Genomic DNA, 112,387 nt, shown 5'->3' with positions numbered 1-112,387 from the left:
GCGCTGTACCGACGTATCGCCAAGCTGCCGGAGCGGGCGCTGACGATCTACACCGCATTGAGCCTGGGTCGCCCGGCGTTGGGCGATGGCTTGCAGAAGCGCTTCCTGGAGCCGTTTACCGAGCGGGTGTTTGGCGACTATCCCGAGCTGGACTTTCTCGCCGACCTGCATAAAGACAGTCTTCCGAAAAATATCCACATACAGCAATTTTTCCTGCAGCCCGGCAGCCTGCTTCACAGCCAATCAGCGCAGCAGGACTACATCAGCAGTAACTACAGCCATGCCGCGCGCGATATCTACGCCGCTGGCCTGAACCTGGTGGCGCAACTGGTGGCCAGCAGCGCCGAACACCCCGACCGGCTGAGCCTGAGCTGCAACCCCGATATCACCCTCGACCTGCTGCCGATGATCGCCAAGCGCCGCGCCGCCGGGGAAACCGTGCTGATTGTCGGCCAGGTCCACACCGATCTGCCCTACATGCCCGGTGATGCGGAGCTGGGCATGGATGCATTCGACTACCTGCTCGATGAGAAGGACAGCACCACGCTGTTCTCCACGCCGAATATGCCGGTGGGCTTCCAGGACCACTTTATCGGCCTGCATGCCAGCACGCTGGTGCGTGATGGCGGCACCTTGCAGATCGGGATCGGTTCGATGGGCGATGCGCTGACCGCCGCCTTGCTCGCGCGCCAGGCGGATAACGAAGCCTATCGGCTGCTGCTGACCGACCTCGATGTGTACCAGTGGGCGCCGCTGATCAGCCGTGAAGGCGGCGTCGAGCCCTTTGCGCAAGGCCTCTATGGTTGCAGCGAAATGTTCGTCAACGGCCTGCTGGTATTGGCGGATGCCGGGATTGTGCGGCGCAAGGTCTATCCGGATGTGGCGACCCAGGAACAGGCGAATGCCGGTCTGCTCGATGACGCGGCACAGCCCGACGGCATTTCGATCCATGGCGGTTTTTTCGTTGGCCCGCGCAGTTTCTACCAGCGTTTGCAGGACATGCCGCTCGCCAAGCGCCAGGCATTCAACATGACGCGCATCAGTTACATCAACGAGCTGTACGGGCAGGAAGAGCTCAAGCGTTTGCAGCGTCTGGATGCGCGGTTTATCAACAGCGCGATTGTGGTGACCTTGCTCGGCGCCGGGGTTGCCGACCAACTGGAAGGTGGGCACGTGCTCAGTGGCGTGGGCGGGCAGTATAACTTTGTTGCCCAGGGCCACGCGCTGGAGGGCGCGCGCTCGATCCTGATGCTGCGCAGTTGGCGCGAAGCGGGGGGAGAGGTCAGTTCCAATATCGTTTGGGAGTACGGCCATTGCACCATCCCGCGGCACCTGCGGGACATTGTGATCACCGAATACGGAATTGCCGACTTGCGCGGTCAGACCGACGCCAAGGTGATCGAAGCGTTGCTCAACATCACCGACTCCAGGTTCCAGGGCGACTTGATCGAGCAGGCGCAAAAGGCCGGCAAGTTGCCCCAGGATTTCCAGCTGGCCCCGCGCTTTACCGACAATACCCCGGAGCGGCTGCAGAGCCTTCAGGCACGGCATCGCCGATTGTTTCCGGAGTATCCGATGGGCACTGACTTCACGGATGAGGAACGGGATCTGCTGCGGGCGTTGAACTGGCTCAAGAGCAAATTCAAGCTGAGCGAGATTTTCGACTTGGGCAAGGCGGCGCTGGATGCACCGGAGCCGGAGGCGTTTCCCGAGCATCTGAAGCGGATGGGGTTGGATAAGCCTGAAGGTTTGAAGGAGGACGTGTATCAGCGGCTGTTGCTCGCCGGCCTCCAGGCCACCGCGCACTAAAAACCAATACAAAACCAAATGTGGGAGGGGGGCTTGCCCCCGATAGCAGTGGATCAGCCAACACATTTGGTAACTGATACACCGCTATCGGGGGCAAGCCCCCTCCCACATTTTTTACCGCGTTCCGTCAGCGATTACTCGATGAAGGTAACGACACCCCCGCTCAGCGACTTCACCCGCGCCAGCGATTCAACCCGATAACCCTGCGCATCCAGTTCGGCACGCCCACCCTGGAACGACTTCTCGATCACAATCCCCACGCCGGCAACGGTGGCGCCGGCCTGTTTGATGATCGAGATCAGCGCCTGGGATGCTTTGCCGTTGGCCAGGAAGTCATCGATGATCAGCACGCGGTCGCTGCTGGTCAGGTGGCGCGGCGAGATCGCCACGGTGCTTTCGACTTTCTTGGTGAAGGAATACACCGTCGCCGACAGCAGGTTTTCGGTCAGGGTCAGGGACTGTTGCTTACGGGCGAAGATTACCGGCACGCCGAGGTTCAGGCCGGTCATGATCGCCGGGGCAATCCCCGAGGCTTCGATGGTGACGATCTTGGTGATGCCCGCATCCTTGAACAGCGCGGCGAATTCGTCGCCGATCAGTTTCATCAGCGCCGGGTCGATCTGATGGTTCAGAAACGCGTCGACCTTGAGTACCTGATCGGAAAGCACGACGCCTTCTTCGCGAATTTTCTTGTGCAGTGCTTCCACGGAACGCTTCCTCTAATGGCGCGCAGTGCGCCGAAAGTAGATTAAAAAATAGTCAATTCTAGCGCTTTAACATCGCGCGTATATCCGCCAGGGCGGTGTTGCCGCGAACGGCCTTGACCTCGGTCGGGGTGTCGTCATTGCCTTCCCAGGCCAGGTCGTCCGGCGGCAGTTCGTCGAGGAACCGGCTGGGGGCACAATCGATGATTTCGCCGTATTGCTTGCGCTTGGCGGCAAAGGTGAAGGCCAGTGTCTGACGCGCACGGGTAATGCCCACGTAGGCCAGGCGCCGTTCTTCCTCAATGGTGTCGGCTTCGATGCTGGAGCGGTGCGGGAGGATTTCCTCTTCCATGCCCATGATGAACACGTAGGGAAATTCCAGGCCCTTGGACGCATGCAAGGTCATCATCTGTACGCCTTCGGCGCCGTCTTCCTCTTCCTGCTGGCGCTCGAGCATGTCGCGTAGCACCAGCTTGCCGATGGCGTCTTCGACGGTCATTTCGCCGTCTTCGTCTTTTTCCAGGGTGTTCTTCAGCGCTTCGATCAGGAACCAGACGTTGCCCATGCGGTAATCCGCGGCCTTGTCGCTGGAACTGTTGGTGCGTAGCCAGTTTTCATAGTCGATGTCCATGACCATGCTGCGCAGGGCGCTGATCGGGTCTTCGCCGGCACACTGCTCGCGCACTTTGTCCATGAAGCGCTTGAAGCGCGACAGGCGATCGGTGAAGCGCGTGTCCAGGTGTTCGCCCAGGCCGATTTCGTCGGTGGCGGCGTACATCGAGATCTTGCGTTCGGTGGCGTAGTTGCCGAGTTTCTCAAGCGTCGTCGAACCGATTTCCCTGCGTGGGACGTTGATCACCCGCAGGAAGGCGTTGTCATCATCCGGGTTCACGATCAGCCGGAAGTAGGCCATCAGGTCTTTCACTTCCTGGCGTCCGAAAAAGCTGTTGCCGCCCGACAGACGATACGGAATCTGGTGGTGCTGCAGCTTCAGCTCGATCAACTTGGCCTGGTAGTTACCGCGATACAGGATCGCAAAGTCGCTGTAGGGTCGGTCGGTGCGCAGGTGCAGGGTCAGCAGTTCGACGGCCACGCGCTCGGCTTCGGCGTCTTCGTTGCGGCAGCGGATCACGCGGATCTCATCGCCGTGGCCCATCTCGCTCCACAGTTGTTTTTCAAACTCGTGGGGGTTGTTCGAGATCAGTACGTTGGCGCAGCGCAGGATACGGCTGGTAGAGCGGTAGTTCTGCTCCAGCATCACCACTTTCAGGGACGGGTAGTCGACCTTGAGCAGCATCAGGTTTTCCGGGCGGGCGCCGCGCCAGGCGTAGATCGACTGGTCGTCGTCGCCCACCACGGTGAACTGGTTGCGCTTGCCGATCAGCAACTTCACCAGCAGGTACTGGCTGGCGTTGGTGTCCTGGTATTCGTCCACCAGCAGGTAGCGCACCTTGTTCTGCCACTTTTCGAGGATGTCGGCGTGTTCCTGGAACAGCTTGACCGGCTGCAGGATCAGGTCGTCGAAGTCGACCGCGTTGAACGCCTTGAGCGTGCGCTGGTAGTGGGTGTAGACGATGGCGGCGGTCTGTTCCTTGGGGTTGCGCGCGTTTTCCAGGGCTTCGGGCGGCAGGACCAGGTCGTTTTTCCAGGCGCCGATCATGTTCTTGATCTCGTCGACGCCATCGTCGCCCGCGTATTCCTTCTGCATGATGTCGGTCATCAGGGCTTTGACGTCGGTCTCGTCGAAGATCGAGAAACCCGGCTTGTAGCCCAGCCGCGCATGCTCCTTGCGGATGATGTTCAGCCCCAGGTTGTGGAAGGTACACACGGTGAGGCCACGGCCTTCGCCACCCTTGAGCAGGGTGCCGACACGCTCTTTCATTTCCCGCGCCGCCTTGTTGGTAAAGGTCATGGCGACGATGTACTGGGCGCGGATGCCGCAGTTCTGGATCAGGTGCGCGATCTTGCGGGTGATCACGCTGGTCTTGCCGGAGCCAGCACCGGCGAGCACCAATAGAGGGCCGCCGACGTAGTTCACGGCTTCTTGCTGCCGGGGATTGAGTCGGGACATACAGAGTTCAGGGAGTCATTGTTCAAAAGGGCGGGCATTTTAACAGGCTGGCAAGATTCTGCTGCCTTGGATCGACGGTGTGACGTACCACTCGATCTAAATTTGCCGCTTTTGCTACTTTGCCGCAGGATGTGCGGGTATTTGCGACTATTGTGCGCATTGTTTGTATTTGATAAACATTATCATTGGTGGTTACTAGGCCGCACGTCATAATGCCCGCCGCCAACGAAATCTTGCAGAGTCTAGGGAGCTAGCTTGTCTACGCCTGTCGAACCCTTGCGTTTGCTGCTGCTGGCCGATGCGCCTGAGTGGGCAGCATTGTTGCGCGAGTGCCTGGCGCCGATGGGCGATGGGGCGGTGCTGATCAGTGCGCCCAACTGGGACTCGGTGAGTCGTCTGTTCGAGGACGACCACAGCGCCGTGCTGTTGACCACGCCCAACCTGCAACCCGGCCCGGGGCGGTGCAGCTTGCCGTGCGTGTTGTTGCTGGAACTGGAGCCACTGGTGGCGCCCCTGGGGGTCAGTGACTGGCTGGTCCGTCATGCCATGGACACCGCCACCCTGCGCCGCTGCCTGCGCCATGTGCGCGAGCGCGGCGTGTTGGAAAATACCCTGCAGCGCCTGGCCGAACAAGACCCGCTGACCGGCATCGCCAACCGCCAGGGCTTCCAGACCCTGCTGGCTGCGCGCCTGGCCGACAACGAAGGTCGCGGCCTGGCCCTGGGTCACCTGGACCTCGACAACTTCCGCCACGCCAACGATGCCCTCGGCCACCAGGCCGGCGACCGGTTGATCCTGCAAGTGGTCTCGCGGCTCAAGAGCCAGCTCGAAGCCGGCGACCAGTTGGCACGCCTGGGCAGCGATGAGTTTGCCTTGCTGATCGACACCCGCCGCGCACCCCAGCGTGCCGAATGGATGGCCGAGCGCATCACCGAAGCCATGGCTGAACCGTATTGGGTGGATGGCGAAAGCCTGCTGATCGGTTGCAGCCTGGGCGTCGCGCATGCCCGCGCGCGTGCCGGCGCCGACCCGCTGATGTGGCATGCCCATATCGCCATGCAGCAAGCCAAGAGCACCCAGGGCTGCACCTTTCATATCTTCAACGAACGCATCAACCGCAACGCCCGCAGCCTGGCCGACCTGGAAAGTGAATTGCGCCGAGCGCTGCGGCGCGACGAACTGGAACTGCATTACCAACCCCGCCTCGACCTGGACGACGGCCATATCGTCGGCCTCGAAGCGCTGGTGCGCTGGCGTCATGGCGAGCGCGGCCTGTTGCCGCCCAGCGAATTCGTGCCCCTGGCCGAACAGAGTGGGTTGATTGTTCCGCTGGGTTACTGGGTGATTTCCCGGGCCCTGCGCGACATGCAGGACCTGCGCGAACGCGGCCTGCCGCCGCTGCATATGGCGGTCAACCTGTCGTTTCGCCAGTTCCAGGACAGCCAATTGCTTTCGACCCTCAGCCGGCTGATTACCGAGCGCGGGGTGGATGCGCAATGGCTGGAATTCGAGCTGACCGAAACCGCCGTGATGCGCCGCAGTGATCTGGTCAAGCAGACCATGGACGCCCTCGGTCGCCTCGGTGTGCGCTTTTCCCTCGACGACTTCGGCACTGGTTTCTCATCGTTCGTACACCTCAACAGCCTGCCGATTGCCTTGTTGAAAATCGACAAGAGTTTTGTCGGCGGCATGGAAGAGCGCGAAGAAAACCGCAAGCTGGTTCACGCCATGATCAACCTGGCCCACAACCTGAATCTGGAAGTGGTGGCCGAAGGCGTAGAAACCGCAGAACAGTTGGCGCTGTTGCGTTTGTTTGGTTGCGACCAGGCCCAGGGGTACCTGATCAGCAAACCGCTGCCGTTGCCGGAGCTGGTGGATTACCTGACGTTTGGCAAGGACCAGCAGGCTTTATTGGGCTAGCTCATCCTCTATTTGCCAACCCGCTCCCACATTTCAACCGCGCAAGACTTCTAGTCGGTCTGCGCGGCATGGAATGAGCGTTGAGCGTCTGGCTCGTGCCGAATCATGCGCTTGATCTTCGCCTCGAACGCCCAGGTCAAGCTCACCGCCGCACAGGCCAGGCCCAGCGCCAGGCCCAGCGCCAGGCCCCACCACACGCCGGTCGGTCCCCAGCCCAGGGTGAAGGCCATTATCCAGGCCGCCGGCGCGCCGATCAGCCAATAGCAACCCAGGCCCACCAGAAAGGTGGTCTTGGCGTCCTTGAGCCCACGGATGCAGCCCATCGCGATGGTTTGCACGCCGTCGAACAGTTCGAACCAGGCCGCCACGGCCAGCAGGCTGACGGCGAGCACGATTACCTCGTGGAATGCCGGGTCGTTATGGTCGAGGAATAGCCCGATCAGCGGATCGGAATACAGCCACAGCACCGCGGCAAATCCCAGCATCACCGCCGCGCCAAAGCCGATGCCGACACGCCCGGCCATGCGCGCCTGCAGCAGTTGCCCGGCGCCATAGTGCTGGCCGATGCGCATGGTCACCGCGTAGGACATCCCCGCCGGCACCATGAACGCCACCGAGACGATTTGCAGCGCGATCTGGTGCGCCGCCAATTGCGTACTGCCCATGGTGCCCATGCACAGCGCTGCAAAGGCAAACAACCCGACTTCTACCGCGTAGGTGCCGCCAATCGGCAGGCCCAGGCGCCATAACTCGCGCAAGTACTGGGTGTTCAGACGCAACAGGCCTGCGCTCAGCGGGTAGGCCGAGTACGCGCGGTTGCTGCGGATGTACCCCATCAGCGCCAGCGCCATGCCATTGGCGACGATGGCCGTGACCAGGCCGATGCCCATCAAGCCGAGTTTCGGCAGACCGAACATGCCCTCGATCAACGCGTGGTTGAGCAGGTAGTTGACCAGCGTGCCGCCGAGGCTGATCACCATCACCGGTGTGGCCTTGCCGATGGCGCTGGTGAAGCCGCGCAAGGCCATGAAACTCAGGTAACCGGGCAGGGCGAACGGCAGGATGGTCAGGAATTGCCCCGCCGCGTCCACGTTGGTCTCGGTCTGGCCGAACATCAGCAGCACCGGCTTGAGGTTCCACAGCAGCACCGCCGCCGCCAGGGCCATCAGCCAGGCGAGCCACAGCCCGGCCTGGGTCAGGCGGGTGGCGCCGTCGATATCGCCCGCGCCGTGGCGGATGGCGACCAGGGTGCCCACGGCGGCAATCACGCCGATGCAGAAAATCGCCACGAACGAGTAGCTCGCCGCGCCCAGGCCACCGCCGGCCAGGGCCTCGGGGCTCAGGCGGGCCATCATCAGGGTGTCGGTCAGCACCATCAGCATGTGCGCCAACTGTGAGGCAATCAGCGGCCCCGCCAGCCGCAGAATGGCCCAGAGTTCGGTACGTGCTGGATGTTGGATGATCATCACGCTCAAATGCTCGGAAGATTCGGAAAGGGCTGATTCTCGGCGCTCTCAGCCCATTGCACAAAGGGATAAAAGCGATTGCTCGCATGATTAAAACTCATGCTTGATTGATTCTGGTAGGGTTTCGACATTGTGCTGTCGGAGCTTTCCTTATGTCTCGTCGCCTTCCTCCGCTTTATGCCCTGCGGGCCTTTGAAGCCGCTTCCCGGCACAACTCTTTCACCCGCGCGGCGCAGGAGCTGTCCATCACCCAAAGTGCGGTGAGCCGGCATATCCGCACCCTCGAAGAGCATTTCGCCTGCCGCCTGTTCCAGCGCAGCGGCCGCAACCTGCAGCTCACCGAGGCCGCGCGCCTGCTGTTGCCTGGGGTGCGTGAGGGCTTTGCCGCGCTGGAGCGGGCCTGCCATACCCTCAACGCCGAAGATGACATTTTGCGCATGAAGGCCCCCTCGACTCTGACCATGCGCTGGCTGTTGGCGCGGCTCAGTCGTTTCCGGCATTTGCAGCCGGGCAACGAAGTGCAGCTCACCAGCGCGTGGATGAGCGTGGATGAAGTCGACTTCAACCAAGAGCCTTTCGACTGCGCAGTGCTGTTGAGCAACGGGCACTTTCCGGCGGATTGGGACGCCAGTTACCTGTTCCCGGAACTGTTGATTCCAGTCGGTGCGCCCAACTTGTTGAGCGATGGCCCGTGGGACGTCAATCGCCTGGCCAGCGCCGAGTTGCTGCACCCCACGCCCGATCGGCGCGACTGGCGTAACTGGTTGGAGCGCATGGGGCTGTCTGCCCAGGTGTCGCTCAAGGGCGGGCAGGTGTTCGATACCCTGGAATTGGGCATGATCGCGGCCGCGCGGGGTTATGGCGTGTCCATGGGCGATCTGCTGATGGTCGCCGAAGACGTGGCTCAAGGGCGCCTGAGCCTGCCGTGGCCAACCGCCGTGGCCAGCGGGGAAAATTATTACCTGGTGTGGCCGAAAACCCGCCCGGGCGGCGAGCGCCTGCGCCGGCTGGCGGAGTTTCTGCAAGGCGAAGTGCAGGCCATGGTCTTGCCCGTCGTCGAACGTCTCGATTGAAGCGCTTCAGCGCGAGTTTGCAATCGTTTGCGTGATACCCCTGCGATTCGCTCAAGTATTGCTATCGTCCGCCGAAGTAGGGATGTTGGAACTATCGTGCACCAACGAATCTCACTAGAAAATTTGCCGAGCAACGCTATGAGATCAGGATGATCCAGGCCTCGGCCAGGAGCTGTCATGTCTCAACCTCGTGCTCGGATCGCCTCCCAGTTAGGCCTCGCGTTAGCCGTGATTCTGGCTGTCGTTATCAGCGGCAGTACGGTTTTTGCCTTGCGTTCCCTCGACTCCGCCAACCTCGATACCCGGGAAGAACACCTGGCCAGCGAGGCGCGCCTGCTGGCCGACCAACTCAGTACGTTCCACGGCACCTTGCGCGAGAGCACCCAGCGTTTGAGCGGGCTGTTTGAAAAGCGCTTCAGCGCCGGTTTGAGTGTGCAGGCGGATCAGCCGGTCGCCGTGGCCGGTGTGCAAACCCCGAGCCTGTACCTGGGCAAGGTGCTGCTGAACAACAACTTCGATGGCGTCGACGAATTCAAGCAGATGTCCGGCGGCGTGGCCACGGTGTTCGTGCGCAGCGGCGATGACTTTATCCGTATCAGCACCTCCTTGACCAAGCAGGACGGCAGCCGTGCCATCGGCACGGTGCTGGATCGCCAGGGGCCGGCCTACTCGCGGGTGGTCGGCGGGCAGACGTACATCGGCCGCGCCGTGCTGTTCGATCGCTCCTACATGACCCAGTACAGCCCGGTGCGCGACGCCAGCGGCAAGGTCATCGCGGTGCTGTTCATCGGTTTTGACTACACCGATGCGCAGAACGCCCAGTTCGCCAACCTCAAGCGCTTCCGCATCGGCCAGACCGGTTCGCTGGCGCTGCTCGATGAGCAGAAACACTGGCTGGTGCCGCCGGCCGGGGTGCAGGCGCCGGACCAGGCTGTTGCGGTGATGCTGGACCTGGCCAAGGCCCCCGGCAAGGGCCGCTTCTGGAGCGACAAGCACGAAGATTTCTACAGCGTCTCGGTGCCGTTTGACGGCGGCCCCTGGGCGGTAGTGGCGAGCATGCCGAAAGCCGAGATCCGCGCGGTCACGTGGTCGGTGGGCACTCGCCTGGTGATCGGCAGCCTGCTGGCGATGCTGCTGGCGGTGGGCGCGACGGTGTGGTTGTTGCGCAGCAAACTGGCGCCGTTGAGCGACCTGGTACGCCAGGCCGAAGCCTTGGGCGCCGGTGATTTGAGCGCGCGCTTGAACGTGTCCAGCCATGACGAGATCGGCCAACTGGCGCGCAGCTTCAACCAGATGGGAGAAGCGTTGTCGACCATGGTGTCGCATATCCGCAAGGCCTCCGAGGAAGTCAACGGCCGCGCCCAGGCGTTGTCCGGCTTGTCCGGCGGTGCCTATGAGGGCATGGAGCAGCAGTCTGGCGAGATCACCAGCATGGCTGGCGCGGTGGAAGAATTCAGCGCCACCTCGCTGAACATCGCCGACAACATGGGCAACACCGAACGCCTGGCCCAGGAAAACGCCCAGCAGACGCGCATCGGCCGCAACTCGATGGATCAGGCCTCGTCGTCCCTGGAACACATCGCCACCGCCCTGAACAGCACGGCCACGGTGATCAACACCTTGGGCCAGCGCTCCCAGGAAATCGGCGGGATCGTCGGCGTGATCACCGCGATCGCCGAACAGACCAACCTGCTGGCGCTCAACGCCGCCATCGAAGCCGCCCGCGCTGGCGAGCAAGGCCGTGGGTTTGCCGTGGTCGCCGACGAAGTGCGCAACCTGGCCTCGCGCACCCGCCAGGCCACCGATGAAATTTCCGGGATGATCCAAAGCATCCAGCAGGAAACCGGTAACGCCATCAGCACCATGGAACAGGGCAATGCGCTGATGCAGGAAGGCCTGTCACGCAACGCCGACGTGGCGTCGGCCCTGGCACGCATCGACGAGCAAAGCCGCTCGGCCGGGCAGCAATTCGCCGCGATCACCACCGCCACCCAGGAGCAGAGCAGCACGGCGACGTTGCTGAGCAGCAACCTGCAGAGCATTGCGCTGGCCAACAGCGAGCAACGCGAAGTGGTGTCGAACCTGGCGATTACCGCCAAGGAGCTGGAGACGCTGGCGGCGAGCTTGCGCCAAGAGGTCGATCGGTTTCGTTGAAGGCGCGCCTGGAGCGGCTAGCGCGCCTTGAGCGCGTTAGCCAGGCGCAGCATGGCGGTTTCGATTTCATGGGCGGTCAAGGACGAATAGCCCAATAGCCATCCCTGTTGCGTGGCGGCACCGGCATACAGCCGGCTGAGGCCGGCCAGTTGCACGCCCGCGTTGGCGGCCTGGCGGATGGTTTTTTCTTCCGACCAACCCTCATGCAGCACGCAAGGGATTTGCAGCCCGCCCTGGGGCCGGCATGCCGTGACGACATCGCCCAGGTGCTTGCCGATGGCGTCGAGCATGATGGCTTGGCGCCCGGCGTAGAGTTTGCGCATCGCACGGACATGGGCGTTGTAATGACCGTCCTCCATAAAGCGCGCCAGCGTCAGTTGCAGGATTTGCGGGGTGTGGCCGTCCATCATGCTGCGCGCATAGGTGAAGGCCTTGACCAGTTCAGGGGGCAGCACCATGTAGCCCATGCGCAGGCCGGGGAACAGGGTCTTGCTGAAGGTGCCGAGGTATAGCGTGCGCTGATACTTGTCCAGGCCCTGCACACAGGCCGTGGGTTTGCCGGCGTAGTGAAACTCGCTGTCGTAGTCATCTTCGATGACCCATTTGCCTTTTTCCGCAGCCCAGTTGATCAACTCAAGACGCCGTTCCAGGGTCAGCGTGGCGCCGGTCGGGTATTGATGCGAGGGCGTGACATACACGCACGTGGCGCCGCTGCGGTCGGCGTGCAGCAGGTCGGTGCGGATGCCCGACTCATCGACATCGATCGGCACGACCTTGGCCTCGGCGGTTTCGAAGGCCTTCCGGGCGCCGTAGTAGCCCGGGTTCTCCAGCAGGATCGGTTTGCCGACGTCCACCAGCAACTGCGCGCACAGAAACAGCGCCTGGCGCGTACTGCTCAGCACCAGGACCTGGTCGGGCGAGCACTTGGCTCCACGCTCAAGGTTCAAATAGGTGGCGATGGCTTTGCGTAACGACTCGGCCCCTTGCGGGTCGCCGTGCAACAGCACGCTGCTGCGATAGTCCTTCATCACCTGGCGCTGCAGGCGCTCCCAGACCTCGGTCGGGAACGAGCGGGTTTCGGGCAGGCCCGTGGCAAATGCCTTGATCACCTGTTGGTCGGCCACGCCGCCGCTGTCGAGGATCATCCGCCCGCGCTGGCTCAAGCCGGCACCGGGAGCCGCCTGGCTGGTTTTGACGGCCTGCGCCTTGATGCGGCGGCGCGAGGTACCGCGCAATTCGGTGCCGATGGCCTCGCACACGTAACTGCCGGAACCTTCGCGGCGCACGATAAAACCATCGCGCTGCAACTGCACGTAGGCGTTCTCCACCGTATCGCGCGCGATCCCCAACGACTTGGCCAACACCCGCGTCGCCGGCAGCTTCAGACCGGGTGCCAGCGCGCCGTCGAGGATCAAGGCGCGCAGGGCTCGTTGAATGCGCTGGTGCAGGCCCAACCGCTGGAATTGCGCATCGTTGAGGCGCATTTGCAGGGTTTCCAGCTCGAAGGTTTTCGCCATGCGGTCTGCCTTGTCTTGAAGAATTGGCTGGTATTGGCAGGCCAGTCTATCCGTAGACTTCGACCTGCGCCACGGCCTTCACGCCGGCCAATGGCCCATCACGCGATGGCTCAACCCCTCGCCTGGCAAGGAGCTAAGTATCTATGTCTTCGTCAATATCGCCGTCGTCGCTGCGCCTGCGCGACCTGTTCCACCCCATCGTGGCCGGGCTGATTTCGGTCATCGTCAATTATGGCGGCACGTTCATTCTGGTGTTCCAGGCGGCCAAGGTGGCTGGGCTGAGTCCCGAGCTGACCGCTTCGTGGGTCTGGTCGGTGTCGATCGGTGTGGGGGTGACCGGGCTGTTTCTGAGTTGGGTGAGCCGTGAGCCGATCATCACCGCCTGGTCGACGCCCGCTGCGGCGTTTCTGGTGGTCGCGCTGTCTGCCACGCCTTACGCCGAGGCGGTCGGCGCGTACATCGTTTCAGCCGTGGCGTTTGTGCTGCTGGGGCTGTCCGGCTGTTTCGAAAAAGTCATCCGGCTGATTCCGCCGGGCATCGCGGCGGCCATGCTGGCGGGAATTCTGCTGCAGTTCGGTATCGGCGCGTTTGGTGGCATGAGCCTCGACCCTGTGTTGGTTGGGTTGCTGATCGCCGCTTACGTCGGGCTCAAGCGCTTTACTGCGCGCTACGCCGTGGTCGGGATTCTGCTGCTGGGCTTGGGATTCCTGCTGGTGCAGGGGCGGGTGGACCTGTCGGGCCTGTCCCTGCAACTGGCGACGCCGGTATTCACCCGGCCCGAGTTTTCGCTCAATGCGTTGCTCAGTGTGGCGCTGCCGCTGTTTCTGATCACGCTAACGGGCCAGTACATGCCGGGCATGCTGGTGTTGCGCAATGATGGTTTCAAGACCAGCGCCAACCCGATCCTGACAGTGACCGGGCTGGGTTCGCTGTTGATGGCGCCGTTCGGCTCGCACGCGTTCAACGTCGCGGCGATCACGGCGGCCATCTGCACGGGCAAGGAAGCCTCGGAGGACCCGTCCAAGCGCTGGGTCGCCGGGGTTGCCGCTGGGGTGTTCTACATCCTCGTCGGGGTGTTCGGGGTGACGCTGGCCGCCGTATTCATGGCGTTCCCGCCGGCGTTCATCACCACGCTGGCCGGCTTGGCCTTGCTGGGCACCATCGGCGCCAGTCTGGCCAACGCGATGGCGGACGTCAGGTCGCGTGAAGCCGCGCTGATCACCTTTCTGGCGTGCGCCGCCAACATCACCCTGTTGGGCATCGGTGGCGCGTTTTGGGGGTTGTTGATCGGATTGGCCGCGTATGCGCTGCTCAACGGCCGCTTGCCACGTCGTCGTGCAGCGGTTTCCGAGGCGGTGGCGGTGGCCAAGGAAGCGGCCCAATGATGCGCGCCGAAGCGCAAGCCCTCGCCACCCTGCATGCGCGTCACGGGCGTTACCCGCAGGCCACCAGCGTGGAGGATTTTCGGCGCAATCTGGCGGCCGTACAGCAACGTATCGCCAGTGCCTGTGCGCGGGTCGGGCGCGACCCGGCGAGCGTGCGCTTGTTGCCGGTGAGCAAAACCTTTGACGAGGCGCACCTGCGCCTGGCGTATGCGGCGGGCTGTCGGCTGCTGGGTGAGAACAAGGTGCAGGAAGCCCAGCGCAAATGGCAGGCCATGGGCGACCTGGCCGATCTGCAGTGGTCGGTGATCGGCCACCTGCAAACCAACAAAGCCAAGCAGGTCGCGCGTTTTGCCAGTGAGTTCCAGGCGCTGGACAGCCTGCGAGTGGCCGAGGCGCTGGATCGTCGCCTGCAGATCGAAGGGCGCCAACTGGATGTGTTCGTGCAGGTGAATACCTCCGGGGAAGCCAGCAAATACGGCCTGGAGCCGCACGCCGTCGCGGACTTTCTGCAGGCCCTGCCGGCATTCCCGGCCTTGCGCGTTCGCGGGCTGATGACGCTGGCGTTGTTCTCGGCCGACGTGGCCCGCGTGCGCCCGTGCTTTGTGCGGCTGCGCGAACTGCGCGAGCGCCTGCGCGATCACGCCCCGGCGGGCGTCAGCCTGGAGGAGTTGTCGATGGGCATGTCCGGGGATTTCGAGATCGCCATCGAGGAAGGCGCGACCGTTGTCCGCGTCGGCCAGGCCATCTTCGGCGCCCGCGCCATGCCGGATGACTACTACTGGCCGAGCGCCGATCAACCGTCAACGACCTGACTTTTTCAGCAAGGACCTGTTCATCATGTACGACTCAACATTGACACTTGAAAGCTTCGACCCGCAGTTGTGTGAGGCGATTCATAACGAGGAGCGCCGTCAGGAAGACCATGTCGAACTGATCGCTTCCGAAAACTACGCCAGCCCGCTGGTCATGAGCCTCCAGAGCACGGTATTGACCAACAAATACGCCGAGGGTTATCCCGGCAAGCGCTACTACAGCGGCTGCGAATACGTCGATGTGGCCGAACGCCTGGCCATCGAACGGGTCAAGGCCCTGTTCGACTGCGATTACGCCAACGTGCAGCCCCATGCGGGCGCCCAGGCAAACGCCGCGGTGTTCCTGGCCTTGATCAACCCCGGCGATACGGTGATGGGCATGAACCTGGCCCAGGGCGGTCACCTGACCCACGGCAATCCCTCTAACTTTTCGGGCCGGCATTACCACATCGTGCCTTATGGGCTTGATCCGCAGACGGGCTTGCTCGACTACGACGAGATGGAGCGCATCGCTGTGGAAACGCGGCCGAAGATGCTGATCGGCGGGTTCTCTGCCTACTCGCGGTACAAAGACTGGGCGCGCATGCGGGTGATTGCCGACAAGGTCGGTGCGATTTTCTGGGTCGACATGGCTCACATCGCCGGGCTGGTCGCGGCTGGCGAATACCCGGACCCGTTGCCGCACGCCCATGTGGTCACCAGCACCACGCACAAAACCTTGCGTGGCCCGCGAGGCGGGTTGATTTTGTCCAAGGGCCAGGACGCAGCGTTTTACAAAAAGCTCGATTCGGCGGTATTTCCGGGTGTTCAGGGCGGGCCGTTGATGCATCAGATTGCCGCCAAGGCGGTGGCCTTCAAGGAAGCCTTGAGGCCCGAGTTCAAAACCTACCAGGCCCAGGTCGTGGTCAATGCCCGGGCCATGGCGGCCGTGTTGCAGCGGCGCGGTTACAGGATTGTCTCGGGTGGCACCGATAACCACATGATGCTGATCGACCTGTCCGACCGGCCCTACACCGGCAAAGACGCCGATGCGGCCCTGAGCAACGCCGGCATCACCGCCAACAAGAATTCGGTGCCCAACGATCCGCGCTCCCCCTTTGTCACCTCGGGGCTGCGCATCGGCACGCCCGCCGTCACGACCCGCGGTTTCGGCGTGTTCGAGTGCGAGCAACTGGCCGCTTGGCTGTGCGATGTACTCGACGCTCTGGAGCGCGGGGAGAGCGAGAGCGTTGCACATCAGGTGCGTGAACAGGTGATTGCGCTGTGCCGCCGGTACCCGGTTTATCGCTGATTTTTTATGTCTAAGCGTTTGCGCAGTCGACTTGGCTGGAGGCCGAGGGCCGGTATTGCAGGGCTTCGGCAATGTGGGGGCGGCAGATAGTGTCGGCGCGTTCCAGATCCGCCAGAGTGCGGGCGACCTTGAGCAGGCGGTGGGCTGCTCGAAGGGACAGGGTCAGGCGCTCGCAGGCGCTTTCCAGCCAGGCTTCGTCCGGCTTGGACAGCGCACAATGCTGGCGCAACCCCGGTAGATCCAGGAACGCATTGGCGCAGCCCTGGCGCTGATGCTGGCGTTCCCGTGCCTGGGCAACCAGCGCCGAGGCGGTGGACGTGTTGTCGCCGGGCTGCGGGGCCGGGTTCAGTGCGGTGATTTCGCGGGCGACGGTCAGGTGCAGGTCGATCCGGTCCAGCAGCGGCCCGGAGAGTTTGTTGCGGTAGCGCTGGATCTGCTCCGGCGTACAGCGACAGCGCGCGCTGGGGTCGCCCATGTAACCGCAAGGGCAGGGGTTCATCGCGGCGACCAGTTGAAAGCGCGCCGGGAAACTCACGCGGTCGCGGGCGCGGGAGATCACGATATGCCCCGACTCCAGTGGCTCGCGCAGTACCTCCAGCACCTTGCGATCAAATTCCGGCAACTCATCCAGGAACAGCACCCCGTGGTGGGCCAGGGTGATTTCCCCCGGTTGCGGCTTCGACCCGCCTGTAATTTCTGCCGGTAAATGCAAAAATCGCTAGAGTTTCTGGCGGAAGATGCGAATGAACAAGCTCAAATCTGAAATACCAGTGCGTGACATAGGTATTAGTAGGCGCAGCGTCACTGGGTCAGTTCCCTCTCTTGGCAAATATGAGTCGACGTTGGAGAGGGATCTGATGGAGATCCTGCGATTCGACCCTCGTGTTGATGGCTTTACTGCTCAGCCTCTTACGATTACGTTTTTGGATGAGAAAGGTGGCAAGCGTAGCTATACACCCGACGGATTGATTCACTTCAAGGAATCGTCTTATCGTCCGGTGCCAGTGTTGTATGAAGTGAAATTTCGTGAGGATTTCCGAAAAAACTGGAAGCTATTGATCCCAAAGTTCCGAGCGGCCAAAAGTTATTGCTTGGATAAAGGATGGCGTTTCGAAGTTTTCACGGAGCGTGAAATCCGTACACCGTATTTGGATAACGTGAAGTTTCTATGGCCTTACCGAGAGCGAGTACCCACTTGTGAGGTGAGTAGCGCGATTCTTCAAATGTTATGGGATCTGGATGAGGCCGACCCCGATTTGCTTTTGTGTGCTCTCTGTCATGACTCCAACAATCGTGCTCGCATGATCCCTTCCCTCTGGCACATGGTTGCTGTCGGAATTATTGGATGCGATTTAAATGCGCCTCTGACTATGCGCACACGCATTTGGGCAGAACAGGATAGTTAACATGAAAACTATACGTCCGGGCCAGTTGGTCTACTGGCGCAATCAGCCTGCTATCGTCCTTGAGCTAAAAGGTTTCTCGGATGCAATCCTACGCACTGTCGATGATGCCAAAACTGAGATTGCTCACACCTCAGATCTGACGACCGCCCCGACTTCAGCTGAATCTCCCCAGAGCCTTCATTTGATGGCGAAGGACAAGGAGTGGGATAAAGCAGTCGAGCGCTATGAGCTTATCCGTCCTTTACTCATGCTGTCTGGACGGGAAACGGAGGATGTGAAGCGTGTAGCGGAAGCTGCAGGCAAAAGCTTGACGACTATTTATCGCTGGTTGAGTCGGTTTGAAGAAACTGGCCTGGTGTCTTCATTGCTTCGTACCTCTCGTTCTGACAAAGGTGGGCAGCGACTCAGCGAAGAAATTGAGCAGATCATTGCTCTACAGATTCAGAGTTACTATTTGAAGCAGGAGAGACCATCGGTTCTCAAGCTTTATCGACGTATTAAGCAGGAGTGCCAGGATGTAGATCTTGAGCCACCGCACAAAAACACCGTTTATTCCCGCGCGCGTGAGATCGAACAGCGAGAGCTGCTGCGTAAGCGATTCAGCCCAAAGTTAGCGAGGGAAAAATTTGAGCCTTTGCGGGGCAGGTTTCCCGGCGCCGACTATCCCAATGCAGTGGTACAGATAGACCATACAAAAGTCGATGTGATAGTTGTTGATGAAAAGCATAGACTTCCAATTGGTCGCCCGTATCTGACGCTTGCAATTGATGTAACTACCAAAATGGTTACGGGTTTTAGAATGACACTAGATCCGCCAGGTGCTATGTCAGCGGGTCTATGTATCGCTCATGCGGTAGTGCGCAAAGAGCACTGGCTTGCTAAGCGCGATATTCCTGCTGAATGGCCAATATATGGCAAAATGAATAAAATACACCTCGATAATGCCAAGGAGTTTCGAGGTAGTATGTTAACGCGCGCATGCCAGCAGCATGGCATCATTCTTGAGTATCGGCCAAAGGGGCAGCCTAACTACGGGCCTCATATTGAGAGAGCATTTCGTACTTTTATGGGCGAGTGCCAAAGTTTGCCAGGTACAACGTTTTCGAATGTTCAGGCTAAAGTTGATTATGATTCCGAAGGTCGCGCATGCATGACATTGAGCGAGCTTGAACAGTGGTTTACAGTATTTATTGTGTACTGCTATCACCATCGAGCTCACAAAGGAATTAACGATTTACCTCCAATAAAACTTTATCACCAGTACGTACATGGTACGGCTACTCAACCAGGTATTGGCTTGATGGCGCCAATCGAAGATGAAGAGAGTTTTCGGTTGGATTTTACTCCATATGTGGAGCGTACAGTGCAGCGGCAAGGAGTAGTTATTGACAATATTCATTATTACGCGCCTATTTTACGTCGCTGGGTTGCAGCTATAGAGCCAGTTGGAAACAGTGCCCGAAAGTTTATTTTCGCCCGTGATCCTCGTGATATTAGTGTTGTGTATTTTTTAGATCCAGAAAGTCAAACGTATAGTCCGGTACCTTATTTCAATAGCTCCCGCCCAGCTATAAGTCTATGGGAGCTGAGAGCGGCATTAAAGAGTTTGCGAGATGATCCCGTCAATCACGTCGATGAAGAAATGATTTTCCAAGGCGTTCGAAAAATGCGGGAGATCGAAGAAGCTGCGATAGAAAAGACCCGACTTGCTAAACAGCAGCGAGCTACTGAAAAAAGGAAACGCCGAATGGCCGAGCGGCGCATTGGTTGGGGAAGTGTGCATGCCATAGCTCCACGAGCCCCAGCGGAGGCTCCGATCGACTTTGATCTGGACGACGATATTCAACCGTTCAACGATATTCAGCTGAGCTAGGAGCACAACCGTGCGAGACTTTAGTCATCTTCACCCAGGAACCATTGAGAATATTGATTTAGAGCCTGGCGCACGTATCCAATGGTTAAAAAAGCCACGCTGGATCGGTTACCCGCGGGCGCAGGAACTAATGGGAAAATTAGAAGACCTAGTGTGCCATCCTCGAGAGGCACGGATGCCGAATATGCTATTAATCGGCAATACAAATAATGGGAAAACAAGACTGATTCGTAGCTTCGCCGAGCGACATCTTGCAGAAGAAAATCCGTATGGGGAACACATTATTGCACCAGTGCTGTATATCCAAGCTCCTCCAGCGCCAAGTGAGGCGGGATTCTATTCAGAAATACTTAGTACGTTATATGAAAAGGTGCCCGCATCATCTACAGACGCTAAGCGGGCCAGAGCTATTCAAGTTTTGAAAGGTATCCAGCTCAAGGTTTTAATTATAGATGAGTTGCATAATATCCTAGCTGGTGCATCTGTAAGGCAACAGCAATTTTTGAATATGATAAAATATCTTGGTAATGAGTTGCAAATATCAATTGTGGGGTGTGGAACTGGTGATCTTTTACGTGCAGTTAGCATTGATCCGCAGATACAAAATCGCTTTACTCCAGAGATTTTGCCAAAATGGCAGATGAATAAAGAGTTTCGACAGCTTTTAATGTCATTCGAACGCGTTCTGCCGCTGAAAAAGCGATCAATTTTACATGAGCCTTTACTGGCGGGAAAGATTTTAGCAATGTGCGAAGGAACAATAGGTGAGCTTTCTACACTTTTGAACTTGGCAGCTACACATTCTATTCGGCAGGGTTGTGAGCAGATTACCGATGATATATTAAATTCTTGTGGATATACATCTCCCAGTGATCGAACCCGTTTAGCCGGGCGTGCTTGATACTTCTACCCGCACATCCGCAGCCAAAGGACAATGAAATTCTGTCGTCCTGGATGGTCCGGTTGGCTTTCGCCAATGGTCTGCCCTTGCACACGTTCTATTCAGCTTATCTTGGCTATAAAGAACCTATATGGAGTCGAGATATTGATCGTCATCCTAGTGATGGATTACTGAATGTAATTAGTAGACGTTCTGGTCAGGCTCTAGAAAAACTGAAGTCTCTGACCCTTAGCTCATATGAGGGTTTTCTTTTTGAGCGGTTGCCCCTAACGGGTAATTCTCCGTGGATTATCCCGGCGGGCTTATTCCACCGAACACGCCAGCGGGCTGGAATGCAGTTTTGCCCGTTATGTTTGCGCGATGATGTTGTACCTTACTATCGACGATGTTGGCGGCTAGCTCTGTATGCCATGTGCGAGCATCACCTTTGTATAATGAGGGAGTATTGTCCTTCGTGCAGTACCCCAGTGGCGTTCCATCGGCATGGAATCGGTCGAGGAAAGGATATTCCTGCGGGGGCACTAAGATTTTGCCATCGTTGTGACGTAGATTTAAGTCAGACGCCTCCAGACCATCTTTTTTGGTCAGAAGCACGCTCCTTCTCAAGATTGGTCGCCACGATAAAATCTCTGGAGCAACCCGGAAGCAATCTTTGGCATGTATTCTCGCCCTGTGGAGTGCCATTCTTCCAAGGAATACGAGTACTGATCGGTGTCATCAATGGTCGAAATGGTCATGGATTGCGTCAGCAACTCGGGGAAATTTTTGGTATTAAAATAGGAAATGATGATCCAAAGAAGCATTTTGATTTTGAAGGTCTAGGTGCAAAGGAACGATTGACACTGTTATTAGCAGTAATTTGGTTAACTGATGATTGGCCGAAACGCTTTTTGAACTTATGTTCGTTGGCGAAATTCACTCGCTCCCGATTAGCGGAGGATTTCCGTGCCCTTCCGTTTTGGCTCGCTTGTATGGCGGATGAGTATTTAGATAGTCGATCTTACGTACTCAGCTCTGAGGAAATTATCGCCGCAGGCTATTATTTGAAAAATAAGCAGCAAACAGTAACTTGGCAGTTACTAGGAGTTACGTTGGGTTTGCCCCGTGATAGTGCTAAAGCTGCCTGGCAGATATGGACGTCACGTAATTCGTGATAACAGCGATGAGAAGTACGCGGCACGTGTGCCACACGTGCTTAACATTTTTTATCAGCACGACCTACTCATCCAGAAGAAAAGCCAGACCTCCAAAAAGTATGCGCTAAATCCGGCATTCAAGGACGTAATATTTGAAGCCCTTCGAGATCGATGGTTTCCTGAGGATGCTTTAAAGCCATTGATTCAGTGTGGGGCGGAAGAAACTATCAGGTCACTTGATGTGCTTGAAGAGTACTCTGCATCGAGATGCTTGAACCGGCTCATCCTCTATTTTTAGTTGAGCTCAAGATAAGGGGCGGCAATAGTGCTGCCTCTGTTTCGATTAGATATTCACGGAGAGGGGGATTTACAGCGATTGTTGTTTCTTCCATAGCCCGGTAATCGATGTCTACTGCATCGGTAATAATGTGAGTACTCGGGTTTATAACTGCGACTGTCTTGTAGCATCGAAACTCGGTTTGCTTGCGAAGGATGCCTTCAGCAAATTAGCACGCTATGCGAGTAAATTCGCAGTGTCGACGCGTTCAGCGAGCGAAAAACGCAGGGGGGCTTATACGCTGACGGCGTTGATTTCCTTTCGATTCCCGCATCACTTCTTTAATGCGTTGAGCTGCTGCCTCAATATCATCGGGTGATGCTTGACTAACGGCACGCAGCAGCGCGTCACGTCTTTTCTGCTTACCGGCCATTATTTCAGCGAAACCATTATCTGGTTGGATGCATTGGCTCATTTCTCTGTCTCCAGCCGTCGTACGCTTTGATGCTAGCATGGCTTGTTCGGCAGTGGCAGTCCGTTGATCCATTCATGTAAATCCCAAAAACCGGATTGGGACGTGCGATTTTTGAGCCGATCGCCAAGCGCATTCAAAAAATCGACCCTTGCTTTGAGAGTCAACAGCGGTGTTCGTTGGCATGCGGTGCTCTAATCCTCAACGAAATTGAGGAAAAATTTTGAGTGCGCGACTAGCAATTATCTCACCAGTTTTTTGCGGTGGGCGACCGAACCTATTTGGATTTTTCATAGGGAGTTTTATCGAGCAAAAGCACTCCTGGTGCTACGCCCCGAAGCTATGCGACAATCTATATTGTTAGTATGCTGAGCGGCCTAAGGCCATCTATTCCTCCAGCCTGAAGCGATGACTACTCTGAAAAAGCTAAAATTTTGCGACGTGTTTGCCGGATGCGGCGGCCTATCTCTAGGCCTTCTCGAGGCTGGCCACGAAGGCATATTTGCCATAGAGAAAAGCCCTCTAGCTTTTGAAACGCTGCGATTCAATTTAATCGAAGGCGCTACGCATCAATTCGCATGGCCCGATTGGCTTCCAAAACAAGCAATGACTTGCGAGGATTTACTTTCTAACTATCCTGAAAAAATATCAGAGCTTAAGGGGCAAATCGACTTAATCGTTGGCGGTCCACCATGCCAAGGATTTTCAACTGCTGGGAGACGTGATCCAGCGGACCCCCGTAATAAAATGACAGAGCAGTACCTCAGTCTCGTCGGGCTCTTACAGCCCCGATTCTTGGCTATCGAAAATGTTGCTGGATTCAACATGCGGTTCGAAGGTACAGGGGGAGTGGCGGAAGAGCTTGCCAGTGCGGGAAAAACCTCGTATGCCAAATTTGTAGCCGGAAAGCTTGAAGCGCTGGATTATCACGTTTATCCAGGGCTAGTAAATTGCGCCGATTTTGGGGTGCCTCAAACTCGCCATCGTTACTTGATGATCTGTGAGAAAAAAGGAAGCTTTCCTAAACATAGTAGCCTTTTGCAAATGCTCCATGAAAATCGACACGCATTTTTATCTTCAAAGGGGTTGCAGGCAGGGCACCACGTCACGACCCGTGAAGCGATCTCTGATCTTGAAGTTGAAGGAAAAAGACTAATACCCAATCAGGACTCGGGAATAAGCGGGTTTCTTGAGGTCGAATATATTCCACCAACCGCACCAACTCCTTTTCAAAAACTTATGAGGAAGGGAAGCAAGAATAGCGCTCCTAACAGTAGACGGCTAGCAAGACACAAAGTCGAAACAAAAGAATATTTTAAGCATATTCAGTCTATTTGTCGTCCAGGTTATAGTCTTTCAGAGTCCGAGCGACAGTTAGTTGGGACTAAAAAGCATGCCACAACAGTTCTTGATCGAACTAGGCCTGCTCCAACTATTACTACGTTGCCCGATGATATTCTCCATTATAGTGAGCCGAGAATTCTTACCGTGCGCGAGAATGCACGACTCCAATCCTTTCCTGATTGGTTTGCGTTTCAGGGAAAATATACAACAGGTGGTAAACAAAGAAAGCTTGAGTGTCCAAGGTACACCCAAGTGGGTAATGCTGTTCCCCCATTAGTCGGTGAGGCCATTGGTGAGTTGTTAGCAGAGCGTATGTCGGAAATACAATCTTACTCTGTGCTACAGGAAGTTGCAGATCAAAATAATTATTATCTAGAGGAAGCCACATCCATGTGAGCTTCCTGATTTAGATTTGAAAGTACAATTAATTTTGGTTTACGCGTTTCTTACTGCGTCCATCAGACTTCCTAAAAATACTCGATGTTCTCTGATTTTTTTTCTTAGTTCTCGTGTCATTGCAGCATCGAAATTTTGCGGAACTCCATCATCGGGTTCGAAAATATAGACGCCATTTTCAATTTTTGGTCGTTGATGGGCTAATGCATTTCGCCATTTTAAGACTGTTTTTATTTCCTCAATTTTTACCCTGTGTGGTTCCAAGTGTAGATACACTTTGCATAGTCCCGTAGCTATTTCGACTCTTTTATAACTATCGAAGCCTCGGTATTTCACCAAATCATCAAATGATTTAGGTTCGAGGTCCTTCAAAACATTGATTGCTTTCTGCAACTCTTGCAAGGATACATGATCCTCATCTGCCATTAAGCGCCTTAGTGACTTGGCTGCTGGCAACATCCGCTCAAGAAGTTTTTTTCGATGTGAAACCCGCCCTTCTACGTCGAGCTTAGTATGAATTTCGCGTATTAAATCTCCGAGGAGATGGTCAAGGTCTGCTACTCCAGCCATGACAATTCCTCTCATGTTGTTGACGTCGACTACTTTTCTGACAGTCAAGTCAAATACATCTTGAATTTTCCGTAAGAGTGAGTCTTGGTCTCGGTTCGCATAAAACACACCATCAATTTCTTTTTCGGCGGCTTTTTGACGCAAAATTGTTGATGAGTTTTGAGAGTAGAAAATAACTTCCGTTAGACAGTCATTATCTCGTACTGACTTTATTATATCATCTCCGCACTTACTTCCATTTTCGGTGATGTTGTAATCAATGACCATTAAGTCAAAAGATTTTCCGTCGACATCTAGTGCTATATCGTCTGGGGATGATCTTATCTCGAACTCTGGATCAAAACCCTCTGCTTTAATATAGTCATCCAGTACGTCTCGATCAATGCTTTCGATCCAGTCTTCAGCGTCATCAATCCACAGGATTTTATATGTTAGGTTCATTTCATAAGCCGTATCAAAAGTCCAAAGCCGCTAGGAACGGAGCTATCAAGTGAAATATCTCCATTTAAATTTTTCACTGTTTGACTTACGTGGTACAAGCCAAGTCCCGAGCCCCTAGTTGTAGTAATCCCTCTATCAAACACCTTTTCAGGTGGTTTGACCTCAGAGGTTAAACCCGGGCCATCGTCCCAAATCTGAATTGTCAGTTCGTTCTCGGTCAAAGACTTCATGTCGACATAAAATCGTTTGGCTCTCGCCCTTGTGCTGTTACTCGCAAGGTTGTCAAAGACAATGGCTACATCGATTGGCTTGAAACGCATTACGAAAGGCTTTTCAAAGCTTCTGGTTACAGACACTATAAGATTTTGAGCTGTTTTATCTCTTGCAACATTTTCAAGGTACTCTTGAATGAATGTTGCTATGTCTGCGGTTATAGTCTCAGTGTTCAGCTTGAAATTTGCTTTAGTCGCAAAGCTAGTCACTGCTATAATTTTTCTGGTACTAATTAATGCCTTCTCTAAAGCCTGAAAAAGCTTTTCTGGATCCCCTCCGCTCTGGAGTTGACCTAGCGCCTTGTCCAAAAAGTTTTTTACGGTGTTTGCATAAATGCCGGACTGGTGGTGAAGCAACATCAGATGGTCTTGGTCAGTCCCAGACGCAAGACGAGAGAAAAGAAGTTCAGTTTGTTGAGTTTTAAACTCAATTTGAAGTTCCTTTTTTTCTTGAGAGATTTCTCGCGCAACTTTCTTTATTCGATCTACCTGTCGATCTTTTCGGCTAGCGTCTTTTCTCGCTATTTCTAGTTCGGATTTTTGGCGATAAAATTCCGCGTGTACCTTTTTCAGCGCTAACTTAACATCCTGACCAACAGCGCTCCCATATGCTTCGAATTTATCCAGGATCGTATTAACTTGTTCTTCTCTCTCTCTGGAGAGGGCATCAAGAACATCGGGCGAAATCTCTAGTTCTAATGTATGAGCCGGTGATGCTCCTACTATCCGCAGAACATCTATCGCAATTCTTCTACGCTTACTATCAACAGACTCATCATATACTTCTAGCTCAGGCATCTCCTTGTCACCAGGAACTACTCCAGTCTTCAGTTTTGATCGGATATGCTCTGGCACAGAGTCCCATTTAAGTCCATCTACGACAAATCTTTCAAAGCGACCTAACGTTTGAATAAACAATCCATCTGGTCGATTTGTGAGCTGAGAAAAATGCTCATTCCTTGCAACACCTTCCCGGTTGGAGACGATCCTAAACGAACTGTCTGTATCTCTAATCTCTATGCGCCCCAATACTTCCCGTGTCCCGAGGTAACGGGAAGTCCCCTGGCCTTTTCGCACGTCGAGCTGTAGCCAGTCATTATTCTTATCCCCGTATGGCGGGACACGATAACCATTAATAAATAAAAATATCGATCCAAAATCGATGAGATGAAGGCCCGTTTGTCTTTTGAAATATGCTTTTTTATATGTGTTCATGTAGTGAACTACTACATGTACATTCTTAAGAAGGGGAAATGCTATGTTTTCCTCCACGAGTTTGTAAATACGATTTCCATCATGGTGTAACTCTGTGGTGATTGTCTTCCCGCTTTCGTCGATAATCGACTCTATATAGGTTGTATTAAATTTTAGCTTTGAAAATACTTGGTTCTCCACTCGGCCGTTTATTTTGTTGTACGAGTGTTCAGTAGCATCGGTTTCAATTTCGGTATTTGAAATTAACTCAATTTCGACACTGCGCTTATCAAAGACTGCTATTGGGTTAACAAATCGCTCAAGGCTTCTCTTAAGATGTAAAAGCTTATCGCGATCCCAGCTTTGTCTAAGTTCTGTAATGACAAGCAAAGTGCCATGTTTAGGCGGGACTTTATGAAATTCTTTTTCTACGATAGCGTTGGTGGTCTCGCTAAGATCTACATCTACATTCTGAATTATTGACTCTAAATCTACTTGTCCTTCGAAAGCAGTCCAGTCCACTACGAGGTGAAGAAGTTTTCCGTTGTCGGTTCGTGTGAACATATTAAGCTTGCGGCCAAGCCGGTCGCATGCGAATCGCCCAACTCCTTTATTCCCGGCCAATACTCTGCCAGTATGAACACTATGTTTTTTTTCAGAATAAGCTATGTTGAGCCATTTATTATCTATATCAAATTCCGACATGCCGGAACCGTTATCTTCGATAAAAATAGCTGACTTATCTTTAGAGAATTCAATCGTAACCTTACCAGCTCCGGCATCTATACCGTTCTTGACCAGCTCTACGATTGCAATATCGTCGTCGTTGATAAGATCCTGGCCAATAATGTTTTTGAGATCTGCATGGGTTTTAAAGTGACGCTCAGGAAGCTTACTCATAAAAAATCACATTCTGGCCAGATTAATTGAAATCGTTGTCAGCATTTTATCAAAGTCGCTCATGCCAACTTCCTTGTGTAAACTTAGGTGCTTCGTGCTCAGTTTATAACCTTGACAATATGGTTCAAAACTCTTTCATGAAAATCATCTGGCACCCGCGATGCTGGGAGCTATTCGCCAGTATAAGCGATATGCTTTTATACGTGCCATCACCTTTTTGGTCGCTTTATGTAGTGCCATCGACAATTTAAGATTTGACCCTCTATAGGGGATGGTAATCGAATTTGCATGACTGATAGTTATTATGTATGCCTGGTTGATGCAATGTCATTATGTTTTTCGAAGCGAGGAGAAGTATCGGTCAACCTCAGTCTTTAAAAATTCACTCCATAGCTTGGCACTTCCATTATAGGAATTGATCAGTTCTGAATTTTGTTGTGAGTCGAATTTTTGTTTGTTGATTTTTGGATGGTCGATTGCATGTAGTTTCATGCTCGATAAAAGTTTGTCTGCCACAAGTTTTATTTTTTCTGTCTTCCAGTTGTTTTTTCCATGTAGCCATCGGTTCCGGATAGCTGTCAACTTCAAGAATAAGTTAAAGTTGCTGTCAGATAGCAGCGAAAAATCTTTGTTGTGAAGCAAGAGGGTACAGTGCTTGTCATCGGATTTTGACTCTAATTCAAGCAGGTAAAAATACTTATCTTTCTTTTCCGAAATTATTTCAGCCCATACAACTTGGCGAGTACGTGTGCTTCCATTGGGTTCCACTATCTTATGCCAACTATGTTTTTTCGCTACTCTGTGAGGAAAAAAGGTTATTGAGTCCTTGTTGTGAATTATGAAGCTACTCAGCCTACGAGTCGTTATCGTCCAGCCGCGTTTTGTCGTCGATTTGCGTAGATAGTGAAGCATGTCTAAAAAGAAAACTAAGGCTTGATTTGTTTGGTTCGCCAATTGTGTAGAGCTGTTTATTCCAAGGATGTTGTGGTTTTCCTCACCAGTTTCACCTTCTGCCATTGAGCGGCCATCAATGCTAACTTGGATTGCCGGGCTAGGCTGGTTGCCCTCGTTAACGCCTGGGCGAACGGTTGAAAAGTCTATGTTCAGAAGATCAGGAAATGGATTAGTCGTAACGAGAAGCGTCTGGCGCCGCAGGCGAGAGTCGGCGGGAGTATCAAGCAGCACGTCATCGTCTTCATCATTTTCGGCAGGATTAAATTGGGGCTTATGATTGCTCTCGTTAAGAGTTGACGACCCCTGTCCTAGCTGAGCAGTAAAGCTATGGAATTCAATGCTAGAGAAACCCAATGTGTGATTGCATTGTATTATTTCCATAGAGAAGACAGCGTTGCTGTTATCGTCCTTTTCATCGAATTTCATACGCACGCCTGCGACTCTCAGCATGCTCATGTCATTAAAAGGAAACTCGGCTTTAATCGTAAGAGGGCCTCTGCGATTGCTAGGAAGCACAGAATTATTCGCTTTTACTTTTGCGAGGTATTGATGAGGCATAAATAGAGCAGCTCTAAATATAGGGTCTGAAACTGCTCTGGCAAACATAGCTCTTTCAGTGCGGCTTAGATCCTCTCTGCCATGCAATATAACTTTATCTTCGACCGCTCGGCTCTTATCCCAATCAACGTAATCGCCTAATTGTCCTTTTAGTGTTTTAGGAATTATGCGGCTAGAGGCCGCTGTATAAAAGCGTAATAACTCTGATGAGGGAACTACCAGCCATTGAGTTTTTGGGTCATTAATAACCGGTACCACTACATACAGAGTAGAAAAAAGCTCAATAGCATTTTCTCCGCTGTTTATGCCTTTAATTGGTACCGCGGTGTTTATCCATGATTTATTGAGTTTTATGCTTTCTTTCAGAGATACGGTGCGTGCTTGGCTTGCATCAATCAGAAAGGGCGTGTCGAAAATATCAGGGGTGTGTATGCGCCTTCCTTGTAGCCAGGTTGAGCCGATGGTGAGAATGTGAAGCCATCTTGTGCTAACGGTTACTGAGCATGCACCGTCTAATGATGACTCGGAGTACGGAGCGTCAAGGCCTTTTTCGTTGAGCTTCGAAAAGCAGATTTTAACTTTGGCACCAAGCTGCCCGTTTTCTTTGATGGGGGCTATGCCTTCAACTCGAAGAAGCTCAGGAAACGCTTTAAGTGGGTCGCAAATGAACGGATCCATAGAAGTCGCCATTAACAAATAATGGCGAATATTCGCGCTTTATGGTGGCTATTTGCAATTACTTATGGAATTTACACCGCCGCCCACCAGCGCCGGGCCGGAGGCCGAATGGTGCGGCTGGCGAAACGGCCGGTGGGGCCAATGGCTCAGTGGCGCCAGGCTGACCACGGATTGAATCGCGGCGACTTCCAGCGCTTCGTGTTCACTCAGTGGCGGCAGCAAACCCGGCAGGCGGCTGGCGAGCAAGGTCTTACCGGTGCCGGGCGGCCCGCTGAACAATAGGTTATGCGCGCCTGCCGCAGCGATCAGCAGCGCGCGTTTGGCGGCGAGTTGGCCCTGGACTTCGCTGAGGTCCGGGTAGGGCTTGTTCAAGTACAGCAAACCGTCAGACTTGAAGGGCTCGATCGGCACGTGCCCATTCAGGTGCGCCACCACCTGCAGCAGGTGGTCCACCGCAATCACCTTCAACCCGGACGCCAGGCAGGCCTCTTCGGCATTCGCCCGAGGCACGATCACGCTGCGCCCGGCCTTGCGCGCCGCCAGCGCCGCCGGCAACACGCCTTTCACCGCGCGTACCTCGCCCGAGAGCGCCAATTCCCCCAGGCACTCCACGTCATCGAGCATCAGCGCCGGCACCTGCACGCTCGCCGCGAGAATCCCGAGGGCAATCGCCAGGTCAAAACGCCCGCCGTCCTTGGGCAGGTCGGCGGGCGCGAGGTTGAGGGTGATGCGGCGGGCCGGGTATTGCAGCGCTGAATTGAGGATGGCGCTGCGCACGCGGTCCTTGCTTTCCTTGACGGCGGTTTCCGGCAAACCCACCAGGGTGAGCGATGGCAGACCATTGGCCATATGCACTTCGACGCTGACGGCGGGGGCTTCGACGCCGATCTGGGCGCGGCTGTGGACGATGGCGAGGGACATGCTCATTCCTTGAAAGGGCGGGCCGCTTCCTGCGGTTTTTCAAGGGTAGACGAGGTGGGGAAGAGCGAAGCGGGGGAGGTTTTACAGAACGTATCCGGGGAGTGACGCAGAACGAGTGTGGGAGCTGGCTTGCCTGCGATATAGGCGGTTCGGTGTGTCAGAGGGATCGAGTCGATCCCATCGCAGGCAAGCCAGCTCCTACATTGACCGGGGTTTATTCAGAGGCTGCCGGGGTCAACCGCGCTTCCAGCTCCGCCACCTTCGCCTCCAGGCTTTCCAGGCGTGCTCGGGTGCGGGCCAGCACCACCATTTGGCTGTCGAACTCTTCCCGGCTGACCAGGTCGAGCTTGCTGAAGCCGCTTTGCAGCAAGGCCTTGAACTGGCTTTCGATTTCATTGCGGGGCAGCGGGGTCTCGCCACTGAACAGGCGGGAGGCGTGGCCGCTCAGGGCGTCGAGGAGGTCTTTGGGCGCGAGCATGGGAAATATTCCGGAAAACTGTTGGCGGGCAGTGTATCACGCAGCGTCTATAGTCATTTCCACGACCTCGGGCGCACGCTTTTCGCGCAGGGTGTCGGGCGGTAGCGCACCGTTTTCGTGCGCAATCACCCCGCCAAAAAGCCCCGCAGGTGGGCATAAGTGGGCAAAGGACTGATTTCAATGATTTTTACGGAGCTGGCAAGGTTTCTGCTTAGACGAACATGACCCATGCACTGATGCAGTCGCTGTGACGAATGCAGTGCGCCGACGGATCAGGGGTACAGGTTTCGTCACCAGTGGTTCGCTGGCGTCGTAATGGCAATTGCTCTTGCGACGACGCGTTACAAAGCCAGGCGCTGCGCTTAGACTTGAGACGGGTTTGTTTTCCTGGGGCAAGTCCACCAATTCGGGAGAGAGTTTTCATGAAGCTAGTCACTGCCATCATCAAGCCGTTCAAGTTGGACGATGTACGCGAGTCGTTGTCCGAGATCGGCGTGCAGGGCATTACCGTTACTGAGGTCAAAGGCTTCGGGCGGCAGAAGGGTCACACCGAGCTGTATCGCGGCGCGGAATACGTGGTTGATTTCCTGCCGAAGGTGAAGATTGATGTCGCCATTGACGACAAGGATCTTGATCGGGTTATCGAGGCGATAACCAAGGCCGCCAACACCGGCAAGATCGGTGACGGCAAGATCTTTGTGGTCAATCTGGAACAGGCTATTCGCATCCGTACCGGCGAAACCGATACCGACGCAATCTAAGCCGCCAAACCCAACGCCCCAGGAGAAAACAATATGACTCTGCGTAAATTCGCAGGGCTCGGAGCCCTGTTGTCCATCGTAATGCCAAGCCTGGCCATGGCGGCAGACGAAGTGGCTGCTCCAGTCCTCAATTCCGGTGACACGGCGTGGATGCTCACATCCACCGCGCTCGTGCTGTTCATGACCATTCCCGGCCTGGCGCTGTTCTACGGCGGTATGGTTCGCTCCAAAAATATTCTGTCGGTGATGATGCAGTGCTTCGCCATCACCGGCTTGATTACCATCCTGTGGTTCGTCTACGGCTACAGCATGGCGTTCGACACCACCGGTATGGAAGCGGGTGTCGTCAACTTCAACTCGTTCGTGGGCGGCTTGTCCAAGCTGTTCCTGTCGGGTGTGACCCCGGCCAGCATCACCGGCCCTGCGGCGCTGTTCCCTGAGGCGGTGTTCGTCACCTACCAGATGACCTTCGCCATCATCACCCCGGCGCTGATTGTCGGTGCCTTCGCCGAGCGTATGAAGTTCTCCGCGATGCTGATCTTCATGGGCGTCTGGTTCACCCTGGTCTACGCGCCGATTGCCCACATGGTGTGGGGCGGTCCGGGTTCGTTGCTGGGTGATTGGGGCGTGCTGGACTTTGCCGGCGGTACCGTGGTGCATATCAACGCCGGTGTGGCCGGCCTGGTAGCGTGCCTGGTCCTCGGTAAGCGTAAAGGCTTCCCGACCACGCCAATGGCGCCTCACAACCTGGGTTACACCCTGGTGGGTGCGGCCATGCTGTGGGTCGGCTGGTTCGGCTTCAACGCCGGTTCCGCAGCGGCGGCCAACGGTACTGCCGGTATGGCGATGCTGGTGACCCAGATCGCTACTGCCGCCGCCGCACTGGGCTGGATGTTCGCCGAGTGGGTCACCCACGGCAAGCCAAGTGCCCTGGGCATCGCCTCGGGTGTGGTTGCGGGCCTTGTGGCAATTACGCCAGCAGCCGGCACTGTGGGCCCGATGGGCGCGCTGATCATCGGCCTGGCGGCCGGTGTGGTGTGCTTCTTCTGCGCCACGACCCTGAAACGCAAACTGGGCTATGACGACTCCCTGGACGCCTTCGGTGTGCACGGTATCGGCGGTATCCTCGGCGCAATCCTGACCGGTGTGTTTGCAGCCCCAGCACTGGGCGGCTTCGGCACCGTGACTGACGTGGCAGCTCAAGTCTGGATTCAGTGCAAAGGCGTCGGCTTCACTGTGATCTACACCGCCATCGTGACCTTCATCATCCTCAAGGTGCTGGACATGGTCATGGGGCTGCGGGTTACCGACGAAGAAGAGGCTGTCGGCCTCGACCTGGCGCAACACAACGAGCGCGGCTACAACTTGTAAGTAGGCGAAAAAACATGCCCGGCTTGCCGGGCATTTTTTTGTCTGGCGTTTGTCAGTCATAACGCGTGGTGCCGGTTTTTTGCGCAGCGTATGTGATGGCGCGCACACGGCACTTTTCCGGATGCGAATGTCTTACAGGCATGTAGGCGTATTCGGCACTTTGTTTTTTCCCTGAGCGCGCTAGAATGCGCGCCGATGGGCGGAGAACTGTATGTGGCAACAGACCCTGATTACCCTGCGGGCCAAGCCCCGGGGCTTTCACCTGGTAACCGACGAGTTGCTTGCCGGCTTGCCTGAATTGAAGGCGTGTCGCGTGGGCCTGTTGCATCTGTGGTTGCAGCATACCTCGGCCTCGTTGACCATCAACGAGAATGCCGATCCGGCGGTTCGTCGTGACTTCGAGCGTTTTTTCAACTCGCTGGTGCCGCAAGGCCGAGCCGGGTTCGAACACAACGACGAAGGCCCGGACGATCTGCCGGCGCACTTCAAGGCCAGTCTCCTGGGCTGCCAGCTGAGTTTGCCGGTCAAGGCCGGCCGCTTGGCGATGGGGACCTGGCAAGGTGTTTATCTGGGCGAGCACCGTGATCATGGCGGTGCTCGTAAAGTCCTCGCCACTTTGCACGGTGATGGGGCATAAGCCATTGGTTATCCGGTGGATGTTGATTTTTTTTCCGGCGACCTTCGACAGAGGGTGAAGCTGGGCTATAACTAATCTGCTTTTCGCAAGTCATGAGGTAGAACATGAGCGACGATGATCTGGAAGACGACCTGGAAGTAGGTGAGGACGACGATACCGAAGAGCTGGAGGCGGTAGCGGAAGACGCTCCTGACGAAGGCGATGACGGTGGCGATGATGCGCCTGCCAAAACAGCCAAAGGCAAGGCCAAGGCCGCAGTTTCGGTCGATGAGCTGCCGAGCGTTGAAGCCAAGAACAAAGAGCGCGATGCGCTGGCCCGTGCGATGGAAGAGTTCCTCGCTAAAGGCGGCAAAGTGCAGGAAGTCGAGGCCAACGTGGTGGCAGACCCGCCCAAGAAACCGGATAACAAGTACGGCAGCCGACCTATCTGAGGTCAGCTTCCCGCTTGCTGAAAAAGCCCGCCGTCGCTGCGGGCTTTTTCATGTCTGAAACAATGTCTATGAACCCGCGGTGTTGCCGCTACAGCGTTACTGCCAACTGCGGAGCAGCGGTGGCAGCTCCGTCAGGCTGCGAATCTGCGCATCCGGGCGTTGATCCGCCTCCCAGACCTTACCCGTCGGGTTGAACCACACCGCGCGCAGTCCTGCTTGTTGGGCTCCCGCGATGTCATCCCCCGGATGATCGCCAACATGTACCGCTGCGCTGGCGTCCACGCCACCGCGTTGCAGCGCTTCCTGAAACAATCGCGCATCCGGTTTGGCGATGCCGAGGTCTTCAGCGCGCAGGGCAAAGTGAAAGTAGTCCGCCAGGCCCACACGCTGCACGTCCGCGTTGCCGTTAGTGATCACCCCCAGCAAGAAGTGCTCGCGCAGCGCTTGCAGCATCGGCACGGCTTCGGGGAATACGGTGAGCTGGTGGCGCGCATGAATGAACGCTTCAAAGCACACGTCGGCCATTTCCCCGGCTTGCGGCTGCGGGTAGCCCGCTTCTTCGAAGGCGTACATCAATACGCGGTGGCGCAGCACGCTGATGCGGTGTTTGAGTTCGGGATGGCGTTCCAGCACCTGCTGGCGAAGGCTGGCGAAATGCTCCAGGGGCAGTTCGCCGACCTTGGCGGCATGTGTGGCCAGCCATTCGCGCATCGACGCTTCGGCGCTGATGATGACGGGTACGTTGTCCCAGAGGGTGTCGTCCAGGTCGAAGGTGATCAGCTTGATACTCATGAGTCGCCGCCCTTGATGCGTTTGGCCCGTGGATGGGCGCTGTCGTACACCGTTGCCAGGTGTTGGAAATCCAGGTGGGTGTAGATCTGCGTGGTCTTGATATCGGAGTGGCCGAGCAGTTCCTGCACCGCGCGCAGGTCTTGGGACGACTCCAGCAAATGGCTGGCAAACGAGTGCCGCAGCATGTGCGGATGCAGGTTCTGCCCTAGCTCGCGCTCGCCGGCTGCCTTGACTCGCAGCTGAATCGCCCGCGGGCCAAGGCGCCGGCCCTGCTGGCTGACGAACACGGCGTCGTCCGCGGGGTTGGTCAGGGCGCGCAGGGGCAGCCACAGTTGCAAGGCTTCCCGGGCTTTTCTACCCACCGGCAGCACGCGGGTCTTGCTGCCCTTGCCGAGCACTTGCACCAGGCCGTCGGCCAGGTCGAGTTGATCGAGGTTCAGCCCGGTCAGTTCCGACAGGCGCAGGCCCGAAGAATAGAACAGCTCCAGGATCGCCTGGTCGCGATGGGCCAGGAAATCATCCTCGACGGCGCCATCGAGCAATTGCAGGGCGCGGTCGGTGTCGAGAGTCTTGGGCAGCCGCCGCTCGCCCTTGGGCGGGGCCAGGCCATTGGCCGGGTCGTGGTCGCACAGGCCTTCGCGGTTGAGGTAGTGATACAGGCCGCGCACCGCCGACAGCAGGCGTGCGAGGCTGCGCGAAGATTGGCCCTGCTGGTGCAGGCGCGCGATCAGGCTGCGCAGCCCCTGGATATCCAGGGCTTTCCAACTGGGGATCTGCTGCTTTTGGCAGTAGGCCAGGACCTTGTTCAAGTCCCGCCGGTAGGCTTCCAGGGTGTGGGGCGACACCTGGCGCTCGCTGCGCAGGTGAGCGCAGTAAGCGTCCAGTTGCCGTTCCATGGTTAGCGCACCGCGCGCAGGGCGGTGGTGAAACGCGGTAGTACGCGGCCCAGCACTTCGGCGATGTAGGTCAGGAACAGCGTGCCCACCGAGCTTTTGTAGTGCGCAGGGTCACGGCTGGCGATGGCCAGTACCCCATGCAGGCCTTGATGGCTGAGGGCGACCACCGCCGTAGAGCCGATCTGCTTGCGCTGCTCGGCGCCAAACAAAAAGTCCAACTCGTGTTCGCGCAAGGTGCCGCTGATGGTCTTGCCTTCGGAAAGCAGGCCGCCAATCGCCGTTTGCGCTTCGCCGCCGCTGACCCAGCGGCCTACCGGCATCGGGTTGTCGCTGAACAGGATCAGGCTGACGAAGGGCACCTGGAAGTCCTGGCGCAGGCTGTCTTCCACGGCGATCACCGTTTCTTCCAGGCTGGTGGCGTCCATCAGCGTCAGAATCAGGCGCCGGGTCTTGTCGAACAGGCGGTCGTTATCGCGGGCTACGTCCATCAAGTGCGAGAGCCGATGGCGCATTTCGATGTTGCGCTCGCGCAGGATCTTCATCTGCCGCTCCACCAGCGACACGGTATCGCCGCGCTGGTGGGGGATGCGCAGGGCCGGCAGCAGTTCTTCGTGCTCGACGAAGAAGTCCGGATTAGCCTCAAGGTACGCCGCGACAGCAGCGGCCTCCAGGCTGTCGCTCGGGGATGCTTGTGCGGGTACTTGAGGCTTATCGGTCATTTGCTTGGCTCACTCATAGACGGACCTGTCCTTCGTATACGCGCATGGCCGGCCCGGTCATCATCACCGGGTGGCCGGGGCCTGCCCATTCGATGGACAAGCGTCCGCCGGGCAGGTCGATCAGCAGCGGCGAATCCATCCACCCCTGGCTGATCGCGGCCACGGCAGCGGCGCAAGCACCGGTGCCGCAGGCCTGGGTTTCACCGGCGCCGCGCTCCCATACACGCAATTGCGCGCGGGAGCGGTCGATCACCTGCAGGAAGCCCACATTGACCCGTGCCGGAAAGCGCGGGTGATGTTCGATCTTCGGCCCTAGCTCATGCACCGGCGCGCTATTGATGTCGTCGACGCGCAGCACCGCATGGGGGTTGCCCATGGACACGGCCGCCAGTTCGACAGCCTGGCCGTCGACATCGACGGTGTAGCAGGTGGCCTGCTCGGTGGCCTGGAACGGAATATCCGCCGGCACCAGGCGTGGCGCGCCCATGTTGACGCTGATCTGGCCGTCGCTGCGGACATCCAGCTCGATCACGCCGCTCTTGGTCTCGACGCGAATCTGCCGCTTGGCGGTCAGGCGCTTGTCCAGCACAAAGCGGGCGAAGCAGCGCGCACCGTTGCCGCACTGTTCCACTTCGGAACCGTCGGAGTTGAAGATCCGGTAACGGAAATCCACCTCCGGGTTGCTGGGCGCCTCAACGATCAGCAACTGGTCGAAACCGATGCCGGTATGGCGGTCGCCCCACTGTTTAGCGTGCTTGGGCAGAATGTGCGCATGCTGGCTGACCAGGTCAAGGACCATGAAGTCATTGCCCAGCCCGTGCATCTTGGTAAAACGCAACAGCATGGCTTACTCCGGCAGCAGGCTTTCGCCAGCATACAACTCGGCTACCGTCTCGCGGCGACGCACTTCAAACGCTTGATCACCGTCCACCAGCACCTCGGCGGCACGCCCGCGGGTGTTGTAGTTGGAACTCATGACAAACCCGTAGGCACCGGCCGAATGAATGGCCAGCAGGTCGCCTTCTTCCAGGGCCAGCTGACGATCCTTGGCCAGGAAGTCGCCGGTTTCGCAGATCGGGCCGACGACGTCATAGGCGCGCGCTGCGCTGTCGCGAGGCGTTACGGCGGTGACATTCATCCAGGCCTGGTACAGCGCCGGGCGGATCAGGTCGTTCATCGCCGCATCGACGATGGCGAAATCCTTGTACTCGGTGTGCTTGAGGTACTCGACCTGGGTCAGCAGCACGCCGGCATTGGCGACGATGTAGCGGCCCGGCTCGAACATCAGCGTCAGGCCGCGGCCTTCCAGGCGTTCGCGCACGGCTTTGATGTAGTCGCCGATCAGCGGCGGCTCTTCATCGCGGTACTGCACGCCCACGCCGCCACCGAGGTCGATGTGCTGCAGGTAGATGCCGCACTCGCCGAGGCGGTCGGTCAGCGCCAGCAGGCGGTCGAGGGCATCCAGGAACGGCGGCAGGGTGGTCAGTTGCGAGCCGATATGGCAGTCGACACCCAGCACTTCCAGGTTCGGCAGTTGGGCGGCGCGGATGTACACGTCCTCGGCGTCGGCGATGGCGATGCCGAACTTGTTCTCTTTGAGACCGGTGGAAATGTACGGGTGGGTACCGGCGTCGACGTCCGGGTTGACGCGCAGGGAGATCGGCGCACGAACGCCCATCTCGGCGGCGACCATTTGCAGGCGCTCCAGCTCGTCGGTGGATTCGACGTTGAAGCAATGCACGCCGACTTCCAGGGCACGGCGCATGTCTTCGCGGCTCTTGCCGACGCCGGAGAAGACGATTTTGTCAGCCTGGCCGCCAGCGGCCAGAACCCGTTCCAGCTCGCCACGGGAGACGATGTCGAAACCGGCGCCCAGACGCGCCAGGACATTGAGCACGCCCAGGTTGGAGTTGGCCTTGACCGCGTAGCACACCAGGTGCGGCACGCCGTTCAGCGGGTCGGTGAAAGAGCGATATTGGGCTTCGATATGCGCGCGCGAGTACACATAGGTCGGGGTGCCAAAGCGCTCGGCAATTGCGGACAGCGCCACGCCTTCCGCGAACAGCTCGCCGTTCCGGTAGTTAAAAGCGTCCATGGGTTTCCCTTAGTAAGTGTCGTGCTTGTGCGCTTTTTGCGGTTTCTGCGACGATTGCGCCTGTTCATTTGGGTCTTTGCTGTCATCGGGCAGGTACAGCGGGCCTTTTTGACCACAGGCACTAACGAGGCAAGCGACCGCGACGAGCGCAGCAAGGGAAGAGATCAGGCGCTTCATGGCGAAATCCTTGAATATGCATTAATTGCGCCCGAGTATACCGACCACCCGCCAGCTTGCCTATGCGCCGGAATACCCGTCCGGCGGGGGTTTGCCGAGATAGTAGCGAAGCGGCTTACGGTAGCTGGGGATATTTCTTACCGTCATCGGTAACGAACTCGGTATCCTTTGCAATCGGCGGAGCGCGACCGTATCGTGCGGCGCTTGAGCAAAACCAGACACTTTTGAGGTTGCCGCAATGAGTTTGACCGAAGCCCGTTTTCACGACCTGGTGGATTCGACCCAGCACGCGCTGGAAGATATTTTCGACGAGAGCGGCCTGGACGTGGATCTGGAAAACTCGGCCGGGGTGCTGACCGTCAAGTTCGAGAACGGCACTCAACTGATCTTCAGTCGCCAGGAGCCGTTGCGCCAACTGTGGCTGGCAGCACGTTCCGGCGGTTTTCACTTCGATTACAACGAAGAAGACCGCAATTGGCAGTGCGATACCAGCGATGAGCTGCTCAGCGAAATGCTCGCGCGTATCACTCAGGAACAGGCCGGCGTCGAGTTGGGCTTCGATGAGTTGAACCCCGACGAGAACTGATCGTGAACCAGCCCGCGCCTGTACGTCCGCCCAAGCCGTTGTTCAGTAATGTCAGCGCGGCGGTGCCGTCACCTTGTATCAGCTTGTGTCGGCTGGACGAGCAAAAAGTCTGCCTTGGCTGCTTTCGCCATGTGGAAGACATCCGTGAATGGCGCTCCGCCGACGATCATCGGCGGCGAGTGATCGTGGCCCAGGCCGAGCGACGCAAAGTCGCGCCTTGAGCCCTTCTTGTTTATTTGCGGTGCTGTGGTAGTGTCCGGGTACACCTCAACTCATCGAGGTCCGTGAGAACCCCGCCTTTTCCTGGCGGGGTTTTGCTTTTTTGTGCAGAAAAAAGGAGTCTGCCTGAATCATGACCGCACCTTCCATCATTCTTACCCGTCTCGACGTGCAGCGTCTTGAGCAATTGATCGACCGTGTCGGCGAGAACTCGCCGGGCGTAGAAGCCCTGCAGCACGAACTCGACCGCGCCGAAGAAGTGGTTGGCCACGATGAAGTGCCTGCAGATGTCGTGACCATGAACTCCAGCGTGCATTGCCGCGAGCAAGGCAGCGGCAAGGACTATCACCTGACCCTGGTTTACCCCAAGGATGCGAACGCCGACGCAGGCAAGATTTCGATCCTGGCACCGGTGGGCAGCGCGTTACTCGGCCTGAAAGTGGGCCAGCACATCGACTGGCCTGCGCCCGGCGGCAAGACCCTCAAGCTCGAACTGCTCAGTGTAGAAAACCAGCCCAAAGACGGCGGTGCCTTCTCGCTTTAGGTCCGGCTCAGCGCTTCATTGAGCGCCTGTTCCAGCTCGGCCTTGTAACGCAGGTACAAATTGCTCGGGCTTTGCACATCACCGAGCAGACCCGACAGGTCAAGATCAGTGATATAGCAGCGGTAGCGCTCGGTTTCCCGGCGCTGCCCGACGATCTCCTGGGCGACCACTGCAAACAGCTGGTCGCCAAATTCCAGTTCGGAAAATTCCCGCTGATTGCAGTACAGGGTAATCCCCACCTGGCCCGGCGTCGCCTTGCCGATAATCGCCTGCACGTCATAAAACGGCTTGTTGGCCGGGTTTTGCGGCGCCGGCCGAGACTCGATGCTGCGTGCGCGGTTGCTGCCCGATGGCAGCAGTTGGTAATACAGGGTTTGCACCGCACCCAGCGGTTCTTGCGGGTCCACGGGCGACAACGCGTCCCGGCGATAGATGATCGACTGCAGAAAGCGCTGCAACGGCGCCAACAGGCTCTGTTCATCGTGGAACGGCAAGCGTTGTTGCCAGAGCGCATTGAACTCATCCAGCACATACAGCTCGGCGAAGCCTTCGTTGACCCGGTAAAACACCTGCACGCAATCGGCCATGCCCATCGGTAGCAGCAACGCCAGGTCGTGGTCTTCCAGGGCCATCGCGTCCAGGTGCAACGGGCTGTAACTGGCCAGTTCTTCGCTGAGGTAGGCGATCAGTGCGTCCTGGGTCGCCAGTGATACGTGGGTCGCCTGGCCTGGCATCAGCTCCATCACGTGATAGTGCTGCTGCACCTGCAGCAGGTAGCGGTGGTTGCCCTGGCCCAGCAGCAGGTTCTGCGCGGTGTCGAAGATTTCTTCCACGCGCCGGGCAATGAACTGCGCGCGGTTGTGGCAGAAGCAGCGTACCCGCAGGCGTGGCAGGTGGTCCGACGGCAATTGGTTGAGGTAGTCGCGCAGGCAATCGAGCAGGGCATGGGGGCCGTCGTAGCGGCTGACCATCACCTCGTTCCAACTGTTGAGCGTGACCTGGTCGAGGGTCAGCACCAGGTTGTCACGCACGCCGGCGTAACTCAGCGAGTCGGTGCGCTCGGTGGTCATCAGGATGTTCAGGTCGCGGTGGTGCTTGAGCGGGTCGACACCGACGTTGATCAGCAGCAGCACGTCTTCCGGCACCGCCGAGCGCAGCAGACGATCTTCATCGACGCTGGGCAGGGGCAGGGCGATGGTCTGTTGCAGGCTGCCCAGCAGGTTGAACAGTTCGAATTCGGTCATGTCGCTGACGCCCGGGTGCAGCGCCAGGCGGGTGCTGCTGTCGATCACGCCATTGCGGTGGCACCAGGTGAGCATTTCCAGCAGGTCGCGGCTGCGCTTGATCGGCGCGAAGTGCTCCGACTCCTGAGCGGTGAGGCTGCCGTTGTACAGCCCCCAATGATGCTGGTCCGGTTCCTTGCGGTTGGGGGATTGCACCAGGGTCAGGGTGTCTTCGGCCAGGTCCGGGGCGATGCCGGGGTTGATGAATTCGACCTTGCCCGCCTTGCGTTCAAACGCCGCGTAGAGACGGCGGCCAAGCACATTGAGGTCGCGCTTGTTGATCAGGCTGACGGTCTGCTCGGTGCGGGCGAACTGGGTCAGGAAGCGATAGCTGTAGTTCAGCTCATTGACCAGGGCGCGGCGCTCGGAGGCCACCTGGCGCACTTTCCACTGGCTGCGGCTGTCGAGCAGGGCCAGTTGACGCGGGTCCCAGCCCCATTCACGGGCCAGACGCTCCAGCAACAGGTGCTGCCAGCCGAGGGTGCGCTGGCCGGCGCTGAGCTTGCGGTTGACTTTCAAATACAGTGCGCGCCGTACCAGTTCCAGGCGTTCCGGCTCGTTGCGCGCGTTGAGGTATTCCTCGATGCGGCGATAGACCACGACATACGGGTCCAGCTCGTCCAGGTCCATCTTGTTGGCGAACACCGCCCGCTTGAAGCGCAGGCTCAGGCACTGCACGTTCGGGTGCTCGCTGGCGTAGACCTCGGTCAGCAGCAGCTTGAGCAGGGACTTGTAGGGCGATTCGATGCCCTTGAACAGTTGCCACAGCCCGGCACCAATGAATTCGCCGGGCGGGATGCGCGCCAGATGGCCGAGGTCGAGGGTTTCATCGGCGCGGATAAAGCGTTTGGAAATCAGCGTATGGGTGAACTCGGCGTAGCGGATTTCTTCGTACACCGGCACCAGCCACCAGATCGGCGTGCGGCCGGCGAGCCAGATCGCGGTGCGATAGAACTCATCCAGCAACAAATAGTGCTGGGTTGTGCCGCAGTCGTCGGAGCTCAGTTGCGTGTCGCGCTCGCCCAATACAAAACGGCTCGGCTCGATCAGGAAAAAATGCGCTTCGGCACCCATGCTCAGGGCCCAGGCTTCGAGCAACTGGCATTTCTTGCGCAGCTCGACCAGTTCGTTCTCGCCCAGGTCGGGGGCGTGACATACCCATACGTCCATGTCGCTTTGATCGGCCTGTGCCAGGGTGCCGAGGCTGCCCATCAGGAACAGGCCATGGATCGGCTGCGGCGGTTTGCCGTGGCGCGGCTTGTAGGAAAACGAACGGGTCAGGCGCTGGGCTTCGCTCAGGGCCTGGGCGTCGGGTTCGAAATTCGACAGCCCGGCCGGGGTGCTGCCTGACACGTAACCGGGCAACAGCGGGTGATTGACGTGAAAAAACAGCGGCAGCAGGGTCAATACGCTTTGCTGGCGTGGCGTCAGCCCTTCGATGGCCCGGGCCATACGCCCTTCGTTAAGTGCCATGAAGCGCGCGCGCAACTGGGCCAGCACCTTGCGGTCGATGCCTTCGTCCAGGTCAGGGCGGATTTCATGGGTGCGGGTCATGTCGAACTCGGCGGCGTGCAAGGCCCGACATGGGCGGCCGTGTAGGAGTTTACAGTCAGAAGCGTAGGAGGTTTAGAGGGGAAGCGCTTTTTGGCGTCAGAATTTTATCCAGTCCACGGCAACGCCCTAGGAATCCGCGGCAGGCGGACCCCATGGGCAGTATCCGGAATCAGGCAGCTTCTTTGGTCGTGGTGGTGGTCAGGATGGTCAGCAGGGATTGGGCTTGTTCTGCGGCGTCCCGGCCAAGGCTGGTCAGGTAACCTCCGTCCGGTTGGTCGATCAGTTTTTTCTCGAACAGGCGTTTGGCGGCGGCGATAGCGGTCGGTGCGGCAGTCTGATGGACTTTCAGACCTTCCTGGGAGCTGCCCAGGTTGAAGAGTGCAAGGATTTCCAGTTCGGCAACCAACTCAGGGGTATACGACATAGGGACTCCAGACTTTCTAAGAATTTGTTAGAGGCTAGCAGGCCCTAAGGTGAACGCACTTTGGCGGGCTGTCCAGTGGGAAACTCGCGGGTGTTGATATGGCGCAGTGTTGTGGCGAGGAAGCAGGCTTCCCGGCCACGCAGGCGGCCGGTTCAGGCGTTTTCAGGCGGCAGTTCGGGCAGCGCGCGCAAGGCTGTTTCATACCAGTCGGTATTGAAGGCGCGGTCTTCGTCGAGCATCTTGTCGATTTCCACGGCCAGCACATGGGCCATCAGATTCAAAATCTCTTCGCGCTCGTAACCCACCAGCGTCAGCTTGTTGAACGTGGCCTTGGCGGCAGGCGGATTGTCGCTTTCGATCTGGTTTTCGATGGCCTGGGTCAGCGTGCTTTCGGTGAACTCTTCTTCGTCGTTGTCGATATCGGTCGGCTCGCTCATGGCAGGCTCCTTAAGGAAAGGGCGCCAGTCTACCTCCATTCAGGCAGGTGATGCTGCTAGCCAGGTTGGTCGGGCGGATCTATAACTCATGCAGCCAACCCCGCACACGGCCTGGAGGCTTTGCGATGCTCAAACTGTACGGATTTTCGGTCAGTAACTACTACAACATGGTCAAGCTGGCGCTCCTGGAGAAAGGTCTGACGTTCGAAGAGGTGCCTTTTTTTGCCGGGCAAACGCCTGCAGCCCTGACGATCAGCCCGCGGGGCAAGGTGCCGGTGCTGGGTGTCAAACAGGGCTTTATCAACGAAACCAGTGTGATCCTCGAATACATCGAGCAAACCCAGGAAGGCCCTGCACTGTTGCCGGCGGAGCCGTTTCAGCGCGCCCAGGTGCTGGCATTGTGCAGGGAAATCGAGCTGTACATCGAGCTACCCGCACGCGCCTGTTTCGCCGAAGCGTTTTTCGGCATGCCGGTGCCGGAGGCGATCAAGGACAAAGCCCGGGCCGAGTTGCTGCTGGGGGTGGGGTCTTTAGCTCGGCACGGCAAGTTCGCGCCCTATGTCGCGGGGGAGAGCTTTACGATTGCCGATCTGTATTTCATGTACAGCCTGAACCTCGCCTGCGGCGTGGGCGAGAAACTGTTTGGCCTGGATTTGCTGGCAGAATTGCCGGCGGCCAAGGCGTTGCTGGAGCGCTTGCACGCCATGCCTAACGCCTTGAAGGTGGCGGCGGACAGGGAAGCGGCGATGCCGGCGTTCATGGCGATGATTGCGGCGAAGAAGTAAGCAATGTGGGAGGGGGCTTGCTCCTCCCACATTGATGCGTTTAGCGGCTGGCGAGCAGGGCCTGGCCGCGCACGACGGCTGCCTTGACCTGCGCCGGCGCAGTGCCGCCGATGTGGTCGCGGGCATTCACCGAGCCTTCCAGGGTCAGCACGGCAAACACGTCCTGCTCGATCTGGTCGCTGAATTTGCGCAGTTCTTCCAGGCTCATTTCCGCCAGGTCCTTGCCGCTTTCCACGCCGTATTTCACGGCATGGCCGACGATTTCGTGGCAGTCACGGAACGGCAGGCCACGGCGTACCAGGTAGTCCGCCAGGTCGGTCGCAGTGGAGAACCCGCGCAGCGCCGCTTCCCGCATGATCGCGTGCTTGGGCTTGATCGCGGGGATCATGTCGGCAAAGGCACGCAGCGAATCGCGCAGGGTATCGGCAGCGTCGAACAGCGGTTCCTTGTCTTCCTGGTTGTCCTTGTTGTAGGCCAGGGGTTGGCCTTTCATCAGGGTCAACAGGCCCATCAGCGCGCCGAATACACGGCCGCTCTTGCCACGTACCAGCTCGGGCACGTCGGGGTTTTTCTTTTGCGGCATGATCGAGCTGCCGGTGCAGAAGCGGTCGGGCAGGTCGATGAACTGGAATTGCGCGCTGGTCCACAGCACCAGTTCTTCGGAGAAACGCGACAGGTGCATCATCGCGATACTCGCGGCGGCGCAGAATTCGATAGCGAAGTCGCGGTCCGACACGCCGTCCAGGGAGTTGCCGCCCACGGCGTCAAAACCCAGCAGTTGTGCGGTGTACTCGCGGTCGATCGGGTACGTGGTGCCGGCCAGTGCGGCGCTGCCCAGCGGCATGCGGTTGGCGCGCTTGCGGCAATCCACCAGGCGCTCGTAATCGCGGCTGAGCATTTCGAACCAGGCCAGCAGGTGGTGGCCGAAGGTCACGGGCTGTGCGGTCTGCAGGTGGGTGAAGCCGGGCATGATGGTGTCCGATTCACGCTCGGCCTGTTCCAGCAAACCTTTTTGCAGGCGGGTGATTTCGGCCAGGATCAGGTCGATTTCATCACGCAACCACAGGCGGATATCGGTGGCCACCTGGTCGTTACGGCTGCGTCCGGTGTGCAGTTTCTTGCCGGTCACACCGATGCGATCGGTGAGGCGCGCCTCGATGTTCATGTGCACGTCTTCCAGATCGACGCGCCAGTCGAACGTACCGGCTTCGATCTCACCACGGATGGTGGTCAGGCCGTCGATGATGCTGTCGCGCTCGGCGTCGGTCAGCACGCCGACCTTGGCCAGCATCGTGGCGTGGGCGATCGAGCCCATGATGTCGTGGCGGTACAGGCGCTGGTCGAAGGTGACGGAGGCGGTGAAGCGGGCGACGAAGGCGTCGACGGGTTCACTGAAGCGGCCGCCCCAGGACTGGTTGGTCTTGTCGGTGCTCATGGATTCGCTCGTGATCTGCTTAAAAGAGGCGTGGAGGTGTGACGCCGATAATAACAGGGTTGCCCGTGGAGGCGGTGCTGCGGGTGGTCGGCATTTTTATTTGTGTAAAGGATGGCTAAGTGCCTTGCCGCCGACCGCGTCCGGGAAGAGACTGGGCAAAGGTGCTTATTGAAACGATATTTGACGAATGAGCAGTGTCGTCTCGGCGAGCGTCTACAGTTGGACTGATAGTGTGTGAATGCACCAAAGTCAGGTGATGCGGTCATAACCCTGACTACCATTAAACAAGGGGGGTATTCGGATTGTGATCAGCAAACCCTACGACGATGCCCAAGGGCGGCAGGTTTTGGGCGCTATTGAACAGGTCCGGATAAATATGAGTGTCGCTCTCGGGGCACTTTTTGCCGCTCGCGCTAGTCTTAGCGTGGATCGCTGTGACGCAAGTCACCGCACCTGTCTACGCTATCCTTGTGCGAGACTCACGCAGGAATCCAGCGCAATATGAATGTCCTGATCGTTGATGACGAACCCCAAGCCCGCGAGCGACTGAGCCGTCTCGTCAGTGAACTCGAGGGTTATACAGTCCTTGAACCGAGCGCCGCCACGGGCGAGGAGGCGTTGACGTTGATCGACAGCCTCAAGCCGGATGTGGTGCTGCTCGATATCCGCATGCCGGGCCTGGATGGCCTGCAAGTCGCCGCCCGCCTGAGTGAGCGCGAATCGCCACCGGCCGTGGTGTTGTGTGCCGCCGAGGAAGAGTTCCCGGCCGAAACCCTGGAAGCCAGCGGTGTCAGCTTCCTGGTCAAGCCAGTGACTGCCGAGGCGTTGCTCAAGGCATTGAAAAAGGCCGAGCGCCCCAATCGCATCCAGCTTGCCGCCCTGACCCAGCCCGCCGCCCAGAGCGGTAACGGGCCGCGCAGCCATATCAGTGCGCGCACCCGTAAAGGTATCGAGCTGATCCCCCTGAGCCAGGTGGTCTATTTCATCGCCGATCACAAGTACGTGACCCTGCGTCACGAGGCTGGCGAAGTGCTGCTCGATGAGCCGCTCAAGGCCCTTGAGGATGAATTCGGCGACCGTTTCGTGCGCATCCACCGCAACGCGCTGGTGGCCCGTGAGCGCATCGAACGCCTGCAACGCACGCCCCTTGGGCACTTTCAGTTGTTCCTCAAAGGGCTTAACGGCGATGCCTTGATCGTCAGCCGGCGCCATGTTGCCGGCGTGCGCAAGATGATGCAGCAGCTTTAGCCCAAGGGCTGTAGCGGTGATCGCGGTGCGCTGCGGCCAGGGAGGCCCCCGCACTTGCTGATTCAAATCAAAGCGAATTTTCCTGAGCTGTTATTATCTGCCGTATCTATTCAGTACGGATTGATCCATGTCCTCTCGCGAAATCCGCATCGCCACCCGTAAAAGTGCCCTGGCCTTGTGGCAGGCCGAATACGTCAAAGCACGCCTCGAGCAGGCCCACCCTGGTCTCCAGGTATCCCTGGTGCCCATGGTCAGTCGCGGCGACAAGCTGCTGGACTCGCCGCTGTCGAAGATCGGCGGCAAGGGTTTGTTCGTCAAGGAACTGGAAACCGCGCTGCTGGAAAACGAAGCCGACATCGCCGTGCATTCGATGAAAGACGTGCCCATGGACTTCCCCGAAGGCCTGGGCCTGTTTTGCATCTGCGAGCGTGAAGACCCGCGCGACGCCTTCGTGTCCAATACCTACGCGTCCCTGGATGAGCTGCCGTTGGGCAGTATCGTCGGCACTTCCAGCCTGCGGCGTCAGGCCCAGTTGCTGACGCGTCGCCCGGATTTGCAGATCCGCTTCCTGCGCGGCAACGTCAATACCCGCCTGGCCAAGCTGGATGCCGGTGAATACGACGCGATCATTCTCGCGGCGGCCGGTTTGATCCGGCTCGGCTTCGAAGACCGCATCACCTCGGTCATCAGCGTCGAAGACAGCTTGCCCGCCGGCGGGCAGGGCGCAGTGGGCATCGAATGCCGCACCGCCGACTGTGAAATCCACGCCTTGCTCAAGCCGCTCGATCACCACGACACCGACGTCCGTGTCACCGCCGAACGCGCCCTGAACAAACACCTCAACGGTGGCTGCCAGGTGCCGATCGCCTGCTACGCCGTGCTTGAAGGGGAAAACCTGTGGCTGCGTGGCCTGGTGGGTGACCCTGACGGCGGCAACTTGATCACCGCGCAAGTGCGCGGGCCGCAGCGTGATGCGACGGCGCTGGGTATTCAGGTCGCCGAAGCGCTGCTGGACAAGGGCGCCGGTGTCATTCTGCAAAAAGTCTACGGCGAGGCCGGCCCGCAGTGACCGATTGGCGTGTGCTGCTGACGCGGCCTGCCGAGGAGTCTGCGCTGTTGGCGGCATCGTTGTCCGAGGTCGGGATTTTCAGCAGCAGCCTGCCGTTGCTGGAGATCGAAGCCTTGCCGGTCACGCCTGCGCAGCAGGCGGTGTTTGCTGACCTGGGCCGCTATTGCGCGGTCATTGTGGTGAGCAAACCGGCGGCGCGCCTTGGCGTGCAATGCTTGGATCGATGCTGGCCGCAGTTGCCGTGGTTCAGCGTGGGGGCCGCCACCGCGCAGGTCCTCGCCGATCAGGGCCTGGACGTTCATTATCCCCCCAGCGGCGACGACAGCGAGGCCTTGCTTGCCTTGCCCGCCTTGCGCGAGGCTATTGCACCTGCCGATGCACGGGTGTTGATCCTGCGCGGCGAGGGCGGGCGAGAGCTGCTGGCGGAGCGCTTGCGCGAGCAAGGTGCTAGTGTCGACTATCTGGAGTTGTATCGCCGTTTCCTTCCGGCCTACGACCCGGGGGTACTGATGCAGCGCATCCAGTTGGAACGCTTGAACGGCCTGGTGGTCAGCAGTGGGCAGGGTTTATTACACCTGCAAGCCCTGGCCGGCCCGGATTGGCCACAGGTGGTGCGGCTGCCGTTGTTCGTGCCCAGCCCGCGAGTCTATGAGATGGCGCGGGCCGCTGGCGCAGAAAAAGTTGTGGATTGTCGCGGCGCGAGTGCCGCGGCTTTGTTAGTGGCGTTACGGAGCCATTCCGTTCCCACTCTCTGATACGCAAAGGATGGATACGTGAGCGAAACAGCCTTGCCTAAAGATGAAGCTCAGCCCGCGCTCGATGCGCCGGGCCAGACACCGGACACCGCGCCGCGCCGTGGCAATGGCCTGGCAATCGTCGCCTTGCTGCTGGGCGCCGCAGGCGTTGCCGCCGGCGGCTGGGGGATCTGGCAGGTCCGCGCCCTGCAAGCCAGCAGCCAGCAACAGCTGAGCCAGGTACAGACCCTCGACGACCAGTCCCAGACCCTCAAGCAAAGCCAGCAACAGTTGGCGGCACGCCTGGCGCAACTGCCGGGTGCCGACGAGCTGGAAGAGCGCCGCCGCCTGGTGGCGCAGTTGCAGGGCGATCAGCAGCGTCTGGGCCAGCGCCTGGAAACCGTACTGGGAGCCAGCCGCAAGGACTGGCGCCTGGCTGAAGCCGAACACTTGATTCGTCTAGCGAGTTTGCGCTTGTCTGCCCTGCAGGATATCAACAGCGCGCAGTCGCTGGTCCAGGGCGCCGACGAGATTCTTCGCGAGCAGAGCGATCCGGGTTCCTACGCCGCGCGCGAGCAATTGGCCAAGAGCCTTGCCGCGTTGCGCAGTACCGAACAACCGGACCGTACCGGGCTATACCTGCAACTTGCGGCCTTGCGTGATCAAGTCGTGCAACTGGCGGCGATCGCGCCGGAGTACCAGCTTCAGGAACCGGCGCCCCAAGGGCGTCCGACGACCGATACGGAAAACCGCTTGAGCCAATGGTGGGAGCAGCTCTCGCGTTACTTCCGTATCGACTTCAACCCGGATGACAACATTCGCCCGCTGCTCGCCGGCCAAGGCCTGAACCAGGTGCGCCTGGCCCTGAGCCTGGCCCTCGAGCAAGCGCAGTGGGCTGCGCTCAATGGTGAGTCGGCGGTGTACAGCCGTTCGCTGGGTGAGGCGCGCAGCGTGTTGCAGGACAACTTCAACCAGGACAACCCACAGAGCAAAGCGATGCTGGCGCGTATCGCCGAGCTTGAGCCCAAGGCTGTCTCGGTCGTGACCCCGGACCTGGCTGCCAGCCTGGCCGCCGTGCAGGCATACCTTGAACGTCGTCACTCGCCTGCCGACGAAGCCAAGGCTTCGGCTGGCACGCCGGCGAGCCAGGAGTAGAGCCGATGAAGCGTTTCTATGTGATCCTGGTGCTGGCGATTGCGATCGCCCTGGCGCTGGCTGTGGGCATTTCGAAACACACCGGCTACGTGCTGATTACCTATCCCCATCTGCTGCATTACGAGTCGAGTCTGTGGGCCACCCTGGTGGCGGTGTTTGTCATCGGCCTGGCGATCTACCTGATTCGTGTCCTGTTGAGCCTGCTGAGCACCTCGGGCGGCGTGGTCAACCCGTGGTCGCGGCGTAACCGCAGCCGTCGCGTGCAGATCGCGATCGAGCAGGGCCAGATGGACCTCGCCGAAGGCCGCTGGGCCAGTGCCGAACGCCACCTGCATCGTGCCGCCGAAGCCGAACGCCAGCCGTTGCTGTATTACCTTGGCGCGGCCCGGGCGGCGAATGAGCAAGGGCGATATGAAGCGTGCGACGGTTTGCTGGAGCGCGCCCTCGAGCGTCAGCCCCAGGCCGAACTGGCGGTTGCCTTGAGCCATGCGCAATTGCAGATGGACCGTGGCGATACCGACGGCGCGCTGATCACCTTGCAGGCCATGCACGAGCGGCATCCCCATAACGCCCAAGTGCTGCGCCAGTTGCAACGCTTGCATCAGCAGCGGGGCGATTGGTCGTCAGTGATTCGTCTGTTGCCTGAGCTGCGTAAGGACAAAGTGTTGCCGGCCGGCGAATTGGCCGAGCTGGAGCGTCGTGCCTGGGGTGAAAACCTGAGCCTGGCCGTCCAGCGTGAAGAGCAGGGCGAAGCGGGTTTGCAGGCGCTTGAGCGCGCCTGGCAACAACTGACGTCCGCCCAACGCCAGGAGCCGCAATTGGTGGTGGCCTACGCCGAGCAACTGCGCCAGTTGGGCGCTGATGCCAAGGCCGAGGAAGTGTTGCGTGGCGCGATCAAGCGGGCGTATGACAGCCATCTGATCCGCCTGTATGGCCTGTTGCGCGGCAGTGACCCGGCCCGCCAGTTGAAGTTTGCCGAGGGCTGGCTCAAGGATCATCCCGGTGATGCCAGCTTGCTGTTGACCCTGGGTCGCCTGTGTCTGCAAAACAGTCTGTGGGGCAAGGCGCGGGACTACCTGGAAAGCAGCCTGCAGGTGCAGCGCAACCCCGAGGCGTGTGCCGAACTGGCACGCCTGCTAGCCCAGTTGGGTGACACCGAGCGCAGCAACCAGCTATTCCAGGAAGGCTTGGGCCTGCTGGACAACCGTTTGCTCGCCTCACCGTTACCCGTGCCGGCGCAGGGTTGAAGTAGGAAGTGGTGCGAGGGTTGGCTCGGATGCGTCCGACAGCCAACCTTTTGGTTCTGTGTAAAGACTCGGTTTAACTGGGTGTGTAATACATTCCTACGTTGCGTCAGGTTATGTCCTCCAAGTTCTGGCGGGATGTCCCTACGTTTTCGCGGAATCGTCTGCTCTAACGCGTATTGAAAGGGGTCAGGCCTTTCCTCTACCGTAACGGCCTATCTCTCGCGGTACGGATAAACAATGTCTTTGGCCCCCTCACGCTCCTTGTTTTTCCTGGCGTTCATGGCCGGTGCGCTGACGTTGGGTGCGTCTTTCTACCTGGAATATGGCGCGCTGCTGCGGCCCTGCTTTCTGTGCCAGGTACAACGGCTATTCCTCGCCACCTTTACGTTGATCAACCTGGTAGCGGCTGTGCATAACCCCAAACGCTACGGCGTCTATGGGTATGGGCTGGCGAGCACAGGCTGTGCCGCGCTTGGCGCAATTACCGCCGTGCGCCAGGTGTTATTGCAGAACACCACGTCGGATCAGGCCAGCGATTGTTGGCCCAGCTTGCAGTACATGCTCGAAAACCTGTCTTTTTCGCAGGCGCTGCGCTCGATCTTCAACGGCACCGTCGACTGCGTGGAAATCACTTGGACCCTGTTCGATTTGAGTCTTCCGGAGTGGAGCCTGTTGTTTTTCGTGGCGATGCTGATCCTGGGCTTCATGCAATTTTCACGGCTGATATTCAGCCAACCGTTGCGCCTGTCGAGACGCTGAAAACCGGTCGCAGGTTGTAGGACAGGATTAAACACTTGTATGAACTTTCTCTCCTGCGTACCTTGAAGCCATAGTCATGCGGGCATAATCTGGCCCGCATGCGTTATTGAAACCGTTGTCAGATACGGCTTTGTCCGGCTGCCGCTTTATCTTTGAAGTATTGCGCGGGCACACAGCGGCAGCGCCCCCTATAGGGAAGAGAGATCATCATGCTGGAAAGTTGTCAGAATGCTCAGGAACGCTGGGGTGGGGTGCACAAGCTGATCGACAACTGGCTGAAGGCACGCCACGAACTGGTTCGGGCGTTTGATGCTCTCGGCGAGAAGCCCGAAGCATTGACGAAGAATCGCAAGCCGTTGCAGGCATTTTGCGGTGTGTTGGTGGACTACGTGTCTGCCGGTCATTTCGGCATCTACGAGCAACTGACCAAGGAGGCTGAAGCCTTCGACGATCAACGCGGTCTTGAGTTGGCCGATACCCTCTACCCACGCATCGATGTGATCACCGAGAAGCTGCTGGCGTTCAATGACCTGTGTGATGCCGGCAAGTGTGTTGCGGAAAAATTCAAGGAGCTGGGTGGCCTGCTCCATGAGCGTTTCGAGCTTGAGGATTGCCTGATCGAAGTGCTGCACAATGCTCACCGGGATGTGGCTGTCGCTCAGGCCTGACCCTTGGTGTGAGATAAAAAAACGGTGCGCATGACGCACCGTTTTTTATTGGGTCAATGCCGGGTGCCGAGCAATTCGATCTCGAATACCAGGGGTGTGTAAGGCGGGATCAACGCACCGGCACCGTCGGCGCCATAGGCCTGTGCTGACGGAATCACCAGGCGCCATTTCGCGCCCACCGGCATCTGTTGCAGCGCGCTGCTCCAGCCGCTGATCACGCTGTCTAGGCGAAACCATTGCGCCTGGGTGCTTTGATCGAACACCGTCCCATCGGGCAATCGCCCCACGTATTTCACCTGAACCTCATCATTGGCCAACGGTTTATTGCCGGTCCCGGGCGTCAACTCGGTGAGCAGAACGCCATCGGCCAATTCGCGCACGCCGCTCGCGGCTTTTTCCTGGGTCAAAAACTGCTGTTCGGCCGTCAGGGCTTTTTCACTTTGCGGTGCCTGAATATCGGCTTCGTCCTGCGCTTCATGCTGCGCCAGGATCTGTTCGATGCGCGCGTTATCCAGCGCCAGCGGTTTACCTTGATAGGCTTGCTTGAGGCCATCGATCAAGGCTTGGAGCTGCAAGTCGGGGACTTCCTGTCGCAGCCGCTCACCGAGGCTGGCGCCCAGGCTGTACGCGAGGTCGTGCGCGTCTGGCGCAGTGGTTTTGGACGGCGTAGGCTCGCTTGCATTGGCCACGGAAATCGCCAAACCAAGCGCAAGAAAAAGGTAACGCGACATGGGTCTTCTCCAGCCGAAAGTGCGACGGATTATGCCAGTGTGAGTGGGTAAAAAGTGGCGTGGTTTTTCGTTATATCGATAAGATTTTTCGCACGGTGCAACGCAAGGCAAACGATACTGTCAACATGCGCTAGCGGCGGTAAGAGCAGAGGGCTAGTATGAGCCGCACCCACGTCAGCCAGGAGGTAAACCATGTCGGCCAAACAGAAGCCTGTAAATACCCCGTTGCACTTACTCCAACAACTCTCGGGCAGCCTGCTCGAACATTTGGAAAGCGCGTGTTCCCAAGCCTTGGCTGATGCAGAAAAACTGCTCGCCAAGTTGGAAAAACAACGCGGTAAAGCGCAAGAAAAACTGCACAAATCCCGCATCAAACTGCAAGACGCCGCCACTGCCGGCAAGGCCAAGGCTCAAGCCAAAGCCAAAGACGCAGTCAAAGAACTTGAGGACCTGCTGGACGCCCTCAAGGATCGCCAAGCCGAAACCCGCACCTACATTTCCCAACTCAAAAAAGATGCTCAAGAAAGCCTGAAACTGGCCCAGGGCGTTGGTCGTGTGAAGGAAGCTGTATCGAAAGTGCTGGGCGCTCGTGCACCGGTAAAAGCCGTTGCAGCGAAGACGCCGGCTAAGGCCGCTGCCAAACCAGCTGCCAAACCAGCTGCCAAAACTGCTGCTGCGAAACCAGCCGCCAAGCCAGTTGCTAAAGCCGCTGCTGCAAAACCAGCCGCCAAGCCGGTTGCTAAAGCCGCTGCTGCAAAACCAGCCGCCAAGCCAGTTGCTAAAGCTGCTGCCGCAAAACCAGCCGCCAAGCCAGTTGCTAAAGCTGCTGCCGCAAAACCAGCCGCCAAGCCAGTTGCTAAAGCTGCTGCCGCAAAACCAGCCGCCAAGCCAGTTGCTAAAGTCGCTGCTGCAAAACCAGCCGCCAAGCCAGTTGCTAAAGTCGCTGCTGCAAAACCAGCCGCCAAGCCAGTTGCTAAAGCCGCTGCTGCAAAACCAGCCGCCAAGCCAGTTGCTAAAGCCGCTGCTGCAAAACCAGCCGCCAAGCCAGTTGCCAAAGCCGCTGCTGCAAAACCAGCCGCCAAGCCAGTCGCTAAACCGGCTGCTGCAAAACCGGCACCGGCCAAGCCAGCCACTCCGGCAGCATCGGCTGCTACCCCGGCAGCGTCCGTCGCTCCAACCGCATCGGCCAGCAGCGCCCCTGCACCGGTCGCGCCAAGCAACACCCCAACCAGCGCTTCCTAAGCGCCGGTGACTGCGACGCGCATCTGCTGCAGCGCGTCGTGGTCAAGGTTGGCGGCTCCCTCGGCCGCCAGTCCTTCCAGCCATCGTTGACCCATCACTTCGCCTGTCGGCCATGCTGTCGCCAGCGTTGCCAGGCGTGTCAGCAACTCGCGTTCCGCCTCCAGCTCCAGGGCCTTGACCCGCTCCCGTAACGCCGCCAAGGGCTGATCCTGCTGCGCCACGGCCCGCCATTGCCTACGCACCTGTCGCAACGGTTCAACGACTTGCGATTGCCACGGCTCGGCGATTTGCCTCAGCGCCTGCGTGCGTTCAAGTGTCAGCGCCACGCCGCGCCGTTCCAGCCACGCCCCGCAGAGCAACAGGCACACATCCGCGCCTTGTTCCTGCAAACGCAGGCACGCGGCCTCGACGCCCGGGCGGGCGTAAGTCGAGAGGGCAAAGCTCCACAGGTCAGCGCACATATTCACACCCAAGCCAGCGGCCAACGAAGCTGGTAGACTCCGCCGCCATTATGATCCGACTTCAAAGCCTAACATTACAGCGTGGCCCGCAACGTCTTCTTGAAGACGCCGAGCTGACCCTGCACGCCGGTCACAAAGCCGGCCTGATCGGTGCCAATGGCGCCGGCAAATCCACGTTGTTCGCCCTGTTGCTGGGTGAGCTGACCCCGGACTCCGGGGACTGCTTGCTGCCGGCCGACTGGCGCATCGCCCATATGCGCCAGGAGATCGACACCCTGGACCGCATCGCGATCGACTACGTGCTCGATGGCGACCTGCGTCTGCGCCAGGTGCAACACGACCTGGCCGAGGCCGAGAAAGCCCAGGACGGCGCCGCTCAGGCTCGCCTGCACGCGGAACTGGACAGCGCCGACGGCTACACCGCCGACGCCCGTGCGCGCAAGATGCTTGCCGGCCTTGGCTTTACCAACGAACAGATGGACCGCCCGGTCGCCGACTTCTCCGGCGGCTGGCGCATGCGCCTGAACCTGGCCCAGGCACTGATGTGCCCCTCGGACTTGCTGTTGCTCGACGAACCGACCAACCACTTGGACCTCGATGCGATCCTGTGGCTGGAGGATTTCCTCAAGAACTATCAAGGCACCTTGCTGCTGATTTCCCACGACCGGGATTTCCTCGACGCCGTGGTCGACAACATCGCCCACGTCGAACAGAAGAAAATCACCCTCTACCGCGGCGGCTACAGTGCGTTCGAGCGCGCCCGCGCCGAACGCCTGGCCCAGCAACAGCAGGCGTTCGAGAAGCAGCAGGCGCAGCGCGCGCACATGGAAAGCTACATCGCCCGGTTCAAGGCCCAGGCCACCAAGGCCCGCCAGGCCCAGAGCCGGATCAAGGCGCTGGAACGCATGGAAGAACTGTCGGCGGCCCACGTCGATTCGCCTTTCGATTTCGTGTTCCGCGAGTCGGTGAAGATCTCCAGCCCGTTGCTCGATCTGTCCGATGCACGCCTGGGCTATGGCGATAAAACCATCCTCGAGAAGGTCAAACTGCAACTCACGCCGGGCGCGCGTATTGGCCTGCTCGGACCGAACGGCGCGGGCAAGTCGACGCTGATCAAGAACCTGTCGGGCGAGCTGCAACCCCTGGCCGGTCGCCTGACCCGTGGCGAGAACCTGGTGGTGGGCTACTTCGCCCAGCATCAGTTGGACTCCCTGGACGCCAAGGCCAGCCCGTTGCTGCACTTGCAGCGCCTGGCGCCGACCGAGCGCGAGCAGACTCTGCGCGACTTCCTCGGCGGTTTCGACTTCCGTGGTGCGCGCATCGATGAGCCGGTGCTGAACTTCTCCGGCGGCGAAAAAGCCCGCCTGGCCCTGGCGCTGATCGCCTGGGGCCGGCCGAACCTGTTGCTGCTCGACGAACCGACCAACCACCTCGACCTGGAAATGCGCCTGGCGCTGACCATGGCGTTGCAGGAATTCAGTGGTGCGGTACTGGTGGTGTCTCACGATCGCCACTTGCTCAAGAGCACCACCGACAACTTCCTGCTGGTGGCCGATGGCAAAGTCGAAGAGTTCGACGGCGACCTCGAAGACTACGCACGCTGGCTGACGGATTACCGCCTGCGCAACGCGCCGACCAGCAACACGCCGGTCAACCCGGACAAAACCGACAAGAAGGCCCAGCGCCAGGCCGCTGCCGCCCTGCGCCAGCAGTTGGCGCCGCACAAGCGCGACGCCGACAAGCTGGAAGCCGAATTGGGCAAGGTCCACGAACGTCTGGCCAAGATCGAGACCAGCCTGGGCGACAGTGCCGTGTACGAAGCCGCACGCAAGGATGAACTGCGCGATCTGCTGGCCGAGCAGGCCAAGCTCAAGGTCCGTGAAGGCCAGTTGGAGGAAAGCTGGATGGAAGCCCTCGAACTGCTCGAAAGCCTGCAAGCGGAGCTGGAGGCGCTGTCCTGATGGAGGCGCTGCAACTGCCGCTGCCGGCGCAATGGGTCGAGCCTGTGTGGATCAGCGTGCAAGTCCTGCTGATCCTGCTGGCGGGCTACCTTACCCAGCGGTTTGTCGCCAAGGGCCTGACCCGACTGGGTGAGCGCTACCCCTTCCCGCCGCAATTGTTGATGCCGCTGCGCGGCGGCTTGCGCTGGCTGATCATGGGCAGTGCGCTGATCTTCGTGCTGGGCCGCCTGGGCGTGTCCGCCACGGTGTTGTGGACCGCGCTGTCGGGGTTCGTCGCGGTGGCGGCGGTGGCGTTCTTCGCCATGTGGTCGGTGTTGTCCAACCTGTTGTGCGCGATCCTGATCTTCACCGTCGGGCCGTTCCGCCTGGGTGACATCGTCGAGTTGGTGGACACCGTCGACAAGCCGGGTGTGAAGGGCCGCGTCGTGGCGATCAATCTGCTTTACACCACGCTGATCGAAGTGGAAGAGGCGGGCACCGGCGGCGTGACGGTGCAGGTGCCCAATAGCCTGTTCTTCCAACGCTCGGTGCGACGCTGGCGCGACAGTGCGGTGATGCCGGGCGAGCGCTAGCGTTCACATCTTGTAAAAATCTATAGCCAGCATTCGGTCGGCAGAGTTAGCTTAAGGCACAACCGCAAACTCGCTGCTGAGGTGTGCAATGGCACTCGACACATGGCTGGCCTTTTTCCTCGCCAGTTGGATCATTTCCCTTTCCCCTGGCGCAGGCGCCATCGCCTCGATGTCCAGCGGCCTGCAATACGGTTTCCTGCGCGGTTACTGGAACGCCATCGGCCTGCAAATCGGCCTGGCGATGCAGATTGCCGTGGTGGCGGGCGGGCTGGGGGCCATTCTGGCGGCGTCGTCCACCGCGTTCTATGCGATCAAATGGTTTGGCGTGGCGTACCTGGTGTACCTGGCCGTCAAGCAGTGGCGCGCGCTGCCCATGGACATGACCGATGACGGCGCCGTGCGCCCGATCGGCAAGCCGATGGCGATGATGTTCCGTGGCTTTCTGGTCAACGCCAGCAACCCCAAGGCGCTGGTGTTCATGCTCGCGGTGTTGCCGCAGTTCGTGAACCCGCAGGCCCCGCTGCTGACCCAGTACCTGATCCTCGGCGCGACGATGATCAGCGTCGATATGATCGTGATGGCGGGCTATACCGGCTTGGCGTCGAAAGTCTTGCGCCTGTTGCGCACGCCCAAGCAGCAAAAACGCATGAACCGCACGTTTGCCGGGTTGTTCGTGGGCGCGGCGGGTTTCCTGGCAAGTTTGCATCGCGCAACGGCTTGAACCCGGACCGGGCTGAAGAAACCGAATCGACAATGTGGGAGCGGGCTTGCTCGCGATAGCGGAGTGTCAGTCACCGAGTCAGTCGGCTGACCCACCGCTATCGCGAGCAAGCCCGCTCCCACATTTGTTTTGTGTTGTCTGTGCGCGTTGAGTTCAGCGCAAAATCGTCGGGCCTGGCGCCATTGCCGCCGCTGAATCGGCTCCGTTACTCCAAATACAAATCACTTACACCTTGAGTCAAACCTAATAAAGCTCAACAATGTGTTACTTCGTATTTCTCTTTGAGATTCATTCATGACTGCCCCCTTCCGTTTTTTCGCCTGGCTGCTATTGCCGGCGTTGATGTCGTGCAGCTTCAACCTGTTGGCTGCACCTGCCGAGGGCGCCACGAAAGCCCTGCATTTGCTGGACTACATCGGCGCGGATTACCCGCCGACGGTAGCGGCGGGCAAGGTCATCGATGAGTCGGAATACCGTGAACAGGTGGAGTTTCTGGGGGTGTTGCAGGGCCTGGTGGCTGAGCTGCCTTCCAAGCCCGAGCGCGCAGAACTGGTCAAAGGGGTCGATGAACTGGTCGCCGCCGTGACCGCTCGTCAGGACGGCGCCAGTGTGGCCCGCCAGTCCCGGCAGTTGGGCGCCAAGCTGGCGGCGGCATATGAAGTCAGCCAGGCCCCGGCGATTACGCCCGACCCGACACGCGGCGCACCGCTGTATGCGCAGCACTGCTCGGTCTGCCACGGCACGGCCGGAGCCGGTGATGGCCCGGCGGGTGTGGGGATGACGCCGCCGCCGGCGAACCTGCAGAACGCTGAGCGCCTGGACCGCCTGAGCCTTTATGCGATCTACAACACGCTGGGCCTGGGCGTCGAAGGCACGGACATGCCGTCCTTCGCCGACCAACTCGACGACCGCCAGCGCTGGGACCTGGCCACCTATATCGCCAGCTTCACGGCCGACCCGGCTGCCGCGAAAAGCGCGCAGCCCTTCAACCTCGCCGACCTGGCCCGTCAGACCCCGAATGAAGTGCTGGCCGCCAACGGCCCAGCCGCTGCCGCGACGTTCCGCGCCCAGCGTGCCCAGCCGCCGCAGGTCAAGCGCGGCCCGGCGCAGTTGCTCGACTACACCGCCGCGACCCTCGACAAGAGCCTTGCGGCGTTCCGCAACGGCGATCACGAGCAAGCCTACGACCTGTCGGTAGCGGCGTATCTTGAAGGCTTCGAGCTGGTGGAAAGCTCCCTGGACAACGTCAACGCCAACGTGCGCAAGGACACCGAGAAGGCCCTGATGGCCTACCGGCAGTCGTTGCAGGACGGCTTGCCGCTCGAACAGGTGCAGCAGCGCCTGGACGCGGCCAAGGGCAAGCTCAGCGAATCTGCCAGCTTGTTGGGCAGCGATGGCCTGAGCTGGTCGTTGAGTTTTATCTCAGGCTTGCTGATCCTGCTGCGCGAAGGTCTGGAAGCGATCCTGGTGCTGGCGGCGATCCTCGCCTTCCTGCGTAACACCGGCCAGGAATCGGCGGTGCGCAGCGTGAACACCGGCTGGGGCTTGGCCTTGGTGGCCGGCTTGGCCACCTGGGCGTTGGCCGCCTATGTGATCGATGTGAGTGGCGCCCAGCGCGAATTGCTCGAAGGCTGCACGGCGTTGTTTGCCAGTGTGATGGTGCTGTGGCTCGGCGTGTGGATGCACGACCGCCGCCACGCAGCGGCCTGGCAGGATTACATCAAGAGCAGCCTGGTGGGCGGCGGTGGGCGTTTCGGCTTCGCGCTGCTGGCGTTCTTCTCGGTGTACCGCGAGCTGTTCGAAGTGATCCTGTTCTACGAAACCCTGTGGCTGCAAGCCGGCCCGGCCGGGCACAACGCTGTGCTGGCGGGTGGCGCCACGGCGCTGGTGCTGCTGGTGGGCCTGGCGTGGGTGATCCTGCGCGGTTCGGCGAAGCTGCCATTGGCGCTGTTCTTCGGGATCAACGCGGCGCTGCTGTGTGCGTTGTCGGTGGTGTTCGCCGGGCACGGCGTGAAGGCGTTGCAGGAAGCCGGCATCTTCGGCACGCGGCCGGTGGCATTCTTTGACTTCGACTGGCTGGGTATCCACGCCGATGCCTACTCGTTGAGTGCGCAGGTCGTGGCGATCCTGGCGATTGTGGTGATGTACGGCCGCAGTCGGATCGCCGACAAGCGCCGGTTGGCGGCATAGGCATGCGCGTGTGGATCGACGCCGACGCCTGCCCGCGGGCGGCCAAGGACCAGGTGGTGAAGTTCGCCCTCAAGCGTCAGTTCGAGGTGGTGCTGGTGGCCGGGCAGAGCCAGATCAAGCCGAGCTTTGCCTGCGTGAAGCTGATCGTGGTGCCCAGCGGCCCGGACGCAGCGGATGACTACCTGGTGGAGCACGCGGTGCCCGGCGAGTTGGTGATCTGCAGCGATGTACCCTTGGCCGACCGCCTGGTGAAGAACGGCGTGACGGCGCTCGATCCGCGTGGCAAGGAGTTCAGCCCGCAGAACATGAGTGAGCGGTTGGCGGTACGCAACCTGTTCACCGATCTGCGTGAGCAAGGCCAGATGGGCGGTGGTCCACCGCCCCATGGGGAAAAGGACAAGCAAGCGTTTGCCAACTCACTCGACCGCCTCCTTACGCGCTTGATGCGGGCCGATTAGTCGTTCTCATGGGTCAGCTCAAGCACCCGATCCACCAGCTTGTTGATGCCTGATGCGACTTCACTGATGTTCTTGCCAAGCATATAGGCCGGCGTGCTGACCAGCTTGCGCGCCGTGTCTTCGACGATATCCTCCACCGTACATTCCTGGTGGTGGGCGCCCATCTTGTCCAGGGCGGCGGCGGTGTCGGTATCGTTGCCGATGGTGCAGGTCACGCCCGGGCCATAGATCTTCGCGGCCAGGGCCGGCGAGATGCAGATCAGCCCCAGCGGCTTGCCCGCTTCGACAAAGGCTTCGGCCAGCGCCAATACCTGCGGGTTGAGGCTGCAACCGGCACCTTCACTGGCAAAGTTCGACAGGTTCTTCGCCGCGCCAAATCCGCCAGGCACGATCAACGCGTCGAAGTCCTCGGCGTTGGCTTCACCAATGTCCTTCACCTCGCCCCGAGCAATGCGGGCGGACTCCACCAGCACATTGCGCGACTCGGGCATTTCTTCGCCCGTGAGGTGGTTGATCACGTGCAACTGCGCAATGTCGGGGGCAAAGCATTGGACCTGAGCGCCGCGCTGATCCAGGCGCAGCAGCGTGATCACGCTTTCGTGGATTTCTGCGCCGTCGTACACGCCACAGCCGGAAAGGATCACTGCAATCTTTTTGCTCATGGGCATTTCTCCTGATTCATGGCGTTAAATGTCTACTAATTTGTCATCTGTTGCCAATGGGAACTCCCGCCGCAGCACCTAATCTTGATGCAATAAAAACAGACCGGACTAGCCCATGGACTTCGTGCCTTACGCGGTGCCGTTTTTCATCGCCTTGATCGTGGTTGAACTGCTCGCCGACCGTTGGCGCGGGGAGCGCAATTACCGGGTGGCGGATGCCATCAACAGCCTCAGCACCGGCGTGCTGTCCACCACCACCGGGCTGCTGACCAAGGGCGTGGGGCTGCTGACCTACGCGTTCGCCCTCAAGCACCTGGCGCTGCTTGAGCTGTCGGCCCAGAGCGTCTGGACCTGGGTGTTCGCCTTTGTGTTCTACGACTTCTGCTACTACTGGCTGCATCGCTGCGGGCATGAGCGCAATATCCTGTGGGCCGCGCACTCGGTGCATCACCAGAGCGAGGACTACAACCTCACCACCGCCTTGCGCCAGACCAGCACCGGCTTTCTGCTGAGCTGGATCTTCTACCTGCCCCTGGCCGTGCTCGGCGTGCCGCTGCTGGTGTTTATCAGCGTAGCCTCGCTCAACCTGCTGTATCAATTCTGGGTCCACACCCGCCACGTGCCCAAGCTCGGTTGGTTCGAGTGGTTCTTCGTCACACCGTCCAATCATCGGGCTCACCATGCACAGAACGCTCTCTACATGGATCGCAACTACGGCGGGGTGTTCATTATTTGGGACCGGCTGTTTGGTTCGTTCCAGGAAGAGGACGCTAACGAGCCGGTGATCTTTGGCGTCACCACCCCCTTGGCCAGTTGGAACCCGCTGTGGGCCAACCTGCAGTTCTATGCGCAGTTGTGGAGTGATGCGCGACGCACGCAAAGCCGCTGGGACAAGCTGCGTATCTGGTTCATGCGCACCGGTTGGCGGCCGGCCGATGTGAAGGCCAACTACCCGTTGGCCAAGCCGGATTTGAGCCAGTTCCGCAAATTCGAGGTGCCGCTGGATACGCGGCAACAGGTGTACGTCGCCCTGCAATTTGCGGTGTATGTGGGGTTTGGCAGTTATCTGATGAATGTCGGGGACGGGCTGCCCACGACGGGACTGGTGCTGGGCTGGAGTGCGATGGCGCTGGGCTTGTTTAGCTTGGGCGTCGCCCTGGAGAACCGCCCGTGGGCGTTGAGGGCGGAGCTGGTGCGTCTGGGGCTGAATGTGCCGCTGGTATGGCTGGCGCCGCTGGCCGGGCTATGGCCGGCCAGCCACCTGGGCTGGCTGGGCCTTTTGAGCTACAGCTTGCTGAGTCTGATGGGCCTCTACTGTTGCAGAGGCCGGCTTACTCGGCTGGCGTCTTAGTCGGCTCGACCGGGCTGGTCTCGCCCGTGTGTGTGGCGGCCAGTTGGGCCTTTGCATCGGCACAGGCTTGACGGGCGATGCGCGCGTTCTTGAACCGCCGCCGCAGCCAGAGAGCCAGGCCCAGCAGTAACAAAGCACCCAGCACCCACAGCTCGTACTTCTTGATGCTGCCCAGCATGCCTTCCAGAACCGCGCCAAAATGGTACGCCGCCGCGGCGAGCGCCGCCGCCCACACCGCCGCGCCAATGCCGTTGAGCACCAGGTAGCGCAAGGGCGGATAGCCGGACAGGCCAATCGCCACGGGCATCACTGTGCGTAATCCGTAGACGAAGCGGAAGCTCAGCACCCAGATATCCGGGTGCTTGCGGATATGTTCCAGGGCCTTGTCGCCCATCAATTGCCAGCGCGGCTTGCGCGCCAACAGTTTGCGGCCGTGTTTGCGCCCCATGTAGTACCAAAGCTGGTCGCCGGCGTAGCTGCCGAAAAAGGCAACGACCACCACCAGGTTGATATCCATATACCCACGGAACGCCAGGAAGCCTGCGAGAACCAGTATGGTTTCGCCTTCGAAGAACGTGCCTAGGAAGAGGGCAAAGTAGCCGAAGTCATGCAGAAATTGTTGAAGCATGGTCTGGGTGCTGGCGAAATGAACGCGCAGCCTACGCCTTCGTGAACATTCATGAAAGTATCGAAATGTGTCTCGAAGTGAACATTTCCTACATAAACGCCGAATGCGACTACAGGTCGCATGGATAAGCACAACTGTCATTCCTTCGTCATAATGGCCGCTTATAACTGCAACACTCGTCCGTAAATGCGGGCTCAGGAGTCTGTCGTGAGCTTTACCCCTGCCAATCGCCTGTTCCCCGCCACCCGTCTGCGCCGCAACCGTCGTGATGATTTTTCTCGCCGTCTGGTCCGTGAAAACGTACTCACCACGAACGATCTGATCCTGCCGGTCTTTGTGCTGGACGGGGAAAATCGTCGGGAAGCCGTGGCGTCGATGCCGGGTGTAGAGCGCTTGAGCATTGATCTGCTGCTTGAAGAGGCGGCGAACTGGGTCGAACTGGGGATTCCGGCGCTGGCGCTGTTCCCGGTGACGCCTGCGGAACTCAAGTCCCTCGATGCTGCCCAAGCCTGGAACCCGCAAGGGATCGCCCAACGCGCCACCCGCGCCTTGCGTGAGCGCTTCACGGAATTGGGGGTAATCACCGATGTGGCCCTGGACCCGTTCACCACCCACGGGCAGGACGGCATTCTGGATGAAGAAGGCTACGTGCAAAACGACATCACCGTCGACGCGCTGGTCAAACAGGCCCTGTCCCATGCTGCAGCCGGGGCCCAGGTGGTCGCGCCGTCGGACATGATGGACGGCCGCATCCAGGCGATCCGCGAAGCTCTGGAGCTGGCCGGCCACGTCAATGTGCGAATCATGGCTTATTCGGCCAAATACGCCAGCGCCTACTACGGCCCGTTCCGCGATGCGGTGGGCTCGGCGCTGAACCTGGGCAAGGCCAACAAGGCCTCGTACCAGATGGACCCGGCCAACAGCCAGGAAGCCCTGCACGAAGTGGCCGCCGACCTGGCCGAAGGTGCCGATATGGTGATGGTCAAGCCCGGGATGCCCTACCTGGACATCCTTTATCGGGTCAAAGAAGAATTCAAGGTGCCGACCTTTGTCTATCAGGTCAGCGGTGAATACGCGATGCACATGGCCGCGATCCAGAATGGTTGGTTGAGTGAAGGGGTGATCCTCGAATCCCTGACAGCCTTTAAACGTGCCGGCGCTGATGGCATTCTGACCTACTTCGCCGCCCGCGCTGCCCAATTGCTTAGAGAGCAACAATAGCCCTCACAGGAACACTCGATGAATACCGAAGGACTCTCAGAAGTTGCCGTAAAAGACGCCCACCCGGTGGTTGAACAAGTCGCCGAGACCCCGCCGGAGCTGGAACCGCCTGTGGTGGTCGCCGAAGCGCCTGCTCCGGCGCCCGCGCCCGTCGTGGTGACCAACCTGGATGACAGCAGCCTGTACATCCACCGCGAGCTGTCACAGCTGCAATTCAACATCCGCGTGCTGGAGCAGGCGCTGGATGAGTCCTACCCGTTGCTGGAACGCCTGAAATTCCTGCTGATTTTCTCCAGCAACCTGGACGAGTTCTTCGAGATCCGCGTCGCCGGTCTCAAGAAACAAATCACCTTCGCCCGTGAACAAGCCGGCGCCGATGGCCTGCAACCGCATCAAGCCCTGGCACGCATCAGCGATCTGGTACACGGGCATGTGGATCGCCAATACGCAATCCTCAACGACATCCTGCTGCCAGAACTGGAAAAACATCAGGTCCGCTTTATCCGTCGCCGCCACTGGACCACCAAGATCAAGACCTGGGTGCGTCGCTACTTCCGCGACGAGATCGCGCCGATCATCACGCCGATCGGTCTCGACCCGACTCACCCGTTCCCGTTGCTGGTCAACAAGAGCCTGAACTTCATCGTTGAGCTGGAGGGTATCGACGCCTTCGGTCGCGATTCCGGCCTGGCGATCATCCCGGCACCGCGTCTGCTGCCACGGATCATCAAGGTACCGGAAGAGGTGGGGGGCGCTGGCGATAACTATGTATTCCTGTCGTCGATGATCCACGCGCACGCCGATGACCTGTTCCAGGGCATGAAGGTCAAGGGCTGCTACCAGTTCCGCCTGACCCGTAACGCCGACCTGGCGCTGGACTCCGAAGACGTCGAAGACTTGGCCCGCGCCCTGCGCGGTGAGCTGTTCTCGCGGCGCTACGGCGATGCGGTGCGCCTGGAAGTGGCCGACACCTGCCCGAAACACCTGTCGGACTACCTGCTCAAGCAGTTCAACCTCGGCGAGAGCGAGCTGTACCAGGTCAACGGCCCGGTCAACCTGACGCGCCTGTTCAGCATCACCGGCCTGGACAGCCACCCGGAGCTGCAATACACGCCGTTCACGCCGCAGATCCCGAAACTGCTGCAAAACAGCGAGAACATCTTCAGCGTGGTCAGCAAACAGGACATCCTGTTGCTGCACCCGTTCGAGTCCTTCACCCCGGTGGTCGACCTGCTGCGCCAGGCCGCCAAGGACCCGCATGTATTGGCGGTCCGCCAGACCCTGTACCGCAGCGGCGCCAACTCGGAAATCGTCGATGCCCTGGTCGACGCCGCGCGTAACGGCAAGGAAGTCACCGCGGTGATCGAACTGCGTGCGCGGTTCGACGAAGAATCCAACCTGCAACTGGCCAGCCGCCTGCAAGCGGCCGGCGCGGTGGTGATCTACGGCGTGGTCGGGTTCAAGACCCACGCCAAGATGATGTTGATCCTGCGCCGCGAAGCCGGTGAGATCGTGCGTTACGCGCACTTGGGCACCGGCAACTACCACGCCGGCAACGCCAAGCTCTACACCGACTACAGCCTGCTGACCTCCGACGACGCCTTGTGTGAAGACGTCGGCAAGTTGTTCAGCCAGTTGATCGGCATGGGTAAGACGTTGCGCATGAAGAAGCTGCTGCATGCGCCGTTCACCCTGAAGAAGGGCATGCTCGACATGATCGCCCGCGAGACCCAGTTCGCCCTCGACGGCAAACCGGCGCACATCATCGCCAAGTTCAACTCGTTGACCGATCCGAAGATCATCCGCGCGCTGTACAAGGCCAGCCAGTCCGGCGTGCGCATCGATCTGGTGGTGCGCGGCATGTGCTGCCTGCGGCCGGGCATCGTCGGGGTCTCGCACAACATCCATGTGCGCTCGATCATCGGGCGCTTCCTGGAGCACACGCGGGTGTTCTACTTCCTCAACGGCGGCGAAGAGCAGATGTACCTCTCCAGCGCCGACTGGATGGAGCGCAACCTCGATAAGCGCGTGGAGACGTGCTTCCCGGTGGAAGGCAAGAAGCTGATCATGCGGGTCAAGAAAGAGCTGGAAAGTTATCTCACCGATAACACCCACAGCTGGAGCCTGCAGTCGGACGGCCGCTACGTGCGCAACACGCCGACCGGCAACCAGAACCCGCGCAGCGCCCAGGCGACGCTGCTGGAGAAACTGGGTAGCCCGATTCTCGCGGTGAATTAACCCAGGCTGGCTCTGATCCAATGTGGGAGGGGGCTTGCCCCCGATGGCGGTGGTTCAGTCAAACTCATCCTTGACTGACACACCGCCATCGGGGGCAAGCCCCCTCCCACATTTGTTTTTCGGTGCTGTCTAGATCGAGTTAGTGCACATTCAGGCTGAAGCCCACCCGCGTCAGCCATTCCGCTTCCTGGGCGAAGTCCGCCTGGGTCAGCTGGTTTTCTTCCAGCCAGCCTTCCGGGAACACCACGTCGAGGCTGTCGCCGCTGGCGCGCAGGGTCACCTGGGGCATTTCCTGGGTGCCACGGATGTGGTGGAACAGGATCGCAAAGCGCAGCAGCACGCACAGGCGGATCAGCTTGATGCCTTCGTCACCGAATTCGGCGAACTTGTCCTTGGGGATATTGCGGCGATGGCCGCGTACCAGCAGTGCAAGCATCTGCTGGTCTTCCCGGGAGAAACCGGCCAGGTCGGAGTGCTCGATCAGGTAGGCGCCGTGCTTGTGGTAATGGTAGTGGGCGATATCCAGGCCCACTTCATGCACCTTGGCCGCCCAGCCCAGCAGTTCGCGCCATACGCCGTCTTCCAGGTCCCAGTCCGCAGCCACCTGGTCGAAGGCATGCAGGGCTTTGCGTTCCACGCGGGCCGCTTGTTCCAGATCGGCGTGATAGCGCTCCATCAACGAGCTGAGGGTGCGCTCACGCACGTCCTCGTGGTGATGACGGCCGAGCAGGTCGTAGAGCACGCCTTCGCGCAGGGCGCCGTCGCAGTGGTCCATGCGTTGCAGTTCGAGGGCGTCGAAGATCGCTTCGAGAATCGCCAGGCCCGCCGGGAAAATTGTGCGGCGGTCAGGCTTGATGCCGTCGAAGTCGATTTTCTCGGCATCGCCCAGTTTGAACAGCTTGCGCTTGAGCCACGCCAGGCCTTCGGCGTTGACCTCGCCGGTGCCATAGCCGCCGGCTTTCAAGGCCAGGCCGATGGCACGGATGGTGCCGGACGAACCGATGGCTTCATCCCAGGTCAGGCGATGCAGCGCGTGCTCGATGCTCATGATCTCCAGCCGCGCCGCCGTATAGGCCTGTGCATAGCGCGCCGGGGTGATCTTGCCGTCCTTGAAATAACGCTGGGTATAACTGACGCAGCCCATCTGCAGGCTTTCGCGCAGCAGCGGCTCAAAGCGCTGGCCGATGATGAACTCGGTACTGCCGCCGCCGATGTCCGCCACCAGGCGCTTGCCAGGGGTGTCGGCCAGGGTGTGGGACACGCCGAGGTAGATCAGGCGCGCTTCTTCGCGTCCGGAGATGACTTCCACCGGGTGCCCGAGGATTTCCTCGGCGCGGCGGATGAATTCGCCACGGTTACGGGCTTCGCGCAACGCGTTGGTGCCGACGATTCGCACAGCGCCCAGGGGCATGCCGTTGATCAATTGGGCAAAACGTTTGAGGCAATCGAGCCCTCGCTGCATGGATTCTTCATTGAGTTGGCGCGCGTCGTCGATTCCGGCAGCCAGTTGGACTTTCTCGCCTAGCCGCTCAAGGATGCGGATTTCGCCGTTCTGGGCCTTGGCCACGACCATGTGAAAGCTGTTGGAGCCCAGGTCGATGGCGGCGATCAGGGACAGATTCTTGGCTTGGGATTGCGGCATGGTTAGGGGGTCTCGGTCGATAACCTGACCATCGTGCCACGATCGACCGCTGGAGCCAACGCGTAGCGCTTCGCTAATTTTCCTATGACTGTCTGTGAGGAACTCTTGTGGGAAATGTAGGGCGGGTTTTTAAATTTGCCCTGAATGAAGTTTTAGTTTCGTAGGATTTTTTAACTAGTTGTCGTTGTAAAACTTTTTGTGATTTTCCCTACAGGGTTGTTGTTTGAAAACCTTTGGTTTTTTTGTTTGGGACTACCTCGTATTCGGGTAAAGGCGACTCTTTGTTTTTACAGCTCCCACACTAATTGATGTGTTATCTGATTCTTTAATGAGGGGCCAAAGCGACAGACTGTCACTCGGCAATATTGCCTGGGTGTTATTTATTTATAGTCGTGCAGGTCCAGAGAAATAAGCCGTTCGGCGCTGGGCTTGCTAAGAAGAAAATAAAGAACGCCTGATAACTTTCAGTGACAGGTCAAATATGAAAAAAATTGTTGGATTGACTCTCGGTCTCGCTTGCCTGGCTGCGGCCATCAGCGCACAGGCATCTACCGTTGCCCAGTTGTCCGTCAGGGGCACGATTACACCCGCTGCCTGCAACCTCAGCCTGACCGGGAGTGGCACTATCGATTACGGCACCATCCGCTCCGGCGAACTGTCCCAGACCGCGTTCAACCCGCGAGAGGAGAAAACCACCTCCCTGTCCGTCAGTTGCGGCACTACCCCTGCCAAGTTCGGGCTGAAACTCACCGATCTGCAGGCTGGCAGCAAGGTGACGGGCATTCTCGGTGCGGGTTTCACTGAAGCACAGAACTATGGCTTGGGTCTGGTCTCGGGCCGGCGAACCGGTGGCTATTCGGTCACTCTCAGGGACCTTCGGTCGTCGAGCACCTCGCTGTTTCCAATCATGCGTGTCGGCACCGGTGCCTGGCAGAACAGTGATGGCAAAGTTACTCAAGCCCCTACCCAGTATTCCTGGCGCAGCAGCACCACGGTTACACCGGCTTCAATCTCTCAGCTGACTGGCACCATCGCGGTGAAGGCAGTGATCAACAAAGGCCAGGACCTGGACCTGAGCCGCGACATTACCCTTGATGGGCGCGCCACCCTTGAACTGAGTTACATCTAAGCGACCCAACAGCAGCCGATCAAGAAACTAACTATTTCTTATCGGCTGTTTTCATGTGAGCGGTCAGTTGCCATTTGCTCAACGTCATGGTCACGGGGAATACCGAGTGCGTAGTCTTTCAATAATAAATAGTGTGCTGTCATGGAGTGTAAGTGCATGTCTCTGTTTTGCCACTGTTGCAGTAGCGGACGGCATGCAGCCGGAAACCACAGTGGTGGTGCTTTATGAGGAAGATGGCGAGGCCACAATAAATATCAGGAATACCGATTCAGGGCCGGCGTTACTTCATTCGGTAGTGGAAAATGTGCCCGAGGACCCGGAACCGTTATTAATTGTCACTCCTCCCATCACCCGCGTGGAGGCGGGCGAAACGCAGCTTGTGCGCTTCATCAGTACCTTGAAGGAACCGCTGAAGACCCAGCGGTTGAAGCGCGTATCTTTCGAGGGGATTCCCCAGGCGCGTGCCGCAGGCGGTGCGACGATCGGTATCACCCTGCGACAGAATTTGCCGCTGATTCTGCACCCCAAAAGCCTGCCGCGGCATCAAGCACCCTGGGAGCTGCTCACCTGGAAGCGGGCCGGGTCGCGTCTAACGGTTCACAACGACAGCGCCTACGTGGTGCGGTTGGCGCCCCAGGTGCAGCTACTTCCGCAGCAGGTCCTGGCGACGTTGCCGCGTACCTACATTTTGCCGGGGGAGGCGTTGACGGCGAAGGTTGACGGAACGTTGGACGGCTTGGCTGAAGTCGAGATCCAGCCCGCCACGGTCTATGGGTTTTCAGTGGACAGCTACCGCGCCCCGATCAGTGCCGAAGGGGATTGAGCGGCTCATGACAAACCTGTCGAGTAACAAATCTACGATTTTTATCCGGCCTCGCCGGCCCACGCTGCTCATTGGGTTTGCGACGCTGTGGAGCTTGCCCGGCCTGGCCCCGGCGCTGGAGTTGGGCGAGGGTTTCGACCTCGCGGCACTGACCACCCACGGCATTGACCCGAAGGTCTCCGACTACTTCCGCAGTGCGGCGCGTTTTCGCGAAGGCGTCCAGGTGGTGGGGCTGCGGGTCAACGGGAACCCGCTCGGGTCAGTCGATGCGCGGTTCGACGCCCAAGGGCAATTGTGTTTCACCCCGGGCTTGCTCGAGAAAGCCGGGTTGGTGCAGCCCCGCGCCGTTGTCCGCGAAGGCGCCTCACCAGACCAGGCCTGCCATGACTTCCTGGGGGCCTTTCCGACGACGATGGTTCGGCTCCGGCCCGGCATCGATGAGGTGGCACTGGTGGTGCCGACCCAGGCATTGCATGAACCCCAGTGGGAGGCCGGGCACTTTGCCCAGGGCGGCGCGGCGGCGATGTTCAACTATGACGTGCTGGGTTTCGACAGCCGTTCGCGCAGTGGGCCCAGCCGGTTCGTGTCGGCCTACACCGAAGCGGGCTTCAACCTGGGCGACTGGATTGTGCGCAGCCGCCAGTTTTATGTGTCTGACAATGGTGAAGCCCGTACCGAACACCTGTATGCCTACGCCCAGCGGGATATCGCCGCGTTGCAATCGACTTTTCAGATGGGCCAGCTCTCCAGCAACAACCCGCTGTTTGGTGGTATCCAGTTGTCCGGCATCCAGTTTTCCCCCGATGGTCAGTCGCGGGCGCCGGCGGGCAGCAACAACGCAGTCGTCGAAGGTCTGGCCCAGAGTCAGTCGCGGATTGAAGTGCGCCAGTCCGGCGTGCTGATCCATAGCACGCTGGTGCCCGAAGGCCCCTTCCGGCTGACGGGGTTGCCTTTGCTCAATGGCACCAGCGACCTCGACGTCAGCGTGATCGATGTGCGCGGCGCCAAGCGCAGTTTCGTGGTGCCGGCGGCGTCATTCGCGGGAGCGGCCCCGGCGGCGCCCGGTTATTACTTTTCCCTCGGCAAGGTGCGCGAAAATATCGACGCGCAGGCTCCGTCACCGGTGGTCGCCATGGGCAGTGGCACCTGGGGCCTGGGGCGTGAATCGTCGGCGGGGTTTGGCGTATTGAGTACCGAAGAATACTGGTCGGCAGGCGGCACCCTGAGCAGCGTGTTTTTCCAGCGGGTAGCCGTTGGCGCTCGTCACAATGTGTCCCGAGACAGCCGTAACGCCGTGTCGGGTTCGCGTAGCAGCGTGTCCGCGAGCAGCCCGGTCTACGCCAATATGGACGTGAACTTCAGCGCCACCACCCAGACCCGAGGGTATCGCGAGGTCCTTGAAGCGGGCCGCTCGTTCAAGGCCGACGAGCTGGATTCGCGCTTCAAGAACCAGTACACGGCGGGCATGAGCTGGGCCGACCCAACCCTGGGCGTGTTCTCCCTGGGCTATTCGCGCAGTGCGCAATTTGACCGGCACACGGCCGAACACGTGTTTGCTTCGTGGAACAAGTCGTTCAGCTACGTCGATGTCGCGTTGATCGCCGATTCGCAGGTGGGCGGTACACGGCCTCGCCGTGATGCCGCCGCTGCCGGCGACCGGCGCGATAGCGCGGAGGACAATGATCTGTCGGTACGGCTGCAGATCAGCGTGCCGCTGGGCGGTGATCGTCGTGTGAACAGCTACGTCAGTCGGCGTGGCGACCAGTCCCGCGTCGGTACGGCGCTCAGTGAGCGGGTCAATGAGTATGTGAATTACGAGGTGGGCGTCGAACGCGACCTTAGCGCCCGCGAGCAGTCGGTTCACGGCCATGTGGACTTGCTGCCACGCTACACCCGCGTCGGCCTGGGCGTCAGCCGGGATGCGCTGGGCACCGGTTATACGGGGCAGTTGCAAGGCGGCATCGTCGCGCACGAAAACGGCCTGACATTTTCGCCCTATGCCGTGCAGGACACGTTTGGCATCGTTTCGGTGGGGGATATCGGTTCTGCAAAAGTCGAAACCCCGCAGGGTCCGGTGTGGACTGACTTCACCGGGCAGGCGGTGATTGCCGGCTTGCCCGCGTATGCCAATAGCCGCGTCGAAGTGCAGACGCAGTCGTTGCCCAGACGGGTTGACCTGAGGAACGGCACCCAGGTGCTCGCCGCCGGTCGCGGGTCCTTCAATACCGTCGCGTTCGATGTGGTGACAGTGCGCCGCGTGCTACTCACCGCCAGTGATCAGCACGGTCGGCCGTTGCCCCAGGGCGCTTCGGTGTTCGGCAAGGATGACCGCTTCCTGACCAGCGTGGCGGGCGAGGGCATGATTTTCCTGAATGACGTCAATGAGTCGCAAAGCCTGCGGGTTTCGTTGCCGGACTCTTCCACCTGCCTGCTAAGCCTTGACCCCGGAACCAAGCCTGATCATGACAAGTTCTATGAGACCACGACGGCGGTGTGCCATGGCCGGTAAGTGGAAAAGTACGGGCGTCGCCCTGTTCTGCACGGTGTTGATGGCCCAGGGCGTGCGCGCTGAAAACTGCCGGTTGTCCGTGAGCCAGCCGCGCATCGACTATGGGGTCATTCGCCGGGAGGCCTTTGTCGAAAGCACCACCTTGGCCCTTGGCACCCGCACGCTGCATCTGAACGTCGCGTGTGCGCAGCCTTCGGTGATGGCGTTGCGGTTCATCGGTGCGGCGGACGGGCAAGGTTTCCGGTTTGATCGCCAGGGGCGTATGCGTATGCATCTCAGGCATGCTCAGGTGGATGGGCGCGCCGTGGAGTGGGAAGTGGCGCATCTGCCCGGTGAAACCGTCAGCGGGCAGTTGTTACCGGGCCAGGTCCTGGTGGCACGGGCAGCAGGCCAAACAATGCTCGGCCAGCGACTGACCGCCCAGGTCGATGTCGATATCGACCTGCCTTCCGATGCTCTGCAGGTCCGCAGTCAGACGCGGCTGGAGGGGCAGGGCACCTTTGAGCTGGTCAGCCCGGCTGTCCCACTGAGCCGATGAAGTTGGCCAGTTCGGGCGTTCTGGGGTTGGCGAACAGCGCCTGGGGTGGGCCTACTTCATGCACCTTGCCCTGGTGCATGAACACCAGCTTGTCCCCGACTTCGCGGGCGAAACGCATTTCGTGGGTCACCATGATCAGGGTCATGCCGTCCTTGGCCAGTTGGCGCACCACGCTGAGTACTTCATTGACCAGTTCCGGGTCCAGCGCCGAGGTGATCTCGTCGCACAGCAGCACCTTGGGCGACATGGCCAGTGCGCGGGCTATGGCGACGCGTTGCTGCTGGCCGCCGGACAGGCGATCGGGGAAGGCGTCGAACTTCTCGCCCAGGCCGACCCGCTCCAGCATCTGCCGCGCCAATTGGGCGGCCTTGGCCTTGGGCACTTTCTGCACTACCTGCGGCGCGAGCATGACGTTTTCGCCCACCGTCAGGTGCGGGAACAGGTTGAACTGTTGGAACACCATGCCGACTTTTTGTCGCAGGCTGCGCAGGTCGGCGCGGGCGGCGTCGAGGTATTCGCCGTCGACTTCGATCACACCGTCGTTGATCGACTCCAGGCCATTGAGGGTGCGCAGCAAGGTCGACTTGCCCGAGCCGCTGCGGCCGATGATCGCGACGACCTGGCCTTCTTCAACGGTCAAGTCGATGCCCTTGAGCACGTGGTGATCGCCGTAATACTTATGCAGGGCGGAAATTCTAAGCAGAGGCATGCAGTCTCCTTTCCAGGTAGCGCGCACTGAGGGACAAGGGGTAACAGAGCAGGAAGTAACCGAGGGCCACCAGGCCGTAGACCATAAAAGGCTCGAACGTGGCGTTGGCGAGCATGCCGCCGGTCTTGGTCAGTTCGGTGAAGCCGATGATCGAGGTCACGGCAGTGCCTTTGACCACTTGCACCGAGAACCCCACGGTAGGTGCTACGGCAATCCGCAGGGCCTGGGGCAGGATCACGTAGCGCAGCTGTTCAAGCGGATTCAGGGCCAGACTGGCCGAGGCTTCCCACTGCCCGTGGGCGATGGAGTCGACGCAGCCGCGCCAGATCTCGGCGAGGTAGGCGCTGGTAAACAAGGTCAAGGCAATCGCCGCCGCCAGCCAGGGCGAGATATCCACCCCAAGCAGGGCAATGCCGAAAAACACCAGGAACAGCTGCATCAACAGCGGCGTGCCCTGGAACAGTTCGATATAGGTGCGGGCGACATTGCGCGGGAAGGCTTTGCGGCTGATGCGCATCGTCATCACCAGCAGGCCGATCAGGCCACCGCCTACAAACGCCACCAGCGACAGCAAGAGCGTCCATTGCAGGCCGATGAGCAGGTTGCGCACGATGTCCCAGAAGGAAAAATCACTCATCGGCTGTTCCTCATCACAAACCGGCGACCGATCCAGTTGAGCAACTGGCGAATCATCAGCGCCATGCACAGGTACACCAGGGTGGTCAGGGCATAGGTCTCAAAGGCGCGGAAGTTGCGCGACTGGATGAAGTTAGCGGCAAAACTCAGCTCTTCGGTGGCGATCTGCGAACACACCGCCGAGCCGAGCATCACAATGATGATCTGGCTGCTCAGGGCCGGCCACACCTTGCCCAGCGCCGGCAGCAGGACCACATGGCGGAACGCCTCGAAGCGCGTCATCGCCAACGCGGCGGCGGCCTCTAGCTGGCCACGGGGGATCGCCTGGATGCCGGCGCGGATGATTTCGGTGGAATAGGCGCCCAGGTTGATCACCATTGCCAATACCGCCGCTTGCCATTCGGTGATTTTCAGCCCCAGGGAAGGCAGGCCGAAGAAGATGAAAAACAACTGCACCAGAAATGGCGTGTTGCGGATCAACTCGACATACACCCCGAAGAACCAGGCGAACGGCTGGATTTTCCACGCCCGCACCACTGCGCCGACGGTGCCCAGGGCGACCCCCAGGATCGCACCGATCGCCGTCAGTTCAAGGGTGAACAGGGCGCCGCGCAACAGCAGGTCGGTATTGGCCAGCACCGGCACAAAGTCGAATTGATAGGCCATGAATCAGCTCCGTCGCAGGCTTCAGAGATCAGCAGGCAGGGGTTCTTTCAGCCACTGCAGCGCGTTTTTTTCCAGGCTGCCGTCGGCCTTGGCCGCGACCAGGATCTGGTTGACCTTCTCCAGCAGCGCCGGCTCGTTCTTGTTCACGCCCACGTACACCGGCGAATCCTTGAGCTTCACTTTCAGCGCCGGCACGCGTTTCGGGCTGCGCTCGCTGATCGCAACCATCACCACGTTGCCGCTGGCGATCAGGTCGACCTGGCCGGCCAGGTAGGCGGCGATGGTCGAGTTGTTGTCTTCGAAGCGCTTGATCGTGGCTTCCTTGGGCGCAACGGCCGTCAGCTCGATGTCTTCGATGGCGCCACGGGTCACGCTGATGGTCTTGCCCTTGAGGTCGTCGATGCTGCTGATGGCGGCATCAGGCGGGCCGAATACGGCCAGGTAAAAGGGCGCGTAGGCCTTGGAGAAGTCGATGACCTTTTCCCGCTCGGGGTTCTTGCCCAGGCTGGAGATCACCAGGTCGACCTTGCCGGTCGTGAGGAACGGGATGCGGTTGGTGCTGTTGACCGGGGTCAGCTCCAGTTTGACCTTGAGCTGGTCGGCCAGCAGCTTGGCGGTGTCGATGTCCAGGCCGCGTGGTTTCATGTCGGGGCCGACCGAGCCGAACGGCGGGAAGTCCTGGGGCACGGCGACCTTCAAGGTGCCGCGGGCAACGATATCGTCCAGACCGTTGGCCTGGGCGGGAGCCTGGCTCAGCATCAGGCTGGCAAACAGGGCGGTGAGCAGGGCGCTGTAGCGCTTGGTCATGGGAACTCTCCGAGAAGGGCGAAGGGACATTCTGTTTTTGCCCAGTGCACAGCCCATGCCATGACTGCTCGGATTGTCCGCAAGGCCGGGATTTGTTGCGTTATGGTGGTCTTACTGGTCTGAACAGTGAGCGCGGTTTTCGCACCGTTTTCGAGCGCCGGCAAAACCGCGCGAGCCCCTTTGGGGCGTGGCTTGCCGCCAGGCGCGAATAGCTTTACAACTACGCGCTCAGTTGTCTGAAACCTTGAGTTTTTTATGAATTCCATCGCCCAAGCGGTACCGGAAGCGGCCTTGCAGGCCATCCGCAAACTGATCAAGGAGCAAGGCTTCGGGCCGGGCGACGCACTGCCATCCCAGCGCGACCTGGCGCTGCAGTTGGGCGTGAGCCGGGCGTCATTGCGCGAGGCGTTGTCGTCCCTCAGTGCCTTGGGGGTGGTCAGCGTGCAGCCGGGCAAAGGCGTGTTCGTACAAGAGGCGCAAGACTCGCCTGGGTTTGCGTGGCCCTTCGCGGCCCAGGCGACGCCGCTGGATATCTTCCAGTTGCGCTATGCCCTGGAGGGGTTTGCGTCGGGGTTGGCGGCCGTCACGCTGACCATCGATGAGCTGGACCGCCTGGAAGATAATGTCGAAGCCATGCACAAGGTGCTCAAGGCCGGCGACTTCGAAGCCGCCGCCCGGCTGGACTTCGAATTCCACCAGCGCCTCCTCCTGGCCAGTGGCAACCAGGCGATGGTCAGCATCCTGAGTGCCAGCGCCGAGGTGTTCCTGGAGAGCCAGAAGCTACCGTTCATCCGGCCGGAACGGGCCATGGAAACCTGGCAGGAGCACCGCAGAATTCTGCGCGCGCTGGCCCGTCGCGCCAGTGCGGCGGCGCAGAAAAGCATGCAGGAGCACGTGCGCAATGCGGCGTTGCGCACGGGGATTGCCTTTGTGACGCCGGTGTCTCCGTGAGCGGGGCGATACCCAAACTCATGCAACACCATAGCAAGACTCAATCAGAGGCGGCTTCCTGAACGGGGGAAGGGCAGCTATGATGGGCCACGTTTTTTTTGCTTACAATCCGGAGACATCCATGAGCAACGATCTTATCAAGCACGTCACTGACGCGACCTTTGAGGCCGAAGTACTCAAGGCAACTGGCCCGGTGCTGGTTGACTACTGGGCTGAATGGTGTGGCCCTTGCAAAATGATCGCTCCGGTTCTGGACGAGATTGCAACCACCTACGCTGGCAAGCTGACCATTGCCAAGTTGAACATCGACGAAAACCAGGGAACCCCGGCCAAGCACGGCGTGCGTGGTATTCCGACGCTGATGCTGTTCAAGGACGGCAACGTGGAAGCGACCAAAGTGGGCGCGCTGTCGAAGTCCCAGTTGGCGGCATTCCTCGACGCGAACATCTAAGCGTCGTCAAAAAAGCCCCGCAATTTGCGGGGCTTTTTCGTGAAACAGGGCTAGACGCTCCGAAATTCAGGTGGTACATTCGGCCCCGCACTGGTTTCTCCACTGCCCCCTGCAAGCCGTCGCCGACGCATTCCTTTTCGATTAGTACGCGATCATGTCGCCTTCTCTGCGGCGCGGCCTCATTAAGCCAAAAGCTTAATTTCCCCCCTCCATAAATGATTACGTCATTCCTATATGAATCTGACTGAACTCAAGCAAAAGCCGATTACCGACCTGCTCCAATTGGCCGAAGAGATGGGCATAGAAAATATGGCCCGTTCGCGCAAGCAGGACGTGATTTTCTCCCTGCTCAAAAAGCACGCGAAAAGCGGCGAGGAAATTTCCGGTGATGGCGTGCTGGAGATTCTCCAGGACGGCTTCGGCTTCCTCCGCTCTGCGGACGCTTCCTATCTCGCCGGCCCAGACGATATCTATGTCTCGCCGAGCCAGATCCGTCGCTTCAACTTGCGCACCGGTGACACCATCGTTGGCAAGATCCGCCCTCCGAAGGAAGGCGAGCGTTATTTCGCCCTGCTCAAGGTCGACACGATCAACTTCGATCGTCCCGAGAACGCGAAAAACAAGATTCTCTTCGAGAACCTGACCCCGCTGTTCCCGACCGTGCGCATGAAGATGGAAGCCGGCAACGGTTCCACCGAAGACTTGACCGGTCGTGTGATCGACCTGTGCGCCCCGATCGGCAAGGGCCAGCGTGGCCTGATCGTCGCACCGCCGAAAGCCGGTAAGACCATCATGCTGCAGAACATTGCAGCGAACATCGCGCGTAACAACCCTGAAGTTCACCTGATCGTGCTGCTGATCGATGAACGTCCGGAAGAAGTGACCGAAATGCAGCGCACCGTGCGCGGCGAAGTGGTTGCCTCGACGTTCGATGAGCCGCCAACCCGCCACGTGCAGGTTGCCGAAATGGTGATCGAGAAGGCCAAGCGCCTGGTCGAACACAAGAAAGACGTGGTGATCCTGCTCGACTCCATCACCCGTCTGGCCCGTGCCTACAACACCGTGATCCCGAGCTCCGGCAAGGTATTGACCGGTGGTGTCGATGCCCACGCCCTGGAGAAACCGAAACGTTTCTTCGGCGCCGCGCGCAATATCGAAGAAGGCGGCTCGCTGACCATCATCGCTACCGCGCTGGTTGAAACCGGCTCGAAGATGGATGAAGTGATCTACGAAGAGTTCAAGGGTACCGGCAACATGGAACTGCCCCTGGACCGTCGTATCGCTGAAAAGCGTGTGTTCCCGGCCATCAACATCAACCGTTCCGGCACCCGCCGTGAAGAGTTGCTGACGGCCGACGACGAACTGCAGCGCATGTGGATCCTGCGCAAGCTGCTGCATCCGATGGACGAAGTCGCCGCCATCGAGTTCCTGATCGACAAGCTGAAAACCACCAAGACCAACGACGAGTTCTTCCTGTCGATGAAGCGTAAGTAATACGACGTTTCAGGTCCAAAAAAATGGCGCCCTTCGGGGCGCCATTTTTTTTACGTCGAAAATAAGTGCGTTTTATGTCATAAGTGTCGGTTAAGTAACAAAAAGTAAACATGCGCTTACTTCAGCTCCCATTCGTATCAGATTGACCACCATTCTTATGACCACTCTTGCTTATCGAAGAGACATTGATGGCCTGCGTGCTATCGCTGTCCTTGCTGTCGTGCTGTTCCATTTTGGGGTTCCGGGCGTCACCGGCGGCTTTGTCGGCGTCGACGTGTTCTTTGTGATTTCAGGCTTCTTGATCACCTCGATTATCTGGCGCGAACGCCAGGCCGGGCGTTTCAGCTTCGTGAACTTCTGGGCGCGCCGTGCGCGGCGTATCTTGCCGGCATTGTTTGTGATGATGGCCGCGACACTGGCAGTGGGCTGGTTTTTGCTGGCGCCCAAGGACTATGAAGCGCTGGGGCGCTCTGCGCACTATCAGGTGACGTTCACCTCCAACCTCTTGTTTGCCCGCCAGCACGGCTATTTCGATATGGCCTCCGACATCAAACCCTTGCTGCACACCTGGTCGCTGGCGGTAGAAGAGCAGTTCTACATCCTCTTTCCATTCCTGCTGACCCTGCTTTCAAGCCGTTTGAAACACTGGCGTCTGGCGTTGTTCGCGGTGTTGCTGGTGTCATTTGGCATGAGTGTCTGGGCGGTTTCCCATCAGCCGCAGAAAGCGTTCTACCTGCTGCACTTGCGTGGCTGGGAATTGCTGGCCGGCGCCGTGCTGGCGGTCATGCCCAGGTATGAATGGCGCGCTTCACCGCCCCTGGCGCAAGGGGTCAGCCTGGTCTCCCTGGGATTGATCCTGACCGCCATATTCGGTTTTGACCGACATACACCGTTCCCAGGCGCGGCGGCTTTGCTGCCGGTGTTGGGCGTGGTCGGGTTGATCTGGGCCAATGGGCAGCAAGTCACCTGGGTCGGGCGGCTGCTCAGTTCGCGGCTGATGGTGGGCGTGGGGCTTATTTCCTATTCCTGGTACCTGTGGCATTGGCCGGTGTTCGTGTACGCCAACTACGCCGCGGTTGATGGCTTGAGCGTGGCGCAATTGGGCGGGTTGATACTGCTGAGCCTGGTGTTGGGTTATTTGTCCTGGCGCTTCGTGGAGGCGCCGTTTCGGGAAAAACGTCTGCTGGCCGGGCGCAAGGCGATCCTGGTTGCTGCCGCAGCCGGCATCCTGTGCTTCGGCATCACCGGCCTGGCATTACGTGAAACCAATGGCGTGCCGTGGCGTCTGTCCGAGCAGGCATTGCGTTATGCCCAGGCGAAGAAGTGGAGCCCGGAACTGACGGCCTGCCTGGCGGACCAGAAAACCCCGGATGAGCGGCTGTTTTGCCATTTCGGCCCACAAAGCCGCTCGGTGTCCACGCTGGTCTGGGGCGACAGCCACGCCACAGTCTTGATTCCGGCGCTGAAGGACGCGGCCAAACGCCACGATATCAGTCTGGTCCAGGCCAGTTTTGCCGGCTGCATGCCGTTGGACGGTCTCGAGAACATCACCCAGTGCGCGCATTTCAACCAGCGCGTCGAGAAGGCCCTGGCCGAACAGTCGTTCAGCGATGTAGTGCTGGCGGCGCGCTGGAGCCTGTACCTTTATGGGCAAATGTCGGGCGATAAGGAGCTCGCGCTCAAGGACCCGAGTACCGGTGAGTACGCGCGCGCCGTGGCGGAGCAGCGCTTCGCCGAGGGCCTGCGTGAGCGCATCAGAGGGTTGCGCGCCGCCGGGCATCGCGTGTGGCTGGTCAAGGAGGTCCCGCTGCAGAAAATCATCGTGCCTTACCGCCTCAGTCGCCTGGCCATGATGCACCGCCCGGTTGAAGGGGAAGGGCTTCCCGTGGCCGAGCATGAACAGCGCCAGGCCTTCATTACTCAGCTATTCAACGCGTTGGCGGCGGCCGACAGCGGCGTGGTGGTGCTCGACCCCGCGCCCCTGCTGTGTGGCGCCGACGGTCTGTGCCGGGTCGAGCGCGATGGCCGTGCGCTGTATACCGACGATAACCACCTCTCCGACGTCGGCGCGCGGCACATCGAAGCCTTCCTGGAGCCGCTGTTCAGTTCGCTGCAATCACGGGGGCTGACGGCCAATTAAGCTGCCAGCCGCCCTCATAGCAGGTAGGATGTACGCCTATTTTACGGGTGGCATGGTTAATGAAATTCAAGGATCTTCGGGATTTCGTGCAGCAACTTGAGCAGCGCGGAGAGTTGAAACGTATCCAGGTGCCGGTTTCGCCGGTGCTGGAAATGACAGAGATTTGCGACCGTACCCTGCGCAACAAGGGCCCGGCGCTGCTGTTCGAGAACCCGACCGGTTTTGATATCCCGGTGCTCGGCAACCTGTTCGGCACCCCCGACCGCGTGGCCTTTGGCATGGGCGCCGAGTCGGTCAGCGAACTGCGCGAGATCGGCAAGTTGCTGGCGTTCCTCAAGGAGCCCGAGCCACCCAAGGGCTTGAAGGACGCCTGGTCGAAGCTGCCGATCTTCCGCAAGATCATTGCCATGGCGCCCAAGGTGGTCAAGGACGCGGCGTGCCAGGAAGTCGTCATCGAAGGCGATGACGTCGACCTGGGCATGCTCCCGGTGCAGACCTGCTGGCCCGGCGACGTTGGCCCGCTGATCACCTGGGGCCTGACCGTCACCAAAGGCCCGAACAAGGATCGCCAGAACCTCGGTATCTACCGTCAGCAAGTGATCGGCCGCAACAAGGTGATCATGCGTTGGCTGAGCCACCGTGGCGGCGCGCTGGACTTCCGTGAATGGTGCGAAAAGCACCCCGGCCAGCCGTTCCCGGTCTCCGTGGCCCTGGGCGCCGACCCGGCCACCATCCTCGGCGCCGTGACCCCGGTGCCTGACAGCCTGTCCGAATACGCCTTCGCCGGCCTGCTGCGCGGCAACCGCACCGAGCTGGTGAAGTGCCGTGGCAACGACCTGCAAGTGCCGGCCACGGCGGAAATCATCCTCGAAGGCGTGATCCACCCCGGCGAAATGGCCGACGAAGGCCCCTACGGCGACCACACCGGCTACTACAACGAAGTCGACAGCTTCCCGGTGTTCACCGTCGAGCGCATCACTCATCGGATCAAGCCGATCTACCACAGCACCTACACCGGCCGTCCGCCGGATGAGCCAGCGATTCTCGGGGTGGCGCTGAACGAGGTGTTCGTGCCGATCCTGCAGAAGCAGTTCCCGGAAATCACCGACTTCTACCTGCCGCCGGAAGGCTGTTCGTACCGCATGGCCATCGTGACCATGAAGAAGTCGTACCCAGGCCATGCCAAGCGGGTCATGCTCGGCGTGTGGTCGTTTTTGCGACAGTTCATGTACACCAAGTTCGTTATTGTCACCGACGATGACATCAATGCCCGCGACTGGAACGACGTGATCTGGGCCATCACCACGCGCATGGACCCCAAGCGCGATACGGTGATGATCGACAACACGCCGATCGACTACCTCGACTTCGCCTCGCCGGTCTCGGGCCTGGGCTCGAAGATGGGCCTGGATGCCACGCACAAATGGCCGGGTGAGACCACCCGCGAGTGGGGCAGGGTGATCGTCAAGGACGAAGCCGTGACGGCGCGTGTCGATGCGATCTGGAAAGAGTTGGGAATAGATTGATGCGTGTAACCCTGCAACCTTCCGGCGCCGTATTGGCGCTGGACCCTGGCGAGCGAATCCTCGAAGGTGCGCGCCGCCTGGGCTACGAATGCCCGCAAGCCTGCCGCAATGGCGTGTGCCATGTGTGTGCGGCGCTGTTGGTGGAAGGCCGGGTGCAGCAGGCCGGTGAGGTGCGCGACCATGGTGAGTTCTACACCTGCATCGCCGAGCCGCTGGAAGATTGTGTGGTGTTGTGGGATGGCGTGCTGGCGCCGGGAGAGTTGCCGTTGCGCAAGTTGTCGTGCCAAGTGAGTGAGTGTGTGGAAGTCGGTGGCGATGTCTGGCGCGTGCGCTTGCTCGCCCCGGCCGGCAAGGCCGTGCGTTACCACGCCGGGCAATACCTGATGATTGAACGGGAAAACGGCGAGAAGTCGGCGTTTTCCCTGGCCTCGGCGCCTCACTCCGGACGTGAGCTGGAACTGCACGTGCTGGCTCGCGAAGACAGCGCGCGCAACCTGCTCGAACAGTTGCAGCGCAACCGGATGGCCCGCATCGAGCTGCCGTTTGGCGATACCCACCTGGCCGAGTTGCCCGATGGGCCGCTGGTATTGATCGCCGCCGGTACCGGCATGGCGCAGATGCACAGCCTGATCGAGCATTGCCGCGCGTCCGGCTTCAAGCATCCGGTGCACCTGTATTGGGGCGTGCGACGCCCGGAAGATTTCTACGAGATCGAACATTGGGATCAATGGTTGCAACTGCCCAACCTGTTCCTGCACAAAGTGGTCAGCGACCTGTGCGGCTGGGAAGGGCGCTGTGGGCTGTTGCATGAAGCGGTGTGCGAAGACATCCACGACCTCAAAGGCGTGTATGTCTACGCCAGCGGTTCACCGGCGATGATCTACGGCACATTGGATGCGCTGGTGGATGCCGGCATGGATGCACATCAGATGCGTGCCGACGTATTCGCCTACGCCCCACGGCCCTGAAGCCCTACGCTGGCTTCTAATGGGGGCGCTGGCGTCGCGGTCAGAAACGCACGCCGGTCGTGATCATCGCCGCATTGAACCCCAGCAGCACCAGCTCCGCCGCCACTGGCCCGTAATGGGTGCCTACGGACGGAATGATCACCGGCGCCACGCCGAAACGGTTCAACGGGATCTTGTCGCGGTACTTGCCGCGATAGCCCTGAATCGCCCCGCCTGTCAGCTTCAAATAGACCGGATAGTCGGTCATGTCATAGCGTTTTCCCGCATAGACGTAGTAGGACCGCTGGCTGAACGAGTTGCGAAACGTCGCCGCGCCATACACCAGGCCTGACGCCTCATTGCGCTCCAGGCCGAGCAAATCCTGATGGTTGTTATGCTCGGGGTCCGGCGCGAAGTGCCGGGTGTAGACGCTGGTCTGCGCATACCAGAAGCCCTTGTCATCGTCGGTAGGCGGGGCTTCGGCCGCGAGGGCAGTGGTGGCCTGGGCCAGGAACAGCAGGCCAGACAGTCGAATTTTTTTCATGGGGTGACCTCGATTAGTCGGTATGAGGGGCGGCTAGGTGGGTCGTGATGTGCGCGCTAGTTTGAAGGTTACGTGTGCACCCAGGCTGAACCGGGGCTGACAGTAGCGGGATTGGCGCCCTGAATCCTGACGAACGGATGGAACCACGCCCCAGCCCCGGGGCAACTCGGCCGATTAGCACTTTTTCGTCATACGGTTACAGCGGCGGGTTCTATTACGGTAAAGTTACTTACAATTGGTAATAGATTTTCGTAGCTGCACAGGAGACCTCAGCGATCCGCCATGACCGCCATTGAATCCGATCTTTTGCAATTGGCTTACCCTCCGCAGCTCGATCTGGGGCCGCAACTCACTCACGAACAGTTGATGAGCTCAATGCAGGCCACCATGGCCCGGCATAAGGGTGGGCCGGTCTGGCTATTCGCTTACGGTTCGCTGATCTGGCGGCCTGAGTGTTCATCGACCGAGCGGGTGCGGGCACGAATCCACGGGTATCACCGCGGCTTGTACCTGTGGTCCCACGAGCATCGGGGTACGCCGGAAATACCCGGATTGGTCTTCGGCCTGGATCGCGGTGGTTCGTGCAGCGGCTTTGCCTACCGCCTGCCGGAAGACCAGTTGGAGGCCTCGCTTTACGCCTTGTGGCAGCGCGAAATGCCTTACCCCTCCTATCGGCCGCACTGGCTCAGTTGCCGTCTGGAAGATGGCAGTCGGGTGCAGGCGCTGGGGTTTGTATTGGAGCGGCACCTGCCGAGCTACGCCGGCAATCTGCCCGACATCGTGCTCAGCCACGTGCTGCAAAGCGCTTGCGGGCGTTACGGCACGACGCGCGATTATGTCGAGCAGACCGTCAACGCCCTGCGTAGCCACGCCATGCCAGACAAAAACCTGGAGGCGCGGCTCAAGCGTTGTGCCAAGGATTGCTCAGGCGATTGACGCGCCGAGCTGACACTGTTGGTGTGCCCCATCGGGTTGAGCCAGTACACCAGGGTCGCTACGGTCACCAGCGCCATGAACACGATACCGGTCGGTCGCAGTTGGCGTCTGCAGGACGCTGGATATCAAAATGTGGGAGGGGGCTTGCCCCCGATGGCGCTGGTTCAGTCAACAGATGTATTAACTGATCCACTGTCATCGGGGGCAAGTCGAATCGTCGCACCGCCCCTCCCACATTTGAGCGCATTTCATATTGGTTAGCGGGTTTGCACGACCACCTTGCCCACGGCCTTGCGCTGCCCCAGGTCATTGATCGCCTTGGCAGCCTGCTCAAGTGGATACACCCGCGACACCAGCGGTTTCAACTTGCCCTCGGCATACCAACCAAACAGCTGCTGGAAGTTCGCCGCATTGTCCTGCGGCTGGCGCTGGGCGAACGCGCCCCAGAACACCCCGACCACGGCCGCACCTTTGAGCAGTGCCAGGTTCACCGGCAGCTCTGGAATACGCCCGCTGGCAAAACCCACCACCAGCAGGCGGCCGTTCCAGGCGATGGCGCGGATGGCCTGGTCAAACAGGTCGCCGCCCACCGGGTCGTAGATCACATCGGCGCCGTTGCCGTCGGTCAGGCGTTTGACCTCATCTTTCAGGCTGGCTTCGCTGTAGTTGATCAGCTCATCGGCGCCGGCGGCCTTGGCCACTGCCAGCTTGTCGGCGCTGCTGGCGGCGGCGATCACGCGGGCGCCCATGGCCTTACCGATTTCCACGGCGGCCAGGCCCACGCCGCCGGAGGCGCCGAGGACCAGCAGGGTTTCGCCGGGTTGCAGGTTGGCCCTTTGTTTCAGGGCATGCATCGAGGTGCCATAGGTCATGCTGAACGCGGCTGCGGTGTTGAAGCCCATGCTGGGCGGGATCGGCAGTACGTTATAGCCGGGCACCGCGACCTGCTCGGCAAAACTGCCCCAGCCGGTCAGCGCCATCACGCGGTCGCCGACCTTCAGGTGGCTGACCTTTTCCCCCACTTCGCTGACTACGCCCGCCGCTTCGCCACCCGGCGAGAACGGGAACGGCGGCTTGAACTGGTACTTGCCCTCGATGATCAGCGTGTCCGGAAAGTTGACCCCGGCGGCATGCACGTCCAGCAGGATTTCGTTCTTCTTGATCGCCGGGCTGGCGATCTCTTCCAGCACCAGGGTTTCGGCGGGGCCGAAGGCTTTGCACAGCACAGCTTTCATCGGACTATTCCTTTTGGCGTCGTGGCCGATAAGTGTAGGAGGGTGCGCCCGTGGGTCAACAAGCATGCCCGGGCCTGATAAGTCGCCATAAGCTTGTGCTCTGCCCTGCTAGCGTTATGCTACTGGGCAACAGAATGTGAGGAATGAACTGTGAAAGCGTGGATTTTGTTGATGCTCGCCCTGACCTTGCCGATGGCGGCCCAGGCCCAAGAGGCGAAAGAAGGCGAGGCGCCGAAGGTCAGCTATATCAGCCTGGCCCCGCCGCTCGTGGGCAACTATGGCCTGGATGGCACGGCCAAGCTCAAGGTGTACAAGGCCGATATCGCCCTGCGCGTGACCGGCACCGAAGCGGCTGCCGCCGTCAAAGCCAACGATGCGTTGATTCGTAATCAACTGGTGGCGCTGTTCACCCAGCAAACCAACGAGAGCATGAGCACCGTTGAAGGCAAGGAAAAACTGCGCCAGGAAGCCCTGAAGCAGACCCAGCAAGTGATGAACGACGAAACCGGCAAGCCGGTGGTGGAAGACCTGTTGTTCAACAACCTGATCATCCAATAGTCGCGGCGCGACGATCACGAGCAAGCCTGCTCCCACCAGGGAATGCGTTTCACCTGTGGGAGCGGGCTTGCCTGCGGCAGTGTCAAGACGCCAGGCTCTTGCGGAACCGCGCCAGCGCCACCAAAAAGAACAGCAAGCCAATCCCCGCCAGCGCCAGCAAATCCGGCCACACCACACTCACGCCCGCATCGCGGAACAGGATCGCCGCGCTCAGGCTCACAAAGTGCGTCGACGGCGAGCCCTGCATCACCCATTGCAACCACTCGGGCATGCTGTCCAGCGGCGTACTGCCGCCGGAGAGCAACAGCATCGGGATGATCACCGGGATTGCCAGCAAGCCGAACTGCGGCGTCGAGCGGGCGAGGGTGGCGAGGAATATCCCCAGGGCGGTGCTGGCAAACAGGTACAGCGCGGTCACGAATAGAAACAGGCTCAGCGACCCGGCCAGCGGCACGCCGAGCATGCCCTTGACCACCACTTCCAGGGACAGCCAGGTACACAGCACCACCACCAGCATGTTGCTCCAGATTTTCGCCAGCATGATTTCCAGCGCCGTCAGCGGCAGCACCAGCAAATGGTCGAGGGTGCCGTGTTCGCGCTCGCGCAGCAGCGCGGTGCCGGTAAGCACGATGGCGAGGATGGTGATGTTGTTGACGATCTGGATGACCGCGAGGAACCAGCCACCTTCCAGATTGGTATTGAACAGCGCCCGCGTTGTCAGCAACGCCGGCGCTTTGCTGGCGGAGTCGGCCTGGCCGCTGTAGGTCAGCAGCTCGCGTTGGAAAATCCGTGAGATGTAGCCGGCGCCCATGAACGCCTGGCTCATCGCCGTGGCATCGACGTTCACCTGCACATCCGGCTCGCGACCGGCTAACAGGTCGGCCTGGAAATTCGCCGGTACGTTGATCACGAACGTGTACTGGCCGCTGTCCATGACCTTATCCAACTGGTCATACGCCAACGGCACGGGTGACTGGAACTCGGGCGGCTGCAACGCCTCGGCCATCTGCCGCGAGATCGCGCTGTGGTCCTCGTCGACAAACGCCACGCTGGCGTTATGCACACCAATCACCGAGCCGGCCGCAGGCATATAGATCGCGACGGTGAAGGCGTAGAACAGAAACAACAGCAGCACGCTGTCGTGGCGCAGGCTGGTCAGTTCCTTGATCCCCAGGCGCAGGATGTGCGCGAACTTATGCATCAAGCCTCCTGCTTCTTCAGCATGATCAGGCTAAGCCCGGTAAACCCGAGGAAAAACCCGAACAGCGCCAGGCACTGCGGCCACAGTTGCCGCAGGTCGAGGGCCTTGGTGAACGTGCCCACCGCAATATCGAGAAAGTGCCCCGCCGGAAACAGTGTGCCCATCACCGCCGCAGCACCTTCCAGGGAGGAACGCGGCACGATCAGCCCGGAGAACTGAATGGTCGGCAGGCTGGTGATGATCATGGTGCCGAGGATCGCCGCGATCTGGGTGCGGGTGAACGCGGAAATCAGCAGGCCCATGCTGGTGGTGGCGAGCACGTACAGCAGGCCGCCGAACGCCAGGGTCAGGGCGCTGCCCTTGAACGGCACGCCGAACAGCCAGCGGTTCATCGCGACCAGCACCGCCAGGTTGATCAGGCTCACGGCCAGGTACGGCGTCTGTTTGCCCAGCAGGAATTCGAGGCGGGTCAGGGGCGTGGCATAGAAGTTGGTGATCGAGCCCAGCTCTTTCTCGCGCACGATACCGAGCGCAGTCAGCATCGCCGGGATAAAGGCGAGGATCAGTGCCATCACGCCTGGGCCGATGGCGTTCACGCTGACCACATCCTGGTTGTAGCGAAAGCGGGTTTCGAGCTTGGCCGCGCTTTGGCTGCTCTGCGGCTGGCTGCTCAGTTCGGACAGTTGCTGCAGGTTGGCCTGGTGGACCGCCTCTACATAGTTACGGCTGGTTTCTGCGCGAAACGGCATGCCGCCGTCGAGCCAGGCGGCCACGCTGGGTTGGCGGCCGGCGTAGAGGTCACGGCCAAAACCGGGCGGGATTTCCAGGGCCAGTTTGATTTCCGAGCGTTGCAGGCGCCGGTGCAGTTCGTTGGCATCCTGGATCGGCGTTTGTTCGGCGAAGTAGCGCGAGCCGCGAAACGCTTCCAGATAGGCGCGGCTTTGTGGGGTCTGGTCCTGGTCGTAGACGGCAAAGGCGAGGTTTTCCACATCCAGGGAAATGCCGTAGCCGAAGATCACCATCATGAACATCGCCCCGAGCAGGGCGAAGGCCATGCGCACCTTGTCGCGCAGCAGTTCCTTGCCTTCACGGCTGGCCACGGCCAACAGGCGCGACAGGCTGAACCCGCGCCTGCTCACGGGCGGTGGGCTGGTTTCGCTGACGGTAGCGGTGGGCGCGTTGGGCGCGGCGGGTTCGGCTTCGCCCTGGGCTTGCTCCAGACATGTGACGAACGCGGCTTCGAGGGTGTCGCCGTGGAATTGCTGCTGCAGCGCGTCGGGGGTGTCGCAGGCCAGCACCTTGCCCGCGTGCATCAGGGAGATGCGGTCACAACGCTGGGCTTCGTTCATGAAGTGGGTGGACAGAAAGATCGTCACCCCTTGTTCGCGCGACAGTTCGATCAGCAGCCGCCAGAAGTCATCCCGCGCCGCCGGGTCGACCCCCGAGGTCGGTTCATCGAGGATCAGCACTTCGGGACGATGCAGCACCGCCACGGCCAACGACAAGCGCTGACGCAGGCCGAGGGGCAGCTCGCCCGATGGCTGCTCGGCCACCTCGCCGAGGTCGAAACGCTGGATCAGCTCATCGATCCGCTTGCCGCTGTCGGCCTTGGGCAAATCGAATAACTGCGCGTGCAGCACCAGGTTCTGCAGCACGCTGAGTTCGCCGTACAGCGAAAAACTCTGCGACATGAAGCCCACGCGCTTGCGGGTGGCCAGGTCCTTGGCGTTCACCGGGTTGCCCAGCAGCGTGGCAGTGCCCTCAGTGGCCGGCATCAGGCCGGTGAGGACTTTCATGGTGGTGGTCTTGCCGCAACCGTTGGAGCCGAGGAAACCGAAAATCTCGCCGCGGCCGATGGCAAAGCTGACTTTATCGACTGCCGTGAAGTCGCCAAAGCGCAGGGTCAGGTCGTGGGCTTCGATGGCGATATCGGCGCTGTTGCTTGCGCGCGGTGGGATGACCAGCGGCTGGTTGTCATGGGCGCTGTCGCCCTGGAAGTGGGTGAAGGCCTCATCCAGCTTGCCGCTTGGGGTTGCTGCGGCGAGCTCACTGCTCAAACCGTCGGCGATCAGTTTGCCACGGTCGAGCATCAGGCAATGTTCAAACTGCTCGGCTTCTTCCATGTAGGCCGTGGCCACCAGCAGCGTCAGTTGTGGGCGCTCGCTGCGCACGGTTTCGACCAGTTCCCAGAAGCGCCGACGTGACAGCGGGTCGACGCCGGTGGTGGGTTCGTCGAGGATCAGCAGGTCCGGTTCATGGATCAGCGCGCAGCACAGGCCGAGTTTCTGCTTCATCCCGCCGGAGAGTTTGCCGGCCGGGCGGTCGGCGAAGCGCTCAAGGTCGGTGGCCAGCAGCAGGCTGTGCATGCGCTGGTCGCAATCGGCTTTGGTCAGGCCGAACAGCGTCGCGAAGAAGCGGATGTTTTCGCTGATGGACAGTTCGGGGTACAGGTTGCCGCCCAGGCCTTGGGGCATGAAGGCGATGCGCGGGTAGAGGCTGTTGCGGTGGCGGCGGTCGGCGATGGAGCCGCCGAGCACCTCCAGTTGGCCGTCCTGGAGTTTTTTGACCCCGGCGATCAAGCCCAGCAGGCTCGACTTGCCCGCGCCATCCGGGCCGATCAGCCCGCAGCGCGTGCCCGCAGGCAGGCTGAAGGCGATATCGACCAGCGCCTGTTGCTTGCCGTAGCGGTGCTGGATGCCCGTGGCGTGCAGCGCCAGATCGGTCATTGCAGGTTAGCCGGCCAGTCGATGTCAGCCGTGCGCACGTAGCCGGCGCCGGGCATGCCCGGTTTGGCCTGCGGCACGGCGCTGGGTTGGGTCAGGCGCAGTTTGACGCGAAACACCAGTTTCTGGCGTTCATCGCGGGTTTCCACCTCTTTGGGCGTGAACTGCGATTTGGCCGCGACGAAGCTGATTTTGGCCGGCAGCGATTGGCCGGGGAGCGCGTCGAGGAGGATGCGTGCGTCGCTGCCGACGGTCAGGGCGCCGGTCACCGAGGCTGGCAGGTAGAGGTTCATGTATTGATCTTCGGGATCGATCAGCAGCAAGACGCGGCCGCCCGCGCCGAGCACTTCGCCCGGCTCGGCCAGGCGCAGTTGGATAATGCCGTCGATGGGCGCGCGCAGGCTGCTGTCATCGATTTCGCTGGTGAGCTGCGCCACTTGGGCCTGGGCGGCGCCGATGGCGGCCTTGGCCGAATTGACCTGGGCCTGGGCGGCGACCACGGCCGCATTCCCGGTGTTCTGGCGCGACTGTTGTTGGTCGATCAGTTGGCCACTGGCGAAGCCACGCTTGTACAGCTCCTGGGTTCGCTTGAGTTCCTGGTGGGCGAGCAGTTGTTCGCTCTGGCGCAATTGCACATTGGCTTCGGCGGCGGCGAGGTTTTCCCTGGCCCGCAGCACTTCGGCTTCGGCCTGGGCGCGCTGGGCTTCCAGGGTGCGCGTGTCCATGCGCGCCAGCAGTTGGCCCTTGAGGACCTTGTCGCCTTCATCCACCCGCACTTCGTCCAGCCGCCCGGCGATCTTGGCGGCAATCTGCACTTCGGTCGATTCCAGGCGGCCGTTGCCCATGCTCAAGCCTTCGGGCAGGCGGTCCTGGGTGGATTTCCAGTAACCGAAACCGCCGGCGGCGAGCAGTAACACAATCAGGAGGGTGGCAAACAACTGGGAGGTGCGGTGGTTCGTGGACATAGATGCTTCCTGCGGTGTTAGCGTCCTAGTCTGACGGGTTCGGCCCGAGGGCGCTTGATGCGGGTCAAATGAAGCGCAAGCCTAACCCGGTTGCGTTGCAGATGCATGCATTGGGCGCGTGACTGTAAGGTTCTGCCGTTCAGCGCAGCGCGAGTACCGCTGACCATTGCTCGGCGGTCACCGGCATCACCGAGAGACGGCTGCCTTTTTGCACCAGCGGCAGTTCGGCCAGGGCGGTTTGCTGCTTCAGATAGCCCAGGCCGAGTAGCTTGGGAAACGTCTGGACGTGGGCCACGTTGATCGCGCTCCACGGGTTTTTGTCCGGACTGGCCTTGGCGTCGAAATAGTGGCTGGAAGGGTCCAGCGCGGTGGGGTCTGGATACGCCGCCGCGACGATTTTGCCGATGCCGGCAATGCCAGGCTCCGGGCAACTGGAGTGGTAGAAGAAAAACTCATCGCCCACCGCCATCGCGCGCAGAAAGTTGCGCGCCTGATAGTTGCGAACCCCGTCCCATCGCGTTTCGCCGAGGTGTTCCAGGCCGGTGATGGAAAGTTCGTCGGGCTCGGATTTCATCAGCCAGTAGGCCATTGGGCGGCTCCTGAAAAAGGCGTTGGACAGGTTGTCGGGCAATTACATGACAAACCGACGGTCGGTTGGCGTCAAGGTTTGCGTGTTGGTTCACGTTAACGCAGAATGCCGGGATTTTAAGCTTGACGCAGCTGCAACGGACTACTTTGGAACGTTGTTGTCATCGTGTACGAGGTGCCTGAAGGGGGGCAATCGATGCAACGTAAACCGGATTTACTATGGATATTGGTTATTTTGTTTGGTCTGGGCGTCGTGACCACCGGGTATGCGCAGAGCTTGTGGTCGAACAAGACCGATGCGCCCATTGAGCTGACTCAGCAGCAGACTCAACCGTTCAAGCGTTAACCCTTCTTCAGGGCGTCGCGGGTTCCAGCGACGCCTGCGCGATATACCATTTCTTATCGGTGACGGTGCCCGCCAACGGCACATCCCAGCTCGCCTGCACCAGTCGTTCGACTTTCTGACATTCATGGGCCAGGCCCAACAACGTCGGCTTGCGCCAGTGCTGACGGCGTGCCAGGTAAGCCAGGCTGCGGTCATAAAAACCGCCGCCCATGCCCAGGCGCCCCCCCGCGTCATCGAACCCAACCAACGGCAATAGCACCAGATCCAGCGCCCAGACCTTGCGCTGGCGGCGCACATTCGTCCGTGGTTCAAGAATGCGAAAGCGATTGGGCAGCAGCTTCTCCCCAGGCCGCACACGCTGGAACGCCATCTTGGTCCGTGGCCAGGCGCTGAGCACCGGCAGGTAGGTGGCCTTGCCCCGACGCTGGGCCGCACGCAGCAGCAAGCGCGGATCGATTTCACCGTCCGTCGGTAGATACAGGGAAATATGCTTGGCCCGGCGAAACAGCGGGTGCTGTGCCAGTTGCCGATACACGCCTTGGGCGGCTTTGCGTTGCTCGCTCGGCGTGAGGGCGCGGCGGGCGTTGCGCAACATGCGTCGAAGTTGCGGACGAGAAAGCGGCGCAGGTTCGGTCATGGTTTTTCGGCTCATAAAACAATGCCAGTCCTGGGACTGGCATTGAGTTTGGGATTCAGGCTCCCCGACAGAACCGCTGTCGACTAAGCCCTTGAACCCGAAAGTTCAAGGTGGAAGATGCAGTAGGCTTTAAGGCTTTCCGTCTAGCGGACATGCACACCAGCCAAACGTGCAACTTCCAGGGTAGTGCGAATCGGCTCCGGGACATCGCCGACTGGCAAGCACGCCAGGGAGTGGGGCGAGTATACCTTAAACGGGCGCGGCAATCAGCCCTTGGGTGCCTCGGAATCGTTGGACAGTGCCAGGTCCACACGCTCCAGCAGGTCACGCACCTGCTCGCGCGTCGAGCCGCTGGCCTGTACGTCAGGCCGCTCCTGCTTATGCAGCAGATCGTGGGTGATATTCAGCGCGGCCATCACGGCGATGCGGTCGGCGCCGATCACTTTGCCGCTGCTGCGGATTTCACGCATTTTGCCATCCAGGTAACGGGCGGCGCTCACCAGGTTGCTGCGCTCTTCCTGGGGGCAAATGATCGAATATTCTTTGTCGAGAATCTGCACGGTGACGCTATTGCTTGAACTCATGAGTCTTGCTCCAGGGCCTTAAGGCGCGAAATCATCGATTCGACCTTACGCCGGGCGATTTCGTTTTTTTCAATGAGGTGAGCGCGTTCCTCGCGCCAGGTCTTTTCCTGAGCTAATAGGAGTCCGTTTTGCCTCTTTAGTTGCTCGACCCGATCAATTAGCAATTCGAATCTGGCCATCAGCGCTTGCAGGTCGGTGTCTTCCATTGGGTTCCACTGGATTTGTCTGATGAATGGCAACTGCAGGATAAACGATCTGACGCCCTTGATAGTCTTGGTACGTCTGCCGGTGCTAGGATACAGCGCTCCATTCTAGACATTGCGCCGTCTGGCGCCTAGCTCACCATGCCCATTCAGAACTCCCCGTATGATGCTTTTACCAAACTGCTGAGCACCAGCGGTCATCCTTGCTCGCCTGCCGAACTGCACGGCGTGTTGCTGGGCCGCAGTTGCACCGGTGTCGGCTTTGACGCCGACAACTGGCTGGCCGATGTGGCCGAACTGCTGGAAACAGAACCCAACGATAACGTGCGCAACGCGCTGATCGGCCTGCAGGAAATGGTCAAGGGCGAGCTGACCGGTGATGACGTCACCGTGGTCCTGCTGCTGCCGACCGACGATGCACCGCTCACCGAGCGCGCTGCCGCGCTGGGCCAATGGTGCCAGGGCTTCCTCCATGGTTTTGGCGTGAACGCCGGCGGCCTGGAGCTGAGCACCGACGCCAAGGAAGTGCTGCAGGACCTGGCCGCCATCGCCCAGGTGCAAGATGCCCTGGAAGAATCCGAAGACGGTGAAGGCGACTACATGGAAGTCATGGAGTACCTGCGCGTCGCGCCGTTGCTGCTGTTCACCGAGACCCGCAAGCCCGCTGAACCGGTCGCGGCCAAGCCGTCGTTGCACTAAGGCTGTCACTGCACCAAGAAAGGAAACCCATCTGCCCATGATCCATATCCCGAAAGCGGAATACACCCGTCGCCGCAAGGCGCTCATGGCGCAGATGGTGCCTAACAGCATCGCGATTCTACCGGCCGCTGCCGTGGCCATCCGCAACCGCGATGTCGAACATGTCTACCGCCAGGACAGCGATTTCCAGTACCTGAGCGGCTTCCCCGAGCCCCAGGCGGTGATCGTGCTGATGCCCGGTCGCCAGCACGGCGAGTACGTGCTGTTCTGTCGCGAACGCAATGCCGAGCGCGAACTGTGGGACGGCCTGCGCGCCGGCACCGAAGGCGCGGTGCGTGATTTCGGCGCCGACGATGCCTTCCCCATCACCGATATCGACGACATCCTCCCCGGCCTGATCGAAGGCCGCGACCGGGTGTATTCGGCCATGGGCAGCAATGCCGAGTTCGACCGGCACCTGATGGAGTGGATCAACGTCATCCGCTCTAAAGCGCACCTGGGCGCCCAGCCGCCGAACGAATTCGTTGCCCTGGATCATCTGCTCCACGACATGCGCCTGTATAAATCGGCGGCGGAAGTGAAGGTGATGCGCGAAGCTGCGCGAATTTCCTGCGCGGCCCACGTGCGGGCCATGCAGGCCAGCCGCGCTGGCTTGCATGAGTTCAGCCTCGAAGCCGAGCTGGATTACGCGTTCCGCAAAGGCGGCGCGAAGATGCCGGCCTATGGCTCCATCGTCGCCGCCGGGCGCAACAGCTGCATCCTGCATTACCAGCAGAATGACGCGCTGCTCAAGGACGGTGATCTGGTGCTGATCGACGCCGGTTGCGAGATCGACTGCTACGCCAGCGACATCACCCGCACCTGGCCGGTCAACGGCACGTTTTCGCCCGAGCAAAAGGCGATCTATGAAGTCGTGCTGGCCTCCCAGGAAGCCGCCTTCGCCGAGATTGCACCGAACAAGCATTGGAACCAGGCCCATGAGGCCACCGTGCGGGTCATCACCGCCGGGCTGGTGAAACTGGGGTTGCTGCAAGGTGACGTTGACGAACTGATCGCCAGCGAGGCCTACAAGTCTTTCTATATGCACCGCGCCGGCCACTGGCTGGGGATGGATGTGCATGATGTCGGCGAGTACAAAGTCGGCGGTGAATGGCGTGTGCTGGAAGTCGGCATGGCGTTGACCGTAGAGCCGGGGATCTATATTTCGCCGGACAACCAGAACGTGGCAAAGAAATGGCGTGGCATTGGCGTGCGCATCGAGGACGACGTGGTAGTGACCAAACAAGGCTGTGAGATTCTGACCGGCGGCGTGCCCAAGACCGTCGTCGACATCGAAGCATTGATGGCTGCCGCCCGATGAGCCGGGTCAACCTGGCCATTATCGGCGGCGGCCTGGTGGGCGCCAGCCTGGCGTTGGCGTTGCAGGCCGGGGCCAAGGCGCGGGGCTGGAAGATCCTACTGATCGAACCCTTCGCGCCGGGCGACAGCTACCAGCCGAGCTACGACGCGCGCTCCTCGGCGCTGTCCTATGGCGCACGGCAGATTTATCAGCGTTTGGGCCTGTGGCAGGCCATCTCCCGCCGCGCCGAGCCGATCAAGCAGATTCATGTGTCGGACCGTGGGCGCTTTTCCACCGCCCGTTTATCCGCCATGGAAGAGGGCGTGCCGGCCCTCGGCTACGTGGTGGAAAACGCCTGGCTCGGCCAATGCCTGTGGCAAGGCCTGGATAAGGACGTGGTCAGTTGGCGCTGCCCGGCTGAAGTCACGCGCATGGAGCCGCTGCCCGACGGCTATCGCCTGACCCTAAACGACGAAACCGTGCTCGAGTGTGACCTTGCCGTGCTGGCCGACGGCGGTCGCTCCGGCCTGCGTGAGCAATTGGGTATCGCCGTGAAAGCCCGCCCGTACAACCAGAGCGCGCTGATCGCCAATATCACCCCGAGCGAAGCCCACAACGGCGAAGCCTTCGAGCGTTTCACCGACGAAGGCCCGATGGCCCTGCTGCCGCTGCCGGACAACCGCTGCGCGCTGGTCTGGACCCGTGCCGGCATGGACGCGCAGCGCCTGGCCAACCTGGATGAACGCAGTTTCCTCAGTGAATTGCAGGGCGTGTTCGGCTACCGCCTGGGCACCTTGAAGCAAGTCGGCGCGCGGCATCTGTACCCGTTGACCCTGGTGGAAGCCGAAGAACAAGTACGCTCGCACCTGGCGATCCTCGGCAATGCCGCCCACAGCCTGCACCCGATTGCCGGGCAGGGTTTCAACCTGTCCCTGCGCGATGCGAGTGCCCTGGCCGAGGCCTTGCTGGCCGGGCCAGCGGTGCCGGGTGACCTGGCGACCCTGCAGGCGTATCGCGAGCGTCAGCGCATGGATCAGAAGCTGACCGTGGGCTTCTCCGATCAGGTCACGCGCCTGTTCGGCAGCGCTCAGCCGTTGGTCGCGCTGGGGCGCAACATGGGCTTGCTGGGCCTGGATTTGCTACCGCCGGCCAAACGCTGGTTCGCCCGTCAAGCCATGGGCCTGGGCACGCGTCCGGATGCGTAAGTGGCTGATCGCCCGTCTGGGCAAAGCGCGCTTGTTGCGTTGGGTCATGAGTGTGTACCCACCGTATTTGGGCGCTGGGGTCCGCGTGCGGCAGATGAGCGCGGATTTCCGGCATGTCAAAGTGCGCATGGGCCTGGGCTGGTACAACCGTAACTACGTCGGTACGCAATTCGGCGGCAGCCTGTATTCGATGGTCGACCCGTTCTACATGTTGATGCTGATGGAGAACCTGGGCCGCGACTACATCGTCTGGGACAAGTCCGCCAGCATCGACTTCATCTCGCCGGGCAAAGGCCCGGTGTATGCCGAATTTTCCATCGACGACGCCTTGCTGGATGAGATTCGTCGACAGACCGAGGGCGGCGAGAAGTACTTGCCCCACCTCAAGGTCCAGATTCATGACGGCTCCGGCACCCTGGTGGCGCGGGTCGACAAAACCCTTTACGTGCGGCGCAAGCCGCCAGCGAGACAGGCTTAAAGCATGGACATGCGCGCAGATGTGCTGATTGTCGGGGCCGGAATGGTCGGGAGCGCCCTGGCGCTGGCGTTGCAGGGCAGTGGCCTGCAGGTGCTGCTGCTGGATGGCGGCCCGCTGAGCGTCAAGCCGTTCGAGCGTGACGCCGCCTTTGAACCACGGGTGAGCGCCTTGTCGGCCGCCAGCCAGCGCATCCTTGAGCGCCTTGGCGTGTGGGACGGTATCGTCGAACGGCGCGCCAGCCCGTATGGCGAGATGCAGGTGTGGGACGGCAGCGGCACCGGGCAGATCCATTTTTCGGCGGCCAGCGTGCATGCCGAAGTGCTCGGGCATATCGTCGAAAACCGCGTGGTCCAGGATGCCTTGCTCGATCGCCTGCACGACTGCGACCTGGGCCTGCTGGCCAATGCGCGCCTGGAACAGATGCGCCGCTCCGGCGATGACTGGCTGCTGACCCTGGCCGATGGCCGCACGTTGCGTGCGCCGCTGGTGGTCGCCGCCGATGGCGCCAACTCCGCCGTGCGCCGTTTGACCGGCACCGCGACCCGCGAATGGGATTACCTGCATAACGCTATCGTCACCAGCGTGCGCAGCAGCCAACCGCACCAGCGCACAGCCTGGCAACGCTTTACCGACACCGGCCCGCTGGCGTTTTTGCCGCTGGTGCGCGATGGGCAGGAGGACTGGTGTTCGATCGTCTGGTCGACCACGCCGGCTGAGTCCGCACGCCTGATGGCACTGGATGACGAAAACTTCTGCCGCGAGCTGGAACGCGCCTTCGAAGGGCGGCTGGGCACGGTGCTCAGCGCCGACCCGCGCGTGTGCGTGCCATTGCGCCAGCGCCACGCCAAACGTTATGTGGCCGAAGGCCTGGCGTTGATCGGTGACGCGGCCCATGTGATCCACCCGTTGGCGGGGCAGGGCGTGAACCTGGGTTTTCTCGACGCGGCCGTGCTGGCCGAGGTGCTGTTATCGGCGACCGAACGTGGTGAGCGCCTGGCGGATGTGAAAGTGCTGAGCCGTTACGAGCGCCGGCGCATGCCGCATAACCTGGCGCTGATGGCGGCGATGGAAGGTTTCGAGCGCTTGTTCCAGGCCGACCAACTGCCGCTGCGTTGGCTGCGCAATGCCGGCTTGAAGGTGGTCGACCAGATGCCGGAAGCCAAGGCGATCTTCGTGCGCCAGGCCCTTGGCTTGAGCGGGGATCTACCGGAACTGGCCAAACCCTGATACACCCGGCAGTCCGGGCTTGTCCGCGATGAGGCGATACGTCGCACTGCCGAAGGTGGCCTCGCAACATCTCGTAACGCCTCACTCGAGTGATTGATTGAGATGCTAAATGTGAGTCCTTATCATTTGTACTCTTTTGTCCACGAGAGACCGCACCCATGTCGGCACCCAAGCGCCTCCTGACTGCCCTGGCACTCACCCTCATCGGCAGCACCACCGCGCAGGCGGCCGATGAAGTTGTGGTCTACTCCTCGCGCATCGACGAACTGATCAAGCCGGTGTTCGATGCCTACACCCAGAAAACCGGGGTGCAGGTGAAGTTCATCACCGACAAGGAAGCCCCGCTGATGCAGCGCATCAAGGCCGAGGGCGAGAACGCCACCGCCGACCTGCTGCTCACCGTCGACGCCGGCAACCTCTGGCAGGCCGAGCAGATGGGCATCCTGCAACCGTTCACCTCCAAGCTGATCGACGCCAATATTCCGCTGCAATACCGCTCGTCCACCCACGCCTGGACCGGTTTGAGCCTGCGTGCGCGGACCCTCGCCTACTCCACCGCCCGGGTGAAGCCCGGCGAGCTGACCACCTACGAAGCCCTGGCCGACAAACAATGGGAAGGCCGCCTGTGCCTGCGCACGGCGAAAAAGGTCTACAACCAGTCGCTGACCGCCACCCTGATCGAAACCCATGGCGCGGCCAAGACCGAAGCAATCGTCAAGGGTTGGGTCAATAACCTGTCCACCGATGTGTTCTCCGACGACATCGCCGTGCTCGAAGCGATCAACGCCGGGCAGTGCGACGTGGGCATCGTCAACACTTACTACTACGGCCGCCTGCACAAGCAGAAGCCGGACCTGGCGGTGAAGTTGTTCTGGCCGAACCAGAGCGACCGTGGCGTGCATGTGAACCTGTCCGGCATCGGCCTGACCAAATACGCGCCGCACCCCGAAGCGGCCAAGGCGCTGGTGGAATGGATGACCACACCCGAGGCGCAGAAGATTTTTGCCGACGTGAACCAGGAGTTCCCGGCCAACCCCACGGTGGCGCCGTCGGCTGAAGTGGCCAGTTGGGGCAAGTTCGTGGCAGACACCTTGCCGGTGGAAATCGCGGGCAAGCGTCAGGCCGAGGCGATTCGCTTGATGGATCGGGCCGGCTGGAACTGAATGTGTATGAGGGAGGGGGCAAGCCCCCTCCCACACGGTTTTGTGTCTGTCTGTAGATCATCCATTCCCAGGGAATTTGCTCTTGGCCCACCCCGCCCAACGCCGCTGGTACCTGCCGGTCTTCAGCGTCGCCGCCTTGGTGTTGCTGCCGCTGAGCGTGCTGTTGCTGTCCTGGCAAAGCATCGATGCGCAGATCTGGTCCCATCTGTGGCAAACCCAGATGCCGCGCCTGTTGGGCAATACCTTGACCCTGGTGCTCGGCGTTGGCGTCGGTGTGACCCTGTTGGGTGTAAGCCTGGCGTGGCTGACCAGCCTCTGCGAATTTCCCGGGCGGCGCTGGCTCGATTGGGCGCTGATGTTGCCGTTCGCGATCCCCGCGTATGTGCTGGCGTTTGTATTTGTCGGCCTGCTGGACTTCTCGGGGCCGGTGCAAACCCTGCTGCGTGAAGCATTCGGCAGCGGCTTGCGCCTGCCCCGCGTGCGTTCCACCGGTGGGGTGGTCATCGTGTTGGTGCTGGTGTTCTATCCCTACGTCTACTTGCTGGCGCGCACGGCATTCCTGGCCCAGGGCAAGGGCCTGATGGAGGCGGCGCGCGTGCTCGGGCAATCGCCCTGGCAAGCCTTCTGGCGCGTGGCCCTGCCCATGGCGCGGCCGGCGATTGGCGCCGGGGTGGCCCTGGCACTGATGGAGACCCTGGCGGATTTCGGTGCGGTCTCGGTGTTCAACTTCGATACCTTCACCACCGCGATCTACAAGACCTGGTACGGCTTTTTCAGCCTGTCCAGCGCGGCCCAACTGGCCAGCCTGTTGCTGCTGGTGGTGATGCTGGTGCTCTACGGCGAGCGTCGTGCCCGCGGTGCCAGTCGGCCGAGCAATGAGCGGCCGCGCGCCAAGGCGTTGTATCACCTACGCGGGTGGAAGGCGGTGGCGGCGAGTGGTTGGTGCGCCCTGGTGTTTGCCTGTGCCTTTGTCATTCCGATGCTGCAACTGATCGCCTGGTTCTGGCAGCGCGGCCGCTTCGATCTGGACGAGCGCTATACGGGTCTGATCATCCACACCCTCTACCTGGGCGGTATCGCGGCGCTGGTCACTGTCAGCGTCGCCTTGATCCTGGCCTTCGCCAACCGTCTGGCGCCGACCCGGGCGATTCGCTCTGGCATCAGCCTGGCCAACGTCGGATATGCCTTGCCGGGCTCGGTACTGGCGGTGTCGATCATGTTGGCGTTCAGTTACCTGGACCGTGAGTGGGTGGTGCCGTTGTCGGGCTGGCTCGGCGGCGCGGGCAAGCCCTTGTTGCTGGGCAGTTTGTCGGCCTTGGTGCTGGCGTATCTGGTGCGCTTCCTGGCAGTGGCTTACGGGCCGCTGGAAAACAGCCTGGCGCGCATTCGTCCATCGTTGCCCGAAGCGGCGCGCAGCCTTGGGGTGAGCGGCCCACGACTGTTTTGCAAAGTGTATCTTCCGTTGTTGCTGCCGGGCACCCTGAGCGCCGCGTTGCTGGTGTTCGTCGACGTGCTCAAGGAAATGCCGGCGACCCTGCTGATGCGCCCGTTTGGCTGGGACACCCTGGCGGTGCGGATCTTTGAGATGACCAGTGAAGGGGAGTGGGCACGGGCTTCGTTACCGGCCTTGACCTTGGTGCTGGTCGGCCTGTTGCCGGTGGTTGGACTGATACGACGCTCCGCACGACAAATCGGTTAGGTGCCAGTCCTACGGCTTGAGGCTACAATGCGCGGCATTCGGTACGCTCCGTGTTTCGGACCGGCTCGTTGGATGTGGCGGCAGGCCTTTTAATTCAAGGTGTTCAGCCCATCCCGCAGCCCTGCGTACCTTCGCCAAGCCCGGAAGGAGAAACCCATGGGACAGCGTACGCCTCTGTATGACCTGCATCTCGCCCTCGGCGCGAAAATGGTCGATTTTGGCGGTTGGGATATGCCTCTGCACTACGGCTCGCAAGTGGAAGAACACCATCAGGTGCGACGCGACTGCGGGGTGTTCGATGTATCTCATATGACCGTGATCGATGTCACCGGCCCCCAGGCCAAGGAATGGCTGCAGTACCTGCTGGCCAATGACGTCGACCGTTTGCACGGCTGCGGCCGTGCGTTGTACAGCGCCATGCTCAACGAGCACGGCGGGGTGGTGGACGACATGATCGTCTACCGTACCGAAGCCGGTTATCGGTTGGTGGTCAACGCCGCCACCCGTGACCAGGACATGGCCTGGATGCACGCGCAGTTGGGCACTTATCAGGTGCAACTGCACGAGCGCTCCGAACTGTCCATGCTCGCTATCCAAGGCCCCCACGCCCGGCAGAAAATCGCCGAACTGGTGACCCAGTCGCGCGGCACCCTGATCCACCAGCTCAAGCCCTTCGAAGGCCAGGCCGACGGTGACTGGTTTATCGCCCGCACTGGCTACACCGGCGAAGACGGCCTGGAAATTATCCTGCCGGCCGATCAGGCCCCGGGCTTTTTCAACGACTTGGTAGGTGCGGGTATTTCACCCATCGGCCTCGGCGCCCGCGACACCCTGCGCCTGGAAGCCGGCATGAACCTGTATGGCCAGGATATCCACCAGGACGTTTCGCCCCTGGCGGCCAACATGGCCTGGAGCATTGCCTGGGAACCGGCCGAGCGCCGTTTCATCGGTCGTGCCGCGCTGGAAGCCGAACTGGCGGCCGGGGTGCAGACCAAATTGGTCGGTTTGGTGCTGGAAGAACGTGGGGTTTTACGCGCTCACCAGGTGGTTCGTATCGCCAATGTTGGCGAAGGGGAGATCACCAGTGGTAGTTTCTCTCCTACGCTGAGTAAATCCATTGCTTTGGCGCGTGTACCGACGGCAACCGCCGATCGGGCCGAAGTGGAAATCCGCGGCAAGTGGTATCCGGTTCGAGTGGTCAAACCGACCTTCGTGCGCCATGGTAAAACCTTGATCTAACTATTCCGGCAGGCCAATGGCCGCTGACATTTCTTCTTGAGGACATAGACTATGAGCGATATCCCTGCCGGCCTGCGTTATGCCGAAAGTCACGAATGGGCCCGTTTGGAAGCTGACGGCACCGTCACCGTCGGGATCTCCGACCATGCCCAGGAAGCCTTGGGTGATGTGGTGTTTGTAGAGTTGGCCGAAGTCGGCAAAGTGTTTGCGGCGGGTGAAACGGCGGGTGTCGTGGAGTCGGTTAAAGCGGCTTCTGATATCTACTCGCCAGTTGCTGGCGAAGTGATTGCGGTTAACGAAGAACTGGGTGGCAGCCCTGAGTTGCTGAACACCGACCCTTACGGTGCCTGGATCTTCAAGCTCAAGCCAAGCAGCGTTGACGCCGACCTGGCCAAACTGCTCGATGCCGCCGGCTACAAGGCCTACATCGGCGAGTGATCCCGCTGCAGGAGCCGGTCATCCGGCTCCTGCAACCGCCTTTCAGCGCTGCAGCACGGCCTTCACCGCCGCTACCGAGCGTTCCACATCCGTCTCTGTCATCGCCGTGAACATCGGCAACGACACGATCAAACGCCCAACACGCTCCGCTACCGGGAACATGCCTTCCTTGAACCCGCGTGCCCGATACAGGCTCAACAGGTGGATCGGCGGGTAGTGATAGCCAATGCCGACGCCGTGGGCCTGCATCTGCTCCATGAATGTGGCACGGGCGGGCAGCCCGTCCTGGCGCTCCGGCAGGACCAGTTGGAACAGGTGCCAGTTGCTGTTTTCGAAATCTGCCGGTGGCAGTTGTGCACCGTATTGCTCTTCAAAATCACTGCCGAAGCACTTGAAGTAGTGCCGCGCCAGGTTCTGGCGATGGGCGGTGATCTCCTGGATATGGGCAAATTGCCCCAGGCCGATGGCGGCGGCGATGTCGGTCATGTTGAACTTGCCGCCCAGCACATCCACGTCCAGGCCGTCGAAGCCGGTGCGGGTGACGCCCTGCAAGCGGTACTTCTCTGCCAGGCGTGCTTCGTCGGCGTTGTTCAACACCAGGCAGCCGCCCTCGGAAGAGGTGATGTTCTTGTTCGCCTGGAAGCTGAACGACACGAAGTCGCCGGTGGCACCGATCCGCTCACCGTCCCAGCTCGAACCCAGGGCCTGGGCGGCGTCCTCAACGATACGCAGGTTGTACTTGTTGGCCAGTGCGTAAAGCATCGGCATATCCACGGGCAGGCCGGCCAGGTACACCGGGATGATCGCTTTGGTGCGCGGGGTGATGGCCGCTTCGACCTGGGCCAGGTCGATATTGCGGGTTACCGGGTCGATATCGGCAAACACCGGCGTGGCGCCGACTTCCAGAATCACGTTGGCCGTGGCGACCCAGGAGATCGGCGTGGTGATGACTTCATCGCCCGGCCCGATACCGGCGATGCGCAGGGCAATCTCCATGGTGCAGGTGCCCGAGTTGAAGGTGCGTACCGGTCGCCCGCCAAAGTATTCCGACAACTGCGCTTCGAACGCCTGCACTTTCGGCCCGCTGGTGATCCAGCCCGAACGCAGTACATCACCGACCGCCGAGATGGTGGCTTCATCAATGGTAGGTTTGGAAAATGGCAGAAAAGGCTGTTGGCTCATGACGGCGAAGGCATCCGTTTCGGTAGACGATGAGAGAAGGCATATCAGTACCGGCATGGTTGCACGGCTTGACTGAATATAGCCTGTCATCTGTGAATGAAACGTCACCCAAACGGGGAAAATGCCGCGTTGAGAGCGGCATTTTCTGCTGCGAGTCAGAAGGAAACGCGCGCCTCCAGAAACATATTCTGCTCTTTGAGCTTGCCTTTGAGCTGCTCATCCCGTGCGTTCACGCGGTTGGCGAAGGTGTTGTAGCCCGTTTCCACATCGCCCATGGCGATATAGCGATAGCCGGCGCCGAGGGTGAGTTGTTCGCTGATCTTGGCCTCCAGCCCCATGCCGACGCTGTAGGCGAAATTGTGCTGGCGGTTGCTGGCAAAACGCCGGGTCTCGTTGGTTTGGTAGCCCTCGGCGCTAATCCGCGCCACCCCCACCCCGGTCATGCCGTAAAACGACAGCCAATCATTGATCGGGATGTCCTTGTAGCCATTGAGCATCAAGCGCTGGCTATGGACCTGCAGGTTGTTGACGTTGGCATTGAAGGGCGCCCAGTAGGATTTGAAGGCCGAATTCTTCGGCATGGTGTATTCCCCTTCCAGGCGCCAGCCATCGGCAAAGGCATAACCCGTGGCGAAAGAGGCGACGATGGACTTGCTGCTATCGGGCGCCTCCACCCGTTCGGTGACGCGTGGGCTGGTTAGCAGAGCGCTGGAGAGATTCTGGCGGGCGTGGTTGAGCTTCAACGACCCGTACCAGTTTTCTGCATGGGTGTAGGGGGCAAAGAACGCAGAGAGCAGCAGCGCGTAGGCGAGTTTTTGCATGGAAGGAATTCGCTTGATGGAAAAGGAATCCTTAGCTTGTTGCCTGGCCCTTGAGGGCTCGATAGGACTTCTCCGCCCGCGGCTGGAAAAAATAGACTATCTGCGTAGTGCCCAGGGGTGATGACTGTAGGAAATGACCCCAAAAAATGCCGCTGAGAAGCGGCATTCTTTTTGGGCCGAGTATTACTCGGTGACAGCGTTTTTCGCGAGGATGGCGTTGGCCAATTCCATGTCCGTGGCTTGGAGGCCAGGGTTGTCGGCGCGGACTTTCTGCATGGCGGCTTCCAGGTACGGGCCGCGGATGCCGCCGTCGCTGGCAACAAAGCTGCCTGCGTCGTCTTGGGCGGCAACCACCAGCTTGTGGTCCTTGAAGGTCAGGTACGTCGAGCCGGTCGTGGCGCCCGACGAGATGACATTGCGCCAGAAGCTGTCGGCCATGGCTGAACCGACAGGTAGGGAAAGCACGGCGAGGGTGGCGACAGCATATTTGAGACGCATGGCGGGTGACTCCGGGTGGGTTATCTGTACTCTATGATTGTAGTTAGCCCAATCGAGTTCCATCACTGACTAAACAGTTTCAACCTGCAAAGTCGTTCCATCCTGTGCAATCACGCGTACATGAGCGCCTACGGGGGTGTCCGGTCCGGTCACCATCCACACGCCGTCACCGACTTTTATTTTGCCGCGGCCATCCACAATCGCCTGATGCACGATAAACGTGTGGCCGATCAGCTCCGACCCCCGCTCGTTGAGCCCCGGTTGGTCGCTGGCCTTGGCGCTGCTGCGCTGGCGCTTCCACCAGTACACCGCCGTCAATATCGACAATACCGCGAACAGCAGCAGTTGCCATTCCAGCCCGAGCGGCGGCACCAGGAACTTGATCACGCCCACGGCAGCGGCGGCAATCCCCATCCACAACAGGTAACCACCTGCGCCGAACACCTCCAGAATCAGCAGCACCGTCCCCAGCGCCAGCCAATCCCAAAACGATAAATGCTGCAGGAAATCCCACATGGCGATGGCCTCAGCCTTTCTTGTTGTCGAAAGTCGCTTTGACGATTTCGCCGATACCGCCCACAGCGCCGATCACCTGGCTGGCTTCCAGCGGCATGAGGATCACCTTGCTGTTGTTGGCGGAAGCCAGTTTGCCCAGCGCGTCGATGTATTTCTGTGCGACGAAGTAGTTGATGGCCTGCACGTTACCGGTGGCGATCGCTTCGGACACGACTTGGGTAGCGCGGGCTTCTGCCTCGGCTTGACGCTCGCGGGCTTCGGACTCCAGGAACGCAGCTTGGCGTCCGCCTTCGGCTTCGAGGATCTGCGCCTGCTTTTTGCCTTCGGCGGTCAGGATCGCCGACGCCCGCAGGCCTTCGGCTTCGAGGATCTGTGCACGCTTGATCCGCTCGGCTTTCATCTGGCCCGACATGGCGGCCATCAGGTCCGCAGGTGGGCTGATGTCCTTGATCTCGATCCGGGTGATCTTGATACCCCACGGCGCCGTGGCTTCGTCGACGGTGCGCAGCAGTTTTTCGTTGATGCCGTCACGCTGGCTGAGCATCGCATCCAGTTCCATGGAGCCGAGTACGGTACGGATATTGGTCTGCAACAGGTTGCGGATGGCATGTTCGAGGTTGTTCACCTCATAAGCGGCCTGGGCGGTGTTGACCACCTGGAAGAAGCACACGGCGTCGATCTGCACGGTGGCGTTGTCGGCGGTGATCACTTCCTGGGGCGGGATATCCAGCACGCTTTCCATCACGTTGATCTTGCGACCGATGCGGTCCATGACCGGGATGATGATGTTGAGACCGGGCTTGAGCGTGTTGGTGTAGCGGCCAAAGCGCTCGACCGTCCACTGATAGCCCTGGGGCACGACTTTGAAGCCCATGAAGAGGATGGCGATGGCCAATCCCACGAAAAGAAGCAGTACGGTTCCGATCTGCATAGCGATTCCCTATCTGAAGATGTCAGTAAAACGACGTTCGGCCGATTGTAGCGGGGTTGTCTGCGATAAGAAGGATTTCACCGCCCGACCGCCAACGGATTTGTTTCTGAATCCCCAGGCGTGACCCGTAAGACTTCCACCAGGCTGGTCTGCCCGGCTTCAACCCTGTGCATACCGGCCATTCGCAGGCTGCCCATACCTTGTCGGCGCGCCGCCTGGCGCAAGGCCTGCACGTCGGTACCAGGGGTGATCAGCGACTTGAGCGCGTCGTCCAGCACCATGATTTCGTAGACTCCGGCGCGCCCGCGATAACCGCTGTCACGACACTCCGCGCAGCCGGTCGCTGTGGTGTGCTTGCCGCTCGTCGTGCGTTTGCAGTCGGGACACAAGAGTCGCACCAGGCGCTGCGCCATCACGCCCAATAATGTGGCCTTGATCAAATAATGAGCAATTCCAAGTTCCTGCAAACGGCTGATCGCACTCGGCGCATCGTTGGTGTGCAGGGTCGACAGCACCAGGTGCCCGGTCAACGCGGCCTGGATCGCCATCTCGGCGGTTTCCTGGTCGCGAATCTCGCCGATCATGATGATGTCCGGGTCCTGGCGCAGCAGTGCGCGGATGCCACTGGCGAAGGTCAGGTCGATATTGTGCTGCACCTGCATCTGGTTGAACGCCGGTTCGATCATCTCGATCGGATCTTCCACCGTACACAGGTTGAGCTCACGGCTCGCCAGGCGCTTGAGGGTGGCGTAGAGGGTGCTGGTCTTGCCGGAGCCGGTGGGGCCGGTGACCAGGATGATGCCGTGGGGCTGGCGGGTCAGGCTGTGCCAGCGCTCCTGGTCCTGGGCCGAGAGGCCAAGCTGGTCGAAGTCCCTGAGCAGTACCTGGGGGTCGAAAATCCGCATCACCAGTTTCTCGCCAAACACCGTGGGCAAAGTTGAAAGGCGCAATTCAACCTCCGCGCCCGCCGGGGTTTTGGTCTTGACCCGCCCGTCCTGCGGCTTGCGTTTTTCCGCCACGTTCATCCGGCCCAGGCTTTTCAGGCGGCTGACCACCGCCATCGTGACCTGGGGCGGAAACTGATAGACGTCATGCAGCAGCCCATCGATGCGAAAACGCACGCGGCCCTGGTCGCGACACGGCTCGATGTGGATATCGCTGGCCCGCTGGCCGAACGCGTACTGCAACAGCCAGTCGACGATATTGACGATATGCGCGTCGTTGGCATCCGGCGCCTGGTCGCCGGTGCCGAGGTTGAGCAGGTCGAAATGGCCCGGCGCCGGCGTTGTTTGATCGGCGCCGCTGACCGACTTCGCCAATCGGTAAAACTCCCCTATGCAGCGCTGGATGGCCTGGGGGTTGGCGACCACGCGCTTGATCGAGCGTTTGAGCACCTGCGCTAGCCCGGCTTCCCAGGCGCAGACATAAGGCTCGGCGCTGGCGACCGTGACGCTCTGCGCATCCACGGCCACCGCAAGAATGCCGTGGCGCTGGGCGAACGCGTGGGACATCAGTGGCACCAGCGTCGCCACATCGATCTTCAGCGGGTCGATACGCAGGTAAGGTTGCCCGCTACGCTGCGCCAGCCATTGCGTCAGGGTTTCCAGGCAAGGCCCCTGGGCCGCGATGCACTCCAGGGGATGCTGGTTAGGTGCGGGCGCCAGCGTCGACAAGCGCTGAGCCACATCGAATGTGACCATGCCTTGTTTGACCAGGGCCGGTAACAACGTGTGCAATTCCAATCGCTGATCAACAGGCATCGAGGTTTTCCTGGGGGCGCCGGGTGTATTCCCAGGCTAGTCAGCCTCTGACCCGCTGCCTCCCAGTGTGTATTGCAGGCTTTTACCGGGCGCCTGCGACCACCGCCTGAGGCCGCACGGAATCAGGCGCCCACATCTCCAGCGAGCACACGCTGATCAGGTTTCGAATCTTTTCACCGATCACCTGGGCGCGGTGCCAGCTCACGCCATCGATCACGATATCGAGGGTCAGCAAGTCTTCCTGGCGATTCACAACCACCTGCCGGGGCGTCAGGAACTGCAGCGCGAAATAGTTGAGCACCCGGCACAGCACATCGGGTTCGGCCTCGGCGACGATCTGGTAATGGGCCTGGCAATGGGCGCTATTGACGGCCCACGCATCGACGCGGGTAGCGGGGTAGGTGGTTTCGACGGCGTGCATGCTGACTCTCCAGATTTGACTGAAGAAATTTTTACATTCGCCAGCGGAGATTTCTTATCTAAGATGAGCCTGATTCGTCGAAAAATGCACAAATTAATTCAAGATAACCACAGTAATAGGTATTTCTATGCACAGCGAGCTGGACGTCTACGACCGCCGTATCCTGGCCCTGCTGCAAGAGGACGCCTCGCTCTCCAGCGCGCAGATCGCCGAGCAGGTCGGCCTGTCTCAATCGCCATGCTGGCGGCGAATCCAGCGGCTGAAGGAGGAGGGCGTGATCCGCGGCCAGGTCACGCTGCTGGACCGCAAGAAGATCGGCCTCAATACGCAGATTTTTGCCGAGGTCAAACTCAATGCCCACGGGCGCTCCAACTTCACCGAGTTCACCGAGGCGATCCGTGGGTTTCCCGAAGTCTTGGAGTGTTATGTGCTGATGGGGGCGGTGGATTTTCTGCTGCGCATCGTCACGTCGGATATCGAGGCGTATGAGCGGTTTTTCTTCGAGAAGTTGTCGATGGTGCCGGGGATTCAGGAGGTCAATTCGATCGTGGCGTTGTCGGAGATCAAGTCCACCACTAGCCTGCCAGTATTGGGCTGACAGGGCTGGCCTCATCGGGGGCAAGCCCCCTCCCACATTGGAGTGGGAAGTGGCTTGCTCCCGATGGCGATATTACAGACGCAGCAGGGTCTTCCAGGCACGGTTCTGATACACCGCAATCGCCTGGTGCATGCGCGCATCCAGCGATTCATCGGTGATCGGCTGGTTGGCCAGTTGCACCAGCTTGTTCAATTCACCATACAGGCGGTCGAGTTCCGGGATGTCTACCACCTGGCGTGCGTGGTGCAGCCAGGCCTGGATGCGTTCGATGCGCGGCAGTTGCTCGGCCAGGTCTTCCGGTTGCTGCTGATAGCGCGGCAGTTGCAGGGCGACGGCATCTTCGGCCAGCAGGCGTGGCAGCCAGTTGGTGATTTGCGCAGCGCCCTGGCGGTTGCCGCGCACGTTGCGGTCGGCGGTCCAGGTGCGGTTCAGCAACCAGCGGGAGGTGTTCAGCGAGAACAGGCCCCAACGCACGTCGGTCAATTCCTCGGCGAATTGCTCCGGCGCGGCTTTGCGAATGTCTTCATCGTCGTCACCGGCCTGGACCAGCGGGCGCCAGTCTTCCAGCAGAGCATCGAGTGCGCTGCGCAGTTCGCTGGTGGATTGACGCGGCGCGGCCTGGCCGAGGCTGCCGAGCAGGGCGCGCAGTTCGCCGAGGTTGTCGACCCAGTCCTGCAGCAGGCGCCAGTGGCCATTGAAACGGTATTGCTCGGCCAGGCGCTGGCTGCTGCCGAGCAGGTGCCACATGATCGCGGCGAAGGCATCGTCCAGTGGCATTTCGGCGTGCAATTGCGGCGCTGGCAGGCTCAGGGAATAGCTGCTGGCGTCATACAGGCGGTAGCCGCGTTCGGCCTTGCTGATGTCACATGGCATCAGCGCCAGGGTCGCGGCCAGCTCGGCGGCCAGTTCCAGCAGGGCGGCCGGTTCACCTTCGCGCAGTTCCAGTTCCAGCTCGCAGATTTCTTCTTTCTGCTTGCCGACCACCACATGGCCCAGGTCCAGTGCGGCTTCGATCACCACCTTGGTCTTGCCCCGGCCCCAGGCGATTTCGGCGCGTTCGCGCACGAAGTCGGTGGTGAAGATCGGCTTGAGGGTCTTTTTGTCCAGCTCGGCGAGTTCCTCGGGCCAGCATTCGCCGTCGAGTTTTTTCACGTCGAGCTTGGCTTTGGGCAGTTCCCAGTTGTACTCGTTACGCTCCGACAAACCGGCGACGCTTTGGCCGCGGGTCTTGAGGGTCTGGATCACGGTGT

Annotated in this window: 104 protein-coding genes, 1 other RNA gene and 2 pseudogenes (2 of these 107 running past the window's edge); 59 read left to right on the top strand and 48 right to left on the bottom strand. The window is 60.0% G+C overall.

Features of this window, described 5'->3' with window-relative positions:
- Positions 1-1,809, top strand: the 3' portion of a protein-coding gene (locus U5A08_RS28805; protein ID WP_321849521.1) for an acetyl-CoA hydrolase/transferase C-terminal domain-containing protein. 114 nt of this gene lie to the left of the window's left edge; only the last 1,809 of its 1,923 coding nucleotides appear in the window; its start codon lies off the left edge, out of view; its stop codon occupies positions 1,807-1,809.
- Between the two features lie 134 nt (positions 1,810-1,943).
- Here U5A08_RS28805 and U5A08_RS28800 read toward each other — a convergent pair whose 3' ends face one another.
- Positions 1,944-2,516 (bottom strand): xanthine phosphoribosyltransferase, encoded by a 573-nt coding sequence (locus tag U5A08_RS28800; protein WP_321849520.1) that lies wholly within the window; start codon positions 2,514-2,516, stop codon positions 1,944-1,946.
- 58 nt (positions 2,517-2,574) lie between these two features.
- Positions 2,575-4,584 carry a DNA helicase Rep gene (gene rep / locus U5A08_RS28795; RefSeq protein ID WP_247401984.1) on the bottom strand — a complete coding sequence of 670 codons (2,010 nt, stop codon included), beginning with the start codon at positions 4,582-4,584 and terminating at the stop codon, positions 2,575-2,577.
- A 255-nt stretch (positions 4,585-4,839) separates the two neighbouring features.
- Here rep and U5A08_RS28790 point away from each other — a divergent pair, with 255 nt between their 5' ends.
- On the top strand, positions 4,840-6,504 hold the full coding sequence (locus tag U5A08_RS28790) for a putative bifunctional diguanylate cyclase/phosphodiesterase (protein ID WP_253400110.1): 1,665 nt from the start codon (positions 4,840-4,842) through the stop codon (positions 6,502-6,504).
- A 50-nt stretch (positions 6,505-6,554) separates the two neighbouring features.
- On the opposite strand, the gene U5A08_RS28785 is transcribed toward U5A08_RS28790, so the two are convergent.
- Positions 6,555-7,970, bottom strand: a complete 1,416-nt coding sequence (locus U5A08_RS28785) for a NorM family multidrug efflux MATE transporter (protein ID WP_321849518.1) — start codon at positions 7,968-7,970, stop codon at positions 6,555-6,557.
- Positions 7,971-8,122: 152 nt separating this feature from the next.
- Between U5A08_RS28785 and U5A08_RS28780 the strand changes: the two genes are divergently transcribed.
- Positions 8,123-9,043, top strand: coding sequence for a LysR substrate-binding domain-containing protein (locus U5A08_RS28780; protein WP_253400108.1), 921 nt, complete (start codon positions 8,123-8,125; stop codon positions 9,041-9,043).
- A gap of 177 nt (positions 9,044-9,220) precedes the next feature.
- Entirely contained in the window at positions 9,221-11,197 is a 1,977-nt protein-coding gene (locus U5A08_RS28775) for a methyl-accepting chemotaxis protein (protein ID WP_253400107.1), read from the top strand.
- A gap of 17 nt (positions 11,198-11,214) precedes the next feature.
- Here U5A08_RS28775 and pdxR read toward each other — a convergent pair whose 3' ends face one another.
- Positions 11,215-12,714 carry a MocR-like pyridoxine biosynthesis transcription factor PdxR gene (gene pdxR, locus U5A08_RS28770; protein WP_321849517.1) on the bottom strand — a complete coding sequence of 500 codons (1,500 nt, stop codon included), beginning with the start codon at positions 12,712-12,714 and terminating at the stop codon, positions 11,215-11,217.
- A gap of 143 nt (positions 12,715-12,857) precedes the next feature.
- Here pdxR and U5A08_RS28765 point away from each other — a divergent pair, with 143 nt between their 5' ends.
- From U5A08_RS28765 to glyA, 3 genes are read left to right on the top strand one after another with little or no spacing between them, the layout of a single operon-like run.
- The gene (locus U5A08_RS28765; RefSeq protein WP_321849516.1) at positions 12,858-14,099 is read left to right on the top strand and encodes a benzoate/H(+) symporter BenE family transporter; all 1,242 of its coding nucleotides are present in this window, start codon (positions 12,858-12,860) and stop codon (positions 14,097-14,099) included.
- A complete protein-coding gene (locus U5A08_RS28760; protein WP_321849515.1) occupies positions 14,096-14,911 on the top strand; it encodes a YggS family pyridoxal phosphate-dependent enzyme in 816 nt (271 codons plus the stop codon). Before U5A08_RS28765 ends, U5A08_RS28760 begins: the two co-directional genes overlap by 4 nt.
- A gap of 25 nt (positions 14,912-14,936) precedes the next feature.
- The gene (gene glyA / locus U5A08_RS28755; RefSeq protein ID WP_321849514.1) at positions 14,937-16,202 is read left to right on the top strand and encodes a serine hydroxymethyltransferase; all 1,266 of its coding nucleotides are present in this window, start codon (positions 14,937-14,939) and stop codon (positions 16,200-16,202) included.
- Between the two features lie 10 nt (positions 16,203-16,212).
- Here glyA and U5A08_RS28750 read toward each other — a convergent pair.
- Positions 16,213-16,905: pseudogene (locus tag U5A08_RS28750) on the bottom strand (ATP-binding protein); the annotation flags it as partial.
- A 40-nt stretch (positions 16,906-16,945) separates the two neighbouring features.
- Between U5A08_RS28750 and U5A08_RS28745 the strand changes: the two are divergent.
- Genes U5A08_RS28745 through U5A08_RS28730 form a run of 4 tightly spaced genes read left to right on the top strand, consistent with a single transcriptional unit; the run spans position 16,946 to position 21,536 of the window.
- The gene (locus U5A08_RS28745) at positions 16,946-17,608 is read left to right on the top strand and encodes a TnsA endonuclease N-terminal domain-containing protein (protein WP_425262815.1); all 663 of its coding nucleotides are present in this window, start codon (positions 16,946-16,948) and stop codon (positions 17,606-17,608) included.
- 1 nt (position 17,609) lies between these two features.
- Positions 17,610-19,481: a TnsB C-terminal domain-containing protein gene (locus U5A08_RS28740; protein WP_321849512.1), complete on the top strand. Its 1,872-nt coding sequence runs from the start codon at positions 17,610-17,612 to the stop codon at positions 19,479-19,481.
- 10 nt (positions 19,482-19,491) lie between these two features.
- Entirely contained in the window at positions 19,492-20,382 is an 891-nt protein-coding gene (locus U5A08_RS28735; protein WP_321849511.1) for a TniB family NTP-binding protein, read from the top strand.
- Positions 20,379-21,536, top strand: a complete 1,158-nt coding sequence (locus tag U5A08_RS28730; RefSeq protein WP_321849510.1) for a TniQ family protein — start codon at positions 20,379-20,381, stop codon at positions 21,534-21,536. The genes U5A08_RS28735 and U5A08_RS28730 overlap by 4 nt, the downstream gene beginning before the upstream one ends.
- Before the next feature lie 527 nt (positions 21,537-22,063).
- On the opposite strand, the gene U5A08_RS28725 is transcribed toward U5A08_RS28730, so the two are convergent.
- The gene (locus U5A08_RS28725) at positions 22,064-22,270 is read right to left on the bottom strand and encodes a hypothetical protein (RefSeq protein WP_321849509.1); all 207 of its coding nucleotides are present in this window, start codon (positions 22,268-22,270) and stop codon (positions 22,064-22,066) included.
- A 405-nt stretch (positions 22,271-22,675) separates the two neighbouring features.
- Between U5A08_RS28725 and U5A08_RS28720 the strand changes: the two genes are divergently transcribed.
- The gene (locus tag U5A08_RS28720) at positions 22,676-24,007 is read left to right on the top strand and encodes a DNA cytosine methyltransferase (RefSeq protein WP_321849508.1); all 1,332 of its coding nucleotides are present in this window, start codon (positions 22,676-22,678) and stop codon (positions 24,005-24,007) included.
- Between the two features lie 39 nt (positions 24,008-24,046).
- On the opposite strand, the gene U5A08_RS28715 is transcribed toward U5A08_RS28720, so the two are convergent.
- The 5 genes and pseudogenes from U5A08_RS28715 to U5A08_RS28695 all read right to left on the bottom strand — a co-directional run bounded on the left by U5A08_RS28715 (position 24,047) and on the right by U5A08_RS28695 (position 30,973).
- Positions 24,047-25,018, bottom strand: a complete 972-nt coding sequence (locus tag U5A08_RS28715; protein WP_321849507.1) for a hypothetical protein — start codon at positions 25,016-25,018, stop codon at positions 24,047-24,049.
- Complete coding sequence (locus U5A08_RS28710) at positions 25,015-27,384, bottom strand: ATP-binding protein (RefSeq protein ID WP_321849506.1); 2,370 nt, start codon at positions 27,382-27,384, stop codon at positions 25,015-25,017. The genes U5A08_RS28715 and U5A08_RS28710 overlap by 4 nt, the downstream gene beginning before the upstream one ends.
- 330 nt (positions 27,385-27,714) lie before the next feature.
- Positions 27,715-29,574: a hypothetical protein gene (locus tag U5A08_RS28705; protein ID WP_321849504.1), complete on the bottom strand. Its 1,860-nt coding sequence runs from the start codon at positions 29,572-29,574 to the stop codon at positions 27,715-27,717.
- Between the two features lie 75 nt (positions 29,575-29,649).
- Positions 29,650-30,495: pseudogene (locus U5A08_RS28700) on the bottom strand (YifB family Mg chelatase-like AAA ATPase); the annotation flags it as partial.
- 214 nt (positions 30,496-30,709) lie between these two features.
- Positions 30,710-30,973 carry an accessory factor UbiK family protein gene (locus U5A08_RS28695; protein WP_017845178.1) on the bottom strand — a complete coding sequence of 88 codons (264 nt, stop codon included), beginning with the start codon at positions 30,971-30,973 and terminating at the stop codon, positions 30,710-30,712.
- A gap of 422 nt (positions 30,974-31,395) precedes the next feature.
- Here U5A08_RS28695 and glnK point away from each other — a divergent pair, with 422 nt between their 5' ends.
- The 4 genes from glnK (at position 31,396) to sutA (ending at position 34,173) form a co-directional block, all read left to right on the top strand.
- On the top strand, positions 31,396-31,734 hold the full coding sequence (gene glnK / locus U5A08_RS28690; RefSeq protein WP_002555808.1) for a P-II family nitrogen regulator: 339 nt from the start codon (positions 31,396-31,398) through the stop codon (positions 31,732-31,734).
- 33 nt (positions 31,735-31,767) lie between these two features.
- Positions 31,768-33,105, top strand: coding sequence for an ammonium transporter (locus U5A08_RS28685; RefSeq protein WP_247406751.1), 1,338 nt, complete (start codon positions 31,768-31,770; stop codon positions 33,103-33,105).
- 211 nt (positions 33,106-33,316) lie between these two features.
- Positions 33,317-33,742, top strand: a complete 426-nt coding sequence (locus tag U5A08_RS28680; protein WP_017845176.1) for a secondary thiamine-phosphate synthase enzyme YjbQ — start codon at positions 33,317-33,319, stop codon at positions 33,740-33,742.
- Positions 33,743-33,846: 104 nt separating this feature from the next.
- Complete coding sequence (gene sutA, locus U5A08_RS28675) at positions 33,847-34,173, top strand: dormancy-specific transcriptional regulator SutA (RefSeq protein WP_253400101.1); 327 nt, start codon at positions 33,847-33,849, stop codon at positions 34,171-34,173.
- Between the two features lie 96 nt (positions 34,174-34,269).
- Here sutA and U5A08_RS28670 read toward each other — a convergent pair whose 3' ends face one another.
- Genes U5A08_RS28670 through lptM form a run of 6 tightly spaced genes read right to left on the bottom strand, consistent with a single transcriptional unit; the run spans position 34,270 to position 38,852 of the window.
- Entirely contained in the window at positions 34,270-34,965 is a 696-nt protein-coding gene (locus tag U5A08_RS28670; protein WP_253400100.1) for an HAD family hydrolase, read from the bottom strand.
- Positions 34,962-35,861: a tyrosine recombinase XerC gene (gene xerC / locus U5A08_RS28665; protein WP_321849499.1), complete on the bottom strand. Its 900-nt coding sequence runs from the start codon at positions 35,859-35,861 to the stop codon at positions 34,962-34,964. Before xerC ends, U5A08_RS28670 begins: the two co-directional genes overlap by 4 nt.
- 2 nt (positions 35,862-35,863) lie before the next feature.
- Entirely contained in the window at positions 35,864-36,580 is a 717-nt protein-coding gene (locus tag U5A08_RS28660; RefSeq protein ID WP_253400099.1) for a DUF484 family protein, read from the bottom strand.
- 13 nt (positions 36,581-36,593) lie between these two features.
- Entirely contained in the window at positions 36,594-37,424 is an 831-nt protein-coding gene (gene dapF / locus U5A08_RS28655) for a diaminopimelate epimerase (protein WP_253400098.1), read from the bottom strand.
- 3 nt (positions 37,425-37,427) lie between these two features.
- Entirely contained in the window at positions 37,428-38,675 is a 1,248-nt protein-coding gene (gene lysA / locus U5A08_RS28650; RefSeq protein ID WP_321849496.1) for a diaminopimelate decarboxylase, read from the bottom strand.
- A 9-nt stretch (positions 38,676-38,684) separates the two neighbouring features.
- Positions 38,685-38,852: an LPS translocon maturation chaperone LptM gene (lptM, locus tag U5A08_RS28645; RefSeq protein WP_048723727.1), complete on the bottom strand. Its 168-nt coding sequence runs from the start codon at positions 38,850-38,852 to the stop codon at positions 38,685-38,687.
- Positions 38,853-39,090: 238 nt separating this feature from the next.
- Here lptM and cyaY point away from each other — a divergent pair, with 238 nt between their 5' ends.
- The 3 genes from cyaY to rnk all read left to right on the top strand — a co-directional run bounded on the left by cyaY (position 39,091) and on the right by rnk (position 40,201).
- A complete protein-coding gene (cyaY, locus tag U5A08_RS28640) occupies positions 39,091-39,438 on the top strand; it encodes an iron donor protein CyaY (protein ID WP_247401870.1) in 348 nt (115 codons plus the stop codon).
- A gap of 2 nt (positions 39,439-39,440) precedes the next feature.
- Entirely contained in the window at positions 39,441-39,659 is a 219-nt protein-coding gene (locus U5A08_RS28635) for a DUF1289 domain-containing protein (RefSeq protein WP_253400095.1), read from the top strand.
- Positions 39,660-39,790: 131 nt separating this feature from the next.
- Entirely contained in the window at positions 39,791-40,201 is a 411-nt protein-coding gene (gene rnk, locus U5A08_RS28630; protein WP_247401875.1) for a nucleoside diphosphate kinase regulator, read from the top strand.
- Here rnk and U5A08_RS28625 read toward each other — a convergent pair.
- The 3 genes from U5A08_RS28625 to U5A08_RS28615 form a co-directional block, all read right to left on the bottom strand.
- Positions 40,198-43,038 carry a class I adenylate cyclase gene (locus U5A08_RS28625; protein WP_321849490.1) on the bottom strand — a complete coding sequence of 947 codons (2,841 nt, stop codon included), beginning with the start codon at positions 43,036-43,038 and terminating at the stop codon, positions 40,198-40,200. The two genes, rnk and U5A08_RS28625, sit on opposite strands and share 4 nt — an antisense overlap.
- 169 nt (positions 43,039-43,207) lie before the next feature.
- Positions 43,208-43,462: a TIGR02647 family protein gene (locus U5A08_RS28620; protein WP_247401881.1), complete on the bottom strand. Its 255-nt coding sequence runs from the start codon at positions 43,460-43,462 to the stop codon at positions 43,208-43,210.
- A 152-nt stretch (positions 43,463-43,614) separates the two neighbouring features.
- Positions 43,615-43,899, bottom strand: coding sequence for a hypothetical protein (locus U5A08_RS28615; RefSeq protein ID WP_247401884.1), 285 nt, complete (start codon positions 43,897-43,899; stop codon positions 43,615-43,617).
- 125 nt (positions 43,900-44,024) lie between these two features.
- On the opposite strand from U5A08_RS28615, the gene U5A08_RS28610 reads away from it, so the two are divergent.
- On the top strand, positions 44,025-44,684 hold the full coding sequence (locus U5A08_RS28610; RefSeq protein WP_253400093.1) for a glutathione S-transferase family protein: 660 nt from the start codon (positions 44,025-44,027) through the stop codon (positions 44,682-44,684).
- A gap of 40 nt (positions 44,685-44,724) precedes the next feature.
- On the opposite strand, the gene argH is transcribed toward U5A08_RS28610, so the two are convergent.
- The gene (gene argH, locus U5A08_RS28605) at positions 44,725-46,119 is read right to left on the bottom strand and encodes an argininosuccinate lyase (protein WP_253400092.1); all 1,395 of its coding nucleotides are present in this window, start codon (positions 46,117-46,119) and stop codon (positions 44,725-44,727) included.
- A gap of 501 nt (positions 46,120-46,620) precedes the next feature.
- Between argH and U5A08_RS28600 the strand changes: the two genes are divergently transcribed.
- From U5A08_RS28600 to rsd, 7 genes are all read left to right on the top strand, one after another.
- The gene (locus U5A08_RS28600; RefSeq protein WP_253400091.1) at positions 46,621-47,367 is read left to right on the top strand and encodes a LytR/AlgR family response regulator transcription factor; all 747 of its coding nucleotides are present in this window, start codon (positions 46,621-46,623) and stop codon (positions 47,365-47,367) included.
- 127 nt (positions 47,368-47,494) lie between these two features.
- Entirely contained in the window at positions 47,495-48,436 is a 942-nt protein-coding gene (hemC, locus tag U5A08_RS28595) for a hydroxymethylbilane synthase (protein ID WP_321849486.1), read from the top strand.
- Positions 48,433-49,191 (top strand): uroporphyrinogen-III synthase, encoded by a 759-nt coding sequence (locus tag U5A08_RS28590; RefSeq protein ID WP_253400090.1) that lies wholly within the window; start codon positions 48,433-48,435, stop codon positions 49,189-49,191. The genes hemC and U5A08_RS28590 overlap by 4 nt, the downstream gene beginning before the upstream one ends.
- 18 nt (positions 49,192-49,209) lie before the next feature.
- Complete coding sequence (locus tag U5A08_RS28585) at positions 49,210-50,325, top strand: uroporphyrinogen-III C-methyltransferase (RefSeq protein ID WP_253400089.1); 1,116 nt, start codon at positions 49,210-49,212, stop codon at positions 50,323-50,325.
- Between the two features lie 5 nt (positions 50,326-50,330).
- On the top strand, positions 50,331-51,572 hold the full coding sequence (locus U5A08_RS28580; RefSeq protein ID WP_253400088.1) for a heme biosynthesis protein HemY: 1,242 nt from the start codon (positions 50,331-50,333) through the stop codon (positions 51,570-51,572).
- A gap of 237 nt (positions 51,573-51,809) precedes the next feature.
- Entirely contained in the window at positions 51,810-52,331 is a 522-nt protein-coding gene (locus tag U5A08_RS28575) for a disulfide bond formation protein B (RefSeq protein WP_321849482.1), read from the top strand.
- 209 nt (positions 52,332-52,540) lie between these two features.
- Positions 52,541-52,999, top strand: coding sequence for a sigma D regulator (gene rsd, locus U5A08_RS28570; protein ID WP_321849481.1), 459 nt, complete (start codon positions 52,541-52,543; stop codon positions 52,997-52,999).
- Positions 53,000-53,052: 53 nt separating this feature from the next.
- On the opposite strand, the gene U5A08_RS28565 is transcribed toward rsd, so the two are convergent.
- Complete coding sequence (locus tag U5A08_RS28565) at positions 53,053-53,730, bottom strand: FKBP-type peptidyl-prolyl cis-trans isomerase (protein WP_321849479.1); 678 nt, start codon at positions 53,728-53,730, stop codon at positions 53,053-53,055.
- A gap of 192 nt (positions 53,731-53,922) precedes the next feature.
- Here U5A08_RS28565 and U5A08_RS28560 point away from each other — a divergent pair, with 192 nt between their 5' ends.
- Complete coding sequence (locus U5A08_RS28560) at positions 53,923-54,972, top strand: AlgP family protein (protein WP_321849478.1); 1,050 nt, start codon at positions 53,923-53,925, stop codon at positions 54,970-54,972.
- Here the strand turns inward: U5A08_RS28560 and U5A08_RS28555 are convergent.
- Positions 54,969-55,433, bottom strand: coding sequence for a TIGR02444 family protein (locus tag U5A08_RS28555; RefSeq protein ID WP_253400084.1), 465 nt, complete (start codon positions 55,431-55,433; stop codon positions 54,969-54,971). The two genes, U5A08_RS28560 and U5A08_RS28555, sit on opposite strands and share 4 nt — an antisense overlap.
- A gap of 50 nt (positions 55,434-55,483) precedes the next feature.
- Between U5A08_RS28555 and U5A08_RS28550 the strand changes: the two genes are divergently transcribed.
- The 5 genes from U5A08_RS28550 (at position 55,484) to U5A08_RS28530 (ending at position 61,335) form a co-directional block, all read left to right on the top strand.
- The gene (locus tag U5A08_RS28550; RefSeq protein ID WP_247406608.1) at positions 55,484-57,394 is read left to right on the top strand and encodes an ATP-binding cassette domain-containing protein; all 1,911 of its coding nucleotides are present in this window, start codon (positions 55,484-55,486) and stop codon (positions 57,392-57,394) included.
- Positions 57,394-57,966, top strand: a complete 573-nt coding sequence (locus tag U5A08_RS28545; protein ID WP_247406611.1) for a mechanosensitive ion channel family protein — start codon at positions 57,394-57,396, stop codon at positions 57,964-57,966. The genes U5A08_RS28550 and U5A08_RS28545 overlap by 1 nt, the downstream gene beginning before the upstream one ends.
- A gap of 88 nt (positions 57,967-58,054) precedes the next feature.
- A complete protein-coding gene (locus U5A08_RS28540; protein ID WP_253400082.1) occupies positions 58,055-58,687 on the top strand; it encodes a LysE family transporter in 633 nt (210 codons plus the stop codon).
- Between the two features lie 294 nt (positions 58,688-58,981).
- Positions 58,982-60,877 (top strand): FTR1 family protein, encoded by a 1,896-nt coding sequence (locus U5A08_RS28535; protein WP_321849476.1) that lies wholly within the window; start codon positions 58,982-58,984, stop codon positions 60,875-60,877.
- Between the two features lie 2 nt (positions 60,878-60,879).
- A complete protein-coding gene (locus tag U5A08_RS28530) occupies positions 60,880-61,335 on the top strand; it encodes a YaiI/YqxD family protein (RefSeq protein ID WP_247398861.1) in 456 nt (151 codons plus the stop codon).
- Here U5A08_RS28530 and elbB read toward each other — a convergent pair.
- The gene (gene elbB, locus U5A08_RS28525; protein WP_253400080.1) at positions 61,332-61,997 is read right to left on the bottom strand and encodes an isoprenoid biosynthesis glyoxalase ElbB; all 666 of its coding nucleotides are present in this window, start codon (positions 61,995-61,997) and stop codon (positions 61,332-61,334) included. The two genes, U5A08_RS28530 and elbB, sit on opposite strands and share 4 nt — an antisense overlap.
- 115 nt (positions 61,998-62,112) lie before the next feature.
- Here elbB and U5A08_RS28520 point away from each other — a divergent pair, with 115 nt between their 5' ends.
- On the top strand, positions 62,113-63,348 hold the full coding sequence (locus U5A08_RS28520; RefSeq protein ID WP_321849475.1) for a sterol desaturase family protein: 1,236 nt from the start codon (positions 62,113-62,115) through the stop codon (positions 63,346-63,348).
- Here U5A08_RS28520 and U5A08_RS28515 read toward each other — a convergent pair.
- Positions 63,329-63,976 carry a DedA family protein gene (locus U5A08_RS28515; protein ID WP_253400078.1) on the bottom strand — a complete coding sequence of 216 codons (648 nt, stop codon included), beginning with the start codon at positions 63,974-63,976 and terminating at the stop codon, positions 63,329-63,331. The two genes, U5A08_RS28520 and U5A08_RS28515, sit on opposite strands and share 20 nt — an antisense overlap.
- A 207-nt stretch (positions 63,977-64,183) precedes the next feature.
- On the opposite strand from U5A08_RS28515, the gene hemB reads away from it, so the two are divergent.
- Both hemB and ppk1 read left to right on the top strand, forming a co-directional pair.
- A complete protein-coding gene (gene hemB, locus U5A08_RS28510; RefSeq protein WP_321849474.1) occupies positions 64,184-65,197 on the top strand; it encodes a porphobilinogen synthase in 1,014 nt (337 codons plus the stop codon).
- Positions 65,198-65,215: 18 nt separating this feature from the next.
- A complete protein-coding gene (gene ppk1 / locus U5A08_RS28505) occupies positions 65,216-67,435 on the top strand; it encodes a polyphosphate kinase 1 (RefSeq protein ID WP_247398886.1) in 2,220 nt (739 codons plus the stop codon).
- Positions 67,436-67,574: 139 nt separating this feature from the next.
- Here the strand turns inward: ppk1 and ppx are convergent, their stop codons facing one another.
- Positions 67,575-69,077 (bottom strand): exopolyphosphatase, encoded by a 1,503-nt coding sequence (ppx, locus tag U5A08_RS28500; protein ID WP_253400077.1) that lies wholly within the window; start codon positions 69,075-69,077, stop codon positions 67,575-67,577.
- Positions 69,078-69,558: 481 nt separating this feature from the next.
- Here ppx and U5A08_RS28495 point away from each other — a divergent pair, with 481 nt between their 5' ends.
- The 4 genes from U5A08_RS28495 to U5A08_RS28480 all read left to right on the top strand — a co-directional run bounded on the left by U5A08_RS28495 (position 69,559) and on the right by U5A08_RS28480 (position 74,076).
- Positions 69,559-70,206 (top strand): DUF1120 domain-containing protein, encoded by a 648-nt coding sequence (locus U5A08_RS28495; RefSeq protein WP_321849473.1) that lies wholly within the window; start codon positions 69,559-69,561, stop codon positions 70,204-70,206.
- Positions 70,207-70,339: 133 nt separating this feature from the next.
- Positions 70,340-71,029, top strand: a complete 690-nt coding sequence (locus U5A08_RS28490; RefSeq protein WP_253400456.1) for a fimbria/pilus chaperone family protein — start codon at positions 70,340-70,342, stop codon at positions 71,027-71,029.
- A 7-nt stretch (positions 71,030-71,036) separates the two neighbouring features.
- Positions 71,037-73,538: a fimbria/pilus outer membrane usher protein gene (locus tag U5A08_RS28485; RefSeq protein WP_253400075.1), complete on the top strand. Its 2,502-nt coding sequence runs from the start codon at positions 71,037-71,039 to the stop codon at positions 73,536-73,538.
- Positions 73,528-74,076 (top strand): DUF1120 domain-containing protein, encoded by a 549-nt coding sequence (locus U5A08_RS28480; RefSeq protein WP_321849471.1) that lies wholly within the window; start codon positions 73,528-73,530, stop codon positions 74,074-74,076. The genes U5A08_RS28485 and U5A08_RS28480 overlap by 11 nt, the downstream gene beginning before the upstream one ends.
- Here the strand turns inward: U5A08_RS28480 and U5A08_RS28475 are convergent.
- The 4 genes from U5A08_RS28475 to U5A08_RS28460 are packed head-to-tail and all read right to left on the bottom strand — an operon-like array spanning position 74,048 to position 76,894.
- A complete protein-coding gene (locus tag U5A08_RS28475; protein WP_017845136.1) occupies positions 74,048-74,785 on the bottom strand; it encodes an amino acid ABC transporter ATP-binding protein in 738 nt (245 codons plus the stop codon). The genes U5A08_RS28480 and U5A08_RS28475 overlap by 29 nt on opposite strands.
- Positions 74,772-75,422, bottom strand: coding sequence for an amino acid ABC transporter permease (locus U5A08_RS28470; protein ID WP_253400073.1), 651 nt, complete (start codon positions 75,420-75,422; stop codon positions 74,772-74,774). Before U5A08_RS28470 ends, U5A08_RS28475 begins: the two co-directional genes overlap by 14 nt.
- Positions 75,419-76,087, bottom strand: coding sequence for an amino acid ABC transporter permease (locus tag U5A08_RS28465; protein WP_017736949.1), 669 nt, complete (start codon positions 76,085-76,087; stop codon positions 75,419-75,421). The genes U5A08_RS28470 and U5A08_RS28465 overlap by 4 nt, the downstream gene beginning before the upstream one ends.
- 21 nt (positions 76,088-76,108) lie before the next feature.
- The gene (locus U5A08_RS28460) at positions 76,109-76,894 is read right to left on the bottom strand and encodes a transporter substrate-binding domain-containing protein (RefSeq protein ID WP_253400072.1); all 786 of its coding nucleotides are present in this window, start codon (positions 76,892-76,894) and stop codon (positions 76,109-76,111) included.
- 255 nt (positions 76,895-77,149) lie between these two features.
- On the opposite strand from U5A08_RS28460, the gene U5A08_RS28455 reads away from it, so the two are divergent.
- From U5A08_RS28455 to U5A08_RS28430, 6 genes are all read left to right on the top strand, one after another.
- Positions 77,150-77,845 carry a FadR/GntR family transcriptional regulator gene (locus U5A08_RS28455; RefSeq protein ID WP_321849469.1) on the top strand — a complete coding sequence of 232 codons (696 nt, stop codon included), beginning with the start codon at positions 77,150-77,152 and terminating at the stop codon, positions 77,843-77,845.
- A gap of 121 nt (positions 77,846-77,966) precedes the next feature.
- The gene (trxA, locus tag U5A08_RS28450; protein WP_253400071.1) at positions 77,967-78,296 is read left to right on the top strand and encodes a thioredoxin TrxA; all 330 of its coding nucleotides are present in this window, start codon (positions 77,967-77,969) and stop codon (positions 78,294-78,296) included.
- 234 nt (positions 78,297-78,530) lie between these two features.
- The gene (gene rho, locus U5A08_RS28445; RefSeq protein ID WP_003176825.1) at positions 78,531-79,790 is read left to right on the top strand and encodes a transcription termination factor Rho; all 1,260 of its coding nucleotides are present in this window, start codon (positions 78,531-78,533) and stop codon (positions 79,788-79,790) included.
- 157 nt (positions 79,791-79,947) lie between these two features.
- A complete protein-coding gene (locus U5A08_RS28440; RefSeq protein WP_321849467.1) occupies positions 79,948-81,930 on the top strand; it encodes an acyltransferase family protein in 1,983 nt (660 codons plus the stop codon).
- A 59-nt stretch (positions 81,931-81,989) separates the two neighbouring features.
- Entirely contained in the window at positions 81,990-83,456 is a 1,467-nt protein-coding gene (gene ubiD / locus U5A08_RS28435; RefSeq protein WP_253400069.1) for a 4-hydroxy-3-polyprenylbenzoate decarboxylase, read from the top strand.
- On the top strand, positions 83,456-84,424 hold the full coding sequence (locus U5A08_RS28430) for a CDP-6-deoxy-delta-3,4-glucoseen reductase (RefSeq protein WP_253400068.1): 969 nt from the start codon (positions 83,456-83,458) through the stop codon (positions 84,422-84,424). Before ubiD ends, U5A08_RS28430 begins: the two co-directional genes overlap by 1 nt.
- 40 nt (positions 84,425-84,464) lie before the next feature.
- On the opposite strand, the gene U5A08_RS28425 is transcribed toward U5A08_RS28430, so the two are convergent.
- Entirely contained in the window at positions 84,465-84,947 is a 483-nt protein-coding gene (locus U5A08_RS28425) for a sn-glycerol-3-phosphate transporter (protein WP_247406193.1), read from the bottom strand.
- A gap of 282 nt (positions 84,948-85,229) precedes the next feature.
- Here U5A08_RS28425 and U5A08_RS28420 point away from each other — a divergent pair, with 282 nt between their 5' ends.
- A complete protein-coding gene (locus U5A08_RS28420; RefSeq protein ID WP_247406191.1) occupies positions 85,230-85,883 on the top strand; it encodes a gamma-glutamylcyclotransferase in 654 nt (217 codons plus the stop codon).
- Between the two features lie 257 nt (positions 85,884-86,140).
- Here U5A08_RS28420 and U5A08_RS28415 read toward each other — a convergent pair whose 3' ends face one another.
- On the bottom strand, positions 86,141-87,118 hold the full coding sequence (locus U5A08_RS28415; protein ID WP_321849465.1) for an NADPH:quinone oxidoreductase family protein: 978 nt from the start codon (positions 87,116-87,118) through the stop codon (positions 86,141-86,143).
- 150 nt (positions 87,119-87,268) lie between these two features.
- On the opposite strand from U5A08_RS28415, the gene U5A08_RS28410 reads away from it, so the two are divergent.
- Positions 87,269-87,676 carry a flagellar basal body-associated protein FliL gene (locus U5A08_RS28410; protein WP_253400065.1) on the top strand — a complete coding sequence of 136 codons (408 nt, stop codon included), beginning with the start codon at positions 87,269-87,271 and terminating at the stop codon, positions 87,674-87,676.
- An 82-nt stretch (positions 87,677-87,758) separates the two neighbouring features.
- Here U5A08_RS28410 and U5A08_RS28405 read toward each other — a convergent pair whose 3' ends face one another.
- The 4 genes from U5A08_RS28405 to U5A08_RS28390 form a co-directional block, all read right to left on the bottom strand.
- Complete coding sequence (locus tag U5A08_RS28405) at positions 87,759-88,877, bottom strand: ABC transporter permease (RefSeq protein WP_321849463.1); 1,119 nt, start codon at positions 88,875-88,877, stop codon at positions 87,759-87,761.
- The gene (gene rbbA, locus U5A08_RS28400; RefSeq protein ID WP_321849462.1) at positions 88,877-91,603 is read right to left on the bottom strand and encodes a ribosome-associated ATPase/putative transporter RbbA; all 2,727 of its coding nucleotides are present in this window, start codon (positions 91,601-91,603) and stop codon (positions 88,877-88,879) included. The genes U5A08_RS28405 and rbbA overlap by 1 nt, the downstream gene beginning before the upstream one ends.
- On the bottom strand, positions 91,600-92,565 hold the full coding sequence (locus tag U5A08_RS28395) for an HlyD family secretion protein (protein ID WP_253400062.1): 966 nt from the start codon (positions 92,563-92,565) through the stop codon (positions 91,600-91,602). The genes rbbA and U5A08_RS28395 overlap by 4 nt, the downstream gene beginning before the upstream one ends.
- 139 nt (positions 92,566-92,704) lie before the next feature.
- A complete protein-coding gene (locus tag U5A08_RS28390) occupies positions 92,705-93,154 on the bottom strand; it encodes an EVE domain-containing protein (protein WP_253400061.1) in 450 nt (149 codons plus the stop codon).
- A 195-nt stretch (positions 93,155-93,349) separates the two neighbouring features.
- On the opposite strand from U5A08_RS28390, the gene U5A08_RS28385 reads away from it, so the two are divergent.
- Positions 93,350-93,499 (top strand): hypothetical protein, encoded by a 150-nt coding sequence (locus U5A08_RS28385; RefSeq protein ID WP_247405666.1) that lies wholly within the window; start codon positions 93,350-93,352, stop codon positions 93,497-93,499.
- A 7-nt stretch (positions 93,500-93,506) separates the two neighbouring features.
- Here the strand turns inward: U5A08_RS28385 and U5A08_RS28380 are convergent, their stop codons facing one another.
- The 4 genes from U5A08_RS28380 to U5A08_RS28365 all read right to left on the bottom strand — a co-directional run bounded on the left by U5A08_RS28380 (position 93,507) and on the right by U5A08_RS28365 (position 94,926).
- A complete protein-coding gene (locus U5A08_RS28380; protein WP_253400455.1) occupies positions 93,507-94,136 on the bottom strand; it encodes a 5-formyltetrahydrofolate cyclo-ligase in 630 nt (209 codons plus the stop codon).
- A gap of 57 nt (positions 94,137-94,193) precedes the next feature.
- Positions 94,194-94,372, bottom strand: a non-coding RNA gene (gene ssrS, locus U5A08_RS28375) — 6S RNA.
- 30 nt (positions 94,373-94,402) lie between these two features.
- A complete protein-coding gene (locus U5A08_RS28370) occupies positions 94,403-94,720 on the bottom strand; it encodes a cell division protein ZapA (RefSeq protein WP_247405663.1) in 318 nt (105 codons plus the stop codon).
- On the bottom strand, positions 94,717-94,926 hold the full coding sequence (locus tag U5A08_RS28365) for a TIGR02449 family protein (RefSeq protein ID WP_247405660.1): 210 nt from the start codon (positions 94,924-94,926) through the stop codon (positions 94,717-94,719). The genes U5A08_RS28370 and U5A08_RS28365 overlap by 4 nt, the downstream gene beginning before the upstream one ends.
- Positions 94,927-95,064: 138 nt before the next feature.
- Here U5A08_RS28365 and U5A08_RS28360 point away from each other — a divergent pair, with 138 nt between their 5' ends.
- From U5A08_RS28360 to gcvH, 9 genes are all read left to right on the top strand, one after another.
- Positions 95,065-95,622 carry a YecA/YgfB family protein gene (locus tag U5A08_RS28360; protein ID WP_253400060.1) on the top strand — a complete coding sequence of 186 codons (558 nt, stop codon included), beginning with the start codon at positions 95,065-95,067 and terminating at the stop codon, positions 95,620-95,622.
- A 37-nt stretch (positions 95,623-95,659) separates the two neighbouring features.
- Positions 95,660-96,982: a Xaa-Pro aminopeptidase gene (gene pepP / locus U5A08_RS28355; RefSeq protein ID WP_253400059.1), complete on the top strand. Its 1,323-nt coding sequence runs from the start codon at positions 95,660-95,662 to the stop codon at positions 96,980-96,982.
- The gene (ubiH, locus tag U5A08_RS28350; protein ID WP_253400058.1) at positions 96,979-98,166 is read left to right on the top strand and encodes a 2-octaprenyl-6-methoxyphenyl hydroxylase; all 1,188 of its coding nucleotides are present in this window, start codon (positions 96,979-96,981) and stop codon (positions 98,164-98,166) included. Before pepP ends, ubiH begins: the two co-directional genes overlap by 4 nt.
- Positions 98,159-98,644 (top strand): DUF4442 domain-containing protein, encoded by a 486-nt coding sequence (locus U5A08_RS28345; protein ID WP_253400057.1) that lies wholly within the window; start codon positions 98,159-98,161, stop codon positions 98,642-98,644. Before ubiH ends, U5A08_RS28345 begins: the two co-directional genes overlap by 8 nt.
- A 9-nt stretch (positions 98,645-98,653) precedes the next feature.
- Positions 98,654-99,871 (top strand): 2-octaprenyl-3-methyl-6-methoxy-1,4-benzoquinol hydroxylase, encoded by a 1,218-nt coding sequence (locus tag U5A08_RS28340; RefSeq protein WP_253400454.1) that lies wholly within the window; start codon positions 98,654-98,656, stop codon positions 99,869-99,871.
- 158 nt (positions 99,872-100,029) lie between these two features.
- Positions 100,030-101,034 carry an extracellular solute-binding protein gene (locus U5A08_RS28335; RefSeq protein WP_253400056.1) on the top strand — a complete coding sequence of 335 codons (1,005 nt, stop codon included), beginning with the start codon at positions 100,030-100,032 and terminating at the stop codon, positions 101,032-101,034.
- An 82-nt stretch (positions 101,035-101,116) separates the two neighbouring features.
- The gene (locus tag U5A08_RS28330; RefSeq protein ID WP_253400055.1) at positions 101,117-102,733 is read left to right on the top strand and encodes an ABC transporter permease; all 1,617 of its coding nucleotides are present in this window, start codon (positions 101,117-101,119) and stop codon (positions 102,731-102,733) included.
- A 156-nt stretch (positions 102,734-102,889) separates the two neighbouring features.
- Positions 102,890-103,972 carry a glycine cleavage system aminomethyltransferase GcvT gene (gene gcvT, locus U5A08_RS28325; RefSeq protein ID WP_253400054.1) on the top strand — a complete coding sequence of 361 codons (1,083 nt, stop codon included), beginning with the start codon at positions 102,890-102,892 and terminating at the stop codon, positions 103,970-103,972.
- Positions 103,973-104,023: 51 nt separating this feature from the next.
- Positions 104,024-104,410: a glycine cleavage system protein GcvH gene (gene gcvH / locus U5A08_RS28320; RefSeq protein WP_253400053.1), complete on the top strand. Its 387-nt coding sequence runs from the start codon at positions 104,024-104,026 to the stop codon at positions 104,408-104,410.
- 42 nt (positions 104,411-104,452) lie between these two features.
- On the opposite strand, the gene U5A08_RS28315 is transcribed toward gcvH, so the two are convergent.
- The 7 genes from U5A08_RS28315 to U5A08_RS28285 form a co-directional block, all read right to left on the bottom strand.
- The gene (locus tag U5A08_RS28315; RefSeq protein ID WP_253400052.1) at positions 104,453-105,592 is read right to left on the bottom strand and encodes a DegT/DnrJ/EryC1/StrS family aminotransferase; all 1,140 of its coding nucleotides are present in this window, start codon (positions 105,590-105,592) and stop codon (positions 104,453-104,455) included.
- Between the two features lie 155 nt (positions 105,593-105,747).
- Positions 105,748-106,413, bottom strand: a complete 666-nt coding sequence (locus U5A08_RS28310; RefSeq protein WP_253400051.1) for an outer membrane protein — start codon at positions 106,411-106,413, stop codon at positions 105,748-105,750.
- Positions 106,414-106,596: 183 nt separating this feature from the next.
- Complete coding sequence (locus U5A08_RS28305) at positions 106,597-106,911, bottom strand: DUF2388 domain-containing protein (RefSeq protein WP_003176799.1); 315 nt, start codon at positions 106,909-106,911, stop codon at positions 106,597-106,599.
- A gap of 69 nt (positions 106,912-106,980) precedes the next feature.
- A complete protein-coding gene (locus U5A08_RS28300) occupies positions 106,981-107,427 on the bottom strand; it encodes an NfeD family protein (protein ID WP_253400050.1) in 447 nt (148 codons plus the stop codon).
- A gap of 10 nt (positions 107,428-107,437) precedes the next feature.
- On the bottom strand, positions 107,438-108,358 hold the full coding sequence (locus U5A08_RS28295; protein ID WP_046381704.1) for an SPFH domain-containing protein: 921 nt from the start codon (positions 108,356-108,358) through the stop codon (positions 107,438-107,440).
- A gap of 77 nt (positions 108,359-108,435) precedes the next feature.
- Positions 108,436-110,118 carry a GspE/PulE family protein gene (locus U5A08_RS28290; protein WP_253400049.1) on the bottom strand — a complete coding sequence of 561 codons (1,683 nt, stop codon included), beginning with the start codon at positions 110,116-110,118 and terminating at the stop codon, positions 108,436-108,438.
- An 82-nt stretch (positions 110,119-110,200) separates the two neighbouring features.
- Positions 110,201-110,539: an ACT-like domain-containing protein gene (locus U5A08_RS28285; protein ID WP_253400048.1), complete on the bottom strand. Its 339-nt coding sequence runs from the start codon at positions 110,537-110,539 to the stop codon at positions 110,201-110,203.
- A 127-nt stretch (positions 110,540-110,666) separates the two neighbouring features.
- Between U5A08_RS28285 and U5A08_RS28280 the strand changes: the two genes are divergently transcribed.
- Positions 110,667-111,137, top strand: a complete 471-nt coding sequence (locus U5A08_RS28280) for an Lrp/AsnC family transcriptional regulator (RefSeq protein WP_253400047.1) — start codon at positions 110,667-110,669, stop codon at positions 111,135-111,137.
- Between the two features lie 72 nt (positions 111,138-111,209).
- Here U5A08_RS28280 and U5A08_RS28275 read toward each other — a convergent pair whose 3' ends face one another.
- Positions 111,210-112,387 carry the 3' portion of a CYTH domain-containing protein gene (locus U5A08_RS28275; RefSeq protein ID WP_253400046.1) on the bottom strand. The gene runs 190 nt beyond the window's last position, so 1,178 of the gene's 1,368 nt are visible here — the last part of the coding sequence; the start codon falls outside the window, past its right edge; the stop codon is at positions 111,210-111,212.

This window comes from Pseudomonas paraveronii (genome assembly GCF_963681955.1).
GTDB classification, from domain to species: domain Bacteria; phylum Pseudomonadota; class Gammaproteobacteria; order Pseudomonadales; family Pseudomonadaceae; genus Aquipseudomonas; species Aquipseudomonas paraveronii.
This window is presented reverse-complemented; position numbering and strand designations above follow the sequence as displayed.

Excerpts from the sequence above, each read along its gene's own strand:
- rep (WP_247401984.1), bottom strand. The coding sequence starts at position 4,584 with ATGTCCCGACTCAATCCCCGGCAGCAAGAAGCCGTGAACTACGTCGGC.
- U5A08_RS28785 (WP_321849518.1), bottom strand. The coding sequence starts at position 7,970 with ATGATCATCCAACATCCAGCACGTACCGAACTCTGGGCCATTCTGCGG.
- U5A08_RS28780 (WP_253400108.1), top strand. The coding sequence starts at position 8,123 with ATGTCTCGTCGCCTTCCTCCGCTTTATGCCCTGCGGGCCTTTGAAGCC.
- U5A08_RS28775 (WP_253400107.1), top strand. The coding sequence starts at position 9,221 with ATGTCTCAACCTCGTGCTCGGATCGCCTCCCAGTTAGGCCTCGCGTTA.
- pdxR (WP_321849517.1), bottom strand. The coding sequence starts at position 12,714 with ATGGCGAAAACCTTCGAGCTGGAAACCCTGCAAATGCGCCTCAACGAT.
- U5A08_RS28765 (WP_321849516.1), top strand. The coding sequence starts at position 12,858 with ATGTCTTCGTCAATATCGCCGTCGTCGCTGCGCCTGCGCGACCTGTTC.
- U5A08_RS28760 (WP_321849515.1), top strand. The coding sequence starts at position 14,096 with ATGATGCGCGCCGAAGCGCAAGCCCTCGCCACCCTGCATGCGCGTCAC.
- glyA (WP_321849514.1), top strand. The coding sequence starts at position 14,937 with ATGTACGACTCAACATTGACACTTGAAAGCTTCGACCCGCAGTTGTGT.
- U5A08_RS28745 (WP_425262815.1), top strand. The coding sequence starts at position 16,946 with ATGAACAAGCTCAAATCTGAAATACCAGTGCGTGACATAGGTATTAGT.
- U5A08_RS28740 (WP_321849512.1), top strand. The coding sequence starts at position 17,610 with ATGAAAACTATACGTCCGGGCCAGTTGGTCTACTGGCGCAATCAGCCT.
- U5A08_RS28725 (WP_321849509.1), bottom strand. The coding sequence starts at position 22,270 with ATGAGCCAATGCATCCAACCAGATAATGGTTTCGCTGAAATAATGGCC.
- U5A08_RS28720 (WP_321849508.1), top strand. The coding sequence starts at position 22,676 with ATGACTACTCTGAAAAAGCTAAAATTTTGCGACGTGTTTGCCGGATGC.
- U5A08_RS28715 (WP_321849507.1), bottom strand. The coding sequence starts at position 25,018 with ATGAACCTAACATATAAAATCCTGTGGATTGATGACGCTGAAGACTGG.
- U5A08_RS28710 (WP_321849506.1), bottom strand. The coding sequence starts at position 27,384 with ATGAGTAAGCTTCCTGAGCGTCACTTTAAAACCCATGCAGATCTCAAA.
- U5A08_RS28705 (WP_321849504.1), bottom strand. The coding sequence starts at position 29,574 with ATGGATCCGTTCATTTGCGACCCACTTAAAGCGTTTCCTGAGCTTCTT.
- U5A08_RS28695 (WP_017845178.1), bottom strand. The coding sequence starts at position 30,973 with ATGCTCGCGCCCAAAGACCTCCTCGACGCCCTGAGCGGCCACGCCTCC.
- glnK (WP_002555808.1), top strand. The coding sequence starts at position 31,396 with ATGAAGCTAGTCACTGCCATCATCAAGCCGTTCAAGTTGGACGATGTA.
- U5A08_RS28685 (WP_247406751.1), top strand. The coding sequence starts at position 31,768 with ATGACTCTGCGTAAATTCGCAGGGCTCGGAGCCCTGTTGTCCATCGTA.
- U5A08_RS28680 (WP_017845176.1), top strand. The coding sequence starts at position 33,317 with ATGTGGCAACAGACCCTGATTACCCTGCGGGCCAAGCCCCGGGGCTTT.
- sutA (WP_253400101.1), top strand. The coding sequence starts at position 33,847 with ATGAGCGACGATGATCTGGAAGACGACCTGGAAGTAGGTGAGGACGAC.
- U5A08_RS28670 (WP_253400100.1), bottom strand. The coding sequence starts at position 34,965 with ATGAGTATCAAGCTGATCACCTTCGACCTGGACGACACCCTCTGGGAC.
- xerC (WP_321849499.1), bottom strand. The coding sequence starts at position 35,861 with ATGGAACGGCAACTGGACGCTTACTGCGCTCACCTGCGCAGCGAGCGC.
- U5A08_RS28660 (WP_253400099.1), bottom strand. The coding sequence starts at position 36,580 with ATGACCGATAAGCCTCAAGTACCCGCACAAGCATCCCCGAGCGACAGC.
- dapF (WP_253400098.1), bottom strand. The coding sequence starts at position 37,424 with ATGCTGTTGCGTTTTACCAAGATGCACGGGCTGGGCAATGACTTCATG.
- lysA (WP_321849496.1), bottom strand. The coding sequence starts at position 38,675 with ATGGACGCTTTTAACTACCGGAACGGCGAGCTGTTCGCGGAAGGCGTG.
- lptM (WP_048723727.1), bottom strand. The coding sequence starts at position 38,852 with ATGAAGCGCCTGATCTCTTCCCTTGCTGCGCTCGTCGCGGTCGCTTGC.
- cyaY (WP_247401870.1), top strand. The coding sequence starts at position 39,091 with ATGAGTTTGACCGAAGCCCGTTTTCACGACCTGGTGGATTCGACCCAG.
- rnk (WP_247401875.1), top strand. The coding sequence starts at position 39,791 with ATGACCGCACCTTCCATCATTCTTACCCGTCTCGACGTGCAGCGTCTT.
- U5A08_RS28625 (WP_321849490.1), bottom strand. The coding sequence starts at position 43,038 with ATGACCCGCACCCATGAAATCCGCCCTGACCTGGACGAAGGCATCGAC.
- U5A08_RS28620 (WP_247401881.1), bottom strand. The coding sequence starts at position 43,462 with ATGTCGTATACCCCTGAGTTGGTTGCCGAACTGGAAATCCTTGCACTC.
- U5A08_RS28615 (WP_247401884.1), bottom strand. The coding sequence starts at position 43,899 with ATGAGCGAGCCGACCGATATCGACAACGACGAAGAAGAGTTCACCGAA.
- U5A08_RS28610 (WP_253400093.1), top strand. The coding sequence starts at position 44,025 with ATGCTCAAACTGTACGGATTTTCGGTCAGTAACTACTACAACATGGTC.
- argH (WP_253400092.1), bottom strand. The coding sequence starts at position 46,119 with ATGAGCACCGACAAGACCAACCAGTCCTGGGGCGGCCGCTTCAGTGAA.
- U5A08_RS28600 (WP_253400091.1), top strand. The coding sequence starts at position 46,621 with ATGAATGTCCTGATCGTTGATGACGAACCCCAAGCCCGCGAGCGACTG.
- hemC (WP_321849486.1), top strand. The coding sequence starts at position 47,495 with ATGTCCTCTCGCGAAATCCGCATCGCCACCCGTAAAAGTGCCCTGGCC.
- U5A08_RS28580 (WP_253400088.1), top strand. The coding sequence starts at position 50,331 with ATGAAGCGTTTCTATGTGATCCTGGTGCTGGCGATTGCGATCGCCCTG.
- U5A08_RS28575 (WP_321849482.1), top strand. The coding sequence starts at position 51,810 with ATGTCTTTGGCCCCCTCACGCTCCTTGTTTTTCCTGGCGTTCATGGCC.
- rsd (WP_321849481.1), top strand. The coding sequence starts at position 52,541 with ATGCTGGAAAGTTGTCAGAATGCTCAGGAACGCTGGGGTGGGGTGCAC.
- U5A08_RS28565 (WP_321849479.1), bottom strand. The coding sequence starts at position 53,730 with ATGTCGCGTTACCTTTTTCTTGCGCTTGGTTTGGCGATTTCCGTGGCC.
- U5A08_RS28560 (WP_321849478.1), top strand. The coding sequence starts at position 53,923 with ATGTCGGCCAAACAGAAGCCTGTAAATACCCCGTTGCACTTACTCCAA.
- U5A08_RS28555 (WP_253400084.1), bottom strand. The coding sequence starts at position 55,433 with ATGTGCGCTGACCTGTGGAGCTTTGCCCTCTCGACTTACGCCCGCCCG.
- U5A08_RS28550 (WP_247406608.1), top strand. The coding sequence starts at position 55,484 with ATGATCCGACTTCAAAGCCTAACATTACAGCGTGGCCCGCAACGTCTT.
- U5A08_RS28545 (WP_247406611.1), top strand. The coding sequence starts at position 57,394 with ATGGAGGCGCTGCAACTGCCGCTGCCGGCGCAATGGGTCGAGCCTGTG.
- U5A08_RS28540 (WP_253400082.1), top strand. The coding sequence starts at position 58,055 with ATGGCACTCGACACATGGCTGGCCTTTTTCCTCGCCAGTTGGATCATT.
- U5A08_RS28535 (WP_321849476.1), top strand. The coding sequence starts at position 58,982 with ATGACTGCCCCCTTCCGTTTTTTCGCCTGGCTGCTATTGCCGGCGTTG.
- U5A08_RS28530 (WP_247398861.1), top strand. The coding sequence starts at position 60,880 with ATGCGCGTGTGGATCGACGCCGACGCCTGCCCGCGGGCGGCCAAGGAC.
- elbB (WP_253400080.1), bottom strand. The coding sequence starts at position 61,997 with ATGAGCAAAAAGATTGCAGTGATCCTTTCCGGCTGTGGCGTGTACGAC.
- U5A08_RS28520 (WP_321849475.1), top strand. The coding sequence starts at position 62,113 with ATGGACTTCGTGCCTTACGCGGTGCCGTTTTTCATCGCCTTGATCGTG.
- U5A08_RS28515 (WP_253400078.1), bottom strand. The coding sequence starts at position 63,976 with ATGCTTCAACAATTTCTGCATGACTTCGGCTACTTTGCCCTCTTCCTA.
- ppk1 (WP_247398886.1), top strand. The coding sequence starts at position 65,216 with ATGAATACCGAAGGACTCTCAGAAGTTGCCGTAAAAGACGCCCACCCG.
- ppx (WP_253400077.1), bottom strand. The coding sequence starts at position 69,077 with ATGCCGCAATCCCAAGCCAAGAATCTGTCCCTGATCGCCGCCATCGAC.
- U5A08_RS28495 (WP_321849473.1), top strand. The coding sequence starts at position 69,559 with ATGAAAAAAATTGTTGGATTGACTCTCGGTCTCGCTTGCCTGGCTGCG.
- U5A08_RS28485 (WP_253400075.1), top strand. The coding sequence starts at position 71,037 with ATGACAAACCTGTCGAGTAACAAATCTACGATTTTTATCCGGCCTCGC.
- U5A08_RS28480 (WP_321849471.1), top strand. The coding sequence starts at position 73,528 with ATGGCCGGTAAGTGGAAAAGTACGGGCGTCGCCCTGTTCTGCACGGTG.
- U5A08_RS28475 (WP_017845136.1), bottom strand. The coding sequence starts at position 74,785 with ATGCCTCTGCTTAGAATTTCCGCCCTGCATAAGTATTACGGCGATCAC.
- U5A08_RS28470 (WP_253400073.1), bottom strand. The coding sequence starts at position 75,422 with ATGAGTGATTTTTCCTTCTGGGACATCGTGCGCAACCTGCTCATCGGC.
- U5A08_RS28465 (WP_017736949.1), bottom strand. The coding sequence starts at position 76,087 with ATGGCCTATCAATTCGACTTTGTGCCGGTGCTGGCCAATACCGACCTG.
- U5A08_RS28460 (WP_253400072.1), bottom strand. The coding sequence starts at position 76,894 with ATGACCAAGCGCTACAGCGCCCTGCTCACCGCCCTGTTTGCCAGCCTG.
- U5A08_RS28455 (WP_321849469.1), top strand. The coding sequence starts at position 77,150 with ATGAATTCCATCGCCCAAGCGGTACCGGAAGCGGCCTTGCAGGCCATC.
- trxA (WP_253400071.1), top strand. The coding sequence starts at position 77,967 with ATGAGCAACGATCTTATCAAGCACGTCACTGACGCGACCTTTGAGGCC.
- rho (WP_003176825.1), top strand. The coding sequence starts at position 78,531 with ATGAATCTGACTGAACTCAAGCAAAAGCCGATTACCGACCTGCTCCAA.
- U5A08_RS28440 (WP_321849467.1), top strand. The coding sequence starts at position 79,948 with ATGACCACTCTTGCTTATCGAAGAGACATTGATGGCCTGCGTGCTATC.
- ubiD (WP_253400069.1), top strand. The coding sequence starts at position 81,990 with ATGAAATTCAAGGATCTTCGGGATTTCGTGCAGCAACTTGAGCAGCGC.
- U5A08_RS28430 (WP_253400068.1), top strand. The coding sequence starts at position 83,456 with ATGCGTGTAACCCTGCAACCTTCCGGCGCCGTATTGGCGCTGGACCCT.
- U5A08_RS28425 (WP_247406193.1), bottom strand. The coding sequence starts at position 84,947 with ATGAAAAAAATTCGACTGTCTGGCCTGCTGTTCCTGGCCCAGGCCACC.
- U5A08_RS28420 (WP_247406191.1), top strand. The coding sequence starts at position 85,230 with ATGACCGCCATTGAATCCGATCTTTTGCAATTGGCTTACCCTCCGCAG.
- U5A08_RS28415 (WP_321849465.1), bottom strand. The coding sequence starts at position 87,118 with ATGAAAGCTGTGCTGTGCAAAGCCTTCGGCCCCGCCGAAACCCTGGTG.
- U5A08_RS28405 (WP_321849463.1), bottom strand. The coding sequence starts at position 88,877 with ATGCATAAGTTCGCGCACATCCTGCGCCTGGGGATCAAGGAACTGACC.
- rbbA (WP_321849462.1), bottom strand. The coding sequence starts at position 91,603 with ATGACCGATCTGGCGCTGCACGCCACGGGCATCCAGCACCGCTACGGC.
- U5A08_RS28395 (WP_253400062.1), bottom strand. The coding sequence starts at position 92,565 with ATGTCCACGAACCACCGCACCTCCCAGTTGTTTGCCACCCTCCTGATT.
- U5A08_RS28390 (WP_253400061.1), bottom strand. The coding sequence starts at position 93,154 with ATGGCCTACTGGCTGATGAAATCCGAGCCCGACGAACTTTCCATCACC.
- U5A08_RS28385 (WP_247405666.1), top strand. The coding sequence starts at position 93,350 with ATGCAACGTAAACCGGATTTACTATGGATATTGGTTATTTTGTTTGGT.
- U5A08_RS28380 (WP_253400455.1), bottom strand. The coding sequence starts at position 94,136 with ATGACCGAACCTGCGCCGCTTTCTCGTCCGCAACTTCGACGCATGTTG.
- U5A08_RS28370 (WP_247405663.1), bottom strand. The coding sequence starts at position 94,720 with ATGAGTTCAAGCAATAGCGTCACCGTGCAGATTCTCGACAAAGAATAT.
- U5A08_RS28365 (WP_247405660.1), bottom strand. The coding sequence starts at position 94,926 with ATGGAAGACACCGACCTGCAAGCGCTGATGGCCAGATTCGAATTGCTA.
- U5A08_RS28360 (WP_253400060.1), top strand. The coding sequence starts at position 95,065 with ATGCCCATTCAGAACTCCCCGTATGATGCTTTTACCAAACTGCTGAGC.
- pepP (WP_253400059.1), top strand. The coding sequence starts at position 95,660 with ATGATCCATATCCCGAAAGCGGAATACACCCGTCGCCGCAAGGCGCTC.
- ubiH (WP_253400058.1), top strand. The coding sequence starts at position 96,979 with ATGAGCCGGGTCAACCTGGCCATTATCGGCGGCGGCCTGGTGGGCGCC.
- U5A08_RS28345 (WP_253400057.1), top strand. The coding sequence starts at position 98,159 with ATGCGTAAGTGGCTGATCGCCCGTCTGGGCAAAGCGCGCTTGTTGCGT.
- U5A08_RS28340 (WP_253400454.1), top strand. The coding sequence starts at position 98,654 with ATGCGCGCAGATGTGCTGATTGTCGGGGCCGGAATGGTCGGGAGCGCC.
- U5A08_RS28335 (WP_253400056.1), top strand. The coding sequence starts at position 100,030 with ATGTCGGCACCCAAGCGCCTCCTGACTGCCCTGGCACTCACCCTCATC.
- gcvT (WP_253400054.1), top strand. The coding sequence starts at position 102,890 with ATGGGACAGCGTACGCCTCTGTATGACCTGCATCTCGCCCTCGGCGCG.
- gcvH (WP_253400053.1), top strand. The coding sequence starts at position 104,024 with ATGAGCGATATCCCTGCCGGCCTGCGTTATGCCGAAAGTCACGAATGG.
- U5A08_RS28315 (WP_253400052.1), bottom strand. The coding sequence starts at position 105,592 with ATGAGCCAACAGCCTTTTCTGCCATTTTCCAAACCTACCATTGATGAA.
- U5A08_RS28310 (WP_253400051.1), bottom strand. The coding sequence starts at position 106,413 with ATGCAAAAACTCGCCTACGCGCTGCTGCTCTCTGCGTTCTTTGCCCCC.
- U5A08_RS28305 (WP_003176799.1), bottom strand. The coding sequence starts at position 106,911 with ATGCGTCTCAAATATGCTGTCGCCACCCTCGCCGTGCTTTCCCTACCT.
- U5A08_RS28300 (WP_253400050.1), bottom strand. The coding sequence starts at position 107,427 with ATGTGGGATTTCCTGCAGCATTTATCGTTTTGGGATTGGCTGGCGCTG.
- U5A08_RS28295 (WP_046381704.1), bottom strand. The coding sequence starts at position 108,358 with ATGCAGATCGGAACCGTACTGCTTCTTTTCGTGGGATTGGCCATCGCC.
- U5A08_RS28290 (WP_253400049.1), bottom strand. The coding sequence starts at position 110,118 with ATGCCTGTTGATCAGCGATTGGAATTGCACACGTTGTTACCGGCCCTG.
- U5A08_RS28285 (WP_253400048.1), bottom strand. The coding sequence starts at position 110,539 with ATGCACGCCGTCGAAACCACCTACCCCGCTACCCGCGTCGATGCGTGG.
- U5A08_RS28280 (WP_253400047.1), top strand. The coding sequence starts at position 110,667 with ATGCACAGCGAGCTGGACGTCTACGACCGCCGTATCCTGGCCCTGCTG.